General features: G+C 62.2%; 70 protein-coding genes and 1 tRNA gene. 29 read left to right on the top strand and 42 right to left on the bottom strand.

Annotation, left to right across the window (positions count from 1 at the left end; all coding sequences use genetic code 11):
* Positions 1 to 291: 291 nt before the first annotated feature.
* From msrQ to clpB, 4 genes are all read right to left on the bottom strand, one after another.
* Complete coding sequence (gene msrQ / locus FGE21_RS15610; RefSeq protein ID WP_139664358.1) at positions 292 to 912, bottom strand: protein-methionine-sulfoxide reductase heme-binding subunit MsrQ; 621 nt, start codon at positions 910 to 912, stop codon at positions 292 to 294.
* On the bottom strand, positions 912 to 1,823 hold the full coding sequence (msrP, locus tag FGE21_RS15605; RefSeq protein WP_139664357.1) for a protein-methionine-sulfoxide reductase catalytic subunit MsrP: 912 nt from the start codon (positions 1,821 to 1,823) through the stop codon (positions 912 to 914). The genes msrQ and msrP overlap by 1 nt, the downstream gene beginning before the upstream one ends.
* A 71-nt stretch (positions 1,824 to 1,894) precedes the next feature.
* Positions 1,895 to 3,385 carry an FMN-binding glutamate synthase family protein gene (locus FGE21_RS15600; protein ID WP_139664356.1) on the bottom strand — a complete coding sequence of 497 codons (1,491 nt, stop codon included), beginning with the start codon at positions 3,383 to 3,385 and terminating at the stop codon, positions 1,895 to 1,897.
* Between the two features lie 169 nt (positions 3,386 to 3,554).
* Positions 3,555 to 6,173: an ATP-dependent chaperone ClpB gene (gene clpB, locus FGE21_RS15595; protein ID WP_139664355.1), complete on the bottom strand. Its 2,619-nt coding sequence runs from the start codon at positions 6,171 to 6,173 to the stop codon at positions 3,555 to 3,557.
* A gap of 311 nt (positions 6,174 to 6,484) precedes the next feature.
* Here clpB and pyrF point away from each other — a divergent pair, with 311 nt between their 5' ends.
* The gene (gene pyrF, locus FGE21_RS15590; protein ID WP_139664354.1) at positions 6,485 to 7,216 is read left to right on the top strand and encodes an orotidine-5'-phosphate decarboxylase; all 732 of its coding nucleotides are present in this window, start codon (positions 6,485 to 6,487) and stop codon (positions 7,214 to 7,216) included.
* A 356-nt stretch (positions 7,217 to 7,572) separates the two neighbouring features.
* Here pyrF and FGE21_RS15585 read toward each other — a convergent pair whose 3' ends face one another.
* Entirely contained in the window at positions 7,573 to 7,989 is a 417-nt protein-coding gene (locus FGE21_RS15585) for an NUDIX hydrolase (RefSeq protein WP_139664353.1), read from the bottom strand.
* Positions 7,990 to 8,131: 142 nt separating this feature from the next.
* Between FGE21_RS15585 and FGE21_RS15580 the strand changes: the two genes are divergently transcribed.
* On the top strand, positions 8,132 to 9,406 hold the full coding sequence (locus FGE21_RS15580; protein WP_139664352.1) for a DNA polymerase IV: 1,275 nt from the start codon (positions 8,132 to 8,134) through the stop codon (positions 9,404 to 9,406).
* Between the two features lie 12 nt (positions 9,407 to 9,418).
* Here FGE21_RS15580 and FGE21_RS15575 read toward each other — a convergent pair whose 3' ends face one another.
* Positions 9,419 to 10,279 carry an N-formylglutamate amidohydrolase gene (locus tag FGE21_RS15575; protein WP_139664351.1) on the bottom strand — a complete coding sequence of 287 codons (861 nt, stop codon included), beginning with the start codon at positions 10,277 to 10,279 and terminating at the stop codon, positions 9,419 to 9,421.
* A gap of 156 nt (positions 10,280 to 10,435) precedes the next feature.
* Between FGE21_RS15575 and FGE21_RS15570 the strand changes: the two genes are divergently transcribed.
* The 4 genes from FGE21_RS15570 to FGE21_RS15555 all read left to right on the top strand — a co-directional run bounded on the left by FGE21_RS15570 (position 10,436) and on the right by FGE21_RS15555 (position 13,143).
* Positions 10,436 to 10,510, top strand: a tRNA-Val gene (locus FGE21_RS15570).
* Positions 10,511 to 10,593: 83 nt separating this feature from the next.
* Positions 10,594 to 10,719, top strand: a complete 126-nt coding sequence (ykgO, locus tag FGE21_RS15565) for a type B 50S ribosomal protein L36 (protein ID WP_008562923.1) — start codon at positions 10,594 to 10,596, stop codon at positions 10,717 to 10,719.
* A 283-nt stretch (positions 10,720 to 11,002) separates the two neighbouring features.
* On the top strand, positions 11,003 to 12,013 hold the full coding sequence (locus FGE21_RS15560; RefSeq protein WP_139664350.1) for a Fe(3+) ABC transporter substrate-binding protein: 1,011 nt from the start codon (positions 11,003 to 11,005) through the stop codon (positions 12,011 to 12,013).
* Between the two features lie 266 nt (positions 12,014 to 12,279).
* Positions 12,280 to 13,143 (top strand): GTP-binding protein, encoded by an 864-nt coding sequence (locus FGE21_RS15555; RefSeq protein ID WP_176695456.1) that lies wholly within the window; start codon positions 12,280 to 12,282, stop codon positions 13,141 to 13,143.
* 40 nt (positions 13,144 to 13,183) lie between these two features.
* Here FGE21_RS15555 and FGE21_RS15550 read toward each other — a convergent pair whose 3' ends face one another.
* The 5 genes from FGE21_RS15550 to FGE21_RS15530 all read right to left on the bottom strand — a co-directional run bounded on the left by FGE21_RS15550 (position 13,184) and on the right by FGE21_RS15530 (position 19,643).
* Positions 13,184 to 14,743 (bottom strand): iron ABC transporter permease, encoded by a 1,560-nt coding sequence (locus tag FGE21_RS15550; protein ID WP_255731615.1) that lies wholly within the window; start codon positions 14,741 to 14,743, stop codon positions 13,184 to 13,186.
* Between the two features lie 257 nt (positions 14,744 to 15,000).
* Complete coding sequence (locus tag FGE21_RS15545) at positions 15,001 to 16,221, bottom strand: phenylacetate--CoA ligase family protein (RefSeq protein WP_139664347.1); 1,221 nt, start codon at positions 16,219 to 16,221, stop codon at positions 15,001 to 15,003.
* Between the two features lie 17 nt (positions 16,222 to 16,238).
* Positions 16,239 to 17,075: an ABC transporter ATP-binding protein gene (locus FGE21_RS15540; RefSeq protein WP_139664346.1), complete on the bottom strand. Its 837-nt coding sequence runs from the start codon at positions 17,073 to 17,075 to the stop codon at positions 16,239 to 16,241.
* A gap of 119 nt (positions 17,076 to 17,194) precedes the next feature.
* On the bottom strand, positions 17,195 to 18,478 hold the full coding sequence (locus FGE21_RS15535) for an ABC transporter substrate-binding protein (RefSeq protein WP_139664345.1): 1,284 nt from the start codon (positions 18,476 to 18,478) through the stop codon (positions 17,195 to 17,197).
* An 88-nt stretch (positions 18,479 to 18,566) separates the two neighbouring features.
* The gene (locus FGE21_RS15530; protein ID WP_139664344.1) at positions 18,567 to 19,643 is read right to left on the bottom strand and encodes a branched-chain amino acid ABC transporter permease; all 1,077 of its coding nucleotides are present in this window, start codon (positions 19,641 to 19,643) and stop codon (positions 18,567 to 18,569) included.
* 493 nt (positions 19,644 to 20,136) lie between these two features.
* Between FGE21_RS15530 and FGE21_RS20445 the strand changes: the two genes are divergently transcribed.
* Positions 20,137 to 20,397 carry a hypothetical protein gene (locus FGE21_RS20445; RefSeq protein WP_255731612.1) on the top strand — a complete coding sequence of 87 codons (261 nt, stop codon included), beginning with the start codon at positions 20,137 to 20,139 and terminating at the stop codon, positions 20,395 to 20,397.
* Positions 20,398 to 20,433: 36 nt separating this feature from the next.
* Here the strand turns inward: FGE21_RS20445 and FGE21_RS15520 are convergent, their stop codons facing one another.
* From FGE21_RS15520 to FGE21_RS15510, 3 genes are all read right to left on the bottom strand, one after another.
* Complete coding sequence (locus tag FGE21_RS15520) at positions 20,434 to 21,420, bottom strand: branched-chain amino acid ABC transporter permease (protein ID WP_139664342.1); 987 nt, start codon at positions 21,418 to 21,420, stop codon at positions 20,434 to 20,436.
* 29 nt (positions 21,421 to 21,449) lie between these two features.
* Positions 21,450 to 22,268: an ABC transporter ATP-binding protein gene (locus tag FGE21_RS15515; protein WP_139664341.1), complete on the bottom strand. Its 819-nt coding sequence runs from the start codon at positions 22,266 to 22,268 to the stop codon at positions 21,450 to 21,452.
* Between the two features lie 87 nt (positions 22,269 to 22,355).
* Positions 22,356 to 24,341 carry an AMP-binding protein gene (locus FGE21_RS15510; protein WP_255731611.1) on the bottom strand — a complete coding sequence of 662 codons (1,986 nt, stop codon included), beginning with the start codon at positions 24,339 to 24,341 and terminating at the stop codon, positions 22,356 to 22,358.
* Positions 24,342 to 24,591: 250 nt separating this feature from the next.
* Between FGE21_RS15510 and FGE21_RS15505 the strand changes: the two genes are divergently transcribed.
* The 8 genes from FGE21_RS15505 to FGE21_RS15470 all read left to right on the top strand — a co-directional run bounded on the left by FGE21_RS15505 (position 24,592) and on the right by FGE21_RS15470 (position 32,542).
* Positions 24,592 to 26,496: a PAS-domain containing protein gene (locus tag FGE21_RS15505; RefSeq protein ID WP_139664340.1), complete on the top strand. Its 1,905-nt coding sequence runs from the start codon at positions 24,592 to 24,594 to the stop codon at positions 26,494 to 26,496.
* Positions 26,489 to 27,208 (top strand): response regulator transcription factor, encoded by a 720-nt coding sequence (locus FGE21_RS15500; protein WP_139664339.1) that lies wholly within the window; start codon positions 26,489 to 26,491, stop codon positions 27,206 to 27,208. The genes FGE21_RS15505 and FGE21_RS15500 overlap by 8 nt, the downstream gene beginning before the upstream one ends.
* Before the next feature lie 143 nt (positions 27,209 to 27,351).
* Positions 27,352 to 27,579: a WGR domain-containing protein gene (locus tag FGE21_RS15495; RefSeq protein WP_139664338.1), complete on the top strand. Its 228-nt coding sequence runs from the start codon at positions 27,352 to 27,354 to the stop codon at positions 27,577 to 27,579.
* Between the two features lie 108 nt (positions 27,580 to 27,687).
* Positions 27,688 to 28,344: a histidine phosphatase family protein gene (locus tag FGE21_RS15490; RefSeq protein ID WP_139664337.1), complete on the top strand. Its 657-nt coding sequence runs from the start codon at positions 27,688 to 27,690 to the stop codon at positions 28,342 to 28,344.
* Between the two features lie 57 nt (positions 28,345 to 28,401).
* Entirely contained in the window at positions 28,402 to 29,016 is a 615-nt protein-coding gene (locus FGE21_RS15485) for a glutathione S-transferase family protein (RefSeq protein ID WP_139664336.1), read from the top strand.
* Between the two features lie 11 nt (positions 29,017 to 29,027).
* Positions 29,028 to 30,080, top strand: coding sequence for a saccharopine dehydrogenase (locus tag FGE21_RS15480; RefSeq protein ID WP_139664335.1), 1,053 nt, complete (start codon positions 29,028 to 29,030; stop codon positions 30,078 to 30,080).
* Positions 30,081 to 30,110: 30 nt separating this feature from the next.
* Complete coding sequence (locus FGE21_RS15475) at positions 30,111 to 31,253, top strand: saccharopine dehydrogenase family protein (RefSeq protein WP_139664334.1); 1,143 nt, start codon at positions 30,111 to 30,113, stop codon at positions 31,251 to 31,253.
* Positions 31,254 to 31,447: 194 nt separating this feature from the next.
* Positions 31,448 to 32,542, top strand: a complete 1,095-nt coding sequence (locus tag FGE21_RS15470; RefSeq protein WP_139664333.1) for a PAS domain-containing sensor histidine kinase — start codon at positions 31,448 to 31,450, stop codon at positions 32,540 to 32,542.
* A gap of 66 nt (positions 32,543 to 32,608) precedes the next feature.
* On the opposite strand, the gene FGE21_RS15465 is transcribed toward FGE21_RS15470, so the two are convergent.
* The 7 genes from FGE21_RS15465 to FGE21_RS15435 form a co-directional block, all read right to left on the bottom strand.
* On the bottom strand, positions 32,609 to 33,931 hold the full coding sequence (locus tag FGE21_RS15465; protein ID WP_370285747.1) for an adenylate/guanylate cyclase domain-containing protein: 1,323 nt from the start codon (positions 33,929 to 33,931) through the stop codon (positions 32,609 to 32,611).
* Complete coding sequence (locus tag FGE21_RS15460; RefSeq protein WP_139664332.1) at positions 33,928 to 35,163, bottom strand: DNA recombination protein RmuC; 1,236 nt, start codon at positions 35,161 to 35,163, stop codon at positions 33,928 to 33,930. The genes FGE21_RS15465 and FGE21_RS15460 overlap by 4 nt, the downstream gene beginning before the upstream one ends.
* Positions 35,164 to 35,175: 12 nt before the next feature.
* Positions 35,176 to 37,101 (bottom strand): DNA mismatch repair endonuclease MutL, encoded by a 1,926-nt coding sequence (gene mutL, locus FGE21_RS15455; RefSeq protein ID WP_139664331.1) that lies wholly within the window; start codon positions 37,099 to 37,101, stop codon positions 35,176 to 35,178.
* 100 nt (positions 37,102 to 37,201) lie between these two features.
* Entirely contained in the window at positions 37,202 to 38,128 is a 927-nt protein-coding gene (locus tag FGE21_RS15450; protein WP_139664330.1) for a metal ABC transporter permease, read from the bottom strand.
* A 3-nt stretch (positions 38,129 to 38,131) separates the two neighbouring features.
* Entirely contained in the window at positions 38,132 to 39,340 is a 1,209-nt protein-coding gene (locus FGE21_RS15445; RefSeq protein ID WP_255731610.1) for a metal ABC transporter permease, read from the bottom strand.
* The gene (locus tag FGE21_RS15440; protein WP_139664329.1) at positions 39,337 to 40,140 is read right to left on the bottom strand and encodes a metal ABC transporter ATP-binding protein; all 804 of its coding nucleotides are present in this window, start codon (positions 40,138 to 40,140) and stop codon (positions 39,337 to 39,339) included. The genes FGE21_RS15445 and FGE21_RS15440 overlap by 4 nt, the downstream gene beginning before the upstream one ends.
* Before the next feature lie 2 nt (positions 40,141 to 40,142).
* Positions 40,143 to 41,108 (bottom strand): metal ABC transporter solute-binding protein, Zn/Mn family, encoded by a 966-nt coding sequence (locus FGE21_RS15435; protein ID WP_139664328.1) that lies wholly within the window; start codon positions 41,106 to 41,108, stop codon positions 40,143 to 40,145.
* A gap of 211 nt (positions 41,109 to 41,319) precedes the next feature.
* Between FGE21_RS15435 and deoC the strand changes: the two genes are divergently transcribed.
* Together deoC and FGE21_RS15425 are read left to right on the top strand one after the other, a co-directional pair.
* Positions 41,320 to 42,348 carry a deoxyribose-phosphate aldolase gene (gene deoC / locus FGE21_RS15430; protein ID WP_139664327.1) on the top strand — a complete coding sequence of 343 codons (1,029 nt, stop codon included), beginning with the start codon at positions 41,320 to 41,322 and terminating at the stop codon, positions 42,346 to 42,348.
* A gap of 10 nt (positions 42,349 to 42,358) precedes the next feature.
* A complete protein-coding gene (locus FGE21_RS15425; RefSeq protein ID WP_139664326.1) occupies positions 42,359 to 44,701 on the top strand; it encodes an aldehyde dehydrogenase family protein in 2,343 nt (780 codons plus the stop codon).
* A gap of 160 nt (positions 44,702 to 44,861) precedes the next feature.
* Here FGE21_RS15425 and FGE21_RS15420 read toward each other — a convergent pair whose 3' ends face one another.
* The 7 genes from FGE21_RS15420 to FGE21_RS15390 all read right to left on the bottom strand — a co-directional run bounded on the left by FGE21_RS15420 (position 44,862) and on the right by FGE21_RS15390 (position 53,794).
* Positions 44,862 to 46,181 (bottom strand): pitrilysin family protein, encoded by a 1,320-nt coding sequence (locus FGE21_RS15420; RefSeq protein ID WP_139664325.1) that lies wholly within the window; start codon positions 46,179 to 46,181, stop codon positions 44,862 to 44,864.
* A 176-nt stretch (positions 46,182 to 46,357) separates the two neighbouring features.
* Positions 46,358 to 47,803 carry a pitrilysin family protein gene (locus FGE21_RS15415; RefSeq protein ID WP_139664324.1) on the bottom strand — a complete coding sequence of 482 codons (1,446 nt, stop codon included), beginning with the start codon at positions 47,801 to 47,803 and terminating at the stop codon, positions 46,358 to 46,360.
* A gap of 152 nt (positions 47,804 to 47,955) precedes the next feature.
* Positions 47,956 to 48,462: a DUF3035 domain-containing protein gene (locus FGE21_RS15410; RefSeq protein ID WP_139664323.1), complete on the bottom strand. Its 507-nt coding sequence runs from the start codon at positions 48,460 to 48,462 to the stop codon at positions 47,956 to 47,958.
* 56 nt (positions 48,463 to 48,518) lie between these two features.
* Complete coding sequence (gene lspA / locus FGE21_RS15405; protein ID WP_370285744.1) at positions 48,519 to 48,986, bottom strand: signal peptidase II; 468 nt, start codon at positions 48,984 to 48,986, stop codon at positions 48,519 to 48,521.
* Between the two features lie 33 nt (positions 48,987 to 49,019).
* Positions 49,020 to 50,609 carry a bifunctional phosphoribosylaminoimidazolecarboxamide formyltransferase/IMP cyclohydrolase gene (gene purH / locus FGE21_RS15400; protein ID WP_139664322.1) on the bottom strand — a complete coding sequence of 530 codons (1,590 nt, stop codon included), beginning with the start codon at positions 50,607 to 50,609 and terminating at the stop codon, positions 49,020 to 49,022.
* A gap of 24 nt (positions 50,610 to 50,633) precedes the next feature.
* Positions 50,634 to 52,379, bottom strand: coding sequence for a heparinase II/III family protein (locus tag FGE21_RS15395; RefSeq protein ID WP_139664321.1), 1,746 nt, complete (start codon positions 52,377 to 52,379; stop codon positions 50,634 to 50,636).
* A gap of 140 nt (positions 52,380 to 52,519) precedes the next feature.
* Positions 52,520 to 53,794 (bottom strand): RsmB/NOP family class I SAM-dependent RNA methyltransferase, encoded by a 1,275-nt coding sequence (locus FGE21_RS15390; protein ID WP_139664320.1) that lies wholly within the window; start codon positions 53,792 to 53,794, stop codon positions 52,520 to 52,522.
* 109 nt (positions 53,795 to 53,903) lie between these two features.
* Here FGE21_RS15390 and FGE21_RS15385 point away from each other — a divergent pair, with 109 nt between their 5' ends.
* A complete protein-coding gene (locus FGE21_RS15385) occupies positions 53,904 to 54,098 on the top strand; it encodes a DUF1674 domain-containing protein (RefSeq protein WP_139664319.1) in 195 nt (64 codons plus the stop codon).
* A gap of 110 nt (positions 54,099 to 54,208) precedes the next feature.
* Here the strand turns inward: FGE21_RS15385 and dapB are convergent, their stop codons facing one another.
* Complete coding sequence (gene dapB / locus FGE21_RS15380; RefSeq protein ID WP_139664318.1) at positions 54,209 to 55,018, bottom strand: 4-hydroxy-tetrahydrodipicolinate reductase; 810 nt, start codon at positions 55,016 to 55,018, stop codon at positions 54,209 to 54,211.
* Between the two features lie 93 nt (positions 55,019 to 55,111).
* Here dapB and rbfA point away from each other — a divergent pair, with 93 nt between their 5' ends.
* From rbfA to FGE21_RS15330, 10 genes are all read left to right on the top strand, one after another.
* Positions 55,112 to 55,507, top strand: coding sequence for a 30S ribosome-binding factor RbfA (gene rbfA / locus FGE21_RS15375; RefSeq protein ID WP_139664317.1), 396 nt, complete (start codon positions 55,112 to 55,114; stop codon positions 55,505 to 55,507).
* A gap of 3 nt (positions 55,508 to 55,510) precedes the next feature.
* A complete protein-coding gene (locus FGE21_RS15370; RefSeq protein WP_139664316.1) occupies positions 55,511 to 56,284 on the top strand; it encodes a phosphodiester glycosidase family protein in 774 nt (257 codons plus the stop codon).
* A gap of 57 nt (positions 56,285 to 56,341) precedes the next feature.
* Complete coding sequence (gene truB, locus FGE21_RS15365; RefSeq protein WP_139664315.1) at positions 56,342 to 57,250, top strand: tRNA pseudouridine(55) synthase TruB; 909 nt, start codon at positions 56,342 to 56,344, stop codon at positions 57,248 to 57,250.
* A gap of 158 nt (positions 57,251 to 57,408) precedes the next feature.
* On the top strand, positions 57,409 to 57,942 hold the full coding sequence (locus tag FGE21_RS15360) for a DUF1643 domain-containing protein (protein WP_139664314.1): 534 nt from the start codon (positions 57,409 to 57,411) through the stop codon (positions 57,940 to 57,942).
* 102 nt (positions 57,943 to 58,044) lie between these two features.
* The gene (locus FGE21_RS15355) at positions 58,045 to 59,046 is read left to right on the top strand and encodes a calcium-binding protein (RefSeq protein WP_255731609.1); all 1,002 of its coding nucleotides are present in this window, start codon (positions 58,045 to 58,047) and stop codon (positions 59,044 to 59,046) included.
* A gap of 208 nt (positions 59,047 to 59,254) precedes the next feature.
* On the top strand, positions 59,255 to 59,524 hold the full coding sequence (gene rpsO, locus FGE21_RS15350; RefSeq protein ID WP_139664312.1) for a 30S ribosomal protein S15: 270 nt from the start codon (positions 59,255 to 59,257) through the stop codon (positions 59,522 to 59,524).
* A 173-nt stretch (positions 59,525 to 59,697) separates the two neighbouring features.
* The gene (locus FGE21_RS15345) at positions 59,698 to 60,912 is read left to right on the top strand and encodes a GTP-binding protein (RefSeq protein WP_139664311.1); all 1,215 of its coding nucleotides are present in this window, start codon (positions 59,698 to 59,700) and stop codon (positions 60,910 to 60,912) included.
* A 388-nt stretch (positions 60,913 to 61,300) separates the two neighbouring features.
* Positions 61,301 to 63,439, top strand: a complete 2,139-nt coding sequence (gene pnp / locus FGE21_RS15340) for a polyribonucleotide nucleotidyltransferase (RefSeq protein WP_139664310.1) — start codon at positions 61,301 to 61,303, stop codon at positions 63,437 to 63,439.
* 101 nt (positions 63,440 to 63,540) lie between these two features.
* On the top strand, positions 63,541 to 64,401 hold the full coding sequence (locus FGE21_RS15335; protein WP_139664309.1) for a glycosyltransferase family 2 protein: 861 nt from the start codon (positions 63,541 to 63,543) through the stop codon (positions 64,399 to 64,401).
* Between the two features lie 67 nt (positions 64,402 to 64,468).
* Entirely contained in the window at positions 64,469 to 65,632 is a 1,164-nt protein-coding gene (locus FGE21_RS15330) for a rhamnan synthesis F family protein (RefSeq protein WP_139664308.1), read from the top strand.
* 63 nt (positions 65,633 to 65,695) lie between these two features.
* Here FGE21_RS15330 and FGE21_RS15325 read toward each other — a convergent pair whose 3' ends face one another.
* Positions 65,696 to 66,346 (bottom strand): peroxiredoxin, encoded by a 651-nt coding sequence (locus FGE21_RS15325; RefSeq protein ID WP_139664307.1) that lies wholly within the window; start codon positions 66,344 to 66,346, stop codon positions 65,696 to 65,698.
* 290 nt (positions 66,347 to 66,636) lie between these two features.
* Between FGE21_RS15325 and FGE21_RS15320 the strand changes: the two genes are divergently transcribed.
* Complete coding sequence (locus tag FGE21_RS15320) at positions 66,637 to 68,079, top strand: aldehyde dehydrogenase family protein (RefSeq protein ID WP_139664306.1); 1,443 nt, start codon at positions 66,637 to 66,639, stop codon at positions 68,077 to 68,079.
* A 140-nt stretch (positions 68,080 to 68,219) separates the two neighbouring features.
* Here FGE21_RS15320 and FGE21_RS15315 read toward each other — a convergent pair whose 3' ends face one another.
* The 12 genes from FGE21_RS15315 to FGE21_RS15260 form a co-directional block, all read right to left on the bottom strand.
* Positions 68,220 to 68,873 (bottom strand): RluA family pseudouridine synthase, encoded by a 654-nt coding sequence (locus FGE21_RS15315; RefSeq protein ID WP_139664305.1) that lies wholly within the window; start codon positions 68,871 to 68,873, stop codon positions 68,220 to 68,222.
* Positions 68,874 to 68,973: 100 nt separating this feature from the next.
* On the bottom strand, positions 68,974 to 69,909 hold the full coding sequence (rarD, locus tag FGE21_RS15310) for an EamA family transporter RarD (protein ID WP_139664304.1): 936 nt from the start codon (positions 69,907 to 69,909) through the stop codon (positions 68,974 to 68,976).
* A gap of 118 nt (positions 69,910 to 70,027) precedes the next feature.
* Positions 70,028 to 72,481: an FAD-dependent oxidoreductase gene (locus FGE21_RS15305; protein ID WP_139664303.1), complete on the bottom strand. Its 2,454-nt coding sequence runs from the start codon at positions 72,479 to 72,481 to the stop codon at positions 70,028 to 70,030.
* A gap of 49 nt (positions 72,482 to 72,530) precedes the next feature.
* On the bottom strand, positions 72,531 to 73,427 hold the full coding sequence (locus FGE21_RS15300) for a homocysteine S-methyltransferase family protein (RefSeq protein ID WP_139664302.1): 897 nt from the start codon (positions 73,425 to 73,427) through the stop codon (positions 72,531 to 72,533).
* Positions 73,424 to 75,868, bottom strand: a complete 2,445-nt coding sequence (locus tag FGE21_RS15295; RefSeq protein ID WP_139664301.1) for an FAD-dependent oxidoreductase — start codon at positions 75,866 to 75,868, stop codon at positions 73,424 to 73,426. The genes FGE21_RS15300 and FGE21_RS15295 overlap by 4 nt, the downstream gene beginning before the upstream one ends.
* A gap of 30 nt (positions 75,869 to 75,898) precedes the next feature.
* Positions 75,899 to 76,270, bottom strand: a complete 372-nt coding sequence (locus tag FGE21_RS15290) for a GFA family protein (RefSeq protein WP_139664300.1) — start codon at positions 76,268 to 76,270, stop codon at positions 75,899 to 75,901.
* Positions 76,267 to 76,896: a LysE family translocator gene (locus FGE21_RS15285; RefSeq protein WP_139664299.1), complete on the bottom strand. Its 630-nt coding sequence runs from the start codon at positions 76,894 to 76,896 to the stop codon at positions 76,267 to 76,269. Before FGE21_RS15285 ends, FGE21_RS15290 begins: the two co-directional genes overlap by 4 nt.
* 1 nt (position 76,897) lies before the next feature.
* The gene (locus FGE21_RS15280) at positions 76,898 to 77,503 is read right to left on the bottom strand and encodes a helix-turn-helix domain-containing protein (protein ID WP_139664298.1); all 606 of its coding nucleotides are present in this window, start codon (positions 77,501 to 77,503) and stop codon (positions 76,898 to 76,900) included.
* Between the two features lie 139 nt (positions 77,504 to 77,642).
* Entirely contained in the window at positions 77,643 to 78,098 is a 456-nt protein-coding gene (locus FGE21_RS15275) for a GAF domain-containing protein (protein ID WP_139664297.1), read from the bottom strand.
* A 103-nt stretch (positions 78,099 to 78,201) separates the two neighbouring features.
* Positions 78,202 to 78,474 (bottom strand): hypothetical protein, encoded by a 273-nt coding sequence (locus FGE21_RS15270; protein WP_139664296.1) that lies wholly within the window; start codon positions 78,472 to 78,474, stop codon positions 78,202 to 78,204.
* A 41-nt stretch (positions 78,475 to 78,515) separates the two neighbouring features.
* Entirely contained in the window at positions 78,516 to 80,789 is a 2,274-nt protein-coding gene (locus FGE21_RS15265) for a transposase family protein (protein WP_139664295.1), read from the bottom strand.
* The gene (locus tag FGE21_RS15260) at positions 80,786 to 81,538 is read right to left on the bottom strand and encodes a hypothetical protein (protein ID WP_139664294.1); all 753 of its coding nucleotides are present in this window, start codon (positions 81,536 to 81,538) and stop codon (positions 80,786 to 80,788) included. The genes FGE21_RS15265 and FGE21_RS15260 overlap by 4 nt, the downstream gene beginning before the upstream one ends.
* Positions 81,539 to 81,695: the final 157 nt, after the last annotated feature.

Raw genomic sequence — 81,695 nt, 5'->3', positions numbered from 1 at the left:
AAAATACCCGCAACCCCTTTTTTGCAAAACTGTCATTTTTTCAGCTTTTCCCGTCATACAGCCCTATTTTCAAGGGATTAGAGCTTCGGCATCGGGGCATTTCTCTCGCGTCTCCCCCCCAAAACTCTCCAACTTCTGCGGCCCGAAGGGCTGAATCACCAGCATTCCCGCCGACCCAGGCAGTCAAAAGCAGAATCTCCGGTGCCTGAGCCCGAGTCTCTGGGTCCGGCTCTCTGATGATTCCACGATGGCCGCCCACCCGGGCACAGGGACAGGCACAACGCCACTATGCTACTCACCAGAAATGTAGCGCGCCCGGCGGCCGAACTGCGGGAGGCGAAGCCTCGTCAGTAAAAGCAAGATGATCCCCGCGAGGTAGACGAGTGGTTCAAGCTGAAAGCCCTTGGCGAGCAAAACATAGTGGAGGCCCGCCAGCAGCGCAGCCGGGTAGCTCAGGCGGTGGAGGCGTCGCCACAAGGGGCCGAGCGCCCGAAGGGACGCCTGATTGGAGGTCACGGCGAGCGGAAGCAACACCACGAAAGCGGCCATACCGACGGTCACGTAGGGCCGCTTGGCAATATCCGCCAGAATTTGCGCCGGACTCTGCACGTCCAGAAACAGCCAGACCAGAAGATGCAGACCAGCATAGGCGAAACACAAAAGGCCCAGCGCCCGCCGGTGCTTCATCAGATTGAGGCCCAGATACCGGCGCAACGGGGTGACCGCCAGGCTCGCAACCAGGAACTGAAGCGCGAATTCGCCATAGCGATGCTCCAACGCCTTCACAGGGTCAGGCCCCAGCGCCCCGTTCAAAGCCAAGGCGAACCACCAGACCGCCGGAGCCAGCCCACACATATACACAGCCCAGGAGGGGACACGGCGCAGAAGGCCATTCAGGCGGCTCGCATCCATCAGAAGTCTTTCGACAGGTCCATGCCATCATATAGCGCGGCAACTTCGGCCTCATAGCCATTGAACATCAATGTGGGCTGACGGCGGGTAAACAGCCCGCCGCCGATCCGGCGCTCGCTGGCCTGGCTCCACCGGGGATGATCGACCTCCGGGTTCACGTTACTGTAAAACCCATACTCGCGCGCATTGGCCATGTTCCAGCTCGTTGCAGGTTCCTGATCTGTCAGGGTGATCTTCACCACTGACTTGATCGATTTGAAGCCGTATTTCCACGGCACGACAAGACGCAGCGGAGCCCCGTTCTGGTTGGGCAATGGCTTGCCGAAAATGCCGGTCGCCATGATCGTCAACGGGTGCAGCGCCTCGTCCAGCCGCAGCCCTTCACGATAGGGCCAGTCGAGAACTCCGTATCGGGTGCCCGGCATTTCTTCCGGGCGCAGGAGCGTCTCGAACGCGACATATCTGGCTTCGGATTGCACGCCCGCCAAGGCCAGGAGATCGGCAAGCTCGAACCCTTGCCACGGAACCACCATCGACCAGGCCTCGACGCAGCGGAAACGATAGATCCTCTCTTCGATCGACATCTCGGACATGATCTGATCGAAGTCATAGACGCCGGGGCGGTCCACCAGCCCGTCGATTTCTACCTGCCAGGGCGAGGTCGTCATCTGTCCCGCATAGGTGGCGGGGTCGGTTTTACCGGTGCCGAATTCATAGAAGTTGCAGTAGCTGGTGACGTCTTCCCAGGTGTTGGGCTCCAGCTCCGCACCCTCTGCCAAAGCTGCATTGCCGGCCCCGATCGCGCCCAGACCAACGCCGCCCAACCCGGCAAGAAGCCTGCGCCTGTTCCAGAACACGCCCTCAGGCGTGACATCGCGGTCAGTCAAATCGTTTTGCCAGCGGTGGGCCATGGGTACGCTCCTGCGGTTCGAGGGTCTCCTTCAGGTAACCCGTCCGGGCCTCAGAACAAAAACATATCCGCTCACATCTCCGCGACAGCACTGTAACTTGGCAGGATTTCATTCATCGGCCGCGATCCCCCGTCCTCCTGCACGATGCGCATATGGCGACGACGCATCTTGCGCGGTTCGTCGACACCAACAGAGTGGGCGATGGTCTCAACCTCGTGGATGACCTCCCGCGCATAGCGCGCCACCTTGAGGTATTTGTCTTCGACCACAAGCCCCTGCTGCAGGCGCGGATCATGGGTGGTAATCCCCGTCGGACATGTGTTGCGGTTGCACTTCAGCGCCTGGATACAGCCCAGCGAGAACATGAACCCCCGGGCGGATGTGACGAAATCAGCCCCCGCAGCCAAGGCCCACGCCACATCGCCGGGGTTCACCAGCTTGCCGCTGGCAATGAGGCGAATGCGGTCCTTGAAACCATATTCGTCGCGCAGGTTGCAGACCAGCGGCAAGGCCTCGCGCACGGACATGCCGACGAGATCAATCAATGGCATCGGCGCAGCCCCGGTGCCTCCCTCGCCGCCATCGAGGGTAATAAAGTCGGGCACATCCTCCGGGCGCGCGGCGAAGAACATGAACATTTCACGCAAGGCGGACTCGGACCCGGCAACCGTTTTGATGCCGACCGGCTTGCCCGAAATGCCCCGCACACGCGCCACCATATCGAGCAGTTCGTCATAGGTTGCGATGTCCGGGTGCCGGTTCGGGGAAATGCTCGCCTCGCCTTCCGGTATGCCCCTGATCGCCGCGATTTCAGCATTGACCTTTGCGGCAGGCAGAATGCCGCCCTTTCCGGGTTTGGCACCCTGAGCAAGCTTCAGTTCGAACATTTTAACCTGAGGGTTGCGGGCGATCTCTGTCAGGCGCTCTTCGCTCAGGTTGCCGAGTGCGTCCCGCACCCCGTATTTGGCGGTGCCGATCTGAAAAACGACGTCGCAACCACCGTCGAGATGAAAAGGGCTGAGCCCCCCCTCGCCCGTATTGAGCCAGACCCCTGCCTCTCGGGCGCCGCGGCTGAGCGCCATGACGGCAGGGCGGGACAGTGCACCGTAGCTCATACCCGAGATATTGAAAAAAGAGGGGGCATTATATGGGACCCGCGCCGTCGGGCCGATCAGCATCGGCTCCGTGCTGGCGTATTGGTCATCCAGAGGAGGAAAGGCCGCATTGACAAAAATCGGCGTCCCCGGCACCGCCATGTTCCGGGTGGAGCCGAAGGCCACGGTATTGGTCACCCCCGCACCGGCCCGCGCAATCCAGTCCCGCTGCGCCCGGTTGAACGGCAGTTCCTCACGGTCCATGGCAAAGAAATACTGGCGGAAGAACTCTCCGAGCGTGCTGAAGAGATGGCGGAACCGACCGAGCACCGGATAGTTGCGCCTGATCGCATCCTGCGACTGCGTGCGGTCGATAACGAACATCGCCAGCCCGATCAGGGCACAAGCCCCCAGCAGGCAGATGAAGACAACTGCCAGTACCGAAACCACATTCATCGCAAACCCCATGTCACTTCCCTACAAATCACCGCGCAACCCCAAATGAGGAACCACGCTATATCACGCAAAACCCATGACATCTGCATGGCATTCGCATCCAAGCGTCCCGAATTCTGCGCTCTGAACGCAAAACAGGGCCACCCTCTCGGATGGCCCTGTGTATCACATTCAACCGAACTCAGTGCACCACGGCATCATCCGGGCGCGGCCGGTCGCTGGTCCCCAGACGATCACCAATCACCAGACCTTCGGCCCCGGCAGAGACCGGAACAGTATCCCCGTCCCGAATGTCACCCGACAGGAGGGCTTCGGCCAGTGGGTTCTGAAGGGCCCGCTGGATCACCCGCTTCAGCGGCCGGGCACCGAATACCGGGTCATAGCCCTCATCCGCCAGCCAGGTCTTGGCGCCCTCGTCCAGCTCCAGCGTGATTTTGCGCTGAGCCAGACGCTTTGCCAGACGCCGCAGCTGAATATCGACGATTCCGCCCATATCCTGACGCCCAAGCCGGTCGAAGATCACGGTCTCGTCGAGACGGTTGAGGAATTCCGGACGGAAATGCGCCCGCACAGCGTCCATCACATCCCGTTTTGCATCCGCCGCATCGCTGCCGTCGGGCAATTGGCTCAGCGCCTGAGCCCCGAGGTTCGACGTCAGAATAATCAACGTCTGCTTGAAATCGACGGTGCGGCCCTGACCATCCGTCAGGACACCGTCATCCAGCACCTGCAACAGCACGTTGAACACATCCGGATGGGCTTTTTCCACCTCATCGAACAGCACCACCTGATAGGGGCGCCGCCGCACGGCCTCTGTCAGGGCACCGCCCTCGTCGTAACCGACATAGCCCGGAGGGGCACCGATCAGACGCGCAACACTATGCTTTTCCATGAACTCCGACATGTCGATGCGGACCATGGCGTTGTCGTCGTCGAACAGGAATTCGGCGACTGCCTTGGTGAGTTCCGTTTTCCCGACCCCGGTCGGGCCGAGGAACAGGAACGACCCGAGCGGGCGGTTCTCATCATTCAGCCCCGCACGGGCGCGGCGAACAGCGTTTGCAACGGCGGTCACGGCGGTGTTCTGGCCGATCACACGGGCATGCAGCCCCTCTTCCATGCGCAACAGCTTTTCACGTTCCCCCTCTAGCATCTTCGACATGGGGATGCCGGTCCAGCGCTCCACCACGGCCGCGATCTGTTCAGGCCGCACCGCCTCTTCGACCATCACCCCTTGTTCTTCCTTTTGCTCGGCTTCGGCCAGCTGCTTCTCAAGCTCGGGAATGACGCCATAGGACAGCTCGCCGGCGCGAGCGAGATTGCCTTCGCGCTTGGAAATGTCCAACTCGGCCCGCGCCTTGTCCAGTTGCTCTTTCAGATCACGGGCCGAGGCAAGCTTGTCCCGTTCCGCCTGCCATTGGGCGGTCATCTCGGCAGACCGCTCCTGCAGATCGGCGAGCTCTTTCTGGAGCTGCTCAAGACGGTCCCTTGAGGCGGCATCTTCTTCCAGCTTCAGCGCCTCATCCTCAATCTGCATCTGCAGGATCTGCCGGTCCAGCGCATCCAGCTCTTCGGGTTTGGAATCCACCTCCATGCGCAGCCGTGCCGCCGCTTCATCCACAAGGTCGATGGCCTTGTCGGGCAGGAAGCGGTCAGTGATATAGCGGTTCGACAAGGTGGCGGCCGCGACCAAGGATGCATCCGCGATCCGCACGCCGTGGTGCAGCTCGTATTTTTCTTTGATGCCCCGCAGGATAGAGATCGTGTCTTCCACCGTCGGTTCGGAGACCATGACCGGCTGGAACCGCCGCGCAAGGGCCGCATCCTTCTCCACATACTTGCGGTATTCATCCAGGGTCGTGGCACCGATACAGTGCAACTCACCGCGCGCAAGGGCCGGCTTGATCAGGTTCGCGGCATCCATTGCGCCGTCGGATTTCCCAGCCCCGACCAGCGTGTGCATCTCGTCAATGAACAAGATGACCTCGCCTGCGGCGTCCGTGACCTCATTGAGGATATTCTTCAGCCGCTCCTCAAACTCGCCGCGATATTTGGTGCCGGCGATCAGCGCCCCCATATCAAGGGCCAGCAGACGTTTGTCCCGCAGGCTCTCGGGGACGTCCCCGTTGATGATGCGCAAGGCCATGCCTTCGGCAATCGCCGTTTTACCGACGCCGGGTTCACCGATCATCACGGGGTTGTTCTTGGTGCGGCGCGACAGAACCTGCATGGCCCGGCGAATCTCATCGTCGCGGCCGATAATCGGATCGATCTTGCCCTGACGTGCCCGCTCCGTCAGGTCGAGCGTATATTTCTTCAGCGCTTCATAATTATCCTCGGCATTGGCCGAGTCAGCGGTTCGGCCCTGACGGATGTCATTGATGGCCTCGTTCAGCTTCTGTGCGGTCACATTGCCCGCATCCAGCGCGTCTTTTGCCTTTGATTTCACCAGCGCCAGCGCGGTCAAAACGCGTTCAACCGGCACAAAGCTATCGCCCGCCTTTTCAGCGATCTTTGCAGCCTCGTCCAAAACCTTTGCTGTCTGGCCATCCAGATAGACCTGGCCGGAATCGCCGGACACCTTGGGCAGCTTGCCCAACGCGACCTCGACCGCCTCGGCAACGCCTGCAGCATCGCCACCGGCGCGGGAAATCAGATTGGTCGCCATGCCCTGGTCATCGTCCAGCAGAGCCTTGAGTATATGCTCCGGGCTGAGCCGCTGGTGGCCTTCGCGCAAAGCAATCGTCTGAGCCGCCTGTACAAAACCGCGTGCCCGTTCAGTGAACTTGTTCAAGTCCATCGTCTTCTCCTCTTCACAAGCGCCCCGCCTGTGACCCTGCCCGCTTGGCAGCACAGGGTCGGTGTGGGCCTCGGGTATTGATGTGGGCATCCTGCCCGCATGTTCAAGCCCGTAGCTAACATATCAGAGATTGATGAACTTTGACCGGGATCAAATGAGACCAGACCAAATGAGACTGGGATCAAATCGCCTGGATCAAATCGCCCGCATCAAATCTCTGGGCTGGGGCCCTGCGCACCGCATCATTTCCCTTTTCCCAATGACCCAATGCCAGTAGGAAGCAGCAACCAAGCCCAAACCGGAGACCCCCGATGCAAAGCCCCGTTGCAGATGACCGCCTGATTGTTGCCATGGATGTGCCCAATGCCGTCGAGGGTCTGCATCTGGCAGAGCAGCTGGGGGATGCCGTTTCTTTCTACAAGATCGGTCTGGGGATGCTGACCGGGGGCGGGCTTGCGCTTGCCAATGAGCTGAAACAGGAGCACGGAAAACGCATTTTCCTCGACATGAAACTCTTTGATATCGGGGCAACGGTGGAAAATGCGGTACGGGGACTGGCGCAATTCGATCTGGATTTCCTGACCGTCCACGGCGACCCCTATGTGGTCCGCGCTGCCAAGGAAGGCGCTTCTGGCAGCGACATGAAAATCCTCGCGGTCACGATTCTCACATCCCTTGACCGGGAGGATCTGGACGGGGCCCTCATCAAACCAGGGCAAATCTCTGACCTGGTGCAGGAGCGCGCCGCAAACGCGCTCGCGGCGGGTGCGGACGGGGTGATCGCCAGCCCGCAGGAAGCGGCGCTGATCCGTGCCCTGCCGGAGGCTGAAGGCAAGTTGATCGTGACTCCCGGGGTGCGCCCGGTTGGCGCGTCCCTTGGCGATCAGAAACGTATTGCCACCCCGGCGCAGGCTCTTGCGGCGGGTGTCGATCACATCGTCGTCGGGCGCCCGATCTGGACAGCGAAAACCCCTCGGGGCGCGGCAGAAGCAATTCTGGCGGAAATGAACAGCCCCCAGGCCAAGTCCCCGAACCGGAGCTGAGCGCCCTCTGCCTATTAAACGGGCGAATTTGCACTTGGGCCTGCCGCCGCAACCCAAACGCAAAAACAGGGCGTGACGCAGGGGCAAGGCGCGAAGATCAAAGAACAATCTCAGGATGTACGTGTTCGAATTCTGATATTGCCTCCCCCGCCACGTGACTTGGAAACCACAGGTGCGGGGCATAAATGTGTAATTTTCACCCCTGAAGCTTTGCCAAACGGGCAAAAGTGTTCGATTCTGAAGGGGAGACACTCCCCTGACGTTGACCTCTTCCTGAGTGACGTCACCTCCCCCCGCCTCTTGTGCGGGGGTCTTTCTTTGCAAAAGCTCTTTCTCTGGCAAGGCGCGCAGCCGCTTTATCGCTGTGGCGCGCCCATTTTGGACAGGTAGTCCTGCAACCTGGACTTGAAATTCGGAATGCCGAGCGGATGAGACAAGTAGTCTTGCGGTGCCATCAGCTCCCACCCCTGCCCTTCATTGCCAAACCGGATGTCATCGACACTGGACATGTCCAGATGAGCCGCGAAAAACCAGCTATGCCCCTCCTCGTTCGGATAGCAGCGGGCGTGCGTCAACTGCGGCCGGAGCAGCCGCAGGCCGACCTCCTCTTCGGTTTCGCGCAGGACACAGTCCTCGGGATCCTCGTCGCCCTCGCGCCCTCCTCCGGGGAAATCCCAATAGCCGGGGAACGGAATGTCCGTTCGCTCATCCCGCAGGATGACCAGAAGGTGGTGGCCCAGGAACAGGGCCAGTTTCGCTCCGATGAAGTGCATGATATGAAAGAGCCTCCGCACAGCTGTATGTTTCAGGCGCTGAGGCCGACGCTACCCCCTGCACAACCGGTATGCACCCCTGTTTCATCCTTGCTGCATCTCTGTGCGTCCGCTTTTCGCCGAGTTTTCTGCCGAGTTCGCCATGCCGCCCGCCCTTTGTCGTGATTGCCTGCACAGCTTTGACCTGCCCGCGGCGCGTCGCGTGCAGCGTCATTGCCCGCTGTGCCGCAGCCCCCGCATCAAATCCCACCCGGAGCTGTTCTCGCTCAGCATTGCCCACATGGACTGCGATGCCTTCTACGCCAGTGTTGAAAAACGCGACAACCCCGAGCTGGCGGACAAGCCCGTCATTATCGGCGGCGGCCACCGGGGCGTCGTTTCGACGGCCTGTTATGTGGCGCGCATCCGCGGCGTCCGCTCTGCCATGCCGATGTTTCAGGCCCTGAAACTCTGCCCCGATGCGGTGGTCATCAAACCCCGAATGGAGGCCTACGTCGAGACCAGCCGCGCCATCCGTCAGATGATGGATGAACTGACGCCGGAGGTCGAACCCCTGTCGCTGGATGAGGCCTTCATGGACCTCTCCGGCACCGAACGGCTGCACGGCGCCCCGCCTGCGGTCATGCTGGCCCGGCTGGTCAAACGGATGAAGGATGAACTGGGCATCACCGGTTCAATCGGCCTCAGTCACAACAAGTTCCTCGCCAAGGTGGCTTCGGATCTCGACAAGCCCCGTGGATTCGCCGTGATCGGTGCCGCCGAAACCGCCGAGTTTCTGCGGGACAAACCGGTGCGCCTGATCTGGGGCATCGGACCGGCCGCGCAGACTGCGCTGGATGCTGCAGGGATTCGGTCGATTGGCGATCTGCTCCGGTGGGAGCGGCAGGATCTCCACCACCGTTTTGGCTCCATGGGCGACCGGTTGTGGCATCTGGCGCGCGGCGAGGATCGGCGCCGGGTGTCCGCCCGGGCCTCTGTCAAATCGATCTCCAAGGAGACGACGTTTTTCGAGGACACGATGCATATGGAGGTGCTTGATGGCCACCTCTGGCGTCTGGCCGAACAGGTCTCTGACCGCGCCAAGGCCAAAGCCCTGGCCGGCCGCGTTGTGACCCTGAAGCTGAAGCGCGCCAATCATTCCTCGCTCACCCGGCGTCAATCCCTGCACAGTCCGACGCAAACGGCCGATCAGATCTATCGCACAGCGCGGGCCCTGCTGGATCAGGCGATCTCACAGGGGCCTTTTCGCCTGCTGGGATGCGGTATCAGCGAATTGGTGCCCGAGGCGCAGGCAGATCTGGCCGCGGATCTGCTTGACCCCGGCGCCGAAAAACGGGCCAACGCAGAACGGGCGGCCGATGAAATCCGAAAACGATTTGGCAAAGCGGCGATTCTGAAAGGGCGCGCCTTGCGCTGAGGGCGGGTCCGATTACTCTGCGGCCATGGGCTGACTGTCGGAGCCCTGCTCTGCAATCTCGCGCAGGGCCTGGGTCAACCTTGCACGCACCTCCTCAAACTGGCCATTTGGCCGGATATGGACCTCATCCATATAAAGCGAGCGATCAATCTCGACCTGCACCGCATGCTGGCCCCGCGATGGCCGCCCGTAGGTCTGGGTGATGTAGGCTCCGGCAAAGGGCGAGTTGCGCGCGACACGAAACCCCGCCGACGCAAAGGCGGCCTCAACGCGGTCCACAATGGCACCCTGCGCAGCCGCCCCGAACCGATCGCCCAACACGATTTCCGGCCGACGCGCGCGCAGCATCGCGACGCTCTCGACTGCTTCATGTGGCATGGAATGACAATCGATCAGGATCGTTTCGCCGAATCGGGCGTGCGCGGCATCCAGCAGGCGCTGCAAGGCGGCGTGATAGGGAACCCAATACTGGTTGATTCGGGCACGGGCCTCCGTCAGCGGGATTTTTCCGCGATAGATTGTGCGCCCGTTGGACACCACACGGGGAATCACACCCAGCCCCGAGGCCACGCGCGGATTCTGTCCGCGCCGCGTCACCCCCTCGATCAAAGCCGGATCCAGCTCGTCTGACGCGCGGTTGAAATCGACAAAGGCCCTTGGCACGCGCGCCGTCAGCATTGGCATTCCCAACTGCGGTGCAGCGGAAAACAGGCCGTCTACAAAGGCATCCTCGCTGCTTCGCAGCCGTTTCGCATCGAGAATGGACTGTTCCACAAAGGCTTGCGGATAATTTGCGCCACTGTGTGGTGATGCAATCACCACCGGTGATCGCCATACCTGTGGCATCTCAATAGAATATGCCGACCCTGACATACGCGCTCCGCCTCCTGCCTGATGAACACAGCATAGAGTTTATATTTCTGTGGCAAAAGCTCTTGCGCCCACAATCGACTCCTTTTATAGACCCCTTCACCGACCCGAAGCGATGTGCCAATCGGCGCAGCCAAGACGTTTTGATGTTGGTATCATGGGCGGTTAGCTCAGCGGTAGAGCACTTCGTTGACATCGAAGGGGTCACAAGTTCGATCCTTGTACCGCCCACCATGATTTCGCTGTTCTGGTCGGCAACGTCCAGAATGCCCCGCAAACCCAGGCGCTGGTTCGCGCCGCAGAAAAGGAGAGAGGCCATGAAGGTCAAAAACTCACTCCGCTCGCTGAAGAACCGGCACCGCGATTGCCGGGTTGTGCGCCGCAAGGGCCGCGTTTACGTGATCAACAAGACCCAGCGTCGCTTCAAAGCCCGTCAGGGCTGAGCACCGAGCTTGTGAAGCCTCGAAAGAGGCTCCGGAAAACCGCATCTTTGGGTGCGGTTTTTTGTTGTTCAAAGCCTTCCAAGGCGCCAATCGACGCCCCGCGCCACGCCTAAACCCGGCCCCGCGACAGGCGTGGTGATCAACGCCGTGATCAAATTTCCGACAGATATGGTTTGTTTCCCCTTCCTTTCCCCACCCAATGCTTTAATCGACTAAAGCACTCGGATTTGACAAGAGGAGGTCAACGTCCGGGTGAAAGCGACAAAACAGGGAAGGAAACCTCATGAAATCGAACGTTTTTGCCACCATCATTGCCGCCAGTTTTGCAACGTCCGTTGCCGCCGACGGTGTGGTCAATCTGTATTCCTCGCGTCACTATGACACCGATGAACGGCTCTACAGCGACTTTGAAACGGCGACGGGAATCACCATAAACCGGATCGAGGGGAACGCGGACGAACTGATCGCGCGGATGGAAGCCGAAGGCGCCAACTCTCCTGCGGACGTCTTGATCACGGTCGACACCTCCCGACTGGCGCGGGCCAAGAATGCAGGTATCCTGCAGGCGATCGACAGCCCGGAACTGGAAGAAAAGATCCCCGCCAACTTGCAGGACAAGGACAATCAGTGGTTTGGCTTCTCGCAACGGGCGCGGATCATCTTTTTCGCCAAGGACAGCGTCGATACCCCGCCTGCGACCTATCTGGACCTTGCCGATCCGGCCTACAAAGGCAAGGTTTGCATCCGGTCGTCGACCAACACCTATAACCAGACCCTGCTTGCATCGATCATCGCCAACCATGGCGAAGAGGCCGCCACTTCCTGGGCCGAGGGTGTCGTGTCCAACATGGCCCGCGCGCCACAGGGCGGTGATACCGATCAGCTGCGCGGTCTGGTGTCCGGCGAGTGCGAGATCGCTGTCTCCAACAGCTATTATTTCGCCCGCGCCATGCGCAAGGATGTCAAAGGCGTGTCGGCTGACCTCGACAAGATCGGCTGGGTATTCCCGGCGCAGGACGCCGAAGGCGCGCACATGAACCTGTCAGGTGCCGGTGTGGCGGCGCATGCCCCGAACCGCGAGAACGCCATCAAGTTCCTGGAATATCTGGCATCCGATCAGGCGCAGCAGTATTTCTCCAACGGCAACGACGAATTCCCCGCAGTGGCGGATGTTGAGCTGGCCGAGAATGTTGCCAAATTGGGCGAGTTCAAAGCAGACGATGTGAACCTGTCGGACGTGGCGGAGAACATTCCAACAGCACAGAAGATCTTTAACGAGGCGGGCTGGGAATAATCCTTCCCGTCCCGGTGACATGATCCGCACAGGCGTGGCTTCGGCTGCGCCTGTGTTCGCGTACGGACCAGAGTATTGCGGTGCGCATCTTCCCGGGCAATCAGGACCCGCGGGCGCGGGAGCGGCGCACAAGGTTGGTCTGGACCGGACCCCTCTGACCTTCTATAGGTCGCGCCAAGCAAAACCCAGAGATTGCACAGTCAGACAGTAGGGAGCGCGGCCGCTATGCCGAATGCAAAACAGCTCGTGCGCCGGGAGCGGTCCTGATGCGCATTCCGGTTACAATCGTCAGCGGCTATCTCGGTGCCGGCAAGACGACGCTGATCAACACGCTGCTGCGCGAAGAACACGGGTTGCGTCTGGCGGTGCTGGTCAATGACTTCGGCAGCATCAATATCGACGCCGCATTGATCGAAAGCGATACCGTCGACAGCATCGCGCTGAGCAACGGCTGTGTGTGCTGCTCCCTGAGCGACGATCTACTACAGAGCGTCAACCAGCTGCTGGCCACAGGCCACAAACCCGATCACATCCTGATTGAGGCCAGCGGCGTCGCAGAGCCGGTCGCCATCGCCAATGCGCTGCTTGGGGACAGCCGTCTGAGCTATGCCGGAATCATCACGGTTGCGGACGGCAGGAACATCGAAGCCCTGCTCGACGATTCCCTGCTCGCGCCGCAGGTGTCACAGCAGATCCGTGCAGCCGACCTTGTCCTGATCAGCAAACTTGATGACGCGCCCAGCGAGCCGCTTTTGGAACACTTGGCGGCCAATGGTGCCCGCTCGCCTCTTCGGATCGACGATATTGCGCTCTCTCAGATGCTGTTTGACATCGTGCCGCTGCCGCGAGGGGCCACGCCCGCACCGCACCCCGGCTACGTCAGTTGGCAACACCGGAGCGACCGTGTGCTGGACCGCCGTGCGCTTGGCGACAAGCTGGCGGAGCGCCCCGAAGGCCTCTACCGGATGAAGGGCTTTGTGCTCACATCCGGCGGCGCATACGAACTCCATATTGTCGGACGCCATGTCGAGGCCCGGCGTTGCGATGCCTCCGAAACCATTCTTGTGGGATTGGGGCCGGAAAAAAGAGTCACCCGGACCGAAATCGAAAACTGGTGGTCCGGCGCGTGACCTGTCTCCGGCCGGCGTAGCAGCACCCGGCCCGGAGCGACTAGCGCCGCTTGCCCACCTGGCGGCAGATCAGGACCACCGGCAGCAAGCCGACCGCCATTATCACCAAAGAGGGCACCGCCGCCCCTTCCAGCCGTTCGTCGGCGGCCAACCGATGGGCCTGCACCGCCAATGTGTCAAAGTTGAACGGGCGCATGATCAACGTCGCGGGAAGCTCTTTCATCACGTCGACAAACACGATCAAAAGCGCGGTCAGAAGGCTCGGCGTCAGGATCGGAAGGTGCACCCGCCGCAGCATCCCCATCGGGCTCTGTCCCAAAGAGCGTGCAGCGGCATCCATATTGGCGTGAACAGTGGCCTGACCGCCCTCATAGGCGCCGAGGGCCGCGGCCATGAAACGCACCAGATAGGCCAGGATCAAAAGCCAGATTGACCCGGTCACCAACAAGCCGGTGCGAATTCCGAAATTCACCTGCATCCAGGCGTCCAATGCGTTGTCAAAGGCCGCGAAGGGCACCATCAGCCCCACCGCGATCACGCCGCCCGGCACCGCATAGCCGAGACGGGACAGGTAAGCCGCCGTCCCTGACAGCCTGCCCGGTCTCAGCCGCTGATAAAACCCGAGGCTGATAGCCGCCACAAGGGTCAGCGCCGCCGCAATACTGGCCAAAGTCAGGGAATTGCTGATGAAGGCGATATAGCGACGGCTCAGCAGGTTTTGTTCCGACTGCAGCCCCATGAGCGACAGGCTGATCAGTGGCAGCAGGAACCCCAGCGCCACCGGCAGCGCACAGAGCATCATCACCCCAATCGCCTTGCCGCCTTTCAGCTCCACAGGGGGCAGCGCCGCCTGTTGCTTGCCCGCATGATGATAGCGCGCCTTGCCCCGGCTGACCCGCTCGGCCACCGCAAGCAGCAACGCAAAGCTCAGCAGGCACAGGGCGAGTTGCGCCGCGCCGGAGCGGTCGCCGATGGAAAACCAGCTGGTATAGATCCCGGTCGCAAAGGTCTGCACGCCGAAATAGGCGACAGTGCCGTAATCTGCGATGGTCTCCATCACCGCCAGCAGCACGCCGGAGGCGACGGCAGGGCGGGCCATTGGCAGGCTGACGCGCCAAAACGCCCGCCACGAGCTGTCCCCCAGCGCGCGCGCCGCCAAAAAGGCGCTGGCACTCTGTTGCAGGAAGGCCGCCCGCGCCAACAGATAGACATAGGGATAAAGCACCAGCACCAGCATCAAGGCCGCACCGCCAAGCGAGCGGATCTCCGGGAACCAGTAGTCGCGCGGGCCCCACCCGGTCACATCCCGTAGCGTGGACTGCACGATGCCCGGATGATCCAGCAGGAATGTATAGGCATAGGCGAGCACATAGGCAGGAAACGCCAGGGGCAAGACCAGAGCGACCTCAAAGATCCGCACCCCCGGAAACCGGGTCATGGTCACAATCCAGGCCGCACCAACGCCGACTGAAAAGGTCCCGATGGACACCAGCGCCACCAGATACACCGTGGTCAGCGCATAGCGGGGCAGCACGGTTTCCGCGAGATGAGAGATCGTCGCGATGCCGCCGGACCCCGCCGCAATCGCCACCGCGACCATCGGCAGCAAACAGGTCAGTGCAACACTCCAGGCCACGATCGCAAAGCCCCGTGTTCCCCGAGGATAGGGCGGGCTGACCGGGGTGCGAGCTGGCCTTTTCTGCGTCGGGCTTGCGTCTGTCATTCATCCTGCCTGTAACAGTGCCAGTCCTGTTTCAAGCATTTCCGCCAAAAGTTCCAGCGTGAAACCACCGCTGTGACGGCCAGTCAGCAGCGGCGGGATCTGTAACAGGGCCCAAGAGCCCGAACAGCCGGGCCTCAGTCGTATTTGCGCTGATCCTCGATCACCAGACCATCCTTGGGCAGGCTGCCGGGCGCCACAATATCGACCGTTCCCTTCAGCTTCAGCACATCAACAACGGAGCGTGCGAAACTGGTCGCATCCCCGCCATTGGCCTCGATACGGACGGTCATCATGTCCATCTCCCCCTCGCGGGAGGCCACGACCCGGGCCTTGACGATCTCGTCATGCTTGTCGACCAGCGCCGCAACCTGTTCTGGCCGCACGAACATGCCCTTGATCTTTGTTGTCTGATCCGCACGGCCCATCCAGCCCCTGATCCGCATATTGGTGCGGCCACAGGGGCTCTCGCCGGGCATGACGGCGGACAGGTCGCCAGTGGCAAAGCGGATCAGCGGATAATCCGGGTTGAGCGTGGTCACCACGACCTCGCCCACCTCTCCCGGTGCAACCGGCGTGCCGGTCCCGGGCGTCACGATCTCCACGATGACCCGCTCGTCCACGATCATCCCCTCCATCGCCGCGCTCTCGTAGGCGATATTTCCCAGATCCGCCGTCGCATAGCATTGCAGACAGGAAATACCCCGATCCGCATAATCCTTGCGCAGGCTCGGGAACAGCGCGCCGCCCCCGACCGCGGCCTTGCGGAAGCCAAGTTCCACCCCCATCGCCTCGGCCTTGTCCAGAATGACCTTCAGATAGTCTGGCGTGCCTGCATATGTCGTCGCGCCGACATCACGGGCGGCCGTGACCTGCAGCTCGGTCTGGCCGGTCCCGGCAGGCAATACAGCCGCACCGACGGCCCGTGCGCCGCTTTCAAAGATCATGCCCGCCGGCGTCAGATGGTAGCCAAAGCAGTTCTGCACCACATCTCCGGCACCGACGCCCGCCGCATGGAGAAACCGCCCCATGCGCCACCAGTCATGTTCCAGGCCACCCGGCTCGTAGATCGGCCCAGGGGATTGAAAGATATGGGCAAACCCATGCGCAGGCTTCACAGTGAAGCCGCCGAACGGCGGATGCTGCGCCTGCGAAGCGCTCAGGTCCGCCTTGCGCAACACCGGCAGTTTTGCCAGATCCTCCACCGAGGCGATACGGGCGGGATCCACATCCGCCAGCAAGGCGGCAAAGCCGGGCGCGGATTTGGCACGGGCAATCTGCTCGGGCAATTCACGGGCCAGATCTGCGGCGCGCGCATCGCTGCTGCGCGTTTCCAGTGCATCAAAGTAAGTCGTCATGACGTGTCCTTCCCGCTTCAGCTCAGCCACCTCTTGCGACGGCGGTATGACCGCACATCACGGAAACTCTTGCGACCCTCGTCCGACATCCCGAGGTAGAACTCCTTGACGTCGGGGTTCTCGCGCAGCTCGGCGGCCGGGCCGTCCATCACCACTCTTCCGGATTCCAGAATGTAGCCATAATGGGCATAGCGCAGCGCCACATTGGTGTTCTGCTCTGCCAGAAGGAACGTCACGCCTTCCTTCTCGTTGATCGATTTCACGATCTGGAAAATCTGCTCCACCAATTGCGGGGCCAGACCCATTGACGGCTCGTCGAGCAGGATCGTCTCGGGGCGGCTCATCAATGCGCGCCCCATCGCCACCATTTGCTGCTCGCCGCCCGAGGTATAGCCCGCCTGGCTCTTGCGGCGTTCCTTCAGGCGCGGAAAGTAGGTATAGACCATTTCCAGATCCTCCTGGATCCGGGCGCTGCCATCGTTGCGGGTATAGGCACCCGTCAGGAGGTTTTCCTCGACTGTCAGATGCTCAAAGCAATGGCGCCCCTCCATGACCTGGATCACGCCCTTGCGCACCAGATCGGCCGGGTCCTGCGCCTGCACATCCACGCCGCGATAGAGAACCGACCCTTTGGTGACCTCGCCCCGCTCGGAGTGCAAAAGGCTGGAAATCGCCTTCAGAGTCGTGGTCTTGCCGGCACCGTTGCCTCCTAAAAGCGCGGTGATCCCGCCCTTTGGCACCTTGAGGCTGACGCCTTTCAGAACAAGGATCACGTGATTGTAGATCACCTCGATATTGTTGACCTCGAGCAGTGTTTCCACCTGCGCGTCTGTCGTGTGGGCCGCATCCAGCATATCGATCGCCTATTCCTTCACAGTTGTCCCGTCGGGACGGTTCGAATCCGGCAAACTGTGGCCGTATCAGAGGTGTCAGTGTCCGCGCCGGGGGTGGATGCCCCGGCGCGGCGCGCGCATCAGTTGCAGCGCTCTTCGATGTTGGCTTCGGCCGCATAGGAGGCAGAATCCTCGGCAACCAGTGCCCCGATGACGTCGACATCCGTCGGGTTGAAGCCCGAGATCATCGACCAGGTCTGCGTGTCCGCGTCCCACTGGGTCATACCAACAAGACCAGGACCGCCGTGGTTTTCACAAGAGACCGAAAAGGACGGGCCAAAGCTGGGCATGCCAAGTTCCGTCATCAGCTCCTGGGTGATTTCCAGCGCTTCCATGCCGTCCCGCATCATCCCCGCGTCGATATCGGCAACACCGTGAATTTCCTGCGCTTTCTTGGCCGCTTCTACAGCGAGCATCGCCGCGTAAAAGCCACGGTTATAGAGCACATTCCCGATCTGATCCCCGGCGCCCGCTGCCAGCCCTTTGTCCACGACATAGGTCTGCACATCGTCAAACACCGGGAAATCCCGACCAACATTGTGGAAGGTGATCGCCTTGTAACCGTCGGCCTTCGCGCCGGCCGGGATCACATCGTGTTCGGCACCGGACCACCATACACCGATGAAATTCTCCATCGGGAAACGGATGTTGGCGGCTTCCTGTACGCCGACCTGGTTCATCACACCCCAGCCCCACATCACCACATAGTCGGGACGATCGCGGCGGATCTGCAGCCACTGGGATTTCTGTTCCTGACCGGGATGGTCCACCGGCAGCAGGCTCAGCTCAAAGCCATGCTTCTTGGACAGCTCTTCCAGCGTGCGGATCGGCTCCTTGCCATAGGCGGAGTTGTGGTAGACCAGCGCGAGCTTCTTGCCTTTGATGTCGCCTGCGTTCTCTTCCAGCAGGTAGTTGACCACCCCGGACGCCCCGTCCCAATAGTTGGCGGGATAGTTGAACACATTGCTGAAAACCTTGCCATTGGCGGCTGATGTCCGGCCATAGCCCATGGTATGCATTGGGATCCCGTCGGCCGTCGCTTTGGGAATGAGCTGATAGGTGATCCCGGTCGACAGCGGCTGATACACCAACGCGCCTTCGCCCTTGGTGGACTCGTAGCACTCCACGCCTTTTTCGGTGTTGTAACCGGTTTCGCATTCGACCACGCGGGCCTTGACGCCACCGATCCCACCGTCACGCTCGTTGATGAGGGTGAAATAGTCATTGTAGCCATCAGAGAACGGGATACCGCCCGCCGCATAGGGACCCGTGCGATAGCTCAGATCCGGGAATACCAGGTCGGCCATAGCGGGGCCGGCCATCATCAGCGCACCAAGCGCCAGTGTCGTCAGTTTCAGTTTCATCGGGTGTCATCCTCCCTTGAATTTTTCCGATGTGTGCAGGATCGGGGCCGGCCTCCTCCGACAGGCCCCGCCGAGTGTCATGTCCCGGTTAGTGCGGGAAGGGCCAAAGCCGCAGCTTCTCCTTTGCCACCCGCCAGAGCTGAGCCAGCCCGTGCGGTTCAAGGATCAGGAAGGTCACAATCAACGCGCCGACGATCACCAGCTGGAAATGGGCGACGATATCCGTCGGCCAGCCCAGCATGTCGACGCCGACCACTTTGAGAACCACAGGCAGGAGCACCAGGAATGCCGCCCCCGCAAAGGAGCCAAAAATCGACCCCAATCCGCCGATGATCACCATGAACAGGACGAGGAACGACTTGTTGATCCCGAATGCCTCGCCGACTTCGACCGCGCCGAGGTAGACCGAAAAGAACAGCGCCCCCGATATGCCGACGAAGAACCCCGAGACCGCAAAGGCCGTCATCTTGGCTTTCAGCGGGCTGACCCCGATGATTTCGGCCGCAATGTCCATGTCCCGGATCGCCATCCATGTCCGCCCCTGCGTCCCGCGCGTCAGATTGCGGGCCACGACGGCACAGAAGGTCACAAAGATCAGACAGAACATATAAGTAGCCCAGGCCGGAGCATTCGGACCGGTGACAATGATGCCAAAGACCTCGCGTTCGGGCGCATTGATCTGGCCTGACGCGGAGTAGTTGTAAAACCACGGGACCCGATTGAAGAGCCACACCAGAAAGAACTGGGCCGCGAGCGTTGCCACCGCGAGGTAAAACCCCTTGATCCGGAGCGAGGGCAGGCCGAACAGCACGCAGATCAGCGCGGTGATCCCCCCGGCCAGCAGCACATGGATGAACATCGACACGTCCGGAAAGGCTGTCATCAACTTGTAGCAGGCATAGGCCCCGACCGCCATGAACCCGCCCGTCCCGAGACTCACCTGCCCGCAGTATCCGACCAGAATATTCAGCCCGATTGCGGCGATGGCATAGATCAGAAAGGGCAGCAGGATGGCATTGGCCCAGTAGTCGTTAACGAAGAACGGGATCACCCCGTATGCGACGGCCAGGACGGCAAAGTAGCGATAGCGGTCAAACCGGATCGGAAAGGTCTGGCTGTCCTCGACATAGGAGAGTTTGAAATCTCCGGCTTCACGATAGAACATGGCTCAGAGGCTCCCTGTATTTACGTTATAATTGCTCACCTGGCCCCGCCGAGACAGGAGCGGGGACCGTCCCCTAGACAGCCCCCATGTCGAGGCGAAAGCGCGTTTCAGGCCTCGGCGAGGCCCCTTCACACGCGCCGGAGGGGCGGTGACCCGGTCAAGCGGCAGGCTCTTCGCGCCACGGACGCCGTTAACCATTTCGTCAGATTTCCGTGTTTCGCCACATTTTGCCCAAATCTGTTCGCCACATTCTGCGTGGGAAATGTGAGTGGGTAAGATGACTGCGATTTTGGAAGAAATCCGGCAGCTGGATGCTGCCCGGAAGCGTGGCGATATTTCCGCCAAGGAATATGCAACTGAAAGAGAAAGGATTCTGGCTTCAGTCGAGGATGCGGATGTCACGCCGACATTTTCGGCGCGACCGCGGCCGCAGCCAGCGGCACGTGCTGCACCGGCCCGGCCAAGATCGGCACCGGGCCCCGCATCAAGACCCGTGACGGATACGCCAAACCCGTCCTCGGGCCCGTCCGCAGGGCGGCCGCAGGCCCGACCGGAGACCACAGTCGGCAATACGGTCGGCAATCCGGACGATATTACATCCTTCTGGGGGCTCATTTTTATCGGTCTCTGCGCGGCCGGCCTCATGACCTTTCTGATCGGGCGGCTGATTGGTGACATCACCATTGCGCTGACGCTGGCCATTACGGTGTTTGCCGCCATCGTCATCGCAGCCTTCCAGCGGATGCAGACTTGACGCTGCAGAGCTGGCCCCGCAGGGAAGAGATCCGGCTCAGACGCGCTCAATGATCTTCTCTCCGAAAAGGCCCTGCGGGCGGAACACCAGGAAGATCAGCGCAAGCACATAGGCAAACCAGTTCTCGGTTGCGCCACCCACCATCGGGCCGATGAGAAACTCAAAGAGTTTTTCCCCGACCCCGATGATGAGGCCGCCGACAATGGCTCCGGGTATCGAAGTGAAGCCTCCGAGCATCAGCACCGGCAGGGCCTTGAGCGCAATCAGCGACAGCGAGAACTGAACGCCCGATTTGGTGCCCCACATGATGCCTGCAACCAGCGCGACAAACCCCGCGACGGACCAGACCAGCACCCAGATGAAGTTCAGAGAGATCCCCACCGACAGCGCCGCCTGGTGATCATCCGCCACCGCCCGCATGGCCCGCCCCTGCTTGGTGTATTGGCTGAAGAGCACCAGCCCCGTGACCAACAGTGCCGCGATCACTGTCGCCACGATGTCCAGGTTGTCGATAAAGAAGCCGTAACCGAAAATCCCAAAGGTCGTCTCGTCGATCCACAGGTTGATCCCCTGCGGCAATCCGACATCCAGAGTTTTGATTTCTGACCCCCACATCAGGTCCGCCACCCCTTCGAGGAAGTAGGCCAATCCGATGGTGGCCATGAACAGGATGATCGGCTCCTGGCCCACGAGATGTTTCATCACCAGGACCTGCACCAGCCACGCGAGGACAACCATGACGCCAACCGTCATCAAAATCGCCACCAGCGACGGCACCGTCCAGCCGAAATGGGTCGTGTGCCCGCCAAACATGGCGTTGATCAGATGCGAAAACGGCACCTGCCCGTTCATGATCCCGACAAGGGTCATCGCCGCGAACAGCGCCATGACGCCCTGTGCATAGTTGAAAATGCCCGACGCCTTGTAAATCAGCACGAAGCCCAGCGCCACCAGCGCATAGAGCACGCCCGCCATCAATCCGTTCAGCGTCACCTCCATGGCAAAGATCAGTTGATCAGACATGGCACGCCTCCTTGTATTTTTCTGCAGCCTCAGTCATGGGACACCCCCAGATAGGCATCGATCACATCCTGGTTGTTGCGCACCTCTTCGGGTGTGCCGTCGCCGATTTTCTTGCCGTAATCCATCACCACGACCCGGTCGCTCAGATCCATGACCACGCCCATGTCATGCTCGATCAAGGCAATGGTGGTGCCGAATTCATCATTCACATCGAGAATAAAGCGGGACATGTCCTCTTTCTCCTCGACGTTCATTCCCGCCATCGGCTCATCCAGCAGCAACAGTTTGGGCTCCGCGGCCAGGGCCCGGGCCAGTTCGACGCGCTTTTTCAACCCGTAGGGCAACCGCGCGACAGGGGTCTTGCGAATGGCCTGTATTTCGAGGAAATCGATGATCTTTTCGACCACCTCCCGGTTTTCGGTCTCTTCCTTCTCAGCCCAGCCCTTCCACAAGGCCTGCTGAAAAAGGTTCGTTTTCATATAGTTCAAACGCCCGGTCATCACGTTGTCGAGAACGCTCATACCATCAAACAAGGCAATGTTCTGAAAGGTCCGGGCAATGCCCTGACGCGCGACCTCATAGGGGCGCATCGGCGGGCGCTTCTTGCCGTGAAACAGCACCTCGCCGTCCTGCGGTACGTAAAACCCCGAGATCACATTCAGCATCGAGGACTTGCCCGCCCCGTTCGGGCCAATGATCGCGCGGATTTCGCCCTCGCGGATATCAAAGGAGATATCCTTGATGGCGACCACACCCCCAAAGCGCAGCGTGATATTCTTCATCTCCATGACCACGGGGCCAATGGTGCGGCCATCCTCGGTCACATAGCTGTCGGATTGGTCAAGCATGGGCCCCTCCTTCGGTTTCTGTCGCATGTGGGGACGGCGGGCGGGGCGATGTGCAGCTTGCCTGCACGAGCGTCGATCCGACCGGCCTCATTCTGCCGCCACCGCGCGGGTGATCGCGGATTGCACCTTGGCATCCACAAGGCTGAGCGTGGCACTGATTGCGCCCTTGCGCCCGTCCTCATAGGTGACTTCGGTCCGGGTCGAGACCTGATCGGAACCGTCATAGAGCGCGGTGATGATATCGGCGAATTTCTCCTCGACGATGCGGCGGCGGACCTTGCCGGTGCGGGTGATCTCGCCATCATCCGCATCCAGTTCCTTGTGCAGCACCACAAAGCGATGGACCTGACAGCCCGACAGCATTTCGTCCTGCGCCACCGAGGTGTTGACCGCCTCCACATGCGACCGGATCGTTTCCAGCACGCGGGGATGCCCGGCCAGCTCCTGATAGGATCCGTAGGCGATATTGTTGCGCTCGGCCCAGTTCCCCACCGCGGTCAGGTCGATATTGATAAACGCCACACAGCGATCGCGCCCGTTCCCGAACACCACGGCTTCCAGAATATCGGGGTAGAACTTCAGCTTGTTCTCCACGTATTTCGGCGCAAACATCGCACCATCTGCCATTTTGCCCACATCCTTGGCCCGGTCGATGATCCGCAAATGTCCCGAGCTCTCTTCGATGAACCCCGCATCCCCCGTCGCGACCCAGCCTTCGGCGTCCTTGGTTGATGCCGTCGATTCAGCGTTCTTGTAATATTCGACAAAGGTGCCGGGCGAACGGTAGTGGATCTCTCCGGTGTCATCGATCTTGATCTCGACGTCAGGCGCCGGCACTCCAACCGTATCCGCCCGCACTTCGCCATCCGGCTGCACCGTGATGAAAACCGTGGCTTCGGTCTGACCATAAAGCTGCTTCAGGTTGATCCCGAGACTCCGGTAGAAATCGAAGATCTCCGGCCCGATCGCCTCGCCTGCCGTATAGCCCACGCGAATACGCCCGTATCCCAGCGTGTCTTTCAGCGGGCCGTAGATCAGCAGATTGCCGAGCCAGTATTTCAACCGGTCCGCCCCGCTCACCGGCTTGCCGTCCAGAATGCGCCCGCCAACCTTCTTTGCATGCGCAAGGAAGTAGTGAAACATCCGCTGCTTCAGACGACCGGCGTCCTCCATCCGGATCATGACATTGGTCAGCTGGCCCTCGAACACCCGGGGCGGCGCAAAGAAATAGGTCGGCCCGATCTCGCGAAGGTCCGTCATCATCGTCTCCGGGCTTTCCGGGCAATTGACGCAGAAACCACACCAATAGCTTTGACCGAGCGAAAAGATGAAATCACCGACCCAGGCCATCGGCAGATACGACAGCACCTCTTCACGTTCCGTCAGATGGTCGAATTCGCTGACATTCTTGGCGCTCTCGATGACGTTCTTGTTGGACAGCACCACGCCCTTGGGACGGCCTGTGGTTCCCGAGGTGTAGAGCATGACACAGGTACTGTCATACGTCAGCCGGGCCCGCCGGGCCGCCAGATCCGACCTGATTTCGGCGGGCGCGGCGCGGCCCTGCGACTGCACTTCTTTATAGGGGTGCAGATGTTCATGATCATATTTCCGCAGACCTCTGGGGTCGACGTAGATCACATGGCGGAGGTTCTCCAGTTGATCCTTGATTTCGACAACCTTGTCGACTTGCTCCTGATCGCCGGCGATCACATAGGCCGCACCGCAATGGTCCAGAACATAGGCCATCTCGTCGGGGCCGGAATCCTGATAGATCGGCACCGGCACGGCGCCGACACTCTGCGCGGCCACCATGGACCAATACAGCGAAGGCCGGTTGCGACCGATGATGGCAATGAAATCGCCCTCCGACACCCCAAGGCTCAGAAGCCCCAACGCAAGCGCGTCGATTTCATCGGCGGTTTCTTTCCAGGTCCAGCTCTGCCAGATGCCGAATTCCTTCTCCCGGTAGGCCGGGCGATCAGCATAGACAGTGGCGTTTCTCTCCAGCAGGGCCGGCACAGACAACAACTGCCCGGCGCCAGACGAGGTCTGCGCAGCGGTGTGAGACACGTATTTACTCCTCCCGTATCCGGTCCTCCCCGACCGGATTGGCCGCCACTCGCACGGGTGTGCGGGGCGATCCTTATGTCCATATTAGGACAGCCCTCACGTAACAAAGCAAGTTTTTCGCGATGATTTCTGAAACCTTTCGAATTGTAACAAGTGCAAACTATTTGCCGGAGGCAGGCCAAACCCTGCGCCGGGACAAGCCGCTTTGCCTCCCTGTCGCAACCTGCTAGCCAATGTGCGGGGAGCCGAGATGAAACAGACCACCGCACAACGTACCGCCATGATCGATGCCGGGTTGAACCTGATTGCACAGGCCTTGTCTGTCTATGACGATGCGTTGCGGCTGGCGGCCTGCAATCATCGCTTTCAGGAAATGTTCAACCTGCCCGCGCATCTGGTGCGGGAGGGGGCGAGCTTTGCCGACACCATCCGCTTCATCGCCGAACAGGGCGACTATGGAACCATCGACGACATCGATGACTTTGTGCAGCAGCGTGTTGATCAGGCCCGCGCGTTCGTTCCCCATTACGTGGAGCGCCAGCGGGCCAACGGGCAAGTGATCTCGATCGAGGGTGCACCGCTGCCGCAGGGTGGTTGGGTGACGGTCTATACCGACATCACCCGCACCAAACGCGTGGAGCAATTGCTGCGCGCGCGCTCGGAAGAACTCTCGGATCAGGTGATGAACTACACCGAGGAATTATCCGCCACCAACCGCAATCTTGCCGCGACGATCAAGACACTGGAAGAAACCAAACGGCAGCTCACCCAAATCGAGGCGCGCACCCGGCTGACCACCGAGATGATGCCCGCCCATATCGCCCATGTGGACAATGAGGGCTTCTATACGTTCACCAACGGCCGGTTGAGCTCGGTCTTTCCCGGTCGGCCCTCCGGCATTCTCGGTCAGCATATCTCGACCGCACTGGGACCATCGGCCTACGCCCGCATCAAGCCGCACCTTGCCAAAGCCTATCAGGGTGCCAGTCCGGTTTTCGAATTCACCGAAGATCAGAACAGCCGCCGTCTGCGGGTTGCCTTTACCCCGGATCACGAGGGGGGGGTCTTTATTCTGTCGATGGATGTGACAGAGGAAACCCAGGCCCGCGTCGCGCTGCAGCAAGCGCGGAAACGGGAAATCGCGGCGCAGATGACCAGCGGGCTGGCGCATGATTTTTCGAACTTGCTGACGATCATTCTTGGAATGCAGACAAAACTCTCCCGGATGGATCTGCCCGCAGGCGCCCCGGAGCTGATCGACGGCACCCTGTCGGCGGCGCGGCGCGGCGGGCGGTTGCTGGACCGTATGGCCGAAATGACCGGGCACCGCGGCCTGCGTGCACAGGCCACCGATCTTCACGCGCTTCTGACCGAGCTGAAGATCCTCGCAACGCCCTCCCTGCCGCAGGGCATCGGACTCAGCGTTCTGGACAACACCGGAACGGACCGGTTTCTGCTGGACCCGGGCCGCCTGCAGGATGCGCTTTTGAACCTGATCCTGAACGCACGCGACGCCTGTGGCGTCAGCGGCCAGATCACCGTCTCCGCCCACCCGGTCGGGCAGACATGGATCGAATTTTCCGTTGGCGACACCGGACCTGGATTTTCGCCCGAGGCGCTGGTCAATGCCCTGAACCCGTTTTTCACAACCAAGGGTCAGGAAGGCTCGGGGCTCGGGTTGTCGATGGTCTACGACATGGTGAAATCCGCAGGCGGCGACATCCGCATCGGCAATACGGTCTCCGGAGCGCTGGTCACGCTCCGCCTGCCCTACCGGATTGCGCCCATGGCCGCAGCCGGCATTGCCCTGCTTGTGGAAGACAGCGACGCGCTGCGCGCGACCTATCGGCAACTGCTGATGGAGCTCGGCTATTCCGTCATTGAGGCCACCAGCGTCGATGAGGCGGTGGCGCTGGTGGCGGATGTCGAAGGCATTGCGCTGATCCTCTCTGATATCCGCCTCGAAGGCAGCGCCACCGGGGTCGACCTGTGTCATCGGCTTGGCGATGGCGCGCCGCCGGTGGTTCTGATGACCTCGCTGCCGCAGTCCGATCCGCTCTTTCATACCGCGCAGGCGCAGGCTCCGCTTTTGCAAAAACCCTTTGAGCGCGCAGAACTGCTGGCGCTCTTGCAACAGGAGGCTCCGCATGCGTGATGCATCCCTCGCCCCGCTCGTGACCATCCTTGATGATGAGCCGGAAATCCGTCGCCTGCTGACCGAAACACTGAAAGACGCAGGCTACCGCACCCAGAGCTTTTCCCGGGCGCGCGATTTTGAGGCCGCCCTGCAACGGGTGACACCGGATGTCTGTCTCGTGGATCTGTCGCTACCCGATACGGATGGCCTGGCCCTGGTCCATCGGCTCGCATTGGAACAGGGGGCCAGCGTGATCATCATCTCCGGCCGCGCGCAGGTCCATGACCGTGTCACCGGTCTGGAACTGGGGGCCGACGACTATATAACCAAACCCTTTGACCCGGCAGAGGTCGTTGCCCGCATCCGTGTGCGCCTGCGTGTCGCGCCCCGGGGCGGCAAGGCCCCAACCGGCGACCGTGCGCATTTTTCCGGGTGGACCGCTCATTTCGACCGCTATGTGCTGGAAGACGAGGCGGGCGAGGAGACCACGTTTTCTCATGCCGAGGGCGAGGTTCTGCGGCTCTTTCTCGACAGCCCGAAACGGCTGATCTCCCGGTCCCAGATGATGGAGCGGCTGGGCGGTGGCGCCGGGGACAGCTTCGACCGGGCCATGGATGTGCGGATCTCCCGGCTGCGGACCAAGCTGAAGGAAGACCCCAAGAACCCGCGCCTGATCAAAACAATCTACGGAGCAGGCTATATCTTTCTGGGCGATGTCAGCTGGAGCTGATCCCCACCCGCCGCGGATTTCACCCCTGCCCCGAAGCGCCACGAACCACCGCACCCGCCCTTGCGGCCCTGCTCCGAAGTGAAACCCGATCTCGGATCGCGAGCCCTCTTGCAGCGGTGATTCGGGTGACGTAAAAAGACAACATGGCCACCTGTCTGCTCTATCGTCTTGCCCAAGCGCGCCCGGCCCGGTTCTACCGGATCGAACTTGCCATGAACCTTTTCAACGAAGTTTCCGTCCTGCGGGAATGGGGCGTCAAAGGCGGAAAAGGGCGCAGCACGATCAATATCTTCGGCAACCTGCGCGAGGCCTCCGTCGCTGCGGACCGCCACCGCAGCCGCATGCTGAAACGGGGCTACGACCGCGCCTGACGGTCCCGCCCCCGCAGGGTCGGCCCTGACAAACCTCCGCAACTTGGCCCTTTTATCCGACCCGCCCCTCCCCTAGTAGTTCTGCAACGGGTTGAAAGAGGCACGCCTATGTCAGAAATCACACTGGTCCGGCACGGTCAGGCCAATACCCAAGCGCGCGAGGAAGCCAGCTACGACAAGCTGAGCCCGCTCGGCCATCAGCAGGCAGCCTGGCTCGGCGATCATCTTCGGACCTGCCAGGATCACTACGCCCGCATCTATTGCGGCACCCTCTCCCGGCACAGGGAAACAGCTCTGGCCATGGGCTTTGATGCCGGGAGGCTGATCGCCGACCCGCGCCTCAATGAAATGGAATACTTCACCCTCGCACAGGCGATGGAGGCACAGCACAATCTGGCCATCCCGCGCGAGCGCGAAAGCTTTGTCGCCCATCTGCCACAGGTCTTTGCCGCGTGGGAAGGCAATCAGATCGAAAACCCTCCGGAAAGCTGGCGCGACTTCGAGACCCGGACCAGGGCCGTCGTGGCAGACATCGCCGCGGGCGAAGGTCCGGCGCTATTGGTGACATCCGGCGGGTTGATTGCCATGGTGATGCGCCAGTGTCTCGGCCTCGATACCGCGGCCACCGCGCGGATGGCGCTTGCCATCATGAACAGCTCGCTGCACCGCTTGCACAATATCGGCGGCCAGTATTCACCGGTGCTGTTCAATGCCGTCCCCCATCTGGAACCGCCAGAGCGCCAATATGCGCGCACCCATCTCTGACACTGAACATTGCACCGACAGAGTCCACTGACAGATCCTCATTTCAGGAGAGACCCAATGCAGCTCTATTATGCGCCCCACACCATATCGATCGCCGTTGCCATCGCCCTGGAGGAAGCGGAACTGGAGTATGAGCCGGTCAAGGTCGATTTTGCCCGCAAGGAACAGGCCACACCGGCCTACCAGCAGATCAATCCCAAGGGGCGCGTGCCGGCGCTTGTGGTCGATGGTGGCATCCTGACGGAAACCGGAGCACTGCTGGAATTCATCGCCGACCGGGCAGAGCACGCCCAACTGCGCCCCAGTGACCCGGTATTGGCGGCCCGCACGCGCGAAGTGATGTTCTATCTCGCCTCGACGATGCACGTGAACCACGCCCACAAGATGCGCGGCGCCCGGTGGGCGTCGAACCCGGAATCCTTCAAGGACATGGCCCGGAAAGTGCCTGAGACGATGACGGCCTCCTGCGACTACATCAGCAATTGGGGCCTGCGCGGTCCGTTTGTGCTGGGCGATACTGTGTGCCTTGCGGATTGCTATCTCTTTGTGATCTGTACCTGGCTCGAAGGCGACGGTGTGGACGTTGCGCGCTTTCCGAAGATCGCCGCATTCATGGCGGCAATGGAAGCCCGCGACAGCGTCAAGGCCGTCCGCGCCAGAAACATGCTTTGAAGGAAGACGACATGACTCATCTCTGGGTGCGCGCCGAGCAGCGCCTGAACGAAGACCGTGTCGGGCTGACCCCGGCGGGGGCCCGCGCTTTGATTGCCGCAGGCATTCGTGTCACCGTGGAAGACAGCCGGACCCGTGCCCTGGCGCTGCAGGGCTATATCGATGCAGGCTGCGAGATCGCGCCCGAGAACAGCTGGCCCGATGCGCCGCGGGATGCGATCATCTTCGGGCTCAAGGAATTGCCTGACGACGGGACACCCTTGCCGCACCGCCACATCATGTTCGGCCATGCCTTCAAGGGGCAACATTCCGGCCGGGAGTTGCTGCGCCGCTTCCGGGAGGCAGGAGGCACGCTCTATGATCTTGAATATCTGGTGGACGAAAGCGGCCGTCGCGTCGCGGCCTTCGGCTATTGGGCAGGCTATGCCGGCGCTGCAGTCACGCTCAAGGCCTGGGCCGCTCAGCAACGTGATGCGATCTGCGGCCCGGTGGGTGTCTACGCAGACAAAGATGCGCTGCTGGCGGCCCTCAGCCAGGAACTGGACGCCACCGGATCAGAGCGCCCCACGGCCATAGTGATCGGCGCTCTCGGGCGCGTTGGCACCGGCGCGGCGGACCTCTGCGAGGCGATGGGCGTCGCGGTGACCAAATGGGATATGGCGGAAACCGCAAGCGGCGGCCCCTTCCCGCAGATCCTCGACCATGATCTGTTCCTGAACTGTATCTTTGCCCGCCCCGGCACGCCGGTTTTCGTGCCACGGGATGCGCTCAGCGCGCCACGCAGGCTCACTGCCGTGGGCGATGTGGCCTGCGATCCGGATAGCGATTATAATCCGGTCCCTGTCTATAGCCACGCCACCACATGGGAAAACCCGGTAATCCGGGTCGCCGAGACCCCGGTGCTCGACGTGATGGCGATCGACAACCTGCCCTCGATGCTGCCCGCTGAAAGCTCCGAGGACTACGCCGATCAACTGCTGGCCAGCCTGCTGACCCTGACCGACCTCGACTCCGGTGTCTGGGCGCGGGCGAAAGCGGTCTTTGACGAACATGTTGCGGGCTGACCTGCCCCACCCCGACGAAGGAGAACTGACATGACTATTCACTGGTGCGGAACCGGGCTCTCGGCCATTCCCGGCCTGCGGCGCCTGCTGGAGGCAGGCCACGACGTCGCCGTATGGAACCGGACGCCGGAAAAGGCCGCCGAGGCAGTGGGCGATCTGACCACAAACATCCATAAATTCTCTGTCGCGCGGCTGTCGGAACTGCTCAGCCCCGCCGATGTCGTGGTCTCCATGCTGCCGGGCGACTGGCATGTGGAACTGGCAGAGCTGGCAATCGCAAAGGGGGCGCATTTCGTCTCCTCCTCCTATATCTCACCCGAGATGCGCCACCTGGACGACAAGGCCAAAGCCGCCGGGGTCGCGCTGGTGAACGAGGTCGGTCTCGACCCCGGCATCGACCACCTGATGGCCCATGCATTGGTGGCGGAATACGCGGGATCTCCGGCGTTTGATCCGGAAAACGAAATCAGCTTTCTGTCCTATTGCGGCGGCATCCCCAAAACACCGAACCCCTTCCGCTACAAATTCAGCTGGTCGCCTCTCGGCGTGCTCAAGGCGCTGCGCTCGCCCTCCCGCTCCATCCGGGACTTCGCGGTCTTCGACGTGGCCCGCCCCTGGGACGCCATATCGACCTATGATGCACCGCTGGCCTTGCCGGAGAATTTCGAAGTCTATCCCAACCGCGATTCCCTGCCCTTCATGGAGCAGTACCATTTCGGCAAGGACTGGAAGGTGAAGACATTCGTGCGCGGGACCCTGCGCCTGAACGGCTGGAGCGACGCATGGGCGGATGTCTTCCGCGAGGTCGAAACACTGGACGGCCCCGAAGGCGATGCCCGGCTCAAGGAAATGTCCGATCAGTTCTGGGCCGAGAATGCCTATGACGCGGGCGAGCCGGACCGGGTTGTGCTCTGTGTTGACCTGAAGGCAGAACGCAATGGCGAGACCAAGTGGCACAAGACCTACGTCATGGACGCCTGGGGCGACGATCGCGGCAGCGCCATGGCGCGCCTCGTGTCCTATCCGGTGTCCTACGCCGTCGAGGCGGCCATGAACGGCAAGATCGCGGCAGGCGTCAGCGCCGCCCCGAGCGATCCGGCATTGGTGGACAGCTGGATGGGCCGTATCGGCGCGCTGGCACAACACTTGCAGGTCGTTTCGCACACCTCCTGAACCGATCCGCCGGGGCCTGAATTCTGGTCTCAAGGCCCCGGCGACCCCGCGCGCACGCTCCTGCAAAGTTTATGGTTTTTTAGCCATCGCGTGACAGTATACCGGCGTGAGCCACTGTTGGGAACCAGCGGTATTGGCAATCGCCTTCGGTCCGGGCCATGCGCCTTGTGTGTTTGTAGTGTAGAGGCGTGTGTATGACCCCCGACGAAAAGGCCCTTCTGGATCAAATCGAACAAGCGATTTTTGTTCTGGAACCCGACCGTGACGGCATCCCGCGCTATGTCGCATTCAACCGCTACGGCCTGTCACATATTCAGCGCACCGAAGACGAGGTCCTGGGACTGACCATACGGGATCTGTTTCCCGGTCAATACGGCGAAACCATATATCAGCACCACCTCCGCATTCTCCGCACCGCGATGCCCTATGCCTATCAATCCCACCTGCCCCTGCACGACAGTGTGCACCAGATCGAAGTGACCCTGCGCCCCATCATCGGGGACCGGGGGCAGGTCCGTCGCATCGTCGGCACAACCAAGGATATTTCCAGCCTCGATACGCTGCACGATCTGCAACTCGGAGCCGAGATGTTTCAGACCGAAATTGAAGATTTCGTCAGCCTCGCGGCACATGACCTCAGAACCCCGATCCGGCATGTCAGCACCATCGCCGGAATGCTGCGGGACGACTTCGTCGATCTCGGCGATGGCAAGCTGGAACTGATCGACATGCTCGAACAAATCGGCATCAAAGCCATGAACCTGATTGCCGACATCCTCTCCCACGCGCAGGCAACCTCGACGAAATCCGATATCAGGACCTTCAGCCTCGCGAACCTGGTGAAAGAGGTTGTCGCCCTTCTGGATCCCATGGGGCTCTGCACCCATACGGTTTCGGGCGATTGGGTTGTCGGGGACCGCGCCGCCACCCTGATCATCCTGCGCAACCTGGTCGACAATGCGATCAAACACACTGGCTCGGAAATCCCGGGCGCCTTGCACATCGATGTCTGTCTCACCGACGCAGGCCCCGGATTTTACCGTATCGAGGTGCGCGACAACGGCCCGGGACTGAAAGAAGCCTCCGCCTTGTTATTGAACACGGGCACATTGCGGACAGAAGGGGGCTTCGGGCTGCAGGGCGTCCACCGCCTGCTACAGGCCCGCGGCGGCCAAATCGAGGCAACGAATGCGGCAACCGGCGCTGGCGCGGTGATCCGCTTCACCCTGCCCGGAAAGGTCCTGTCGGAGGAGACTGCCCTGACCCCGGACCCCCGACCGGCCAACTGATCCGGGACAATCCGTCGGACCGACGACAGGCTCCGGTTTCAGCCGAGCGCCTTGCATCAGCCGGGATCAGCCCACATCTCCGGGCCGGGCACGTCCAAAGAGGGCAATCGGCTGGCTGCGCCCGCGCAGTGTCACCGGCGGCAACTCCGTCCAACCCTCGCGCGCGGGCTCCCCCCCTCGCGGACGGCAGGCCTCCAGCAGGGCAGCAGAGACGACAATTTCCATACCGCACTCCTTGGTCATCTGTTCCAGACGCGCAGCCGTGTTCACAGTGTCGCCAAGGGCTGTGAATTCCAGTCGATCCTGATCCCCGACCACACCGGAAAACACCTCTCCCCAATGCAGCCCGATTCCCACTTTCACCGCGTGCCGCCCCTCAGATTGACGGAGCGCGGACCATTCTTCCATGTCCTCCGACAGGCACAGGGCACAGTGCAGGGCGCGATCCGCGGCCGCTTCGCCATCAAAAACCAGCATCGCGCCGTCGCCGATGAACTTATCCACCATGCCCTGGGTCTGACGCGCGGCGCGCTGGATCCGAATGCGGTACTCGGTGACGAACTCGCCCACCTCGGCCGGGTCCTTGCCCTCCGCCCAGGAGGTAAAGCCGCGGATATCCACAAACAGGACTGCCATCACCTGCCGCCGTCCATGGCGCAATTCTTCCAGGCCTTCGGCCTGCATCCGCTCCACCAGTCGGCTCGGCAGATAGCGCGTCAGGGACAGGCGTCGTTCGGTCTCGATCAGCGACCGGTGCAGCAAACTGCGCAAGGCCGACGCCGCAACCACAAGCACCACGCCGGCCAGCAGAATCATAACCACACGCACGATATTGGGCGGTCCTGCCAGCAGGTGCTGCGCCCGCAGGATCACATCATCGGTCAACTCATAGTCGGACATGAAGATGAGACAGCTCAGCCCCCCGACAATCAGCGCCACACAATAGGCCTGCAGGTAGGGGTTGAAACGCAGCACAGCAAAGGCCAGCACCACCGGCACCAGCCAGGTCGGCGGCAGCAGGAATGTCAGCGCCCCGGGCATCGCGACATTTTCAAGCCCCACCCATGTGTTGAGCAACATGAACATGCAGTCAAAGGTGACCACCGGCCAGACCATCCACCGACGGAAGCGGCCGCTGAGCGTCAACCACAGGGTGAACACGCCGAGCCCCAGATAGGAGAGCAGCGCCAGCACCGCCGACAGCCATTGTCTGTGAAGAATGGCCGCGATTTCCTCCGGCGGCGTTCCCACCGCAAGGACAAACACAAGCATCAGCCCCAATGACACAAAGATCCGCAGGAGCGAGACGACCTTTTCCGCTCTCAGTTCCGCTTCGCGCAACAGGGTGGCATTCGGGGCCACCCGCGCCTGACGCATGCGCGATATCATTCTGCGGAGGGCTCCAGAGCGACGACCTGCCCGACGCTATCCGCACTCAGCTCTTCAAAATCGAAATTATCCAGCCGCTGCGCCCGGCGCCCGGCCTTGTCGGCGCTGATCTTGATATCCGACAGATCCTTCTGCGCCTGACCGAAGTGGCGATCCAGATTGACCACCCGGTCGCCCAACCGCTCCACATCCTTGTGCAAAAGCCCCAGCTCCTTGCGGATCGCACCGGCCTGTTCCCGCATCCGGGCGTCTTTCAGGATTGCGCGCATGGTGTTGAGCGTCGCCATGCAGGTGGTCGGAGAAACGATCCAGACCTTCAGCGCAAACCCCTCGCGCACCACATCAGAAAAATTGGCATGCAACTCCGCATAAACCGCCTCGGACGGGAGGAACAGCAACGCTCCGTCTGCGGTTTCGCCGTCAAGGATGTATTTCTCCGACACATCACGAATATGTTTGCGCAACGCCCCTTTCAACAGCCGCGACGCCAGTGCCTTTTCATCCTGGCTTTCCGCATTGCGCAGGGCCTCGTAGGGCTCCAGCGGGAATTTGGAATCGATCACGATAGGTCCCGGCGGGTTCGGCAGTCTGATCAGACAGTCGGCGCGCTTGCCGTTGGAGAGCGTATGCTGAAACGCATAGGCATCCGTCGGCAGCGCCTTGGACACGATATCGTTCAACTGGATTTCCCCGAAGGCCCCCCGGGTCTGCTTGTTCGACAGGATATCCTGCAGCGACAGCACATCGCCCGAAAGCTTGGTGATATTGTCCTGCGCCTTGTCGATTACCGCCAGCCGTTCCTGCAATTGCGTCAGCGAGGTTGCGGTGCGTTTCGCATTGCCGTGCAGGCTCTCGCTCATGCGTTCCTGCATCTCGGAGATCGCGCGCGCCTGTTTCATCGCATTGTCCGCCAACCGGTCATTCATCCGTTGCTGCACATCGCCCAGCCGGGTCTCCATCGTCCGTAGGATCTGCAATTGGGCATTGGCCTGAGTATCAGACACCGTCTGCAGATTACCGCGCAGCGCCTCCTGACCGGAGGACAGCTGCTGGGCGACCTGACCGATCGCCGTCATCTGCTGCGTCAGCGGCGCGATCGCGCGGACGGCCTGACCGGAGTTGCGCATCGACAGAAACAACAGGACAAACAGCAGCACCACCGCGGCCCCTGCCCCAAGGATCATCAAACCAAGCGCATCCATATTGGCAACGGCATCTCCCATGCCTTCCATCAGCAAAACCCCTCAGCTCCGACCGAACAGACGTTCGATGTCGGACAGTTTCAGTTCCACATAGGTGGGACGGCCATGGTTGCACTGGCCGGAATGGGGCGTCGCCTCCATTTCGCGCAACAATGCGTTCATCTCTTCGCCCCGCATCCGTCGTCCGGACCGGATCGAGCCATGGCAGGCCACCCGGCTGAGGATCGCCTCAAGCCGCGCCTGCACCAGCTGGCTTTCTCCTTGGTCCGCCAACTCATCCAGAATGTCCCTGATCATCGCTTCGGCATTGACCTCCCCCAGAATTGCTGGGGTTTCACGCACGGCCACAGCATTTCCGCCGAAGGCCTCAAGCCCCAGGCCAAATTTCGCCAATTCCCCGGCGACCTCCAGCAGACGCGCGCAGTCCGTTTCCGAGAGTTCCACGATTTCCGGGATCAGCAGGGCCTGCGCCGCAACGCCATTCTGGGCCATCTGGCCTTTGAGCTTTTCATAAACCAGACGTTCGTGGGCGGCGTGCTGATCCACGATGACCATGCCGTCCCGCGTCTGGGCGATGATGTAGTTTTCATGCACCTGACCCCGGGCCGCTCCCAGCGGCAGATCCGTCGGGTGATCTGCTGCGGCCTCATCCCGGGACGGGGCCGGACTGCGGTCCTCAACGAGCTGCCCGCTAAAGGCGCCTTCGAATTCCGCAAAGCCCGGCGATGGCGGCGCATCAACGGCCTGTGGCCACGGCTGACCCGGGGATTGCGCCGCGTAAGAGGCGTTGCGTGCGCCCAGCGAGGGCCGATCCATCTGGTAGACCCGGGGCGCACCCGTCGCCGAGGGCTGTTCCGGCCGCATCGCACCAAGGGTGGCACCGGCCACGGTCGAGGACGCGCGGTGTCCGGCTTCGGCCAGACTGTGCCGCAGCGCAGATACGATCAGACCCCGCGCCACACCCGGGTCACGAAAGCGGACTTCGGATTTCGCCGGGTGTACGTTGACATCAACCAGCGTGGGGTCGCAGTCGAGAAACAAAGCCGCCGCCGGGTGACGGTCGCGGCTGAGAAAGTCCATATAGGCCGCCCGCAGTGCGCCGGTGAGCATCTTGTCCTTCACCGGGCGGGTATTGACGAAGAGAAACTGGGTGACGGCCGCGCCCCGCGAATAGGTCGGCAGCGCCGCATAGCCGTACAGGCGGATATCATCGCGGGTCGCGTCGATTTTCAGCGCGTTTTCAGCAAACTCACGCCCGATCACATGCGCCAGCCGGCCATGTAGCGCATCGAACAGGTCGCCGCTCATCGGATCAGCGCGAAAACTCACCCGCCCCTCGCCGCCGCCCGATACATCGCGCAGCGTGAAACCGACCGAGGGCTCCGCCATGGCCAGCCGCTTGACCGTGTCCGAAATCGCCTGCGTCTCGGCCCGGTCGGAGCGCATGAACTTCAGCCGTGCGGGGGTGGCAAAGAACAGGTCGCGCAGCTCGACGATGCTGCCCTGGCGCAGGGCTGCGGGTTTCACCGGGTCGAACACGCCGCCCGCGACCCGGATCTGCGCCGCCTCATGACCCTCGGCGCGACTGGTGATGATCAGCCGCCCGACAGCGCCAAGCGACGGCAGCGCCTCGCCCCGGAACCCGAAGGTGTGGATGTTCAGAAGGTCGGAGCCGTCAATCTTCGAGGTCGCATGCCGGGACAGGGCCAGTGGCAGATCCGCAGGCGACATGCCGCAGCCGTTGTCGGTGACCCGGATCAGCGTCTTGCCACCATCCGCAATTTCCACAGTGATACGGCTGGCCCCGGCGTCGATGGCATTTTCGACCAGCTCTTTCACGGCCGAGGCAGGGCGCTCCACCACTTCGCCTGCGGCAATACGGTTGATCGCACTGTCATCAAGCTGCCGGATCACAGGACGCGCGGGATTCGGCAGGGTTTCGCTGATTTGGGGGTCGGGGAATGTCATACCGCTATATTTAGCATGCACCATTGCGATTCTGCCACCCGGAATACGCGCTCTATCCGGCCTGCGCAACGGCCGGAATACAGGGGCGGCCAGAGGCGCGCTACACGCCTGACGGGGCGCCTGCGCGCGACCGACAGGGGCCGAATAGCGCAGCAATCGCAAGGATCAAACCAGAGATGGTCGCGATCATTCCGGCCGCGCTCACCGCGTCGGCCATCCCGATCCACAGCGGACCATAGCCCGCCAGCACATATCCGACCACCGCGGCCAGCGTGGCAAACACGATGCTCCAGCCGACCTGCACGTCCAGCCGGTTGGTCATCATCCGGGCGGCCGCGGGCGGGCAGATGAACATGGCAATGACGATGATCGAGCCCACCGCATCAAAGGCCGCAACTGCCGAAATCGCGGCGATGAGGACCAGCGCCAGCCCCAGAAGATCCGTGCGCATGCCCAACGTGCGGGCAAACCCCTCGTCAAAGGTCGCGATGGTCAGGGGGCGCCAAAACAGCGCAATGAAGCCCACGACCACCACCAGCGTCGCCGCCATGCGCGGCAGCTCCACCGGCAGATAGGCCAGCGCCTCCGGGTCCGCAAGCGAGCCCCAGCCGGTGCCGTCGAGCCAGATCAGGCTTTCGAGGTTGCCATAGAGCGCGTGCTCCACGTCCAGATGCACCGACGATGTATCGCTCTGCTCCAACAGCAGCACCCCGGCGGCAAACAAGGTGGTGAACACCACGCCCATCGCCGCGCCCGGTTCAATCCGCCCCAATCGGCGGATGCCTTCGATCATGACCACGGCGACACAGGCGGCCCCCGCCGCGCCCAGCATCATCGGCCAGGTGGAAATCGCCCCCGTCACCAAAAACGCCACAACGATCCCCGGCAGGGCCACATGGCTGATTGCGTCTCCGATCAGGGCCTGCTTGCGCAGCAGCAGGAAATTCCCCGGCAGGGCGCAGGCCACCGCTGCAAAGATCCCGATCAGCAGGGGCGTCAGGGACAGGGTGACAAATTCGCTTCCCATTGTTCAGACCTCCCTTGGGCTGCCGATTTTGCGGTCAATTGCTGCAATCTGATCCGGCGTCAGTACGGTCTCGATCTCACGCAACCCGTCATACAGCGCCGCTGCAGCCTCCTGTGCCTGATCGCGGCGCAGGATGTCCCAGCGCATCTCGTCCCGCAGGGCCTTGGCCGCGCGCCGTCGGCCAGACTGCGTGGCAACCCCGTCTGCACGCGCGAACCCGGACTGGGCCAGCAACCGCAGGGTCAGGGGCTCGTAGATGATCTGATCCTGGGCCAGCGCCAGCAAACCCTGCCGCAAATGCACCCGTTTCTGGAACCGGCGGTGGCGTCGCACCGCCGCCAGCACGCCCCGGTTCGGGGCAATCAGAAGGGACAGCGCAAACAGGGCAAAACTCATCAGGACGATAATCGGCCCGGTTGGCAAATTCGGGGCCGAGGCCGACAAGGCCGCCCCCAGATAGGCCGCGACCGCCCCCAGCACTCCGGACAGGATGACCACCTGATCGGCCCGCTCGGTCCAGAACCGGGCAGTGACCGGCGGAATGATCAGCAGGGCCACGATCAGGATCAGCCCGACCACCTTCAGCCCGACGACGGTCACCGCCATCACCAGCCCCATCATCAGCATGTCGATCCTGCCGACCGGCAGACCGCGCGCTGCGGCATACTCCGGGTCGAAGGCCACCATGGTCATCGGACGCCGCGCCAGCAGGATCAGGATCAGCACCGCCGCTCCGCCCGTGGCGATCACCAGCGCATCCGCATAGAGCATGCCCGCCGTCGAGCCGAGCAAAAACCCCTCCAGCCCCGCCTGCCGCCCAACGCCCAGCGTCTGAATGACGGTCAGCAACACGATGCCAAATCCGAAAAAGACCGACAGAACTGCGCCGATGGCCGCATCCTCGGCCAGTCGGGTGTTGCGGGTCAGCCAGTTCATGCACCACAGCCCGAGCCCCGCCGAGAGCGCCGACCCCAGCAGCAGCGCCGCCAGGTTGCGGCCATCGCCGCCAAGGCCGACCAGGATCAGGAAGGCAACGCAGACACCGGGCAGCGTTGCGTGGCTGACCGCATCCGACACCAGCGCCCGCTTGCGCAGGAACAGAAATGTCCCGGTGATGCCCGACGCCGCGCCCAGCAAAGCGGCGCCCACCGCCACCAGCGTGGCGTTATATCCCATTTGCAGCAGGAGCGCGTCGATCAGCGTGGACATCATGCAGAGGTCGCGATCTGATCGATTTGGGCGGTGGCGAGGCGACCCCCATATGCGGCCTGCAATGTCTCGGCGGTGAAGGCCGTCTCCACCGGGCCCTCGGCCACCTTGCGGGTGTTGATCAGAAAGACATTGTCGAAATAATCCCGCACGGTGGCCAGGTCATGATGCACCACCACCACCGTCTTTCCCTCGGCCCGCAGCATCTTCAGAACCCCAATGATAGCCTTCTCTGTTGCGGCATCGACGCCGGCAAAAGGCTCATCCAGAAGATAGAGATCGGCGCCCTGCGCCAGGGCCCGGGCGAGAAAGACCCGTTGCTGCTGACCGCCGGACAATTGCCCGATCTGGCGACCCGCGAACTCGCCCATGCCGACACGATCAAGGCAGTCACGTGCGATCCGGCGGTGACTGGCGCGGATCCGTCCGAGCAGGCCAAGATCCCGGTACAGTCCCATCATGACCACGTCGATAACGCGCGTGGGGAAATCCCAATCCACAGAGGCGCGTTGCGGGACATAGGCCACCCGGCCCCGCTGATGATCCAGCGGACGGCCGAAGACCTGCACCCGCCCCGAGACCGGCGCGACGATCCCCAGCGCAGCCTTGAGCATGGTGGATTTCCCGGCACCATTTGGCCCGATGATGGCGGTCATCTGCCCCGGCATCACGGTCATATCGACGGAAAACACCGCCGGCTTTTCACCGTAGCTGACGGTCAGCCCGCGAATGGCCAAAGGGCTGGTCGCCTGCGCTGCCTCCTCTGCGGTCTGCTTGCTCTGTTTCGCCAGCGAAAGTTGCATACTCAGTGTCCTGCCCCGAGGGTGCCATCCATGCCGCCCGCCGGCACATCCGCGCCCAGCGCTCCGGCAATGGTGGTGAAGTTGTGGTCCAGCATACCGACGTAGGTCGCCTCATAGGTGCCGTCATCGCCCATCGCGTCCGAAAACAACTCGCCCCCGATCACGACCTCATGTCCCCGCGCCGCGGCCCCCTCGATCAGGGCCCGCATCGACCGGTCCGCCACGGATGTCTCGACAAAGACCGCAGTGATCCCGCGCTCCACCAGCGTATCCACCAGCCCACTGATCCGGTTCAGCCCCGCCTCGGACTGCGTCGAAATCCCCTGGATGCCGAGCACGTCAAAACCATAGTCCCGCCCGAAGTAGCCAAAGGCATCATGGGCGGTCACCAGCACGCGCTTCGCCTCAGGCACACCCGCGACACTGCGACGACCATAGGCAGACAGCCGGTCCAACTCGCCCAGATGGCGCGCCAGATTTGCCGCAAAGACCGCCTCCGCCTCCGGGCGGGCCTGCGTCAGGGCGCGGGCGACCTCCTGCACGACGTATTTCCACAGCTCGGGACTCATCCAGAGGTGGGGATCATATTTGTCGGCATAGTCATCGTGGCTGCGCAGCAGGGCCTTGGGGGTCGCCTCCGCCACCGCGACCACGGTCCGTTTCCGGGCCAGCGCGTGGAAGAAATCCTCCATCTGCGCCTCAAGATAGAGCCCGTGCCACAGGGTCAGATCGGCGCGGGTCATCGCGGCAATATCCGTGCGGGTCTGGCGGTAGGCATGCGGGTCCACCCCCGGCCCCATCAAGGCCGTCACCGCGACCTCCGCGCCACCAATCTGGCGCGCGGCGTCCGCGATCATGCCGGTGGTGGCCACGATCCGCAGCGGCCCCTCCGCCGCAGCCAGGGGCGACGCGGCCGCCAGTGTCGCAACGGCACCAAGGCCCAAAAGAGTATGACGTCGGTTCAGCATTCAGCGCGCTCCCTGATCGCAGCAGCTTCATTCCACACCCATAGATATGAGAACGGTTCGCAACTTCGTCAATGAAAATGAGAATTATTCGCAATGAATGTGGATATTTTGTCCTTTTGGTCAAAATACACGCCCAAATCCCGAGCGAACGCTTGCACAAATGGGGGTCGGCATGCGATTTTGATGTCAAATCGATCGAGGACTCCCGCACATGGACAGCCAAATCGCAGACAAGGCCGCGCAAGCGTCCGCCAAATCCCCTGCCGACCCGGCACAGGCGGGCCACGCCCATGGCAGCCTGCCCCGCAACCCCGGCATGGACCTGGATCTGGACTGGGCTCTGGGCATCGAGGCCAATACCTCGGCCATCGAGCGGCGCTGTGCCAGCCTGCCCGGGCGCCGCTCCGTCAAAAAAGACCACCAGGCGGCCTGGCTGCTGAAGGCGATTTCCTGCATCGATCTGACCACGCTGGCTGGCGATGACACCGAGGCCCGCGTGGCCCGTCTTTGTGCCAAGGCGCGTCAGCCGGTGCGGGCCGATATTCTGGCAGCACTCGGCATGGAAGAGATCACCACGGGCGCCGTCTGCGTCTATCACGACATGATCCCCGCCGCCGTACGCGCGCTGCAGGGAACGGATATCCCCGTCGCGGCCGTCTCCACCGGTTTTCCGGCTGGCCTTTCGCCCTTTCACCTCAGGGTCGAGGAAATCCGCGAAAGCGTCCGCGCCGGCGCCCGCGAGATCGATATCGTGATCTCGCGCCGGCATGTGCTCAGCGGCAACTGGCAGGCGCTCTATGACGAGATGAAAACCTTCCGCGCGGCCTGCGGCGAGGCCCATGTCAAGGCGATCCTCGCCACGGGCGAGCTGGGCACCCTGCGCAATGTCGCCCGCGCCTCGATGATCTGCATGATGGCGGGGGCCGATTTCATCAAGACCTCGACCGGCAAGGAAAGCGTCAATGCGACCCTGCCCGTCTCGCTGGTGATGATCCGCGCCATCCGCGACTATTTTGACCGCACCGGCTTTCACGTCGGCTACAAGCCCGCAGGCGGCATCTCCAAGGCAAAGGACGCGCTCGTCTACCTCAGCCTGATGAAAGAGGAACTCGGCCACCGCTGGCTGCAGCCCGACCTGTTCCGCTTTGGCGCCTCGTCCCTGCTGGGCGATATCGAACGCCAGCTCGAACATCATGTGACCGGCGCCTATTCCGCCGGCTACCGCCACCCGATGGCGTAAGGACATCCAGATGACAATCAAAGAGATATTCGAAACCATGGACTATGGCCCCGCCCCCGAAAGCGCCGCCGACGCCTTTGCCTGGCTGGTCGATCAGGGCAGCCGGTTCGGCCATTTCATCAACGGCGCATACACCGCACCCGGCACCGGTTTCGAGAGCAGGAACCCGGCCACGGGCGAAGTGCTGGCGGAACTGACCCAGGCAACCCAGGACGATGTCGATGCGGCAGTGACATCGGCCCGCAAGGCGCAGCCCGGCTGGGCGGCGATGGGCGGGTCCAGCCGCGCCATGTATCTCTATGCGATCGCGCGGTTGCTCCAGAAGCACAGCCGACTCTTCGCCGTGTTGGAAACGCTCGACAATGGCAAACCGATCCGGGAAAGCCGCGACATCGACATCCCTCTCGCGCAGCGTCATTTCTATCATCACGCGGGTCATGCGCAGCTGATGGCGGATGAGATGCCGGACCGCGAGGCCCATGGCGTCTGTGGCCAGATCATCCCGTGGAATTTTCCGCTGCTGATGCTGGCGTGGAAGGTCGCGCCCGCTCTGGCGATGGGCAATACGGTGGTGCTGAAACCGGCGGAATACACCTCGCTCACCGCGCTGTTGTTTGCCGATATCTGCCGCCAGGCCGGCCTGCCCAAGGGCGTGGTGAACATCGTGACCGGCGATGGTGCCGTCGGCGAGATGATCGTCAACGCCAAGGTGGACAAGATCGCCTTCACCGGCTCCACCGAGGTGGGCAAGCGCATCCGCACAGCCACCGCAGGCACCGGCAAGGCGCTGACGCTCGAACTGGGCGGCAAGAGCCCCTACATCGTGTTCGACGATGCCGATCTGGACTCCGCGATCGAGGGTCTCGTGGATGCGATCTGGTTCAATCAGGGCCAGGTCTGCTGTGCCGGCTCCCGCCTGCTGGTGCAGGAAAGCATATCCGAGACCTTTCACCTGAAACTGCGCAATCGGATGAAGACCCTTCGCCTTGGGGATCCGCTCGATAAATGCATCGATGTAGGTGCCGTGGTGGATCCGGTGCAGCACGCCCAGATTTCAAAGCTGGTTGCCAGCGCGCCAGACGGCACCGTGCATCAGGCCGCAGTAGACCTGCCCGCAGCAGGCTGTTTCTTCCCGCCCACCCTGATCGAAGGCCTGTCACCGGCAGATCCCCTGATGCAGGAGGAGATCTTCGGCCCCGTTCTGGTCTCCACCACCTTCCGCACCCCCGCCGAGGCACTGGAGCTGGCCAACAACACCCGCTACGGGCTGGCCGCGACGCTCTGGACCGAAAACATCAATCTGGCGCTGGACGTGGCGCCGAAACTGGTCGCCGGGGTGGTCTGGGTCAATGGCACCAATATGTTCGACGCGGCCGCCCCGTTTGGCGGCAAGCGCGAGAGCGGCTTTGGCCGTGAGGGCGGCGTCGAAGGGCTGATGGCCTACACGAAACCCAAAACCTCGCCCAAGCCGCTGGCGCCCGTGGCAGCCTTTGACGCCGCCGACAGCCCCGCAGCGCCGACAGGCATCGACCGCACCGCAAAAATGTATATCGGCGGCAAACAGGCCCGGCCCGACAGCGGCTACGTCAAAGCCGTCTATAGCGCCAAAGGCGATCTGCTGGGACAGGTCGGACTGGGCAGCCGCAAGGACGTGCGAAACGCCGTCGAGGCCGCCGCCGGAGCCAAGGCCTGGTCTGCCACCACTGGCCATCTGCGGGCGCAGATCCTGTACTATCTGGCCGAAAACCTGGCGGCGCGCGCCAGCGAATTTGCCAATCGTATCGACAGCATGACCGGCAAAAAGACCGGCGCCGCAGAGGTCGAGGCCTCGCTCCAGCGCCTGTTTTCCGCCGCGGCCTGGGCCGACAAATACGACGGCCTCGCCCATGGCGTTCCGATCCGGGGGGTTGCGCTGGGAATGAAAGAACCGGTGGGGACCATCGGCATTCTCTGCGCCGACGACGCCCCTCTGCTGGGCCTGATCTCGGCGATGGCACCGGCACTGGCGATGGGCAACCGGGTGATTCTGGCCGCATCCGAGGCCTTTCCGCTGGCCGCCACCGATCTGTACCAGGTGCTGGACACCTCTGACGTGCCGGCGGGCGTGGTCAACATCCTGACCGGCAGCCACAAAGATCTGGGCGACACGATGGCAAAGCACCTGAACCTCGATGCGGTCTGGAGCTTTTCCTCAAGCGACCTGTCCGAAGCGATCGAAACGGCCTCGGCCGGCAACCTCAAACGGACCTGGGTCAACTACGGCACTGCCTTTGACTGGAGCCGAGACCAGAGCAGACAGTTCCTGCAGGCGGCCACCGACATCAAAACGATCTGGATCCCCTACGGCGCGTGATACTCGGTCCCCGAAAGACAAAATCACAGCCTGAAGAAACGGCGCGGCCTCGCAGGAGGGCGCGCCGTTTCCAATTTGAGCAGCGCCCGGACGGGGCCGCATCAGTCAGGCCGCATCGGTCAGGCCGCATCTGTCACGCTGCGTGGTCAGGCCGCATCGGTCAGTCTGTGGACTTCAGCCCCACCGGGTCTCCGACCACCACGAATTGCAGCCCCTCAGGGTCCAGCAGCGTGCGCGCCACCCTGTTCACATCCTCCAGGGTCACCGCCGCGATTTTTTCGTTGCGGGTCACCACATATTCGGTCGGCAGATCATCCATCTGCATCGCCACCAGAATAGACGCGATCTGGCCGTTGCCATTGAACCGCAGGGGATATGCGCCGGTGAGGTAGGTTTGCGCGTCCTTCAGCTCTGCGGCGGTGACCCCCTTCGCCGCCATTTCGGCCCATTGCTCCTGCACCACGGCCACGGCCTCGGCCATCTTCTCATTGGCGGACGCCAGCGAGCCCATGTAGGTCGAGGCCAGATCCCGCGGCACCAGATAGCTGTAGACACCATAGGTCAGCCCGCGTTTCGTGCGCACCTCCTCCATCAGGCGGGTCTCGAACGAGCCTCCGCCCAGGATCTGGTTCAGCACATAGGCGGCAAAGAAATCCGGATCATGCCGGTCGATCCCCTTTTGACCAAACAGGGCGACGGATTGCGGCGTGGAGAAGGGCACCACGGTGGTGCCGCCCTCAAGCAGGACCTCGGCCGGCCCCGGCAGCGGGCCACCCTCGGCCGGAAGATCGCCAAGCAGGTCATCCAGCAACACCCCAAGCGCCTCTGGCGTGATATCCCCCACCGCGCTGACGAACAGCCGGTCGCGGGCAAAGACGGCCTCATGCGCGGCGAACATATCCTGACGGGTCAGGGCCGACACGCTTTCTTCGGTGCCCTTGCCGTTGGTGCCATAGGGGTGATCGCCAAACGCCAACTCGGCAAATTTGCGCCCGGCCAGTTCGTTCGGGTCCGACATGTCCGACCGCAGGCCAACCAGAACCTGCGCCCGCACACGGTCCAATGCGTCCTGATCAAACCGCGGCTCCTGAATGGTCTGACGCAAAAGCTCCGCCACATCGTCGCGGTTCTCGCTCAGAAACCGGGCCGAAATCGACACCGTGTCCTTGTCCGCATCGTAGGAGAAACTCGCCGCCAGCGCCTCCAGCGCGCGGGTATAATCCTGCGCCCGCAGCGCGCCGGAGCCTTCCTCCAGCAGGCCTGCCATCAGATAGACACTGCCCCGTTTCCCCGGCGCATCGAGCGAGGTCCCGCCGCGAAACCGCATCTCCAGCGCGGTGAAGGGAATGCTGTGATCCTCCACCAGCCAGGCCTTGATGCCACCGGGCGAGGTCACCTCCTGAATGTCGATCTCGGCGCGCACAGCCTGGGCGGCCACCAACAGTGCAAAGCCCATCACCCCCGCAATCAGCCAGCGCATCAGCAGCCCCTTTTCCGGTGTTTTCACGTCGGCGCGGGCCCTTGGTCCGACCTGGGCACGGGACTGAAGTCGGGTCTGCAATCGGGCCTGAATTCGGGCCTGGGATAGAGCCTGAGATTGGGCAGGCATTCGGGCGGGCATTCGGGCAGATATTCGGGCGGGCGTTTGGATCCGATTCATTGTGCGACCTCCTGCGACTTCCGGGTCAGATATCCAGTCACCGAGACCTCTGGCTGTATCACCTCGCGGGCGACGGCGATGATCTCATCCTCGGTGATCGACTGCAGCACGCGCGGCCAATCCTGCACATCCTCGACGGTCAGGCCGGACGTCAGGGCCCGACCATAGCGATTGGCGATCCGGTCCACATCATCGCGGGCATAGATTTCAGCGGCCCGCAGTTGCAGCTTGATCCGCTCCAGCTGCTGGCTGTCGACCCCCTCGGCCAAAAACGCCTGCACGGTTCGGTCAAGGGCGGCCTCCGCCTCCTCCAGCGTCACACCATCGGCGGGCACAATCACAAAATCAAAGGTGGTTTCATCCAGCGACACCCCGGAATAAAAAGCGGCCGTATAGACTGCGACCTGCTGTTCGAACTGCAGCGCATTGGCCAGATAGGACGTGGTGCCACCGCCCAAAAGCTCGGACAGGAGATAGAGCGCCGCCGCCTTTTCCTGACTGGCGCTGTTGCGCTCGGGCGCGAGATAGGACCGGTGGACATAGGGCTGTGCGACCCGCGCATCGGCAAAGGTCAGACGGCGCGCTGCGGTTTGCGGCGGCTCCTGACTGCGCAGTCGTTCCGGCAGATCGGGGTTCGCAGGGATCACGCCATAATAGGTTTGCGCCAGGCCCAGCACCGCGTCCGGGTCAACATCACCGGACACCACAAGGATCGCATTATTGGGCGCGTAGTAGGTGCCGTAATACGACAAGGCGTCATCGATCGACAGGGTTTCCATCTCATGGCGCCAGCCGATCACCGGCTGCCCGTACCTGTGGTTCAGATATTGCGCCGCGCGCATCTGTTCGCGGAACAGGGCCGACGGGTCATTGTCCGTCCGCTGGTTGCGCTCCTCCAGAATGACCTCGCGCTCGGTGACGATATCGGCTTCGGTGAGGCGCAGGTTGCGCATCCGGTCGCTCTCCATCCGCATCATGAGTTCCAGCCGGTCGGCCGCGACGCGTTGAAAATATGCGGTGTAGTCGTAGCTGGTGAATGCATTGTCCTGCCCGCCATTGCGCGCCACGGTCGCAGACAACTCGCCGGGAGCGAGCGTATCGGTGCCCTTGAACAGCAAATGTTCCAGAAAATGCGCAACGCCGCTCTGCCCCACCGGTTCGTCGGCAGAACCGGCGCGGTACCAGACCATATGCTGCACCACCGGAGCGCGGTGATCCTCGACCACCACAACCATCATGCCATTGTCCAGCGTGAAGGTCGTGACCATTTCGGTCCCGCCCTGGGTCAGGCTCTCGACGGCGGGGGCGGCCTCCGGGCCGGTTGCCTCTGCCGATAGCGCCGTCGCCCCGAGACCTGTCACCAGTCCCGCCATCGCAAGCACAGAAAGCGTCGCACGCCAAAGGGCCATGGGCCTGGCTGCAGTCGCTGCCACAGATGTCATCAAATGTATCCTCCGGATCAGTCGCCCAGCCGTCCGGACATACAGAAGTGCGGCCCGGAGCGATGTCGTTGGGCAGAGTCGGTCAATCTGCTGAAGATCAAGTTACGGTGCCGCGCGTCAGCTACAAGCCGATTTCCCGAGAAAGTGAAGTCCTATTCGGTCGCCGGCGGTGAAGAGGGCGTCGGAACACCGGCGCGGCGGTAGGCGGCACTCACAGCAAAGGGGTCGATCGAGTCGCGCTCATAGGTCTCTGCGTAGCGGTCAACCGGGAACAGTTTGACACTGGCCAGTATCCCGGCCCGCTTGCGGCGCTTTTCATCCTCGGCGGTCAGTGTTTCACGGATATCGCCCTCGACGCCATACCGGCTGGCGGCTGCAACCAGCGCGCCTTCACCGGCGGGAATTCCGGCACCGCTCGGTCGGCCGCCCAGCGCCAGTATCGCCTCGGCTTGCGGATCTCTGTCGGTGCGGTTGCTGCCTCCCGGCGTCGGCGTCGGCAGCGCCGCATAGCTGGCCGGTTCTTCCAGCGGCAATCCGGGCAGCACCAGAAATTCGTCCGGTCCCTTGCGGCGTGCATCGAGATCATGCAGCGGCTTGTCGCCACAGGCTGTCAGCAGCAAAATGGAACCCAGGATGATCGGTGCGGTCGCAAAGCGCATGGGGCGCAATCCTCTTAGACGGTTTCGCTCACCTCTAGCGCAATTCACGCAGGAGGTCACGCGGGCTTTTTCGTGCGGCCCTCAAACAGGATCAACCCCGCCGCCCCCGCAAAGATGAACACATCCGCGACATTGAAGACAAAGGGGTTTCTGACGCCGCAGCAGGACATATTGAGGAAATCCAGCACATATCCGTAGACCACCCGGTCCACGACATTGCCCAGCGCGCCGCCGATCACCATGCCCGCCGACAGTTGCATCACCCTGCTCTGTCCATGAGATCTGCGGACCCACAGGAATACCGCCCCGCAGATCACCACGGAGATCGCGACCAGGATCCAGCGGCTGGCGTCGCTGTCGCCCTCAAAGAGACCAAAGTTGATGCCCCTGTTCTCGCCGTAGCGAAAGTTCAGCAGCGGCGGCAGCACATCGAGCTGCAGCCGGTTGACCAGACCGAGGCCGAAAACGACCCCGATCTTTGTCGCCTGATCCACGGCAAGCGCCAGCAGAGCGGCGAGGATCATCACGTGTTTCCGTATCACCCCGGTCACATCCAGTCAGTGGCGGAAGTGGCGCATGCCGGTGAACACCATCGCCAGACCGGCCTCATTGGCGGCCTTGATGACCTCATCATCGCGCATGGAGCCACCGGGCTGGATCACGCAGGTGGCGCCATTGGCCGCAGCCTCCAACAGCCCGTCCGCAAACGGAAAGAACGCATCCGACGCAACCGCGGATCCCTTGGCGAGGCTCTCGGGCAGTTCCAGCGCATCCGCCATCCGCTGCGCCTTGACGCCCGCGATCGTGGCCGAGTCCAGACGGCTCATCTGTCCGGCCCCGACGCCAACGGTCTGGCCATCCTTGACGTAGACAATCGCGTTGGACTTCACGTGTTTGGCAACTTTCCACGCGAACAGAAGATCCGCCATCTGCTCCGGTGTCGGTGCTTTTTCGGTGACGACCTTGAGGTCCTCCATCGCGCGGTGACCGATGTCCTTGTCCTGCACCAGCATTCCGCCCGAGACCTGACGCGAGGTCAGACCGCTGTCCTGCGGGTTCGGCAGGCCGTCGGTAATCAACAGGCGCAGGTTCTTCTTGGCCGCAAAGATCTCCTTTGCCGCATCCGAAGCGCCCGGCGCGATCACCACCTCGGTAAAGATCTGGGTGATCGCCTCGGCCGTTTCCGCATCCAGCGGCTGGTTCAGCGCCACGATACCGCCAAACGCAGAGGTGCGGTCGCAGTCAAACGCCTTCTGATAGGCCTCAAGCAGGGTCGCGCCCCGGGCCACACCACAGGGGTTGGCGTGTTTGATGATCGCCACCGCAGGGCCGCCGTCGGCAGCAAATTCGCTGACCAGCTCAAAGGCGGCATCCGTGTCGTTGATATTGTTGTAGGACAACGCCTTGCCCTGCAGCTGCCGGGCCGTGGCCACACCGACGCGACCGCTGCCATCGGTGTAGAAGGCCGCGTCCTGATGCGGGTTTTCACCATAGCGCAGGGTCTGGGCGAGCTGACCGGCAAAAGCGCGGCGACGCGGGGCCTCCAGACCGATCGCACCGGCCATCCAGTTCGACACCGCAGCATCATAGGCCGCCGTGCGCGCATAGGCATTCTGCGCCAGCCACTGACGGAACACGAAAGAGGTCTCGCCGTCGTTCTGGTCCAGTTCTTCGAGCAGCACGCCATAATCCTCGACATCGACCACCACGTTCACAAAGGCATGGTTCTTTGCGGCGGCGCGAATCATCGCAGGCCCGCCGATGTCGATATTCTCGATCATTTCAGCGTAATCGGCCCCCCGCCGGAGCGCGGCCTCGAACGGGTATAGATTGACAACCAGCAGGTCGATTTCGCCGATGCCATGCTCGGTCATTGCCGCCACATGGGCGTCATTGTCACGCAGCGCCAGAAGCCCGCCATGCACCATCGGATGCAGGGTCTTCACCCGACCGTCCATCATCTCCGGAAAACCGGTGATCTCTGCCACATCCTTCACGGCGAGCCCGGCGTCGCGCAGCGCCTTGGCGGTGCCGCCGGTCGACAGCAGCTCGACCCCGCGTTCAACAAGGGCTTTGCCCAGCTCGATCAGGCCCGTCTTGTCAGAGACGGACAAAAGGGCGCGGCGGACGGGGTGGAGGTCGGTCATCGGTGTCAGAATCCTTGTTCAGGTTCATTCTTCATAGGACATTGGCTCGTCGCGGTTCAGATCGCGCACCGCCAGTGCCGTTTCCTGCGCCTTGCTGAGGGTCCATCGGATCTGGGTCGCATATTGAATGGCCCGTCCCGTCAGGACGATCTGCAGCGCCTGGCGCGGTTTCAAGCGGGTTTTCTCCAGGTAGACGCTGGTTTCCAGCTTCAGATCACACTGACCATCGTGGCGAAAGACCCAGATCTCCCCGCTCTTGAGCGCCATGGATACCGCCGCGCCGCCCAAGTCAAGGGCTGCGTCCACATCCGGGTGCAAATGGAACCGCACCTCATAGCCGATGCCCTTCAAGGCAGCTGCGTCCAGCGCCCGGTCGAACCGGCGCTTGGCGGTATCATCCAATGTCAGGATCATGTCTTCGCCCGCCAGCGTCCGCCCGTCCACCGACAGTTCCAGCGCGCGCACAACCGTCACCCCGAAGTGCTTGGCATATCCGTCATGGGCCCCCTGAAACCGATAGCCCGCATCCAGGTCTTCCCGCTCGACCTGCACCTCTGTGGGCGGCTCGATCAAAAACTCCTGTCCGGTGGCTTTCTGGGGCGGGGCGAGACGGGCGCTGGAATGCCCCTCGAGGCAGACCACCGAATGGGACGGCGTTGCCCGTCCGGCCCGGCGCCATTCGACGCCAAAATTCTCGCCCGCACCGCAGCTGACGATCAGCGGCCGCCGTCCGGATGTCAGCTCGAACGCCAGGGTGGAGGCATGGGCATTGTAGGACGCCTTGCCCGTGGGCGGCACGCTGGCATCCACAATCACCGAGGTCCGGCGCGCGGACAGGCGACAAAACCCCATGGCCAGCCCTTCATAGGCGCGGGCAGGCACCTGCGACGCCGCCAGCGCATGATCGAGCCAGCCCTCCTGCCCCCGGCCGCCCCCGTGAAAACGCGCCAGACTGCCATCCGCATGTCGCAGCGCGCGCAGAGTGGGCGCGATCCGGTCAAGCGCCGCATGGTGATCGCGCGGCACACTGCGCCCCGCCTCATGCAGGGCAGCAGCGGCCCAGGTCAGCAAGGTGAAGACATCCAGCAACTCTTCCGGATTCCGGGTCGGCAGGCCACCATCGGCGTTGATCTGACTGTTGCATTCCTGTGCCAGCGCCCGGACCGCCGGATCCGCCAGCTCCTCGCAGCCCTTGAGCGCAAGCCCCGCGTAGATCAGCCCGGTCAGCGCCTCGAAACGCGGCAACCCGGGAGAGGCCCCCTTCCATCGCTGCGACAGGAACCAGGTTTGCTGCGACAAGGACCTGTAGAAGGCATCCGCCCGCTCCTTGTCCTGCCCGCTGAGCAGAAACAGCGCATGGTTGGTCCAGCGGATCACGCGCCGGCCGGTCAGATCCGCCGACCATCCCGGCCCACGCCCGCGCCCGAAGGCCTCGATCCAGCCCCAGACCCAATATTGTGCCTTCTGCCGCGCCGCCAGATCACCGACCGCCGCCAGATCATCAAGCCAGGTACAGCCCTGCCGCTCTGCCTCAAAGGCAAGGTCCGGCGCCTCCACATCCCACAGACCGGTGGTGGTGCTTTCGACCAGATAGCCCGCAAACAGCAGATTGCCGGCAACCAGCTGACGGCCACGGGCAAAACTGCCGATGGTGCGCGGTTCGGGTTGCGACACGAATCCGGTCGCAGCAGGCTGTTTGCGCGCCTTCCATGCGGTGTAGCGGTTCAACAGCCGCGTTCCGCGACTGGCCATGCGATCGTATCTAGACATGCTCTATTGCCTCACACGCCTTGAGCGTTTTGGCCAGAAGATAACGCGCGCTTTACGGTGTGTCATGCGATCTGTGCCCGCAAAGGATCGCTTTGTGCGCCCTGTGTGCCCCCGGACAGGCCGCCGTCGCGCGTTTCATTTCACTCCGCTGATTTGACCAGCTCTGCCATGTAGAACCCATCCATGCCGCCACTGTCAGGCCAGTAATCCGGCCGCAACCGCAGCCCGCCCTCCTCGGTGAGCCAGCCAGGCTCGATCCCCGGCAGCGCCTTGACACCCTCACCTGGGCGGGCATCGGGGAACATCTCAAGCGCATCCTCAATCTGGCACTCCCCCTCGTCAGGCAGCAGGGAGCAGGTGCAGTATACCAGTCGCCCGCCCGGTTTCACCAATGACCACGCATGGGCAATCATTTGCGCCTGCAGCTCGATCAGCTCCCCGAAACCGCTGCCGTCCTTGGCATGGGGCAAATCCGGATGGCGGCGGATGGTGCCCGTCGCGGAACAGGGGGCATCCAGCAAGACGGCGTCATAGTGCCCCACTTGCTCAAGCACATCGCCGACCACCACTGCCGCCACCAGCCCGGTTCGTGCCAGGTTCTCGCGCAACCGCCCCAGCCGCCCCTCCGAGAGATCAACGGCCGTCACCTCCGCCCCCGCAGCCGCCAACTGCAATGTCTTGCCTCCGGGCGCGGCACAGAGATCGAGAACCCGCTCGCCGGGCTGGGCATTCAACAGCCTGGCAGGCAAAGCTGCCGCCGCATCCTGAACCCACCAATCCCCCGCATCATAGCCCGGCAAGGCCGAGACCTGCCCCGCCTCGACGAGCCGGAAACTGCCGGTCGGCGTGAAGGCTCCGGCCAGGGCCGACAGATCCGCCTCCGGTTTGGCAGTCAGATCCAGCGGCGCGCCGCGAAAATGCGCCGCCTCAATAGCCAGCATTGCCTCAGTGCCCCAGGCCTGCGCCAGGGGGGAGCGCAACCATTTCGGCAGGCGCGGCACCCGGAGCTTGGCCCATTCCGCAGGGCCATCTTCGGCCACTTTGCGCAAGATTGCGTTCACCAGCCCCTTGAGCTTGCCATGGCGACGGTGACGCGCCACTAGATTGACGATGTCGTTCACCACCCCATGTGGCGCCCCGCCGGAACACAGCTCCACCGTCCCCAGCCGCAGGGCATTGCGCACAAACAGCGCCGGAGGCTTGCGCAGATGCTTCTGCAGGATGCGGTCCGCACGCTCCAATGCCCGCAGCGTCTCCAGCGTCAGCCGCTGCGCTCGGGCGCGATCCGCTGCAGCCAGCGGCTCCAGCACCTGCATCTGGCACTCCGCCAGCAACAGCCCCTCTCCCAGGACCTTGTCGAGAAGAGCCACCGCCGCTCGGCGGGCGTCGGTTCCGGATGTCTGGCGATCACTCATACAAAGGCACTCCAATCGGCGCTGTGGCTTGTCCATGGCGGACGCGAGCGTATATCATGGTCACATCATAAAGAAACCCACCAGATCCCCGAGCCTGCGGAGAACCCCCATGAGCGATACCCCCGACGAGCCCCGCAAGGACGACCTGCCAGCCGCTGCCCGTCGCGCATTGGCCGAGGCCGAGGCCCGCCGCAAGGCCCGGAGCACCGAAGCCCCGGCCCCGCAGGAACTCGGAGGGCGCGATGGCCCCGATCCCGCCCGCTACGGCGATTGGGAAAAAAAGGGCATCGCCATAGACTTCTGAGACCGCGACTTCTGAGAACGCGCCGTCCGGTCTGCCCCCCGTGGCCCCTTCACCTTTTCAAAAATACCTCCGCCGGAGGCAGCCGCCCCAATGGGGCGGCCTATTCAACTTCAAAGTCCCAGCACATCGACCATATCATACTCCCCGGGCGCCTTGTCCTGCCCCCAGAGAGCGGCCTTCAAAGCCCCGCGCGCAAAAATGGCCCGGTCAGTCGCCATGTGACGCAGCACGACACGTTCCCCGGCCGCGGCAAACAGCACGTCATGCTCGCCAACGATGTCGCCACCGCGGATCGCGGTAAATCCGATATCGCCCTTGCGGCGGGCCCCGGTGATCCCATCGCGCCCCCGCTCAGCCACCTCTGAAAGATCCACCCCGCGCCCCTCGGCCGCCGCCTCGCCCAGCATCAGTGCCGTGCCGGACGGCGCATCCACCTTGTGGTGATGGTGCGCTTCGATCACCTCGATATCGAAATCCTCATCCAAAGCGGCAGCCACCTTTTTCGTCAACTGCACCAACAGGTTGACACCAAGGGACATATTCCCGGCCCGCACGATCACCGCCTGACGCGCGGCCGGTTCCAGCTGCGCAATCTGCGCCTCCGTCATCCCTGTGGTTCCGATCACATGCACCGCGCGCGCCTGAGCTGCCAGTTTTGAAAACGCCAGCGTCGCCTCGGGCGCGGTAAAATCAATCACCGCCTGCGCCTTGGAAAAGGCCTCGAGCGCATCATCGGTCACGACCACGCCCTGCGCCGCGCCTCCCATGGCGACACCGACATCCTGGCCGACCCAGTCATGGCCCTCACGCTCCACCACGGCGACCAGCCGGGCCTTGTCACTCTCCAGCACCGTCCTGATCAACATCTGGCCCATGCGCCCCGAGGCGCCTGTGATCACGATCCCTGGTTTTTCCGTCATGTTTCCACTCTCCGGTTGGACTATCCGCCGGATTTCTCCTACCCTGCCGGGGACCGCTTGGCAAAGGGCGGGTTTCGGCATAGATCGGGTCTTATGGCAAAGAACAAATTCCACGACGGCCCCGGTCCGTCCCAACGTCAGCTTCGCGTCGGCGAAGTCATCCGCCGCACTTTGTCCGAAGTGCTGGCGCGTGGCGATGTGCACGATCCGGAACTCAACCGTCTTTCGATCACCGTGGGCGAGGTGCGAATCTCTCCCGACCTGAAAATCGCCACCGCCTATGTGCTGCCACTCGGCGGCAAGGGGCAGGAGGACGTGCTGCAGCTGCTGGCGCGCAACAAACACGAGTTGCGCCGCATGATGGGCAAGAAGACCGGCCTGAAATTCACCCCGGACCTGCGGTTCCAGATTGATGGCACCTTCGACCGCATGGACGATACCCGTCGCCTGTTCGATCAGGACGCGGTGCGCCGCGACATCGAGGACTGACAGATGCCGGTCGCGCTGATGCCCGGCCTGCTTCTGGCTCTGGCCCTGATCACCTCCTCCGCGCAGGCCGTGGAATGCCGGAACGAGACCTACGCAGACAATCGCTACACCCTGTGTGAGGTCGATGCCACCACCGAAGATCTGCGCCTGTTCCTGCGGGACGAGACCGGCGCGATCCTGGGACATTTCTCCACCATTGCCCGCGCTCTGGAGCCAGACGGCAAGGTGCTCGCTTTCGCGACAAACGCCGGCATGTACCACACCGACCGCGCTCCGGTCGGGCTCTATCTTGCGGACGGCGTTCAGGAAATGCGCCTGGTGACGACCCCGGGGCCCGGCAATTTCGGCTTGCTGCCAAATGGTGTCTTCTGCCTGCGCGAGGGGCGCGCCGATGTGATCGAGACGCTCCAGTTCGAGGCCAGCACCCCTGCCTGCACCGGCGCCACCCAATCCGGCCCGATGCTGGTGATCGACGGCGCATTGCACCCACGGTTCCTGCAGGACAGCAGCTCGCGCTATATCCGCAACGGGGTCGGCACCAGCGCCGACGGCAGCCGTGTGGTCTTTGCCATTTCGCGCAATACCGTCAATTTCCACGCCTTCGGCAGCCTGTTCCGGGACCACCTGAAACTGCCCAACGCGCTGTATTTCGACGGCAACATCTCCCGCCTGCACGCACCACAGCTCGGGCGTTCTGACGCGGGTTTCATGATGGGGCCGGTGATCGGGGTGGTCGAGGACGCAGATCCGGCCCCCGCAGACGCCCTGCGGAATTGACAGGCTCCCCATCCTGCGCTACCTCCCGCGCCTCATCCGACATCATTGGGGATCTTCATGGGACGCAAACGCAAGGGACGCGACATTTCCGGCTGGCTGGTGGTGGACAAACCCGCCGGGCTGACCTCGACCGCCGTCGTCAACAAGGTCCGCTGGGCGTTTGACGCCAAAAAGGCCGGTCATGCGGGCACCCTCGATCCCGACGCCACCGGCGTGCTGGCCGTGGCGCTTGGCGAGGCGACCAAGACCGTTCCCTATATCACCGACGCGATGAAGGCCTATACTTTCACCGTCACCCTGGGAGCGGCGACCAACACCGACGATGCCGAGGGCGAGGTCATTGCCACCTCTGAAACGCGCCCCGGCGATGACGAGATCAAGGAAGCGCTCCTCGGGTTCATCGGTGAGATCCAGCAGGTCCCGCCGAAGTTCTCTGCAGTCAAGGTCGATGGTCAGCGCGCCTACAAGCTTGCCCGGGACGGCGAGGATGTGGAGCTGGCGGCGCGGCCGCTCTGGGTCGAAGAGCTGGTGATGCTGGACCGGCCCGACGCCGACCACGTGATCCTGGAAATGACCTGCGGCAAGGGCGGCTACGTGCGCTCCATCGCGCGGGATCTGGGCGAGAAGCTTGGCTGCCTTGGCCATGTGCTGAAATTGCGCCGGACCTGGTCCGGCCCCTTCGATGCCGAGGACGGTATCACGCTGGAGCAGATCGACAATCTCGCCAAATCCCCCGAGCTCGATCAGTTCCTGCGCCCGCTCGAAGAGGGGCTGGGCGATCTGCCGGAGCTGAAATGCACCGATCAGGGCGCTGTACGCCTGCGCAACGGCAACCCCGGAATGGTCATCGCCTCCGATGTGGAATACGGCGACGAAGCCTGGGCCTCGCTCAACGGTCGGGCGGTGGCGGTCGGGATCTACAAGGCGGGTGAACTGCACCCCAGCCGCGTGTTCAATACCGAGTGACGCCGCGCCTCCCGTACAAAATGCGTTAAGATACTGTAAATGAAAGGGAAACCTTTCTGACCCATTGTTTCGTGCGCGAAACAATGGGTCAGTCATGCTGTCCTATGTGCGCAGCGCCGGGGAATTGCGCTTTGGCCCCGGATCGGACAGAAGGCTGTATGATCACTCGACACCACACCAAGGGCGACGCGCCGTCCACCGCAGTTTATTCTGATTGCGAAACCTACCGCTACAGCCTCACGCGCGTCTGGGATCCACAGGCGCCAAAGGTGATGTTCGTGATGCTGAACCCCTCCAAGGCGACCGAAGTGCAGAACGACCCCACCATTGAACGGTGTGAGCGGCGGGCGCGGGCGCTTGGGTTTGGGGCGGTTCAGGCCACGAATATCTTTGCCTACCGCGCCACGGACCCGCGGGATATGCGGGCCGCAGAGGACCCCGAAGGCCCGGACAACAGGGACCACCTGCTGCAGGGGCAGGCCTGGGCCGACCGGGTGATCTGTGCCTGGGGCACTCACGGGGCCCATCGCGATCAGGGACGCCGTATCGAAACCCTGATGCGAAAGGCAGGCAAACCGCTGCATCACCTCGGCCTCAGCAAGGCAGGCCACCCGAAACACCCGCTCTATATTCCCTATGCGCAGCAACCTCTGCTCTGGCCTGCGGTGCCTGCCGTCACCGGAGGCAATTAACCTACGTTCTCCTTTTGTTTTGCCAGAGCGCCGCAACCTGTGCCACAGTATACTTGGTAAAGTTTCGGTGTATCGAAGTGGACTGTTACGGTGTTGTGGTTGATGAGTTTTCTGGGAATCGCTGCGGTCGGCGGCGCAATGTTCATCGATCTTGATCCCGGGTCGGACGAAGACGACGACACCGATACGTCAGCGGACACCGGCAGCACCGGGCCCGTGGCCTCGCTCGATGACCTGCTCGGGACCGGCGGCGAAACCGGGAGCGGGCCGGAGGGCGAGACGCTTGTCGGCACGGACGCCCTCGATCAGATCTCTGGCGGGGCGCTCAACGACACGATTTCCGGCCTGGAGGGTGACGACCAAATCAACGGCTACGCCGGCGATGACAGTCTGGACGGTGGTGCCGGCGATGATGCTCTCTATGGCGCCGAAGGGACGGATACGCTGACCGGCGGCGATGGGGCGGACAGCCTGCATGGCGGTGACGCGGGCGATGACCTTGCAGGCGACGCAGGCGACGACGTCCTCTATGGTCATTTCGGCGCAGACACGCTTGTCGGCGGCGAGGGCTCGGATACGCTCCATGGCGGCGCGGATGATGATATTGCAGAGGGAAGCGCGGGCGCGGATGCGGTCCATGGCAACGCCGGCAACGATACCCTCTTTGGCGGCGACGGGCAGGATGCGTTGTTCGGCGGTACGGGCGACGATGTGGTCAACGGGGCCGACGATGCGGATATACGCGACTATGTCAACGGCGGCGATGGCAATGACACGCTGATTGCCGGGGCGTCGGATGTGGTGACCGGCGGCGATGGCGCTGACCGCATCCTGATTGGCGACTGGGCCGCCGAGGGCACCATCGACCTCGTTGATTTCGACGTCGAAGAGGACCAGTTGATGCTGATATACGACGCATCCCAAGGTGTTCCGGAGCTTGACGTCGAAGCCGATCCCGACGCCCCTGGCGAAACAATCCTGCGGCTGAACGGCGCTGAATACCTGCGCCTCACCGGTGCGGGCAGCCTGACCGCCGAGGACATCCGCCTGATCGGGTCGGATGCCGATGAGCTGGCCACCCTGCCCGTGCCCGGCCTGTTGTGACACCCGCCCGGGCCGGCTCCGGCGGTTTCCAGGGCCACACCATAGCCTGCGTCTGGATTTCCTTTGCAATACTGCAGGAAATCCCGTAACGACCCCCATCCGCACGTGGAATCACGCGTTGACTTTCGTGGGCGGATATCTCCATGGGCCTGTGCTGGACGACATCCCGGCCTGCGCCATTCACTTCAACCCTGCAAAGGAGACCCCGATGTCGATCACTGTTGAAGAAAAAAACCGCCTGATGAAAGAATTCGCAACCAAAGAAGGTGACACCGGTTCTCCGGAAGTCCAGGTTGCGATCCTGACGTCGCGTATCAACACTCTGACCGAGCACTTCAAAACCCACAAGAAAGACAACCACGGCCGCCGTGGTTTGTTGAAGATGGTTGCTCAGCGCCGGAAGCTGCTCGACTATCTCAAGGGCAAAGAAGAGGCCCGTTATCAGGACCTTATCAAAAAGCTGGGCATCCGTCGTTAATCGACCCCCAGAGTTTTGCGAGATGCGCGCCCGTTCCCCTGAGGAGCGGGCGTTTTCCGTTCCCGCCCCCCCTGTCAGCTATGTCGCGCCGTGCGTCTTGCAGATGGCGGAGGGGTCTTGCGTCTTCTTTGGCTTTGTGTTTGTTACGTTATAACATAATATTGGAGTCACAAATGCCTGATCCCCGCCTTCCCGTCACCGTGCTTTCCGGGTTTCTCGGTGCGGGCAAAACGACGTTGCTGAACCAGGTTCTGAACAATCGGGACGGCCGCCGGGTGGCCGTGATCGTGAATGATATGTCCGAGGTCAACATTGACGCGGATCTGATCCGGGACGGCGGCGCCAATCTGAGCCAGACCGACGAGGCTCTGGTCGAGATGTCCAATGGCTGCATCTGCTGCACCCTGCGGGAGGACCTGCTGACCGAGGTGCGCCAATTGGCCTGGCAAAACAGGTTCGACTACCTGTTGATCGAATCGACGGGAATATCCGAACCACTCCCCGTCGCGACCACCTTCGAATTCCGCGATGAGAATGGCGAGAGCCTGTCCGACGTGGCGCGCCTCGACACGCTGGTGACCGTGGTCGATGCCGTCAACCTGCTGAACGACTTTGCGAGCCAAGACCTGCTGGCCGACCGCGGCGAAACGATGGGTGAGGACGACGAGCGCAGGCTGGTGCATCTGCTGACCGATCAGATCGAATTTGCCGATGTGGTGGTGCTCAACAAGGTCAGCCAGGCCTCGCGCGATCAGGCTGAGGCCGCACGGACAATCATTCGCAGCCTGAATGCGGATGCCCGGATCATCGAGACGGATTACGGCAAGGTCAGCGCGGACAGCATCCTCGACACCGGGCTCTTTGATCTGGAAAAGGCCCATGCGCATCCGATGTGGGCCAAGGAGCTGTATGGCTTTGCCGACCATGTGCCGGAAACCGAAGAATACGGCATCGCCTCCTATGTCTACCGGGCGCGTGCCCCTTTTGATCCGCAAAAGATCCATGGGGTTCTGAACAGTGCAATGCCGGGGGTAATCCGGGCCAAGGGGCATTTCTGGCTCGCGACGCGCCCCGATTGGGTCGCAGAGTTTTCCCTGGCCGGGTCCCTGTCGAGCGTGGCTCCGTTGGGGACCTGGTGGGCTGCCGTGCCGCAGGAGAGATGGCCGGTGCAGCAACAAATGACCGATTATCTGACGACCCACTGGGTCGAGCCGTTTGGCGACCGGCGGCAGGAACTGGTTTTTATCGGCGCAGGCATCAACTGGCCGGCATTGAAAGCCGCATTGGACAGCTGCCTGCTGCAAGATGCGTCACCCGAGACACTCCGGCACTGTGAAACCCTGCCGGATCCCTTCCCCTTGTGGCGGCGCAGTGAGCAGGCGAGCTGACTCGGGCCGGCTGGCCTGGGTCGGCTGGCCGGCGCCGACTGACCTGGGTCGACTGGCCCGGGCCGGGTGCGCGTGGGCGGGCCACTCGGGCGTATCTGCAGCGAAACCCGTTGCAATGTCCGCTCCGGTTGCGTCAGGGGTCCGATGCGGCGGAGCCCCCCTCGGGCCACACGCCCGGACGGGCATCAAAGGCGGTGGCGAATATCCTCCGCACTGAGCGAAGTCTTTCTTTCTGCGCCGAACTCATGTAAGGGCGGAGCTATCTGAGACGATGTGCCAGACCCCGGCACGCGAAAGCAAGATAAGCAGGGGTCGGCGGCAATGGGGCCGCTACGCAATATGGAGACCCGGGATACGCCCGGGAGTGCTCCGACTTAGGATACGATAGATGTTCAATGTAACGACAAAGACAATGCAGTGGGGCGAAGAGACGCTGACACTGGAAACGGGCAAAGTTGCGCGCCAGGCCGATGGCACCGTGATCGCAACGCTCGGCGAAACCTCGGTCATGGCCAACGTGACCTTCGCCCGCGCCCAGAAACCCGGTCAGGATTTCTTTCCGCTGACCGTACATTACCAAGAGAAATACTACGCCGCCGGCAAAATCCCAGGCGGCTTTTTCAAACGCGAAGCGCGTCCGACCGAAAAGGAAACGCTGACAGCCCGTTTGATCGACCGTCCGATCCGCCCGCTGTTCGTCCCCGGCTTCAAAAACGAAGTTCTGGTGATGTGCACCGTGCTGTCCCACGATCTGGTCAACGACCCGGACATCGTCGCGATGATCGCGGCCTCTGCCGCGCTGACCATCTCTGGCGTGCCCTTCATGGGCCCGATCGCATGCTGCCGCGTCGGCTATGAGGATGGCGACTACATCCTGAACCCGACCGTAGACGACATGCAGGACCTGCGCCTCAATCCGGACCAGCGTCTGGATCTGGTCGTGGCCGGCACCAAAGACGCCGTCATGATGGTCGAATCCGAAGCCTACGAGCTGACCGAAGAAGAGATGCTCGGTGCTGTGACCTTTGCCCATGAGCAGATCCAGCCGGTTATCGACCTGATCATCGATCTGGCCGAAGACACCGCAAAAGAGCCGTTCGACTTTGTTGCGCCCGACTACTCGGAGCTGTTCGCCGTGGTTAAGGCCGCCGGCGAAGAGAAAATGCGCGCCGCTTACGCGATATCTGACAAGCAAGAGCGCGTGGCCGCCGTGGCCGGTGTCAAGGCCGAGATCATCGAAGGCCTCTCTGACGAGCAAAAAGAGGACGCAAACCTCGGCTCTGCCCTGAAGAAGCTGGAATCCGGTGTTCTGCGTGGCGACGTCGTCAAGAACGGTCGCCGCATCGACGGCCGGGCGCTGGACGAAGTGCGCCCGATCCAGTCCGAAACCGGCCTGCTGCCCCGGACGCATGGTTCTGCCCTGTTCACCCGTGGTGAAACCCAGGGTCTGGTTGTGACCACGCTGGGCACCGGCGATGACGAACAGTTCATCGACGCGCTGCATGGCAACTTCAAATCCAACTTCCTGCTGCACTACAACTTCCCGCCCTACTCGGTCGGCGAAGTGGGTCGTGTTGGTTCGCCCGGTCGCCGCGAAATCGGCCACGGCAAACTGGCATGGCGCGCGCTGCAGGCTGTTCTGCCTGCGCCCACCGATTTCCCCTACACGATCCGCGTGGTCTCCGAGATCACCGAGTCGAACGGCTCCTCCTCGATGGCGTCCGTTTGCGGTGGCTCCCTGTCGATGATGGACGCGGGCGTGCCGCTGAAGGCGCCGGTTGCCGGTGTTGCCATGGGTCTGGTGCTGGAGGACGACGGCTCCTACGGGATCCTGACCGACATCCTCGGCGACGAGGATCACCTCGGCGACATGGATTTCAAAGTGGCCGGGACCGAAGCGGGCATCACCTCGCTGCAGATGGATATCAAGGTTGCAGGCATCACGCCTGAGATCATGAAATCCGCGCTGGCACAGGCCAAAGCCGGTCGTCTGCACATCCTCGGCGAAATGGCGAAGGCACTGACCGAAGCCTCCGAGTTCTCCGAGCACGCGCCGCGCATCGAGACGATGACCGTTCCGACCGACAAGATCCGGGAAGTGATCGGGTCCGGCGGCAAGGTCATCCGCGAGATTGTAGAAGTCTCCGGTGCCAAAGTGGACATCAACGACGATGGCGTGATCAAGATCGCTTCGGCCAACGGCGAGGCCATCAAGAAGGCCTATGACATGATCTATTCGATCGTGGCGGAGCCGGAAGAAGGCAAGGTCTACACCGGTAAAGTCGTGAAAATCGTCGATTTCGGCGCCTTTGTGAACTTCTTCGGCAAGCGCGATGGCCTGGTGCATGTGTCCCAGATCGAAAACCGCCGCCTGAACCACCCCAGCGATGTGCTGAAGGAAGGTCAGGAAGTGAAGGTCAAGCTCCTGGGCTTTGACGATCGCGGCAAGGTACGCCTCTCCATGAAAATCGTGGATCAGGAAACCGGCGAAGAGATCTCCGCCGACAAGGCAGAGGGCGCGGAATAACCGTTCCCCGCCTGATGCGGATCTGACATAAGATGCCCGGGGCCTGACGGTCCCGGGCATTTTCATTTCGGTCAGATGCGACCGAGCACAATGAGGCATCCATGACCCGCGTCACCATCGTCACCGTCGCCTACAACTCTGCCGAGATCCTGCCGGGGCTGCTGTCTTCGCTGCCCGAGGATGTGCGCTGCGTTGTGGTGGACAACGGGTCCGCCGATCACGACGCGACCCGCGCGCTGTGCATGGAACATGGGGCGGAGTTTCTGGCGTCGGAGCGCAACATCGGCTTCGGCCCCGGCTGCAATCTCGGGGCTGCGCGGGCGAGTAGCGAGTTCCTGTTTTTCGTGAACCCGGATGCCAGCCTCGACGCCGGCGCGATTGACGCCCTGCTGGCGGCCGCCGATGCCCACCCGGAAGCGAGCGGCTTCAACCCGCGCCTGCGCGAGGCGGATGGGCGGGTTGCCTTCAAGCGGCGCAGCAAATTGCTGCCCAGAGCCAAATGGCTGTCGCGGGACGCCGCCAACAGCGACCGGGAACTGCCGGTGCTGTCCGGTGCGGCGCTCTTCGTTCGGCGGCAGGCGTTTGAGCAGGTCGGCGGCTTTGATCCAAAGATCTTCCTGTTTCACGAAGACGACGACCTCAGTCTGCGGCTGGCGGCGCAATGCGGCCCCCTGCGCCTGGTGACGGCCGCGGGTGTGACCCATCTGTTCGGGGCCTCGACCGTGCGCTCCCCCCGAACCGCCGCGCTCAAGGCCTGGTACATGGGCCAATCCCGGGTCTATGCGGCCCGCAAACATGCGGTACCGCAGGCCTTTGCCGTGGCTCTCAAAGACGCATTGGTGCAACTCTGTTCACCGCTTTCGCTGCTGTCCGCACGCAAACGTGCAAAACACTGGGCTTATCTGCGCGGCGTTCTTGCGGTACGAAACCGGGACACGGCAGATCTGCCTCTGCCCTGGTGACGGGCGGTGCCGGAGCCTGTCTGCCTTTCACGGTCCCTTTCGTTTTCTCAATCTATCTGGTGATGTGATGCCGCTTCCCTTTTGGAAAATACAACGCGAACTTGCGCGCCCCTTCAAACAACTGGGTGTTTCACCCGCGCGGCTTGGGAGTCTGTTCCTGTCCCAGCCCTATTACGATCTGGTCCTCGCCCGCAAAAAACAGATCACCGAAGGCGGCATTGCGGCCACCCCGAAGCTGGCCGTTTATCTGATCTTTCCGCAATCCGGACTGCTTGCCTCGCATGAAATTGCGCTGACCCACCTGGTTGAGAACGGCTATGCGCCGATTGTGGTGTCGAACCTGCCGCTTGGCGATGCTGACAAGCTCCGGCTCCGGCAGCAGGCGACATTGATCATTGAGCGGCCGAACTTTGGCTATGATTTCGGCGGCTACCGCGATGGCCTGCTGGAAGCGGTGGCCCGGTTCAGCGGCACTGAACGTTTGGTTCTCTTGAATGATTCCGCCTGGTTCCCCCTGCCCGGATCGGCCAATTGGTTGCAGGAGGCAGAGGCGATGGAGCTGGATTTCGTAGGCGCGGCCACCAACTATGGCCATGCCCGCGTCAACCCGGAAGACTTCCGCGAGATCGAATGGAGCTATTCCAGCACCCATCGGAATTTTCACTATTGTTCCTTTGCGCTGATGATCTCCGGGGCGTTGCTGCGCGATCCGGCCTTCCTGCGGTTCTGGCAGAAATTCCCGCTGACCAACAACAAGACCGTCACCGTGCGCCGTGGCGAGATCGGACTGAGCCGTTGGGTGATCGAGAATGGCCGAAGCCATGGAACGACCCTCCAGATCTCTGATCTGGACCGGGAGCTTGCGCAACTGCCAACTGGCGATCTCCGCCAGATCGCGGCGCAGACCATCATCCCCGAGATGGCGCGCATGAAAAAGGTAAAGGCCGAATTTGACATAGAAACCGCAACTGACAACGAGCTGATCCGCTTTATCCTCACCAGCGTGGCGCGGCAGGGGATCAGCTACACGCATCCGCGCCTTGTTCACGACCGTCGCGGTTTTGGCTTTCTGAAAAAATCGCCCCTGTGGCTGGATGAGCAGGCGTCGGATCTGACGCTGGCGTTTACCAGGGACCTGAGTGGCGAAGTCGGCGCGGTCATTCACAAAGAGGCCATGGACCTGCGGCATCAGCGGGGGGCTCGGTTTGCCCCTCCGGCGCTGGTGTCCTGAAGCACCCGGATTATACAGCCGCCACACTGGTACGCGCGGCTGTACACCGTTGGTTCCAGGTGGTTACTCGGGCGCTTTGGTCTTGCGCAGGTAGGGGAAGATCGTCTCGAACGAGCCGAATTTTGTCTTGGCATCCTCATTGGAGACCGAGGGCGGAATGATGACGTCCTCTCCCGGCACCCAGTTGGCCGGGGTTGCGACGCCTTTTGCCGACATCTGCAACCCGTCCAGCGCCCGCAGCACTTCGGCAAAGTTGCGGCCGACCGTCATCGGGTAGGTCATCGACAGCTTCAGCTGTTTGTCGGGGCCGATGATGAAAACCGAACGCACCGTGGCGCTGTCGGCAGGGGTGCGGCCGTCGGGCAGATAGGCCTCCGCAGGCAGCATGTCAAAGGCCTTTGACACCGCCAGCCCCTCATCCGCGATGATCGGGAAACCGGCCTCTGCCTTGGCGTAGGTTTCGATGTCACCCTTCCATTTGCGATGGTCCGCGGCGCTGTCGACCGAGACCCCGACCACCTTGGTGTTGCGCGCGGCCCATTCATCCGCCAACTGTGCAACCGCAGAAAATTCCGTGGTGCACACGGGAGTGAAATCCTTTGGGTGAGAAAACAGAATCGCCCAGCTGTCACCGATCCAGTCGTGGAAATTAATGGTGCCCTGATCCGTCTCAGCGGTGAAATTCGGCACCACGTCGTTAATACGCAATCCCATGTGATCGCTCCTCCTGGTTCAAACGTGTGAATCACTACCGGCAAGCCTACCTCCTTTCCGCGCCGGTTCCAGCAGATTGCCCGTATGCGTCCGAATTTGTCGCAGACACCCGCGCCCGAGGCCTTCGGGCACCGTTCAATGAGCCGAAATACCGGCATGTCCGGCGAGATGGCGCCGGGCCTCGGAATTTGATCAAAAAACAACCTTGTAGAGGGTCACCGTCACTGACAAACTGACCGCAAAGTGCCGTATACCGGCCACTCTCACAGCCTTGGAAAGGGAGCGGATCCATGATTGAGAAACGCGAATTTTACATTAATGGACAGTGGGTTGCTCCTTCTGCTCCGAACGACTGCCTGGTCATTGACCCCTCAACAGAGGAGCCCTGCGCCGTCATCACTCTGGGTGCGGAGGCCGATACCAACGCGGCGGTGGCTGCGGCCAAAGCGGCGCTGCCGGGCTGGATGGCGACGCCACCGGCACAGCGGATCGCGATGGTCGAGAAGCTCCTGGAGATCTACAACCGGCGGGCCGAGGATCTGGCCCAGGCGATGTCCACCGAGATGGGAGCGCCGATCAGCATGTCCCGCCAGAGCCAGGTGACAGCCGGCAGCTGGCATCTGGAGAACTTCATTGCAGCCGCCAAGGCATTCGAATTTGAGCGCCCCCTCAGCGCCGACACGCCCAATGACCGGATCATCTATGAGGCCGTGGGTGTTGCCGCATTGATCACGCCGTGGAACTGGCCGATGAACCAGATCACGCTGAAATTCGGCGCGGCAGCGATCGCGGGTTGCACCATGGTGCTCAAGCCCTCCGAACAAAGCCCGCTGAACGCGATGATCTTTGCCGAAATTGTCGATGAGGCCGGCTTCCCCGCGGGTGTCTTCAACCTCGTGAACGGCGATGGAACAGGCGTCGGGTCACAGCTGTCCGCGCATGTGGACGTCGATATGGTGTCCTTTACCGGCTCCACCCGCGCCGGGACCGCGATTTCGAAAGCGGCTGCAGACACGTTGAAGAAAGTCCATCTCGAACTGGGCGGCAAAGGCGCCAACCTTGTATTCGAGGATGCCGACGAGAAGGCCGTCAAGCGCGGCGTCCTGCACATGATGAACAACACCGGCCAGAGCTGCAACGCGCCCTCCCGGATGCTGGTTCAAAAATCCATCTACGACGATGTTGTGGCCAAGGCGGCGGAGGTCGCTGCAAAGGTCGAAGTCGGTCCAGCCTCTGCAGAGGGTCGCCATATCGGCCCGGTAGTGAACGAGCTGCAGTGGAACAAGATCCAGGACCTGATCCAGAAAGGCATCGATGAGGGCGCCCGTCTGGTCGCAGGCGGAACTGGCCGTCCGGATGGGTTGAACAAAGGGTTCTATGTCAAACCGACGATCTTTGCCGATGTGAACAACCAGATGACAATCGCACGCGAAGAAATCTTTGGCCCGGTGATGGCAATCATCCCCTTCGACACCGAAGAAGACGCCGTCGAGATCGCCAACGACACGCCCTATGGCCTGACCAACTACGTGCAGACACAGGACGGGGCGCGCGCCAACCGTCTGGCCCGGGGGCTTCGCTCGGGCATGGTTGAAATGAATGGCCAGTCCAGAAGTGCCGGGTCGCCTTTCGGTGGCATGAAGCAATCCGGCAATGGCCGGGAGGGCGGCACCTGGGGGCTTGAGGACTTTCTTGAGGTGAAGGCGGTCGGCGGCTGGACACCAGAGAGCTGATTGCGCCCATAGTCTTCTGAGGAGCCGTGTCTTCTGAGGAGCCGTCCATTGGGCGGCTCTTTCTTTTCTGGCCCGCCCATTTGGCAACCAGAGCAGCAACCAGTGTAGCAATCAATGTGGCAACCAGCGTATCGCGCGGGTCAGAACGGTGCCTTGACCCGGAACTTCTGCGACATTCCTCCATCCGGATGCTTGAGCCGCAGCTCTTCCGAATGCAGCATCATACGCGCATGATCGCGCGCGGCGCCCGAAGCATAGAGCGGATCACCCAGGATCGGGTGGCCCAGCGACAGCATGTGAACGCGCAACTGGTGTGACCGGCCGGTCTTTGGCATCAGCCGCACCCGGGTTTCATCCTCGCCGTAGCTCATGACCTTCCAGTCCGTTTCAGCCGGTTTGCCGGTCTCGTGGCACACCTTCTGCAGGGGACGGTTCGGCCAGTCGACAATCAGCGGCAGATCCACGGTGCCGGATTTGACAGCCAGTTTCCCCGCCAGCCGTGCCACATAGGTCTTCTTCGTCATCCGCTTTTCGAACTGCAGCCCCAAATGACGCTGCGCGTGGGGCGTCATGGCGAACACCATGACCCCGGAGGTGTCACGGTCCAGGCGGTGAACCAGCAGCGCCTCGGGAAAGGCGCTCTGAATACGTGAGATCAGGCAATCGGACAGGTGATCGCCCTTGCCCGGTACCGACAACAACCCGGCCGGTTTGTTGACCAACAGGATCTGGGCGTCGTGATGCAGGATATCGAGCGGATCGCTCGGCGGGCAATATTCACTGGATACAGTCATAGCCGCTGCCTAGCGGCCCGGCGCTGACAAGACAAGGTCCCAAACTCCCACCGTGATCGGGGCCAGGATGGGCCTGCGTCTGGACGTTTCCACGACTGTCTCAGGTCTCGGGGTGTGGGAGGGGAGCGATGGATCGCTTGCGCCCCTTGCGCCGCATCTCCTGCAGCAGCGAGGCGGAATAGATCACCAGGGCCAGCCAGATCAGCGGAAAGGCGATCATCTTGGCACCGCCAAACGGTTCTTTGAAGACAAACACCGCGACCATGAAGATCATCGTCGGGGCGATGTATTGCAGGATCGCGATCGTCGACAGCTTCAGCAGCTTTGCACCGTTGGCATAGACGATCAGGGGCACCGCCGTCACCGCGCCGCAGCCCAGCAGCAGCAGCGTATCCGCACGAGTGGCGGCAAAATGGCTCTGACCGGTGAGCAGCAGATAGGCGATATAGCCCAGCGCGGGCAAAGTCAGGATCAGGACTTCGAGCAAGAACCCCTGGTTCGGACCAATCGGCAGCGACTTTTTGAAGAACGCATAAAAGCCCCAGGAGACCGTCAGACCCAGTGCGGCAAACGGCAGGCTGCCGGCGGCGACCGTCAGAATGATCACAGCAACCGCCGCAAGCCCCACCGCCACCACCTGCGCTCGCGTCAGGCGCTCTCCCAGCAAAATCGCACCGAGGGCAATGGAAAACAGCGGGTTGATATAATATCCAAGCGCCGCCTCAAGCGCCCGTCCGGAGCCAACCGCCCAGACATAGATCCCCCAGTTGACCGAGATGAAAGCGGCCGTGACGCAGGCCATCGCCAGCATTCTCGGGGTGCGCAAAGCGGTCTTGAGATCCCCGAGACGGCGCAGAAAGATCAACAACAGGCCAGCGATCGGAACCGACCAGATCACACGATGCGCAACAACCTCCGCCGGGGGAATATGCGAGACCATTTTCAGATACAGCGGCAAGAAGCCCCAGAACACATAGGCCGCCGTCGCAAACCCAAGGCCCTGCGGCGTATCGACGTTGTCAGGTTTGCTGCTCATCTTCGGCCCCTTTCACGTCGGCGGTGCTATCCGGCCCCCTGCCGCCGCCCGCGTGACGTTCAATAACCGCAGGTCCGCCCAAAAAACAGACACTGCGATTACCCGCCTAGCAGATTTGTCAGGCCTTTACACGATCCGATTTGGGGTCATACATCGGCTTCAGCGAAACCTCGGCCGTCACACGGCAGCCGCAGACATCTATCTCATAGGTTGAACCGAGAACATCCGATGCACTTTCGCCCGCGCAGGGAACATAGCCCAGACCGATGGCGCCGCCGAGCGTGTGGCCGTAGTTTCCGGAAGACAGATAACCGACATACTCGCCGTTGCGCAAAATCGGCTCGTTGTGAAACAGCAGCGGCTCCGGATCCGTGAGGCGGAACTGAAGCAGGCGATTCTGCGGACCTGTCGCCTTGCGCTCGGCCACGGCTGCGCGGCCGATGAAATCACAGCCCTTGTCCACCTTGACGGCGAAACCGAGCCCCGCATCCACCACGTGATCCTCGCAGGTGATATCATGCCCGAAGTGGCGGAAGCCTTTTTCGATCCGGCAACTGTCCATCATATGCATGCCGCAGAGCTTCAGCCCCAGATCCTGGCCTGCCGCCCAGAGGGTTTCAAACACGTGCCCCGCCATATCGGCCCCTACGTAGATCTCCCACCCAAGTTCTCCCACATAGGTGACCCGGTGGACCCGGGCGAGGCCCATGCCGATCTCGATCTCTTGCGCGGTGCCGAAGGGATTGGTTGCGTTGCCGAAATCATTGGGCGACACCATTTGCAGCAGTTTTCGCGCGTTCGGCCCCATCACCGCCAGCACGCCTTCGCCTGCGGTCACATCGGTGATGACCACATTGTGCCCCCCCTTGTGACGTTCCATCCAGGTCTGGTCGGCAAGGCGGGTCGCCGCCGGGGTCACCACAAGATACGCGGTCTCGGACAGGCGTGTCACGGTCACATCCGCCTCGATGCCGCCGCGTGAATTCAGGAATTGGGTATAGACGATCTTGCCCACGGGGACGGAATAGTCGCCGCCGCCGATGCTGTTGAGAAAGGCCTCGGCGTCCGGTCCCTCGACCCGGATCTTGCCGAAGGAGGACATGTCGTACATGCCGACGTTTTCGCGCACTGCCCGGTGTTCGGCGGCGCTGTTTTCAAACCAGTTCTGACGTTTCCAGCTGTAGCGATAGGTTTTGTCCTGACCCGGATCCGCGAACCAGTTGGCGCGCTCCCAGCCCGCCAGTTCGCCAAAAACCGCAGCCTGCTCGGCCAGATGATGGTGGAAGGGCGTGCGCCGGATGCCGCGTGCGGTTGCCTTCTGGCGGTAGGGGAAGTGGTCGGCGTAGAGCAGCCCCAGCGTTTCCTTCGACCGTTCAAAGAGATAGTGTTTGTTGCCCTGAAACGGCTGCATGCGGGAAATATCCACATCGCCGAGGTCAAAGGGTTTTGCGCCGTCCTGCATCCATTGCGCCAGCGCCATTCCCGCCCCACCGGCAGATTGAATACCGATGGAGTTGAAGCCCGCAGCGACCCAGACATTGTCCATCTCCGGCGCAAGCCCGAGGTGATAGGCATCATCCGGGGTGAAACTCTCCGGCCCGTTGAAAAACGTATGGATGCCCGCCTCAGCCAGCATCGGCATCCGGTTCACCGCCGCTTCGAGGATCGGTTCGAAGTGGTCGAAATCCTCGGGCAGCTGGTCGAATTCGAAACTCTGCGGGATGCCCTCCATGCCCCAGGGTTTTGCAGTCGGTTCAAACGCGCCAAGCAGGATCTTGCCCGCGTCCTCTTTGAAGTAGGCGCATTCGTCCGGCATCCGCAGGACCGGCAATTGCGTCAGCCCCGGGATTGCCTCGGTGACGATGTAGAAATGCTCGCAGGCATGAAGCGGCACGTTGACCCCCGCCATCCGCCCCACCTCATGCCCCCACATGCCGGCGCAATTGACGATCATGTCGCAGGCTATATGCCCCTGTTCGCGACCGTCATCCGAGGCCCAGTCGACCCCGGTGACCTGCCGGCCGCTGCGATGGATACCGCTGACCCGCACCCGCTCCTGTATGAGCGCGCCGCGCTGACGCGCCCCCTTGGCCAGAGCCAGCGCAATGTTTGCCGGATCGCCCTGCCCGTCCTTTGGCAACCAGACACCGGCGGTCACGCCATCGATATTGAGATGCTCGTATCTGGCCTTGATCTCATCGGGGGAAATCTCTTCGACATCGACACCGAACGCCCGCGCCATGGCCGCCTGACGAAAGATTTCCTCGCGCCGCTCGTCGGTCAGGGCCACAGTGATCGAACCGCAGCGTTTGAAGCCGGTAGAGACACCGGTTTCCGCCTCAAGCGCGCCGTAGAGCTCCTGACTGTATTTGGCGAGCTTGGTCATATTGGAGGAGGCCCGCAATTGCGCGATCAGACCGGCCGCATGCCAGGTGGTTCCCGAGGTGAGCTGTTTGCGCTCCAGCAGAACCACATCCGTCCAACCCAGTTTGGTCAGATGATAGGCCACCGAACAGCCGACAATACCGCCACCGATGATGACGACGCGGGCCTTCTCTGGAAGTTGGGTCATGGTCTCTGCACCTTCTTGTTGAGGCCAAAATATGAGGGGGGACGACGTTTCAAATGAGGGTATGGCCCGCCGCGCGCAAACGCCGGGCAAGTTCCGCGATATGGTCCGGGCCGACCTCGCAACAGCCGCCGACGATGGTGGCGCCCATCTCGACCCAGGTCATTGCGTAATCGGCATAGGCCGCGGGCCCCAGATCCGTGCGTCGGCTGAGCGCCTCGACCGTCGGGGCGTCCTCCAGGAAAGCCTCGGCAATCCCTTCGAAGCCATTTGCGAAAGCGCCGAACGGAATGTCGGCCTGTTTCAGGATTTCAAGCGCCGGCGCGATTGCCTCCGGTCGGGAACAGTTGATGAGACAGGCCGCCACATCGAAATCCCGCAGGAGCGGCAGCACCTCGGAGACCGGCTCGCCAGACCTGAGGCGGGTCCCGTCTTCGTCCAGCACGGAAAAGGCGATCCAGACCGGTTTGCCCTGTCCGCACACCCCCTTGAGCACGCCCAGCGCCTCCTGCACGGAGGACACCGTCTCGGCCAGGAAGATATCCACATGCGGGGCCATCAGACCGGCGATCTCGCGAAAGGCCTCGGATGCGACCTCCGGATCCGGCTCCAGATCCGGTCGGTAGGAGGCCAGAAGCGGACCCAGCGCGCCGGCGATCCTTGCGGTGGGATAGTCTGCCCGCGCTTCTGTGGCCTGTGACAGCGCCGTATCCAGCAACGGGGCGAGCTGATCCTCCAGTCCGATCCGTTCCAGCCGCGAACGGTGCACGGCGTAGGTGTTGGTGGTGGCAACGGTTGCCCCTGCCGCAAAGTAGTCCCGGTGCAGCTCGCCCACCAGATCAGGTGCATCCATCATCACCGAGGTCGACCAGAGCGGCGTCGCCCGATCCCCCTTGCGCCGCACCAGCTCCTGACCGATTGACCCATCCAGAAGGGTGATCCCGCTCATGCACGCAGCCTTTCATTGGCCGGATCCCAAAGCGGTTGATCCGGCTGGACCACAGCGCGATGGCGCTGGCCATAGATTTCGACCTCCAGTTCGGTGCCCGGCACAGCCAGATCCGCCCGCAGCATGCCCAAGGCGATAGAGCAGCCAACACGGTAGCCCCAATCCCCGGAGGTGGTTTCACCAACGATGTCGCCGTCCCTCCAGATACAGGACATATAGGGCGCGTCGGCGGCTCCGGCCTCGACCGTCAGCGTCACGAACCGTCTGGAGGGCGCCTGTTCCTGCTCTGCCAGAAGCGCCGTTTTGCCAGGGAAATCCTGCGGTTTGTCAAATTTCACGAACCGCTCCAGACCGCCTTGCAACACGGTGTAGTCGGTGGAGAGATCACCCTTCCAGGCGCGGTAGCCCTTCTCGATGCGCAGGCTGTTCAGGGCATACATGCCGAACGGTTTGGCACCGGCCGCAAGGATCGCGTCATAGATCGCGGGCATGTCGGCATTGAGCGCGTGCACCTCCCAGCCCAGCTCGCCCGCAAAGGACACCCGGACCACAAAGGCAGGTTGCCCCGCCACCGTGGCCACCTGATGGGACAACCAGCCAAGGCTCAGGTCCGCATCCGTCAGCGGCGCAAGCACCTCGCGCGACTTTGGCCCCGTCACGATCAGCGTGTCGCGGGTGGTGGTCACATCCTTGACGGTGACGCCGTCCGGCATGGTCGCCGTCAGCAGGTCGCGGTCGTGCCACTGGGCGCTGGCGGCGGTGATCATCACAAACTCATCCTCGCCAAGGCGCAGACAGGACATCTCTGTCAGAATGCGGCCTCTCGGGTCGGCGATATAGACGAGATTCATGCGCCCGATCTTGGGCAGCGCGCCGGTGACCAGACCGCGCAGCGCCTCTGCTGCGCCGTCTCCGCCGAGCTCAAACCGCGAAAACCCGGGCAGATCCAATACGCCGCAGTGATCGCGGACCGCCTCGCATTCTTCCTTGACGCGGGCCTGCCACGGACCGGAGCGGCCCCAGGTGTGGGTGGCCTCTCGCGAGGTGTCATCACCGGGCTGCGCGAACCAGTTTGCCCGCTCCCAGCCGTTGTAGGCGCCCATCACACCGCCAAGCGCGATGACCCGGTCATGCACCGGCGAGAGCTTCTTGTTGCGACCGGCAGGCCATTCGTGATGCGGGAAATGCATGGCATATTCGTTGCCATAGACCTCCATCCCCTTTTGCACGCAATAGTCGGCATCAGTGTAATCGGTATAGCGGCGCGGATCGACGGCCCACATGTCCCATTCGGTCTGACCCTCGACGATCCATTCCGCCAGCACCTTGCCCGCGCCACCGCCCTGCGCGATGCCAAAGGTGAAGACACAGGCCTCAAACGCGTTTTTCACCCCGGGCATCGGCCCGATGAGCGGCAACCCGTCCGGCGCATAGGGGATCGGGCCGTTGATGACCCGGGACACGCCGGTGCTGGCCATCAGCGGGACCCGCTCCATCGCGTCGGTGACGATATCCTCAATCCGGTCCAGATCGTCGGACCAGAGCTGAAACGAGAAATCCTCGGGCATGGGATCGTCGGGCGTGGCCCAATGCGCCCTGCAGTTCGGCTCGTAGGGGCCGAGGTTGTAGCCGTGTTTTTCCTGGCGCAGATAATAGGACACATCCACATCGCGCAGCAGAGGCAGCTTTTTGCCGGTCTCCTTCGACCAGGCTTCGATTTCGGGGATTTCCTCGGTCAGCAGATATTGGTGGGACATCACCATCATCGGCACCGTGCGTCCGCCATAGGGTTTGAACCATTCGCCGACACGCTGCGCGTAATATCCCGCGGCGTTCACCACATAGTCGCAGGCGATATCGCCTTTTTCCGTGTGCACGATCCATCCGTCATCCGTCTGGGTGACGCCCGTGGCCGGGCAGAAGCGGATGATTTTCTGCCCCATGTCCCGCGCGCCCTTTGCCAGCGCCTGCGTCACCTGCGCCGGATCGATGTCGCCGTCATTTGGATCATAGAGCGCCCCCGCCAGATCGTGGGTTTCGATAAACGGATAGATCTCCTTCACCTGATCCGGGGTCAGAATTTTGATGTCCATACCCTGGTAGCGCCCCATCGCGGCGGCGCGCTCGAATTCCTGCATCCGCTCGGGCGAATGCGCCAGCCGGATCGAGCCGGACTGGTGGTAGTTCATCGGATAATCGACCTCCTCGCCAAGACGCGCGTAGAGTTCGGTGGAATAGCGCTGCATGTTCATGATCGACCAGGAGGTGGAGAAGGTCGGCACATTGCCCGCCGCATGCCAGGTGGATCCGGCCGTCAGCTCATTCTTTTCCAGCAGCACACAATCGGTCCAGCCCTTCTTGGCGAGATGATAGAGCGCAGAGCAGCCGATAACGCCGCCCCCGATGATGACCACGCGGGCCCGTGTTGGAAAATCTGACATGGTCGGCTCCTTGTTGAGATATGCAGGGTTTCAGTCTTTTTGCGGCAGGCCGTCGGCGATGTCGTAATAGTCGCCCTTGTCCGCCACGAAGATGTGTTTCTCGAGCGTCAGCCCCGTGGGGTTTGACACGGCCCCCAAGGCAAAACTGGTGGTGCCCTCATCCTGCGCCTTCCAGAACAGAAAGGACCCGCAGTCGGCGCAGAACCCTCGTCTGGCGTGCGTGCTGGCGGCGAACCAGCGGACGGGCCCGCGAATGACCAGATCCTCATCCTGCACATAGGCCGAGGACCAGATGCCGCCGGACTGGCGGCGGCACTGGCCGCAATGACACATTGAAACGCCTTTTGGGGTCGCCTCAGTCTCGAACTGGATGCTGCCGCACAGGCAATGGCCCTTGATCATGATGCCCCCTCGGGTTGCGGCGCGCCGCTGATGCCCAGAAGCACGCCATAGACAATAAAACAGATAGCCAGCCCGCGGCGGATCCAGACATTGAACACCGCCGCCAGCGCCGCCCGCCCCATCATGACCCCAAGCAGGGTGAAACCGGTATAGCTGAGCGTGGTCAGCACCAGCGCGGTGGGCATGATCACGGCCATCTGCTGCCAGATCGCGACCTCGGGCTGCACGAATTGAGAGAAGGCCGCCAGATAGCCTGCGACGCTTTTGGGATTGATCGTGGCCACCGCCAGCGCGTGCAGATAGACATGGCGCGCGGGCCGTTCTGCCGATGGGGCCGGTCTGCTGGCGTTGCGCCAGCTGCGAATGCCCTGAACGATCAGAAACCCGGCACCGACCAGTTTCGCGATGAAGAACCCGGTCGGCGACGCCGCAATGAGCGCAGTCACCCCGAGGGCTGACAGCAGCAGGAAAGCCGACGCCTGGGTCAGAATAGCAAGCACCCCCAGCATCGCCTTGGCAAATCCGAGGTTCATCCCGTTGGAAATGCAATTCACCGCATTCGGTCCGGGTGTGGTCACAAAGACCAGCCAGAACAGCGCGAATATGGTCCAGGCCTCAAAGCTCATGTCAATACACCGGCGGCGCGATCACCCAGACCGCCACACAGGGCGTGTCATAGGGGTTTGACCATTGGAACGGTTCATTTCGGATGCGGAAACTGTCGCCGGGACCGATGGTATAGGTCCGCTCGCCGATTTGCAGATCCAGTTGCCCAGAGATCACGTAGCCGACCTCCTGCGTCGGGCGGTGGGCCACCGCCTGCATGCGCGCGTGCGGGGCAAAGGTGGAATGCACCATTTCGAAGTCATCGGTCAGATCGGGGGAGAGCAATTCCTCGATCAGACCTTCTTCGCCGGAGCCCATGGGCCGCCGGGCCGCCGCACGCACAACGTAGCCCTGCTCTGCCACCGGGGCAGAGGCATGGGCAAACAGCATCGACATCGGCACCTCGAGACATTGCGCGATGAGCCGCAGATCCGAGATCGACGGCTCCGACATGTCCCGCTCCACCTGGCTGAGCCAGCCGACGGATCGCCCCATGCGAGCCGCCAGATCAGCTAGGGTAATGGAGCGCGCCCTGCGCAATGCGCGCAGATCGGCCCCCAAAGTGGTGTGAGATGGTGCCTGGGCGTTCAAAACTACCCTCGTCGAGTCGTGAAAATTTTGCTTCATTTTTCACGCTTGCCGATTGCCGTGAAAAAATAAAGAGAAATTTCACGCCGCAGATGTAATTTGGCACAAAAAGGACCGATCCCCAGGGGCATCGGCCGGATTTTGCATCGTTCCGTGACAGGTGTCGCCCCGATGGGTCCTACAGGCGGCCAAAGACCGAGTGCAGAATCGCGGACAATTGCTCGGCGTCCTCCGGGGTGAAGACGGCGGGCTGATCGCTGTCGATGTCCAGCACGCCGATGAGCTCGCCCGCGCGATTGTAGACCGGCAGCACGATTTCGGAGCGGGTCGAGGAGGAGCAGGCAATGTGACCTGCAAACGCCTCGACGTCATCAACCAGTTGCACCTGCCCGGTCCGGGCCGCCGCGCCGCAGACGCCCCGCGAGAAGGGGATCACAAGACAGCCATGACCACCCTGATACGGACCGATCTTGAGCACTTCGGGTTCCGTGACGCGGTAGAAACCGGTCCAGTCAAACCGATCATCCGCGTGATGCAATTCGCAGGCGAGGGTCGCCATCAATGCGACCTCGTCCCGCTCGCCCTCGGTCAGTGCAGCCACCGTCTTGGACAGGTCGTCGTAATTCACCCGCATCAGATTACTCCCTTCGTGCTAGTAATCGCTCAGTCTGATACCACCATTTCAGCAGGTTTGATACCGGAAGAGACCGAGCTATCTCGGCAGTTCTCGGATGGGATTAACGGCGCGCGTTGTGAAACCAGTCATGAATGGCGCTCTTGCCGATACACCGTTCTGGCGGAAACTGTTTGGCAATAGCCTCCGCTACCCGCGATTCCCCAGTCACCAGCAAGCCGCGCACTTCGAAATGCCCGCCGATGGCGGCTTTGACGTAGTAGTCGTGCAGGCAGTTTTCGAAAGCTTCGCGGAGCTTTGCCGCGCGCGGGAAGGTATAGTGGCCACGCTGCAGAGAAAGTGAAGCGTTGACGCGGTTCTGGTCGATGAAACTCATGTTTATCCTTGGATTGCTAGACGTCGTTGAGATGGCGGCGGTCACAAGAGCTCGCCCTTCTGGGCGGGGCGGCCGAGCCGGACAGGGGGTTCCGAAGGCGGTTTCGTCGCCTTGGGCTTCGATGTCCTGGCTGATATTGCTGGCGTAGAGATCGGCTCCGCAGGCGCGTGATCGATGAGGCTTGCTCCGCCGATCGGCAGGATGCCCGGGCCCGAGATCGCGGTTGAAAGAGTTCCTGGGGCGACCGTGTCGATCGGCACGTGCGTGGAGATCAGCCGAGATGAGGCAAACAGGCTCTTGGCCTTCTTGCAGGCTTCACCCACGTTGACATAGCTCCTGGGCAGCCGTCGCTCGACGCCGATTTTCTTGAGCTGTTCATGTCTCTCGAGGCGAACCTTTGCGATCCGATCTTCATAGAGCGTTGTCAACTCGGGGTTTTCGCGCCGGTACTGCGTCATCAGTTCCAGGAATTCTGACACGGTCAGATCGGCGAAGACGGTCGTCTGGAGTGCCAGCCTGTACGGCTTCGGATCACGCGGGATCACTGCGGTTGCAAAGCTCAGATCGTCCGGATCGATATAAACGGTGACCTTGCCCTGGTGGTGTTCGCGGGCGGCCTGGAATTTGTTTGACGCATAGAAGAGGCCTTCAAGCACCCGCACACCCTCATCGTTGGGCTGCAACTTGAATGGCCAGCCCAAGTGGACGCGACGGAGATCTTCATCCAAAAGACGAAATGTCTCCCTGGTCTCATTCAGTTCTTGATAGACCTCTGCTGGGCGGCGCCCGCACATACCGACGCCCATGTGTTTCAGCGACGGATACTCATCGATGAAAAACTTGGTCAGGATTTCATAGAGAAGGTCGATATCCAGCACGCCCGATGCCTTGGCGTCATATCCGGGCAGCTCTCCGGCTTTCCGGCCGGTGTAGCCATGAAGCAACTTGAGCAATACGGATTCCGTGGTACCGAACATCCTCTCAACATACGGCTTGTCGGCGGCGGCGTGGGTCCGCACGTCAGTATTCGCCGATGCGATCCCCATGAGCGCGGACTTGACGTCGGCGTTCCGCAGGCCGGTACCGTTGTCGTTGCGCACCATGCCGAGCCCCATGGCCGGCATAGCCTCGCCCTCGCAAGCGTAGATGCGCCTCTCGCGGGTCTTGTCACGCGTTGCCATCCGCAGCAGCTGCATCGTGGCTTCCGTTTTTGGCTGGTCGCTGACAACCCAGGCCAGCGGCATACGTGTTGCGACATCGATCATGACAAGGATGCTGAGGCGGCTGCGGATCTCGTCATCCGCCCATTCCATAGCCTTCTTCATATCTTCAGACAGCGTATGCCAATAGCCTTTGGCCTTGGCCGAGGTAATCAGGGACGCCCGACATTCGTCCATCTCGCAGAATTCGCCGATCATGAGCGCCCGCACGTCAGAACTGCCGCGGCCCCGCTTGTTACGCGCGTGGCGCTCGCCCTTCGTCGCGACTATGTACTCGGTCGGGGTGAGCAGCTCCTTGCGGTGACGAAGAACGGATTGATGGGATGGGACTGGGAGCGCGGGGAGATTGTTGAGCGCCCGCTGCCGGTTTTCCCTGTTGATCAGGGCTGCAAGGTAGCCATGCACGTTCGCCACCGACGGTCCCTTGAGATCCAGGCCGATCTCCTCCCACGCCTCTGTCATGAGCTCTTTCAGACGCAAGGGCAGACGCGGTGTCTCGTTGCCTTTGAGGTGATCAAGTGTCGCCAACCCGGCAATGACATCATCACCGTCCTGGAGACCCTGATAGATCCCATAGTATTTCTTCAGCGTCCGCCCTTTGTAGAGAAACCAGCTCTTCTGCTGGCCGCCTTTCAACGTGGCTGCTCCAAGATGCACGCGCTCGCCAAAAAAGGCTTCGACGAGCGGACGCAAGAACTTCCTGTTCGCGGGGTCGTTCAGGGTGCCGATCGAAATCCGGAAGTCCTCATTGCCCTCGACAATGGTCCGGTGCCGATGGAGTTCGTCGATCGCCCTGCATACTGCGAAGTGGAAGCGGCCATAAGTCTGTTGCTCATCGGAGAGTTGGGCCGCGACGCTCAGCCCACCCAGCCTGAGCTTGGCACTTCCCTCCGGCAACAGCTGCAAAGGGGGGATTGTCACGGCGCCGGATTGCATCAATTCGACGAAGGACGAGAACCCAAGGATACTCGTCTGGCCGCCCATCGGGTCCGCCAACTCATAGCCTTGCGAACCGACCTTGCGGAGCAGGAGGTCGCGCCCCTGGACCACGATTTCGGTTCCGGCTTCGAAGTTGTAGCGAGGCGCGATCGTCACGACGCAACCTCGACGTGCGACCATTCCGCGATCACATGATCGAGGTTCGCACGCAGGGCGCCGCGTGCGATCAGGCGATGGCAAGATTTGAAGACCGTCTTCTGCGGCAAATCGAGCAGCGGGAAAAGATCACGCATCAGCCAGAGCGCGCGATGATTGCGGGCGGCCCAGAGCACCATGTCGTCGATTTCCGGATCGGGTGTCTGGATGGCCTCATGCAGCCGGAACAGGTTCTCCCGTCGCTGCCGTGAGTAGCGGCCAGCATCGACGATGATCATGCTATCTGCAGCGCTCGAGGGTGTCGCCGTTTGGATCGCTTCGATCTCGCGCCGCGTCCGAGGCTTTTGCAGACTGTCGGAGTTGCGAACGAAGACGAGTATGCGCCGCCCGTCGACGAATGTCGCAAGCATATCGTGAGTGTAGGTCCGCCGTTTGTTTTGTTCATCTCGGAAGTTGACGGCCAATGGCTGAAACTGCAGATCGTACAGATCGGGAGACAGGAGCAATTCATGAGCTACTGCCGCTTCAGCGGCACTTTCGGCAATGCCAACTTTCGGCATGAAATCGTTCGCGGCAGTCTTATATGTCAGCCACACCCGATGCGAGCTCGAACTCCGAAAACCGGGATTGCGGACTCCATCGAAGGGCAACACTCCGTGAATGCACCCGAGTTTGATTTTTGACTGCCGGGGTAGTTTGGCCGGCGAGTAATTCCAGCTGTCGTGATCGATAATCTGCTCGTCAGACATGACGTCTCCGTTCCCGGAACAGCAGTGTTCCGAGACTATTCTTGATGCTCGTGATGAGGCTCACGTCGCTCTTGCCGCGCCCGAGCTCTATCGGTAGCGTGGCAACTGTACTGATACGACAGGGCCTCGGCGATGATGTGAAGTGGTCCCAGCTTTT

It is taken from the genome of Phaeobacter sp. B1627 (assembly GCF_006265095.1).
Classification (GTDB): Bacteria; Pseudomonadota; Alphaproteobacteria; order Rhodobacterales; family Rhodobacteraceae; genus Epibacterium.
Note: the sequence above shows the minus strand (reverse complement) of the source record. Positions and strands in the feature narration are given on the sequence as shown.

Bases quoted from the DNA above. Each gene is read 5' to 3' on its own strand.
- FGE21_RS15370 (WP_139664316.1), top strand. From the start codon at position 55,511: ATGCCGGTCGCGCTGATGCCCGGCCTGCTTCTGGCTCTGGCCCTGATC.
- FGE21_RS15450 (WP_139664330.1), bottom strand. From the start codon at position 38,128: ATGGGAAGCGAATTTGTCACCCTGTCCCTGACGCCCCTGCTGATCGGG.
- FGE21_RS15560 (WP_139664350.1), top strand. From the start codon at position 11,003: ATGAAATCGAACGTTTTTGCCACCATCATTGCCGCCAGTTTTGCAACG.
- lspA (WP_370285744.1), bottom strand. From the start codon at position 48,986: ATGATCCTCGCCGCTCTGCTGGCGCTTGCCGTGGATCAGGCGACAAAG.
- FGE21_RS15495 (WP_139664338.1), top strand. From the start codon at position 27,352: ATGGCCACCTGTCTGCTCTATCGTCTTGCCCAAGCGCGCCCGGCCCGG.
- FGE21_RS15580 (WP_139664352.1), top strand. From the start codon at position 8,132: ATGCCGCCCGCCCTTTGTCGTGATTGCCTGCACAGCTTTGACCTGCCC.
- FGE21_RS15385 (WP_139664319.1), top strand. From the start codon at position 53,904: ATGAGCGATACCCCCGACGAGCCCCGCAAGGACGACCTGCCAGCCGCT.
- msrP (WP_139664357.1), bottom strand. From the start codon at position 1,823: ATGGCCCACCGCTGGCAAAACGATTTGACTGACCGCGATGTCACGCCT.
- FGE21_RS15330 (WP_139664308.1), top strand. From the start codon at position 64,469: ATGCCGCTTCCCTTTTGGAAAATACAACGCGAACTTGCGCGCCCCTTC.
- FGE21_RS15545 (WP_139664347.1), bottom strand. From the start codon at position 16,221: ATGACGACTTACTTTGATGCACTGGAAACGCGCAGCAGCGATGCGCGC.
- FGE21_RS15410 (WP_139664323.1), bottom strand. From the start codon at position 48,462: ATGCGCTTTGCGACCGCACCGATCATCCTGGGTTCCATTTTGCTGCTG.
- FGE21_RS15475 (WP_139664334.1), top strand. From the start codon at position 30,111: ATGACTATTCACTGGTGCGGAACCGGGCTCTCGGCCATTCCCGGCCTG.
- FGE21_RS15600 (WP_139664356.1), bottom strand. From the start codon at position 3,385: ATGGGGTTTGCGATGAATGTGGTTTCGGTACTGGCAGTTGTCTTCATC.
- FGE21_RS15325 (WP_139664307.1), bottom strand. From the start codon at position 66,346: ATGGGATTGCGTATTAACGACGTGGTGCCGAATTTCACCGCTGAGACG.
- pnp (WP_139664310.1), top strand. From the start codon at position 61,301: ATGTTCAATGTAACGACAAAGACAATGCAGTGGGGCGAAGAGACGCTG.
- FGE21_RS15300 (WP_139664302.1), bottom strand. From the start codon at position 73,427: ATGAGCGGGATCACCCTTCTGGATGGGTCAATCGGTCAGGAGCTGGTG.
- FGE21_RS15390 (WP_139664320.1), bottom strand. From the start codon at position 53,794: ATGAGTGATCGCCAGACATCCGGAACCGACGCCCGCCGAGCGGCGGTG.
- FGE21_RS15470 (WP_139664333.1), top strand. From the start codon at position 31,448: ATGACCCCCGACGAAAAGGCCCTTCTGGATCAAATCGAACAAGCGATT.
- dapB (WP_139664318.1), bottom strand. From the start codon at position 55,018: ATGACGGAAAAACCAGGGATCGTGATCACAGGCGCCTCGGGGCGCATG.
- deoC (WP_139664327.1), top strand. From the start codon at position 41,320: ATGGACAGCCAAATCGCAGACAAGGCCGCGCAAGCGTCCGCCAAATCC.
- FGE21_RS15285 (WP_139664299.1), bottom strand. From the start codon at position 76,896: ATGAGCTTTGAGGCCTGGACCATATTCGCGCTGTTCTGGCTGGTCTTT.
- FGE21_RS15395 (WP_139664321.1), bottom strand. From the start codon at position 52,379: ATGTCTAGATACGATCGCATGGCCAGTCGCGGAACGCGGCTGTTGAAC.
- FGE21_RS15535 (WP_139664345.1), bottom strand. From the start codon at position 18,478: ATGAAACTGAAACTGACGACACTGGCGCTTGGTGCGCTGATGATGGCC.
- FGE21_RS15530 (WP_139664344.1), bottom strand. From the start codon at position 19,643: ATGTTCTATCGTGAAGCCGGAGATTTCAAACTCTCCTATGTCGAGGAC.
- purH (WP_139664322.1), bottom strand. From the start codon at position 50,609: ATGACCGACCTCCACCCCGTCCGCCGCGCCCTTTTGTCCGTCTCTGAC.
- ykgO (WP_008562923.1), top strand. From the start codon at position 10,594: ATGAAGGTCAAAAACTCACTCCGCTCGCTGAAGAACCGGCACCGCGAT.
- FGE21_RS15540 (WP_139664346.1), bottom strand. From the start codon at position 17,075: ATGCTGGATGCGGCCCACACGACAGACGCGCAGGTGGAAACACTGCTC.
- FGE21_RS15335 (WP_139664309.1), top strand. From the start codon at position 63,541: ATGACCCGCGTCACCATCGTCACCGTCGCCTACAACTCTGCCGAGATC.
- FGE21_RS15460 (WP_139664332.1), bottom strand. From the start codon at position 35,163: ATGGAAGGCATGGGAGATGCCGTTGCCAATATGGATGCGCTTGGTTTG.
- FGE21_RS15320 (WP_139664306.1), top strand. From the start codon at position 66,637: ATGATTGAGAAACGCGAATTTTACATTAATGGACAGTGGGTTGCTCCT.
- FGE21_RS15500 (WP_139664339.1), top strand. From the start codon at position 26,489: ATGCGTGATGCATCCCTCGCCCCGCTCGTGACCATCCTTGATGATGAG.
- FGE21_RS15465 (WP_370285747.1), bottom strand. From the start codon at position 33,931: ATGATATCGCGCATGCGTCAGGCGCGGGTGGCCCCGAATGCCACCCTG.
- FGE21_RS15485 (WP_139664336.1), top strand. From the start codon at position 28,402: ATGCAGCTCTATTATGCGCCCCACACCATATCGATCGCCGTTGCCATC.
- FGE21_RS15290 (WP_139664300.1), bottom strand. From the start codon at position 76,270: ATGATCAAGGGCCATTGCCTGTGCGGCAGCATCCAGTTCGAGACTGAG.
- FGE21_RS15280 (WP_139664298.1), bottom strand. From the start codon at position 77,503: ATGAAGCAAAATTTTCACGACTCGACGAGGGTAGTTTTGAACGCCCAG.
- FGE21_RS15550 (WP_255731615.1), bottom strand. From the start codon at position 14,743: ATGGTCGCGGTGGCGATTGCGGCGGGGTCCGGCGGCATCGCGACGATC.
- FGE21_RS15260 (WP_139664294.1), bottom strand. From the start codon at position 81,538: ATGTCTGACGAGCAGATTATCGATCACGACAGCTGGAATTACTCGCCG.
- FGE21_RS15305 (WP_139664303.1), bottom strand. From the start codon at position 72,481: ATGACCCAACTTCCAGAGAAGGCCCGCGTCGTCATCATCGGTGGCGGT.
- rarD (WP_139664304.1), bottom strand. From the start codon at position 69,909: ATGAGCAGCAAACCTGACAACGTCGATACGCCGCAGGGCCTTGGGTTT.
- FGE21_RS15360 (WP_139664314.1), top strand. From the start codon at position 57,409: ATGATCACTCGACACCACACCAAGGGCGACGCGCCGTCCACCGCAGTT.
- FGE21_RS15505 (WP_139664340.1), top strand. From the start codon at position 24,592: ATGAAACAGACCACCGCACAACGTACCGCCATGATCGATGCCGGGTTG.
- FGE21_RS15585 (WP_139664353.1), bottom strand. From the start codon at position 7,989: ATGCACTTCATCGGAGCGAAACTGGCCCTGTTCCTGGGCCACCACCTT.
- FGE21_RS15295 (WP_139664301.1), bottom strand. From the start codon at position 75,868: ATGTCAGATTTTCCAACACGGGCCCGCGTGGTCATCATCGGGGGCGGC.
- FGE21_RS15425 (WP_139664326.1), top strand. From the start codon at position 42,359: ATGACAATCAAAGAGATATTCGAAACCATGGACTATGGCCCCGCCCCC.
- mutL (WP_139664331.1), bottom strand. From the start codon at position 37,101: ATGACATTCCCCGACCCCCAAATCAGCGAAACCCTGCCGAATCCCGCG.
- FGE21_RS15440 (WP_139664329.1), bottom strand. From the start codon at position 40,140: ATGCAACTTTCGCTGGCGAAACAGAGCAAGCAGACCGCAGAGGAGGCA.
- FGE21_RS15355 (WP_255731609.1), top strand. From the start codon at position 58,045: ATGAGTTTTCTGGGAATCGCTGCGGTCGGCGGCGCAATGTTCATCGAT.
- FGE21_RS15480 (WP_139664335.1), top strand. From the start codon at position 29,028: ATGACTCATCTCTGGGTGCGCGCCGAGCAGCGCCTGAACGAAGACCGT.
- rbfA (WP_139664317.1), top strand. From the start codon at position 55,112: ATGGCAAAGAACAAATTCCACGACGGCCCCGGTCCGTCCCAACGTCAG.
- pyrF (WP_139664354.1), top strand. From the start codon at position 6,485: ATGCAAAGCCCCGTTGCAGATGACCGCCTGATTGTTGCCATGGATGTG.
- rpsO (WP_139664312.1), top strand. From the start codon at position 59,255: ATGTCGATCACTGTTGAAGAAAAAAACCGCCTGATGAAAGAATTCGCA.
- FGE21_RS15490 (WP_139664337.1), top strand. From the start codon at position 27,688: ATGTCAGAAATCACACTGGTCCGGCACGGTCAGGCCAATACCCAAGCG.
- FGE21_RS15435 (WP_139664328.1), bottom strand. From the start codon at position 41,108: ATGCTGAACCGACGTCATACTCTTTTGGGCCTTGGTGCCGTTGCGACA.
- FGE21_RS15520 (WP_139664342.1), bottom strand. From the start codon at position 21,420: ATGTCTGATCAACTGATCTTTGCCATGGAGGTGACGCTGAACGGATTG.
- FGE21_RS15315 (WP_139664305.1), bottom strand. From the start codon at position 68,873: ATGACTGTATCCAGTGAATATTGCCCGCCGAGCGATCCGCTCGATATC.
- FGE21_RS15345 (WP_139664311.1), top strand. From the start codon at position 59,698: ATGCCTGATCCCCGCCTTCCCGTCACCGTGCTTTCCGGGTTTCTCGGT.
- msrQ (WP_139664358.1), bottom strand. From the start codon at position 912: ATGGATGCGAGCCGCCTGAATGGCCTTCTGCGCCGTGTCCCCTCCTGG.
- FGE21_RS15270 (WP_139664296.1), bottom strand. From the start codon at position 78,474: ATGAGTTTCATCGACCAGAACCGCGTCAACGCTTCACTTTCTCTGCAG.
- FGE21_RS15575 (WP_139664351.1), bottom strand. From the start codon at position 10,279: ATGTCAGGGTCGGCATATTCTATTGAGATGCCACAGGTATGGCGATCA.
- FGE21_RS15445 (WP_255731610.1), bottom strand. From the start codon at position 39,340: ATGATGTCCACGCTGATCGACGCGCTCCTGCTGCAAATGGGATATAAC.
- FGE21_RS15555 (WP_176695456.1), top strand. From the start codon at position 12,280: ATGCGCATTCCGGTTACAATCGTCAGCGGCTATCTCGGTGCCGGCAAG.
- clpB (WP_139664355.1), bottom strand. From the start codon at position 6,173: ATGGACTTGAACAAGTTCACTGAACGGGCACGCGGTTTTGTACAGGCG.
- truB (WP_139664315.1), top strand. From the start codon at position 56,342: ATGGGACGCAAACGCAAGGGACGCGACATTTCCGGCTGGCTGGTGGTG.
- FGE21_RS15415 (WP_139664324.1), bottom strand. From the start codon at position 47,803: ATGACATCTGTGGCAGCGACTGCAGCCAGGCCCATGGCCCTTTGGCGT.
- FGE21_RS15420 (WP_139664325.1), bottom strand. From the start codon at position 46,181: ATGCGCTGGCTGATTGCGGGGGTGATGGGCTTTGCACTGTTGGTGGCC.
- FGE21_RS15275 (WP_139664297.1), bottom strand. From the start codon at position 78,098: ATGCGGGTGAATTACGACGACCTGTCCAAGACGGTGGCTGCACTGACC.
- FGE21_RS15515 (WP_139664341.1), bottom strand. From the start codon at position 22,268: ATGCTTGACCAATCCGACAGCTATGTGACCGAGGATGGCCGCACCATT.